The organism is Sporosarcina newyorkensis, assembly GCF_900167515.1.
Taxonomy (GTDB): Bacteria; Bacillota; Bacilli; order Bacillales_A; family Planococcaceae; genus Sporosarcina; species Sporosarcina newyorkensis.
The window spans coordinates 1-115,343 of the sequence record NZ_FUYJ01000002.1; the positions used below are offsets into that span (position 1 = coordinate 1).

A 115,343-nucleotide genomic window follows, 5' to 3' on the forward strand; every position below is an offset into this window, starting at 1 on the left:
ATCAGGTACAATCCGCTTTGTCGAAGGTCGCCACAGCATGAAGAAAAAACCACTTCTCGTTATGCAAGACTAACTCCCTCATTACCCGGCGTCACAGCCGGGTCACTTTTTCCTGAAACTATAAAACCATAATGCACGTAATGAATTATGCCTTGGCATAATGGCGTTCGAATACTCTCTGAACAATAACGAACTCGCATTCATTTCACTATCTATTGAGATGGGAGTTTTCTGCTTAATTCAGATAAAAGGAAAGGAAGCGCACTAAGTATCTTCCTTTCTATTTCTCGCGTCGAAATTTTCTTATACTATAAATGAAGAGTGGTGTACGCATAGATGACAATGATTACCCTTGCAGACCTAGAGAATATGACGCTGAAAGAGCTATATGCACTAGCGAAGGAGTTTAAAATCACGAACTATGGCAAGCTGACAAAGAAAGAATTAATTTTCGCTATTTTGAAATCTCGTGCCGAGCAAGAAGGCTTCTTTTTCATGGAAGGTGTATTGGAGATTATCCAATCAGAAGGATACGGTTTCTTACGACCGATCAACTATTCTTCGAGCTCAGAGGATATATACATATCTGCCTCCCAAATCCGTCGCTTTGATTTGCGTAACGGCGATAAAGTAACAGGGAAAGTCCGTCCGCCAAAAGAGAATGAGCGATACTATGGCTTGCTGCAGGTTGAAGCAGTCAATGGACAAAATCCCGAAGTGGCACGTGAACGTGTTCATTTCCCAGCATTGACCCCATTGTATCCAGAACGCCAAATTCAATTAGAAACGACACAAAGTCGTATATCTACACGTATCATGGACCTCGTATCACCTGTAGGATTCGGCCAACGTGGATTGATCGTCGCACCGCCGAAAGCAGGGAAGACGATGCTGTTGAAAGAAATCGCCAACGCCATCACGACGAATCATCCGGAAGCTGAACTAATCGTCTTGCTGATCGATGAACGCCCGGAGGAAGTAACTGATATTGAGCGTTCTGTCAAAGCCGATGTTGTCAGCTCTACATTTGACGAAGTGCCGGAAAATCATGTCAAAGTGGCTGAACTCGTATTGGAACGTGCAATGCGCTTAGTTGAACATAAACGCGATGTCATCATTTTAATGGACTCCATAACCCGACTGGCTCGTGCATTTAACTTAGTGATCCCGCCGAGCGGACGTACATTGTCCGGAGGGATTGATCCGGCCGCATTCCACCGTCCAAAACGATTCTTCGGTGCAGCACGTAACTTAGAAGAAGGCGGAAGCTTAACAATCCTGGCAACGGCCCTCATCGAAACGGGCTCCCGCATGGACGAAGTCATCTATGAAGAATTTAAAGGAACGGGCAACATGGAGCTTCATCTAGACCGAAGCCTGGCTGAACGCAGAATCTTCCCGGCACTCGACATCCGCCGTTCCGGAACACGGAAAGAGGAGCTGCTCATTCCGAAAGAAAAGTTAGAAAAACTATGGGCTATCCGAAAAACCTTCTCCGACGCTCCGGACTTTGCCGAACGTTTCCTGAAAAAACTTCGTCAATCCGAAAACAACGAAGAATTTTTTGAGAAATTAAATGAAGAAATGAAAGCCCATCGTAAGGGTAAGGGATTGATTTAAGTTAGCGAAGAGTGGTGATAGGAGGTGTGGTCCGTGGATTTGCGCTCTCAGTGGAGGCGAAGTAGTATGTACTCCGGGATTTACGCTCCAGACGGTACGCTTTCCGGAGGGCGTGGCTTGAGCCGCTTCCTTCGCTTCGCTCAGTCCAGGGTCTCAAGGCGCACGCTGATCCTCCCGGAGTCGACCGTCTTCCGCTCCAATCCATAGTTAGTGTGTAGAGACACATAGCAAGCTCCTTGTAGTTGTTTAGATCTGAGAAGGGTTCACACACTCAGAGTACAAAACTGGCATCTTTCATTGACTTAGTTTAAGGTCGTAAGTGATTTTTTGGACAATTAGCCTGCGGGCAATATTTTTTAGTATTAACTTTTAAACTTTGAGCATTATTGTAAGGAAGCATCACTTTATTGCTAATAAATTACAATGAACTAGCCATTATACTTCCCATCAAAAAGTAGGGATTGGAGCGGCGGGTGGCGACTCCGGCGGGATTAGCGCGACAGGTGAGACCCCACAGGAGCGAAGCGACGAGGAGGCTCACCGCGCGCCCCGCGGAAAGCGTCCACCCAGAGCGCAAATCCCGGACATTCACTGATTAATCTTTTATTTTTAAGCATTTATTGGCGCCCTAAAGCCCAATAAAAACCCAAATCAAACAGTTGCGCCGAACACTCGATTTTGCTATACTGTTCAAGTACGGTATTCACCGTGCACTGCATATGCGGCTGACATATACGGGCCGTGTACGGCATCGATCCGTTTTATTGGCAATCGGTCAATAAAACACCCTATAATTCATACTCTGTTCCAGATGGTTCAGGGCGAGAGGAGAGAGACCGATGAAAGCAGGAATTCATCCAGATTACAAACTTGCAAAAGTTGCTTGCTCATGTGGCAATACATTCGAAACAGGTTCTGTAAAAGAGGATATTCGAGTAGAAGTTTGCTCAGAATGTCACCCATTCTACACTGGACGCCAAAAGTTTGCTGCAGCGGACGGCCGTGTCGACCGTTTTAACAAAAAATACGGCATCAAGTCAGAAGGACAAGAGTAATCAAATGCCAGATACCCGTCAGGTGCAGTCGTGCCAGACGGGTATTTTTATAAGTAAAAGCAGAGAACGATCATAAACAGTGGGTAAGCGCTCATAACCCAGGAAAACGCGCTCAAAAGCAAGACCGGTGCGCTTGTAACTTGTGCTTACACGCTCATAACCCTAGCCAAAACACACCATACATAGCACGACACTGAAAGGAGATTGACCATGTACGTTTCAATGCAAGGCGGCTGGATGGAAGTCATCTGCGGCAGTATGTTTTCAGGTAAATCGGAGGAGCTCATTCGCCGGATTCGCCGGGCGGAATTCGCTAAACAGAAAATAGCGGTATTCAAGCCGGCAATCGATGATCGATACAGCGAGGAAGCTGTTGTCAGCCATGACGGCACATCGATGATCGCCAATCCGATAGCGAGAGCCAATGAAATTCCGAATCTCGTCACAGATGATTTCGATGTGGTCGCCATTGACGAAGCACAATTTTTTGATGAAGAAATTCTAGACGTCGCGATCAGTTTAGCCGATCGCGGTTTTCGCGTCATCATCGCCGGGCTCGACCAAGACTTCAGGGGCGAACCGTTCGGGCCAATGCCACGATTGATGGCAGTAGCAGAACTCGTCACAAAACTTCAGGCGGTCTGCACCGTTTGTGGATCTCCGTCAAGTCGGACGCAACGATTGATCGATGGAAATCCTGCCCGATACGATGATCCGATCATTCTCGTTGGCGCGTCGGAAGCCTACGAACCGCGATGCCGCCAACACCATGAAGTCCCAGTCGGTCAAGCGGAGCGCGCAAAATAAAGATAATTCACCGTCTATCCATATGCACGAAAGGATAGGCGGTTCTGCTATATCCTGAAAACCCATACTACAGAAGAGGTGAACGCATTATGTTCGACAGACTGCAAGCAGTAGAAGACCGATATGATCGACTCAATGAACTTCTGAGTGATCCAGAAATTGTGAATGACTTGGAAAAACTTCGAAACTACTCCAAAGAACAGTCCGATTTGCAGGAAACCGTTGAAGTGTACCGAGAATATAAAGAAGTCCAAGCACAATACAAAAATGCGAAAGATATGCTCGAAGAACCACTCGATGACGAAATGAAAGAACTTGTCAAAATGGAAATCGATGAACTGGAAGACCGAATCGAGCCGCTCGAGGAACAGTTGAAGATTTTGCTCGTTCCGAAAGATCCCAATGACAATAAAAGTGTCATTATGGAAATCCGAGGTGCGGCAGGCGGAGATGAAGCCGCTCTATTCGCAAGCAGCCTATACCGTATGTATACTCGCTTTGCTGAGATGAATCACTGGAAAGTGGAAGTGATCGACTCGTCACCAACAGAGCTTGGCGGCTTCAAGGAAATCATTTTCATGATTGACGGCAACGGTGCCTATTCAAAACTGAAGTACGAAAATGGAGCACACCGCGTACAGCGTGTACCGGAAACCGAATCAGGCGGTCGAATTCATACATCCACCGCCACGGTCGCTTGTTTGCCGGAAGCGGAAGAAGTAGAGATTGAAATCCATGACAAAGATGTCCGTACCGATACATTCGCTTCATCTGGACCCGGTGGACAGTCCGTCAACACGACAATGTCTGCAGTCCGGCTTACGCATTTGCCAACAGGCATCACGGTGTCATGTCAGGATGAAAAATCTCAAATTAAAAACAAAGAAAAAGCGATGAAAGTATTGCGTGCACGTGTCTACGATAAATTTATGCAAGAAGCGCGTGCAGAATACGATGAGAAACGTAAATCGGCGGTCGGATCAGGAGATCGCTCAGAGCGTATCCGGACATATAATTTCCCTCAAAACCGAATAACTGATCACCGAATCGGTTTGACGATCCAAAAGCTTGATCAGATCATCGAAGGGAAATTGGATGAAGTGATCGATGCGTTAATAATTGAAGAACAAGCACACCGCTTGGAAAGTTTGGATCAAAATGACTGAAACTATTCTAGAATCTGTACAGCGTGCAAAGCAACTATTGAATGCGAAAGAGCTGGATGTGAATGCAGCTGAGTTGGCGATGCAAGCTGTAACAGGCAAAAGTCGGGCGGGTTATTTTGCCGCACTCCGTGATCAATTACCGGAAGAATCTCGCTCGCTATTTTGGGAGTATATTGAAGAGCTTTTAACAGGCAAACCAATTCAATATATTCTTGAAGAAGAATCATTTTACGGCTATTCCTTCGAAGTGAATGAACGTGTCCTGATCCCTCGGCCTGAAACAGAAGAATTGGTATTCTATGCATTGAGTCGTGCAAGACGGCTGTTTGGAGACAAGGTGATTCAATTTGCAGATATCGGGACAGGAAGTGGGGCGATTGCTGTCGCGTTCAAAAAAGAACGACCCAATGCACAAGTGACCGCGACGGATGTTAGTGAAGAAGCGTTGCAAGTAGCCAAACGTAACGCGCAGCGCAATGACGTAGAAATAACGTTTCGGCAAGGTGACATGGAGGAGCCGCTCATGGGACAAACATGGGATGTCATTCTTTCCAACCCTCCTTATATCGCAGAACATGAAAAAAGCGATATGTCGGCGACGGTATTTGACTTCGAACCGTCTTCCGCTTTATTTGCCGAAGAGGATGGACTGTACTTTTATCGAAGACTAGCAGAACGGTTAGCTCCTTTGATGAATAAACGGGCGCTGATCGGATTTGAAATCGGTTATCAACAAGGTGAAATTGTGCAGCAATTCCTACAGAAAGCCTTCCCTGAAGCCAATGTAGACATCGTGCAAGATATTAATAAAAAAGATCGAATGATATTTTGTGAGATTCAGTGAATAAAACATCTTCCTTCGGGTCATGATAGATTCAGGAGGGGATGACATGTTACAAGATTACACGATTAAAAAACAACCGACAAAAACTTCAAAATTAATTGCTTCTATAGAATTTATACTCGTGCTGTTAGCGATTCAAGGGGTACTGTTATTATTCAATCAAGAGGTACCAACAAGTGAAGTAGCTCAATTTCGTATTCTAGCAAACTCAAATACCGCTGAGGATCAACGGATAAAACAAGAAGTACAGAAAAAGATTGCACCACTACTCGATCAGGCGATCAGTCAGTCAACGACGCAACAACAGTTGCATGACAGGCTTCAACATTTGGAACCTACGATCGAACAACTTGCTGGAGAATATGCAAATGGTTCAGCTGTAACATTTGAACACAAAGCTGCACTTATTCCGCCGAAGAGAATTGGTTTTGCGATTCAGCAGCAGGACGTTTATGATGCCTATATTTTGAAAATCGGCAAAGGAAAAGGGGATAATTGGTGGTGTGCACTATTCCCCAAAGTCTGTTATCCAGAGGAAGCGACAGTAACTGAAACAGAAGAAGAGCCTGTTAAGTTCTTCGTCTGGGAGTGGATAAAATCATGGTTTTCGTAAAACTATTCACAGATTTTGTGGATAAATTGAATGAAATGTGTATAAGAGGGGGTTGGACAGATGGAAACAATACTAAACTCAGTGGATAACCTCGTGGATAACGAAAAAACATATGAACAAGCTGTGGATATCCTGAAATCAGGAGGTCTTGTTGCATTCCCTACTGAAACAGTATATGGATTGGGAGCTGTTGCTACGGACGAACAAGCTGTGCGGAAAATCTTTGAGGCGAAGGGAAGACCTGCCGATAATCCGCTCATCGTACATATCGGAAGAAAGTCAGACATGGAGCGCTTTGTTGCGGAAGTGCCTGAAGTAGCAGAACAATTAATAAAAGCTTTCTGGCCTGGTCCGCTGACATTGGTAATGGAGAAGAAGCCGGGAGTCATCGCGGAAACCGTCACGGCAGGCATGGCGACAGTGGCGATTCGTATGCCGGATCATCCTGTGGCACTGCAATTATTGAAAAAACTTGGACTTCCACTCGCTGCACCGAGTGCGAACCGCAGCGGTAAACCTAGCCCGACAGAGGCGGAGCACGTATACCACGATTTATTTGGTAGGATTCCACTCATCTTAGACGGTGGTGCGACAGGTATTGGTGTAGAATCCACAGTACTGGACGTCACCGTCACACCACCCGTCATTTTGCGTCCGGGCGGCATCGTCAAAGAACAACTGGAAGCTTTGATCGGAACAGTTCATTTGGCGTCAAAATCAGAAGATGAAACAGAAACACCGCGCGCTCCTGGAATGAAATATACCCATTATGCACCGGAAGCGCCTTTATACGTCATCGAATCGGACGCTTCAAAATTAGAGGATGCACTCGACAGTATTCATCGTCAAGGTAAACGGGCTGCCGTCATCGGGCCAGACGAGTTGCACACGGCAAAAGCGGATTGGTACTTTACAACGGGTGCACTCGACAGCAGTGAAGCAATGGCTGCGCATCTGTACAAGGCGATTCGTCAATGTGACAACACCGAAGCGGACATCATCTTGGCGATCGAAACCGACCAAGCAGGTATAGGGGCAGCTGTCATGAATCGATTGGATAAAGCCTCCGACGGCAAACGATATTTCGAATAAAACAAAAGACGAATAGCCCCCTGAAGCAGACGCATAAGATGGATAGATGCGAACTGTAAGGGGGCTTACTCATTGATTGAAATCATAGCGGCCGTCGTTACGACGATTGATATCCTCATCGTCTACACAATTCTTCAATTGCGGCGCGGAAGATTCATGATCGCGCTATGGACTACCTTTTTGAATATGCTATTGCCGCTAGTCGGGTTTTATATGGGCGAGTGGACTGTCCACTTCTTTGCAGGATGGGGTCCCCTACTTTCGGGTGTCCTAATTGGACTAGTCGGTCTCCATATGTTACTTGATGACGGAGAACAGCCTTCAGTAATGGATAAAATCTCGCCTTTTTTCTTGGCATTGCTCGTCAGTATCGATGCCTTCACTGTCAGTGTGACATTTGGCATGATGCAATTGAATAAGTGGCTATTCATTTTTGTGTCAGGTTTCTTTTCATTCGTCTTTTCTATTGTCGCATTGTTATCCACAGGGCGTATTAAATTGATCAATGGAACCTATATTAGACGCATTACTGGAATTGTTTTCATTATTATAGGTGTAATGTCCTTTATCTTTTAACAATTAGTGTTTCTTTTCTCTCATAAATCCGTTATTATTTATAGTAGGTGAGGAAAATGAATATTTATTTTATTTGCACAGGTAATACATGTAGAAGTCCTTTAGCGGAAGCTCTGTTGAATAATGAAAAGTTGCCGGGCGTCACGGCAAAATCTGCAGGCATCCACTCAATGGATGGACTGCCGATTTCCGTGAATTCCGCTCAATTGCTGAAGGAAGCCGGAATTCCGTACAGTAAATTTTCAAATGAACTCAAGTTCTCTGAAATGCAGTGGGCTGACCTCGTCCTGACAATGACAGTTGGCCACAGGGATTTCCTGCACAGCAGCTATCCCGAAATGAAGGAAAAGATTTTCACATTAAAGGAGTATGTAGGGGAGAAGAATGGTTTTGACGTCCATGATCCATATGGTGGCGACTTAGCGACATACCGTACAACGTTCATGGAACTAACAGAACTTATTAAAGCGGTAACCCGAAAGCTCTCGGAGGGAAATTTATGACGGAAACAAGAACAAGGAAAGTGGGTCTGCGAAAAAAGTTTGTCTATTTTATCGTCATTCTCGCAGTCATCACTTATTCAACGAGTGCGGTGTTCATTAATTGGGTACAACCGACATTCTTCCCCAATGTAAAGCCATTTGTATTTCAACTGATTACATATGCTCTTGGCGTTTTATGGTCAGGTATTTTGGCGGCATTATTCAGTGTGATTTTAACGAAACCATTGCAGCGATTGGAAACAGCTGCGATGAGAGTAGCAGATGGGAAGATTGGGCACGATATCGAACTGTCAAATTCATCTGATGAAATTCATTCAGTCGCGAAGGCATTCCGACAAGTCGTTGTGAACTTGCGGAGCATCATCGAACAAATCGAATCAAACTTTCAAACGACTGTTCAATCAGTAGACGCGTTGACGAAAGAGACAAGCTCAGCATCCGGTCAATCGGACGCCATCGCCCGTACAATTGGAGAAATTTCCAATGGGGCAGAATCGACAGCAAGCGCAATCCAGGAAACGGTCGGAGCAATTGAAGATGTTCGTCAATTGGCTATGGAAGTCAACAGTCGGGCGGGCCAATCTTCGGAGCACTCCAAAGCGATGCTGCAAGAACTCCACACGACCACAGATGTATTCCAATCGGTGTTGGCGGGTATCCATCAAATGACGGAGCAGAGCGAACATTCATTGGAAACAATCCAAGTGCTGGATGAAAATGCACATAAAATTGGAGAAATCGTCGAACTTGTCGGTAACATCGCAGGACAAACGAACTTATTGGCGCTCAATGCATCTATCGAAGCGGCACGTGCAGGAGAACACGGAAAAGGCTTCGCTGTCGTGGCGGAAGAAGTACGTAACTTAGCCGACGAAAGCGCAAATGCTGTACAAATGATCTCCACACTTGTTCAAAGTATCCAAGCAGACGTCAAAAAAGTCGTTTCCGAAATGAAGCAACAAGTCGACACAGCTTCAGCCGAAGCAAAACGCGCAACGAAAACAAACGAAAACGTACAATCCATGACCGAAACAATCCACACGATGGCAGCCTCGGTCGTAGAAATCAGTGAAATCGTCAGTCAGCAAATGCAAAAAATCGAACTAACAGCCAAACAATCCATGGAAGTCGCCTCCATTGCAGAAGCTACTTCAGCGGGCGCGGAAGAAGTACGAGCCGCCACAGAGGAACAAGTCGCTTCCATAGAACAAACTGACGCCAAAGCGATGGAACTTAAAGTACAATCCGAAGAACTCTACAAAGTAATCCGCAAATTCGATCGCTCGGTTGATTGATGGATTAATAGGTGGACAGGCTACTATGAAGTCAGGAATTATTGACTATTCATAGGGGCCTGTTTTTTTATTCAGGGGGTATGCGAAACGGGTGGAAAGGTTCGGTGTCCGACTTGTTTGGTGCGGATGAGACAAGGATTGGTTCGGTGCAGTGCTGTTAACGTGCGGTCCAAAAGGTTTTTGGTTCGTTCTGGCAATGCTTTGGTGCGGTGCTGTGCAATTTTGGTTCATTACTCGGCTTCTCTTGTCTGGATGCAAAAGTTAAAGTATTGATGTAGCATTTACTTCATCACCTAGCTTTGTTTATAATATACGATTCCCTATTCAATGGGCTAAACTAGTTGATTGTAGCGGAAGATGGGCGACTCACCCGCGCCCCGCGGAAAGCGTCCCATCTGTAGCGGAAATCAACGGTAGCAAACCCGTCACCCTAATTCGAAAACACACGGACGTTAATCGTCTTTAAGTTGATAAATATTCGTGTTTTTGACGAATCTCCCTAATTCAGACATGAAAACCTCAAAAATAATGCAGTAAAACCGATGATTTTTTTATTGAACAGTGGTAGAATAAGCGATAAGTAAAAATAGAAATGAGGGTGCGCAGTGAAAGTTGCAATTTCTTCAGACCATGGAGGCAACCAACTCCGAAATGAAATCACCAATCTATTGACCGAACTCGACATAGAATTTGTCGACTACGGACCAGATTCCGGCGCTTCCGTCGACTACCCGGACTACGCAGTACCAGTAGCCAACGACGTAGCAGCAGGAAAAGCCGACCGCGGAATCTTGATTTGCGGGACTGGCATCGGCATGTCGATTGCAGCGAACAAAGTAAAAGGCATCCGCTGTGCACTCGTACATGACGTCTTTAGTGCAAAAGCAACACGAGAACATAACGACTCCAACATTCTTGCGATGGGCGAGCGTGTCATCGGGCCTGGTCTTGCGCGCGAAATCGTCAGCACTTGGCTTGGAACTGAATTCGAAGGCGGTCGTCATGAACGCCGTATTGATAAAATGATGGACTTGGAAAAGCAATAATGAAAGTGGGTGGAACATGTGGATGCGATTGAATTATGGAAATTGCAACTCGAACAGGCATTGACTGAGTTTGCGGAACAAGCGCCACCTGCAGCTAATACGATTTTCGTCGTTGGCTGCTCCACGTCTGAGGTAGCAGGTGCGCGGATCGGTACGAACGGCGCGCTGGAGATTGGTGAAGCATTATTCGCACCGCTTCGGAAATTTGCAGACCAGCATCAGATTCATTTAGCATTTCAAGGCTGCGAGCATATTAATCGCGCTGTCACAATTGAACGCAAGACAGCCCAACAGTTTCAATTGGAACCTGTTTCTGTCATACCGGTCGTCAATGCGGGCGGCTCCATGTCTGCGTACGTCTATCAGCAATTCAAAGATCCGGTAGTAGTGGAGTCCGTACAGGCAAACGCCGGTATTGACATCGGCCAAACCTTGATAGGCATGCAATTGAAACCTGTCGTCGTGCCGATTCGCACATCCATTAAACAAGTCGGTGAAGCAATCATCACACTGGCCACGACACGACCGAAATTGATCGGCGGAAGTCGTGCGCAATACGAATGAAATGTGTACAATACAAGATAGCATACAAAACATCAGAAAAAGGGGATACTAACCAATGGACTTAAGCAATGTACAACGCGATGACTCGGCTGTTTTTGAAGCGATCATGGCTGAAAAGAACCGTCAAAATTCCAACATCGAACTAATCGCATCAGAAAACTTCGTTACACAGGCAGTCATGGAAGCACAAGGATCATATTTGACGAATAAATATGCAGAAGGCTATCCGGGACGCCGTTATTACGGTGGCTGTGAACATGTCGACGTTGTGGAAAATATCGCACGCGACCGCCTGAAAGAGTTATTCGGTGCAGCCTATGCAAACGTGCAGCCTCACTCAGGTGCACAAGCAAATATGGCAGTCTACTTTACAGCACTAGAGCCGGGCGATACAGTGCTTGGAATGAACTTATCCCATGGCGGTCACTTGACGCACGGTTCACCTGTAAACTTCTCTGGTATTCTATACAACTTCGTAGAATACGGTGTAAGTAAAGAAGACGAAAAAATCGACTATGAAGACGTTCGTCAAAAAGCGCTTGAGCATAAACCGAAAATGATCGTAGCTGGTGCGAGTGCGTATCCGCAGGAAATCGACTTCGCAAAGTTCCGTGAAATCGCGGATGAAGTCGGCGCATATTTGATGGTCGATATGGCGCATATCGCAGGCCTTGTTGCAGTAGGCGAGCACCCGAATCCAGTGCCACACGCACATTTCGTAACGTCCACAACGCATAAAACATTGCGTGGACCACGTGGCGGTTTGATTTTATTGAACGAAGAATTCGCGGAAGAATTTGGCCGCAAAATCGACAAAACGGTATTCCCTGGCGTTCAAGGCGGTCCATTGATGCACGTTATCGCTGCAAAAGCTGTTGCATTCAAAGAGGCGCTAGAGCCGGAATTCAAAACATACATCCAACAAGTGAAGAAAAATGCGAAGGCATTGGCAGAGCAATTTAACAAGGAAGGTATTGATGTAGTTTCAGGCGGCACGGACAATCACATCGTACTTGTGAAGTTGAAATCACTTGGTTTAACAGGAAAAGTTGCTGAGCATGTATTGGACGAAGTTGGCATTACAGTGAATAAAAACACAGTGCCTTTCGATACAGAAGGACCATTCGTCACTTCAGGTATCCGCATCGGTACGCCTGCTGTCACAACACGTGGATTCAAAGAGGAAGACATGCAAGAAGTCGGCCGCATCATTGCGAATCTATTGAAAAACCACGAAGATGAAACTGCAAAAGCCGAAGCACGCAAAGCAGTAACAGCTCTTACAGATCAACATCCTTTATACGCATAAAAATCAAGCGTCTGACCATTGTGTCAGGCGCTTTTTGGAGTGTAAAATGTCTATGTATGATCACTTAGACGGTGTGTATGAGCGAGAGTAGGGATTTTATGATCGAGAATCGATAGTTTATGAGCGGCAATACGTCTTATACGAGCACGTGAAAGATTTTATGAGCGCGCTGCAAAAGTCTGAATCTAAAAACATCTGACATATCTGCGCCTATCGCATGATTTCTGTTATAATGTACAAGATATTCCGAAAAGGAGCGAAACCAATGGCAAAAGTACATGTATTTGATCACCCATTAATTCAGCACAAACTGACGTTTATTCGAAAAGCAGATACAGGCACGAAAGAATTCCGTGAATTAGTCGATGAAGTATCGACGCTAATGGCATTCGAGATCACACGTGAGCTGCCGCTTACAGAAATCAACATCCAAACGCCGGTATGCGAAGCAACTTCCAAAGTATTGGCAGGTAAGAAATTAGGAGTCGTTCCAATCCTGCGTGCAGGAATCGGAATGGTAGAAGGGATCTTGAAATTAATTCCGGCTGCTAAGGTAGGACATGTTGGTCTTTATCGGGACCCAGAGACGCTAAAACCAGTGGAGTACTATGTGAAATTGCCTTCTGACGTATCAGAACGCGAATTCATCGTAGTGGACCCGATGCTCGCAACAGGCGGCACAGCGATTGAAGCGATCAATTCATTGAAAAAGCGCGGTGCGGTTAATATTAAGTTCATGTGTTTGGTCGCGGCTCCTGAAGGCGTCGAATTACTGACTAAAGAGCACCCTGACGTTGATGTCTATATCGCGGCTTTGGATGAAAAGTTGAACGATAAAGGGTATATCGTGCCTGGACTTGGTGACGCAGGTGACCGTTTATTCGGCACGAAATAATGGAGGGAACATTCATTGACTAAAAAGTGGAAAGTGATGACGATTTTCGGCACAAGACCGGAAGCGATTAAAATGGCGCCGCTAGTTCTAGAACTAGAAAAGTATCCCGATCAAATCGAATCCATCGTTACTGTCACTGCCCAGCATCGGCAAATGCTCGATCAGGTGCTGGAAACATTCAAAATCAAGCCGAATTATGATTTGAATATTATGAAGGACCGGCAAACTCTAATCGACGTGGCGACACGTGGTTTAGAAGGTCTCGACAAAATTATGAAAGAATCCAAGCCCGATATCGTGCTCGTTCACGGAGACACGGCGACGACATTCATCGGCAGTTTGGCTGCATTTTACAATCAAATCGCTGTTGGTCACGTTGAAGCGGGATTGCGTACGTGGAATAAATATTCTCCATATCCGGAAGAAATGAACCGCCAATTGACAGGCGTCATCGCCGACTTACATTTCGCACCGACTGAAAAATCAGCACAAAACTTGCTGAATGAAGGCAAAAATGAAGAACGCATTTTCATCACAGGCAACACAGCGATCGATGCACTTCAGACAACGGTCGATCCGGATTATCATCATCCGATTTTCGATCGACTCGGCGACGACCGTTTGATCTTGCTGACAGCACATCGCCGGGAAAACCTCGGAGAACCGATGCGCAACATGTTCCGCGCGATTAACCGTCTGCTCGACAAGTATGATGACATTCAAGTGATCTATCCTGTGCATATGAACCCGGCCGTGCGTGAAGTGGCGGATGAACTGCTGGGGAACAACGAACGGGTGCACTTGATTGAGCCGCTAGAAGTGCTGGATTTCCACAACTTTGCTGCGCGTTCGCATATCATTCTTACGGACTCCGGCGGTATTCAAGAAGAAGCACCTTCCCTCGGAAAACCGGTCATCGTCCTGCGAGACACGACCGAACGCCCAGAAGGCATCGAAGCAGGAACGTTACGCTTGGCTGGAACAGATGAAGAAACCATCTTCGAGCTAACCGACACGCTCTTATCAGACCATGCCGAGTACGAAGCAATGTCTAAAGCCTACAATCCATACGGCGACGGCCACGCATCCGAACGCATCGTCGAATCTTTATTGAAATATTTATCTTCATTATAAGAAACATAAACCCAGCAGAAGGAGAATCTTTTGCTGGGTTTTTCGTAAAAGGGGAAAGGAGACTTGGGGTTGTGGTCCGGGATTTGCGCTCCAGACGGTACGCTTTCCGGAGGGCGTGGCCTTGAGCCTCTCCTCGTTCGCTACGCTTCCTGCGGGGTCTCAAGACGCACGCTAATCCCCCAGGAGTCGACCGTCTTCCGCTCCAATCCTTAGTTCGCTTGCAGAATCATATAGCGTACTTTTTATAGTTATTTAAAATCTGAGAAGACTAGCCATTGTCAGAGTACAAAACGGGCATCTCCCTTTGACTAAATTCAAGTGCATTAAACGAACTCACGGACAATAAGCCTTTAGGCAATGCTATTTATCATTCGCTTTTGAACTTTGGTCACTATCTTAAGGAAGCATCACTTTATTGCTTAAAAATTACAGTGAACTAACCATTATACTTCCTGTTTAAAAGTAGGGATTGGAGCGGCGGGTGGCGACTCCGGCGGGATTAGCGCGACAGGTGAGACCCTGGACTGAGCGAAGCGAAGGAAGCGGCTCACCGCGCGCCCCGCGGAAAGCGTCCACCCAGAGCGCAAATCCCCGGACCGCCTAGCTAAGTCACCAACCCTCTTTCAACCAAGCAAAAAAAGCAACAAAAACTTTATAAACAAATATGTCGAATGTTTGACAATGCGAACACTTTGTGAATAATTTATCTTGAATCAATTGACATAAAAAAACCCCTATTGTATGCTAACAAAGGGTAAGATTGATAAGGAACTCATACATATCTTAGGTAAAGAAATGATGTTTTCGAGCTTTCTAGTCTTTCCACCATGAACGCCTGCTAGCCTCTTTGACTGCGTTATGCAAAGCAACGCTACCTGGTGAACAAAAAGGCGTTTCACTTACAATTTCCAGATTCCAATGCAAGGAATCTATGTCGTAAAAGAATGATGGAAACGACAAAGTCTAATCACGTTCGACACTTGTCGAAAAAACTACTGAGCACTTCACCAAAACCACTTGGAATCCAAATACGAAATAGGAGAATCACCGACAATGCAAAGTATGCAGGAAATTTTCAATCGGCAAAAGAAGAGCTTCTTTTTTTTGCTTGCATTGTTTGGGCTCGGCTGGTTCTTTTTGGACTACCGGACAATCTTCGCGGGACTCATCTTAGGTTCATCTTTCGGAATGTACAACTTTTGGATTTTGGTGCGGCGGATGGAACGATTTGATCGGGCCATTACCGAAGAAAAGCGTGCGAAGTCATTAGGGATGGGCTTACGTTTTGCATCAGGTGTAGCGGCGGCAGCCATTGCACTTTCTCTGCCGGAAGAGTTTGATTTGATCAGCACGGTAATCGGGTTAATGGTACCTTATGTATTGCTGTTCACTGATCGTCTGCTGTTCCATGGGAAGCATTGACACTTTACTAGCAAGGGGAGGTGAACAAAAACGTGAATCATGAAAATCCACAGTTTGTTTTATTCGGAATTGGGTTTAACCCTTCGAATATATTGATGCTGTTTGTGACGTGTCTGGTCGTTTTCTTGATTGCAGTAGCATCCACTCGGCGGCTTCAAATGAAACCAACGGGCATGCAAAACTTCATGGAATGGGTCATGGACTTTGTCAAAGGCATCATTAAAAATAACATGGACTGGAAAACGGGAGGACGCTTCCACGTACTAGGGATCACCTTAATCATGTTTGTCTTCGTGGCGAATATGCTCGGATTGCCATTCGCAATCGTCTGGGACGATCAACTTTGGTGGAAATCTCCGACAGCCGATCCAGTTATCACGTTAACCCTCGCTTCTACAGTTGTTGCGTTAACGCATTTCTATGGCGTCAGACAGCTTGGACTTGGTGGGTATCTTAAAACATACGTCCAGCCGATTCCTTTCTTGGCACCACTGAAAATCATTGAGGAATTCGCAAATACGTTGACACTCGGTCTTCGTCTTTACGGTAACATCTTTGCAGGTGAGATCTTGATCGGTCTTCTTGCGACACTCGGTGCAGGAAGCGTCTTCGGTTTAGTCGGAGCTGTGATCCCGGCACTTGCATGGCTAGGTTTCTCCGTGTTCATCGGAGCGATCCAAGCATTTATCTTTGTTATGTTAACGATGGTCTATATGGCTCACAAAGTCAGCACGGACCACTAAACATAGAAATACCCTATTTAGGGAAACCAAAACTATACAAATATTAGGAGGAAATACACTATGGGTTTATTGGCAGCAGCACTAGCAGTTGGTCTAGGTGCACTTGGCGCAGGTATCGGTAACGGTTTGATCGTTTCTAAGACAGTTGAAGGGATCGCTCGTCAACCAGAAGCACGCGGCGTTCTTCAAACAACAATGTTCATCGGGGTTGCATTGGTTGAGGCACTTCCAATCATCGCAACAGTTATCGCGTTTATCGTAATGAACAAATAATTTTCGAATTATATGGCGAAGCACGTAGTATAGGTCTTCGCCATTGCTTTATGTGGATAAATAGTTGAAACATCTGAACATAGAATAATTTTGCCAATCAGGCAGAAGACTGAAACGAAAGAGTCATGAGCTCTTGAAGGGAGTGAAACAATCGTGTTGGATACCTTCGTCCTCTTATCAGCAAACGCTGACGCAGGATTTTTAGCAAGTTTGAACCAGCGACTCAATTTAGGTGACATCATCGTCACTGTCGTATTTTTCACGATTCTCATGGTACTTCTCAAGAAGTTCGCATGGGGTCCGTTAATGGGCATAATGGATCAACGGGCGCAATTAATCGCTACGGAGATCGAACAAGCCGAAAAAAGCCGTCAAGAATCTGCAAAGCTTCTTGAAGAGCAACGTGCTCTATTGAAAGAAGCACGCGACAATGCACAATCTATCGTCGAAAACGCTAAGAAACAAGGTGATACTCAACGTGAAGAGCTGATTACGGCTGCACGCGCTGAAGTAAGCCGAATGAAAGAAGCTGCTACTCTCGAAATCGCTACAGAAAAAGAGAAAGCAGTGGCTGCAGTTCGCGAAGAATTCGTATCTCTATCTATTTTGGCTGCGTCTAAAGTTCTTGGAAAAGAAATTTCCGAAGACGATAACCGCGCATTGATCGAAGAAACGATTGTGAAGGCAGGCGAAGGGCGATGAGCCAATCGGTAATCGCAAAACGTTATGCCGTTGCATTGTTTGATGCTGCACAGGAAAAACAACAAGCTCTTGCTGTGCAAACAGATTTAAAAGAGCTGAAGAAGATTTTTGAAGGGGAAAAGGAATTGAGTGAGATGCTAATTTCTCCAAAATTCTCGATCCAAAAGAAGAAACAATTAATTGGGCAATTTTTCAGTGAAGCAAATCCGCTCGTATTGAACACACTATATGTTCTAATCGACGCGGGGCGTATTGGAGAAGTACTGAACGTTATCGAAGATTACCAGGACATTGCAAATGAAGCATCCGGTGTCGCCGAAGCAAAAGTATACTCTACACGTCAATTGACGGTTGAAGAGAGCAATGCGATTTCCACTGCCTTTGCACATAAGGTCGGGAAGCAATCATTGCATATCGAAAACTTGATTGACCCAAGCCTAATCGGAGGCATCCGCCTTCAGATCGGCAACCAAATTTATGACAGCAGCATCAGCGCAAAGCTGGCGCGTCTTGAACGTCAATTAATCAATTAATTTGAATTAAGAGGGGTGACATACATGGGCATCAAAGCTGAGGAAATTAGCGGTCTGATTAAACAGCAGATCGAAAATTATCAGTCTGAAATGGAAGTAAGTGAAGTAGGTACTGTAATCCGTGTAGGTGACGGTATCGCACTTGCTCATGGCCTCGACAATGTCATGGCGGGAGAGCTTCTTGAGTTCTCTACCGGCGTAATGGGTCTGGCACAAAACTTGGAAGCGAACAACGTAGGTATCGTTATCCTCGGGCCATACACAGACATTAAAGAAGGCGATGAAGTACGTCGCACAGGACGTATTATGGAAGTACCAGTCGGAGAAGAATTGATCGGCCGTGTCGTCAATTCACTTGGACAACCAGTTGACGGACTAGGTCCTATCAACACAACAAAAACACGCCCTATCGAAAGCCCTGCACAAGGGGTTATGGCGCGTAAATCTGTTCATGAACCGTTACAAACAGGAATCAAAGCGATCGATGCGCTTGTTCCGATCGGCCGTGGACAGCGTGAATTGATCATCGGTGACCGTCAAACAGGTAAAACAACTGTTGCGATCGATGCGATTCTAAACCAAGCAGACCAAGACATGATCTGTATTTATGTAGCGATTGGACAAAAAGAATCCACTGTTCGTGGCGTAGTAGAAACATTGCGTAAAAACGGTGCTCTTGACTACACAATCGTTGTAACAGCATCTGCATCAAGCCCGGCGCCAATGCTTTATTTGGCACCATATACAGGTATTTCAATGGCAGAAGAATTCATGTTCGCAGGCAAGCACGTACTGATTGTTTATGATGACCTATCTAAACAAGCAGCAGCTTACCGTGAACTTTCCTTGCTACTTCGTCGTCCTCCAGGTCGTGAAGCTTATCCAGGGGATGTCTTCTACCTACACAGCCGCCTGTTAGAGCGTGCTGCGAAATTGAACGACTCTTTAGGAGCAGGTTCAATCACTGCACTACCATTCGTTGAAACTCAAGCAGGAGATATCTCTGCTTATATTCCAACAAACGTAATTTCCATCACGGACGGACAAATCTTCCTTCAATCCGACCTCTTCTTCTCAGGCGTACGCCCTGCAATCAACGCAGGTCTTTCCGTATCCCGAGTTGGTGGTTCGGCGCAAATTAAAGCGATGAAGAAAGTTGCCGGTACACTTCGTTTGGATCTTGCTGCATTCCGTGAGTTAGAAGCATTCTCACAATTCGGTTCGGATCTTGATCCGTCTACAAGAGCGAAACTGGACCGCGGTCAGCGTACAGTTGAAATCTTGAAGCAGGACTTGAACAAACCATTGAAAGTCGAATACCAAGTTATCAGTCTATATGCACTGACACGCGGTTACCTCGACGATATTCCAGTAAAAGACGTACTGCGTTTTGAAAGTGAAATCACTAGCTGGTTAGAATCAAACCACACGGAAGTTTACGATCACATCCGTACAACAAAAGATCTTCCAGCGGACGACGTAATGAGCGCAGCGTTCAACGAATTCAAGAAAAACTTTGTGACTTCTGAAGCGTAATTTTTCTCTTGATGGATCTTAAAATAAAGGTGGTGAATAGCCAGTGGCGTCCTTACGCGAAATAGAAAGCCGTATTGCTTCAACGAAAAAGACGAGTCAAATCACGAAAGCGATGCAAATGGTCTCTGCTTCCAAACTGAACCGTGCTGAAATGAACGCTAAGAAATTCGTTCCCTACATGGACAAAGTGGAAGAAGTGGTCGGTGCCATTGCATCCGTAACGAAAGATTCCGGGCATCCTCTTTTAACTGCACGTCCCGTTAAGAAAACTGCGTACATCGTAGTGACTTCTGACCGTGGACTCGTAGGTGGATACAACGCGCACATTTTCCGTGCCGTAACCCGCGCAATCGAACAACGCCACAAGTCAAAAGACGAAGTGGTCATTATTGCGATTGGTCGAAAAGGCTATGAATTCTTCAGTCGTCTTGGATTCAAGATTGAAGAAAGTCTGATCGGGCTTTCGGATCACCCTCGTTTTGAAGAAGTAAAAGATATCGCGAATCGGGCTGTTGGCATGTTCACAGAAGGCGTTTATGATGAAGTGTATTTATACTACAACCACTTCATCTCCGCCATCTCCAACGAAGCAACTGAACGTAAATTGCTTCCACTCACAGATATTTCATCCGTATCTGCAACTTCATCTTATGAGTTCGAGCCTTCTGCTGAAGCGATACTCGAAACCCTTCTCCCGCAATACACGGAGAGCCTCATTTATGGAGCAGTACTGGATGGAAAAGCGAGCGAACATGCTTCCAGTATGACAGCGATGAAGACGGCGACAGACAATGCGTCTGAACTAATCGATTCGTTAACATTACAATTTAACCGTGCACGTCAAGCAGCGATCACTCAGGAAATCACAGAAATCGTAGCCGGCGTAGCAGCACTTGAATAAAAGATTTGAAGGAAAGTAAGACAGGAGGGAAAAGCATGAGTAATGGACATATTCTTCAGGTTATGGGTCCGGTTGTTGACGTTAAATTCGAAGACGGTCAGCTTCCTGCAATCTATAACGCATTGAAGGTAAATATCGACCGCGGAAACGGCGAGGTCGAAGTGTTGACTCTAGAGGTGGCACTACACCTTGGTGACGACGCGGTTCGTACGATTGCAATGTCCTCGACAGATGGTCTGAAACGTGGTACTCCAGTAGAAGATACAGGCGCACCTATTTCTGTTCCAGTCGGAGACGTTACACTCGGACGTGTATTTAACGTACTAGGCGAGGAAATCGACCTAGCTGAGCCAGTTCCAGCTGATGCACAACGTGATCCAATTCACCGTTCTGCACCTACATTCGAACACCTTTCCACAGAGGTTGAGATTCTGGAAACTGGAATTAAAGTAGTTGACTTGCTTGCGCCATACATCAAGGGTGGTAAAATCGGACTCTTCGGTGGTGCGGGAGTAGGTAAAACAGTTCTAATCCAAGAATTGATCAACAACATCGCACAAGAACACGGTGGTATTTCCGTATTCGCAGGTGTTGGAGAACGTACTCGTGAAGGTAATGACTTATTCTTCGAAATGACAGACTCAGGCGTTATCAAGAAAACGGCAATGGTCTTCGGTCAAATGAACGAGCCACCTGGTGCGCGTATGCGTGTTGCACTTTCGGGCTTGACAATGGCTGAACACTTCCGTGATGAGCAAGGACAAGACGTTCTATTGTTCATCGATAACATTTTCCGCTTTACACAAGCAGGTTCTGAAGTTTCTGCCCTTCTTGGACGTATGCCTTCTGCGGTTGGTTACCAGCCGACATTGGCTACAGAAATGGGTCAGTTACAAGAACGAATCACTTCTACAAATAAAGGTTCCGTTACATCGATCCAAGCGATCTATGTACCAGCGGATGACTATACGGATCCAGCTCCGGCAACAACATTCGCTCACTTGGATGCGACAACGAACTTGGAGCGTAAGCTTTCTGAGATGGGTATCTACCCAGCAGTAGATCCGCTTGCTTCATCTTCTCGCGCATTGAGTGCTGAGATTGTTGGAGAAGAGCACTACCGTGTAGCACGTGAAGTTCAGACGACGCTTCAGCGATACCGTGAATTGCAAGACATCATTGCAATCCTAGGTATGGATGAGTTGGATGAAGACGACAAGCAGGTTGTTGACCGCGCGCGTCGTATCCAGTTCTTCTTGTCTCAAAACTTCCACGTAGCTGAACAGTTTACAGGACAAAAAGGTTCTTACGTTCCAGTTGCTGAAACAATTAAAGGCTTCGGAGAAATTTTGGAAGGTAAGTATGACCACTTGCCGGAAGATGCATTCCGTTTGGTCGGACGCATCGAAGAAGTTATCGAAAAAGCAAAAGGCATGGGCGTAGAAGTCTAAGAATAGGGACCAGGAGGGGAAAAAATGAGTAAAATCAAAGTGAATATCGTCACTCCCGACGGCCCTGTTTGTGAAATGGATGCGAACATGGTGATTGCAGTTACCGAAGCTGGTGAGATCGGGGTTCTTCCCGGCCACATCGCAATGGTAGCACCACTTCAAATTGGTGCACTTCGCCTTAAAACAGACGGCAAGACAGAAACCGTCGCAGTCCACGGAGGTTTCATCGAGGTCCGTCCTGAAGTGGTTACTGTATTGGCGCAGAGTGCTGAAATGGCTAAGTCCATTGATATTGCACGCGCAAAGAGAGCAGCCGAAAAAGCAGAAGCGGACTTGAAAGCAAAAACAGATAGTCTTGATCTGCGTCTAGCTGAACTTGATTTGAAGCGTGCCATCAACCGTATGCAAGTGTATGAGCAACGTGTATAAATAGAAGTACGAAGGCGGACAGACAATATTTCTGTCCGCCTATTTTTTTAGAATGTATAGTTTGGGATTGGCAACTGACAAAATTATTTCACAACGATCCAAAAAACGTTCGAACGTTCGTAACTCCTTGCGAACCGAGCCAAAAGTTCATTTAACCGAACGAAACACGGCTGGGACCGAACCAAAGTTGCAGTGAACCGAGCGTAACGAGTTCAGTGCCGAACCAAAGTTTATACAATTCTTGAAAGGAGTTTGAACGATGAGCACACTCGGCAGTAATCCGCTGCTTGCGATCGTTTCGCATATTTTTTTCATTGGGATTAGTTTTTATGCGTTACAAGCAATTCTTACCCAAGCAATTATTCGTAAAAATCGTGTTTTCCAAACACAACTTTTGTTTATTTTGCTAAGTATTGCAATTGGTTCGACCGTATCAAATTTCTTTTTAGACATATCCTATTGGTCAGGAAGATGGTCTACCTGGTTTTGATTTCCTTCAGCTGAAGTTTGTCAACATCTTCTCAGCAGGAGTCAGAACTCCGGCTGAAAGAAGTTAAAACCAAAAAGTTTGTTGTTCTGGTGAGTACAATGAAAAAGCGAGTGGGTGGGACATCGTTGATCTACGCTGCAGGCGGACGCTTTCCGGGGGGCGTGCGGTGAGCCGCTTCCTTCGCTCCGCTCAGTCTAGGGTCTCACCGCGCACCCCGCGGAAAGCGTCCACCCAGAGCGAGAGCCGTAACGAAGAACGGCTTTTGCGAGCATAAGCGAAGCGTTGTGAGCACATCTTTGGTTTAAATCCCCGGACACCAAATCTCACTTATAGCTAGGATACAATTCTTTGCCGTAACTATACACCAAAGAAAATTCCGTGGAATACGTGTAAGTACTGGATGACTCGGGTATTACGATTAATATGTCCAATTTGGCCTCGCTAATTACAAACACATTGTGTCGAATTGCCACATATACTACATTACGTAAGAAATACCCGAAAATTGCGCCGGAAGTTACTTGTCTACTAAAGTTTTACAAGGTACAATAGAATGTGTTTTATGTGTAAACTTTCGATAAGAACAAGTATGTACTGGATATTAATAACAAAAATGTTTATGGATAATTATAGCTTGTGGGCAGAAGGATAAATTTGACTCGGAGGGGCTAGTGGTGGAAAAAATTATTATTAACGGCGGACGGACTTTACAAGGGAACGTACGTGTAGAAGGTGCGAAGAACGCGGTACTGCCGATCTTGGCAGCAGCTTTATTGGCATCTGAAGGTGTAAACGTGATTCGTGACGTGCCGAATCTTTCGGACGTGCGGACAATCAATGAAGTACTCAAAAGCTTAAATGCAAAAATTACACACGATCCTGAAAAAGGCGAAGTGATTATTGACTCTCGTGGAAAATTGGCAGAGGAAGCGCAATTTGAATTCGTACGTAAAATGCGGGCATCCATTTTAGTGATGGGACCCTTGCTGGCACGTAACGGCTTCGCACGTGTCGCGTTACCAGGCGGCTGTGCAATTGGCTCAAGACCGATCGATCAGCATTTGAAAGGCTTCGAAGCAATGGGAGCTGAAATTTCATTTGGACATGGGCATGTGGAAGCAAAAGTCGATGGCCGCTTGAAAGGTGCAAAAATCTATTTGGATTTCCCGAGCGTGGGCGCAACGGAAAATATCATGACAGCTGCAGCTTTGGCTGAAGGCACTACAATTATTGAAAATGCTGCAAAAGAACCTGAAATCGTCGACTTGGCAAACTTTATCAATGAAATGGGTGGTAAAGTGGTGGGTGCGGGTACGGACAATATCCGTATCGAAGGCGTCTCTACACTCTATGCTTCTATCCACCACATTATTCCTGACCGCATTGAAGCCGGCACATTCATGGTGGCTGCTGCAATCACAGGCGGCGATGTCATCATTGACAACGCGGTGCCAGAACATAGCACGGCATTGATCTCTAAATTAACTGAAATGGGTGTAGTCGTCACGGAATTGGATGAAGGTGTTCGCATTACAGCGAAGCATCCTTTGAAGGCAGTCGATTTGAAAACGATGCCGCATCCTGGATTCCCTACGGATATGCAATCACAAATGATGGCGTTGATGCTCACTGCAACAGGTACAGGTGTATTGACTGAAACTGTGTTTGAAAATCGTTTCATGCATGTGGAAGAATTCCGCCGCATGAATGCGGATGTGAAAATTGAAGGACGCTCAGTGATCGTTTCAGGACCTTCTAAAATCCAGGGAGCTGAAGTCGCTGCAACTGATCTGCGTGCCGCTGCATCACTTATCCTAGCTGGCCTCGTCGCAGAAGGGGTCACTCGTGTTACTGAACTTATCCATTTAGATCGCGGCTATGTTGATTTCGACAAAAAGCTGAAGGCCTTGGGAGCAGATATTACACGCGTTTCATCTGAACAAGAAATCACGGAAACACAATTTGCATAAACTATCGAAAACCACGGACGTTCATCGTTCGTGGTTTTTTGAGCGCTCAGATAGGTCGTATGATCGTGCATAGCTTGTTTATGAGCGGAAAGCTTGGACTTATGAGCGCGTCTGGCAGCTATATGATCGCTCAGGAGATTTTATGAGCGCACCCGAAAGATTTATGATCATCTACAAAAATTTATGAGCGTCTAAGAATTTTATCCTTCGAATCAACGATCACTCTATAAGCATACGAGCTCCACTAACCGCATATAGTGCAGTATGTACAAAAAACTACTCCTTTTATTCATTATTCTTTCATTATTTTTTATTCCAATCCTAGCAAAACAAGCGCCGGATCTGAAGCTGGCAGACCAACGAAAGGAGAAGAAGTGTGACATCATGATTTCCGTTACTGGAGTGGACGAGCCAATTCCTTTAGAAGAGTACGTGGTTGGTGTCGTTGCGGGTGAAATGCCGGCTGACTTCCATGAAGAGGCATTGAAAGCTCAAGTGATCGCTGCACGTACATATGCGGCGCGAAATACGGATAAAGGGGCTAAACCGATAGCGAAGGATGTTTCCGCGCAAGTGTATCGGACGGAAGCAGAACGCAAAGAGCGCTGGGGGAAGGCCTTTAAACAGAACGAGAAAAAAATCAGGAAAGCAGCAGAAGCAACAAGAGGTGATATTATCGTTCATGGTGAAGAAATCATCTCAGCAATGTTCTTCTCTACATCTAATGGTAAAACCGAAGCCGCACAAAACTTCAGTGGAAATCCAGTGGAGTATTTACAAAGCGTGGATAGCCCTGGTGAAGAAAAAGTAGCACCGACTGTCGAACGTAAATTGCAAATGACTTTAACAGAATGGAATCGGAAACTTGGATTGAAGTGGGATGCGGACGAATTCCGCGAACTTCAATTAGTGAGAAATCAAACAGGACGGGTTCAAAAAATCATCACGGGCAATTATGAGACAAGCGGACGACAGGTTCGGGAGAAATTGAATTTGGCCTCAACAGACTTCAATATTGCATATGATGTCAACAATCAAATTGTGCATATTACGACGCTCGGATATGGACATGGCGTCGGGATGAGCCAATACGGAGCTGAAGCGTACGCGCAAAAAGGCTGGACGGCAGATAAAATCATTTCACACTATTATACAGGCACACGGATACAAAAAATAAATTTACCTGAAGATGAATGTTTAAAATCCTCTTAACTTGCAAAGAATGCAAGTGAGGTGATGACAATGCGAGAAGAAAAACCAAAGGCCCCTTCTCAGGAAAACAAAAAAATGAAAAACGGCTGGTTCTGGCCTGCCATTTATACGGGCGTAGCGCTCCTATTTATCGGCATGGTATGGGGCTACTCCGCAATGACGACGAAAGATGAAGCAGTAACGTCGGATGTGGCGAAGCTCGATCAGCCGAATGACGATGTCACGGTGGAAACAAATGCAGCAAACGAAACACTCAAGTATCCATTCCATGAAGATCAACTAGATCAAGTCGCTATTTTACAAGAATTTTACGATCCTACAGCAGAAGAGTCGGTGCGTGAAAAGGCATTGCTCGTATTCAAGCAATCTTATGTCACAAGCAAAGGTCTATCTCTTTCGATGGACGGACAACCGTTTGAAGTAGTGGCGGCACTGAGCGGTACAGTAGAGGCTGTCGTCGCGGATTCATTCAAAGGCAGTGAGATCAGACTAAAACATGCGGACGGTATGACAACGGTCTATAGTTCATTGACAGGCGTACTTGTGAAGGAAGGCGAAGAAATCCAACAAGGACAAGTCCTCGCAACGACTACACAAAACGATTGGAATCCACAAGCAGGCGTACATTTGCAATTTGAAGTTCAAAAAGACGGCGTGGCTGTCAACCCACACGACTACTTGGCGTTCTAATTAAATAAACAATCCACTAAGCCATTCCAGCCCCCCGGAATGGCTTTTTCATATGTTCGTAAGTGTTTGCATACAATAGAACACCATAAAGGAGTGAAAAGAGAAAGGAAGAGGGCGTGCACGAGCAAATTAGAAGGCGTTGCGTACGTCTTGGGAGGATGCTGATTGAAACGAACTTGACAGTGCGTGCGTTAGCCAATGCGACCGGCTATTCCAAGAGTACGGTGCATAAAGATTTGACCGAGCGACTGCCGAATGTCGATCCCGGCCTATCGGAACAAGTCGCAAAGATTCTTGCCTATCATAAATCGATCCGCCACCTTCGCGGAGGAGAAGCGACCCGCCAAAAATGGAAAAATGAAACCCCTAAGCAACAGGCGGATGCCTAGGCTCACCACTAACCTCTGACCGCCAATCCCATTACTTGTAATAAGCTCAAATTATGATACAATCTAAGTAAGTTAATACTTCTGGTTTGAGTTACTGAGAGACCTCAAAGAATGATTGCATTCAGCAGTCATTCTTTTGAGGTTTCTTTTTTTCATACTTCATTAAAAAAGGGAGAGAGACAAATGACAACATTTTCTTCATTGGAACGTACTGCGTTAGTTGATCAATTGAATTCCGAGCTTTTTGACGTCGTGATAATCGGCGGCGGCATTACGGGAGCTGGCATTGCACTCGATGCGGTAACACGCGGACTGAAGACGGCACTTGTTGAGATGCAGGATTTCGCTTCCGGAACATCCAGCCGCTCCACGAAACTTGTCCACGGAGGATTGCGTTATTTGAAGCAATTTGAAATCAAAGAAGTTGCAGAGTTAGGTAAAGAGCGGGCGATCGTCTATGAGAATGGTCCGCATGTCACAACGCCTGAACGCATGTTGCTTCCATTTCACACAGGCGGCACATTCGGAAGCTTCTCCACTGCAATCGGCTTACAAGTATATGATTTCTTGGCAGGCGTTAAAAAGTCTGAACGACGGACGATGTTGAATGTGGAACAAACGCTGAAACAAGCTCCCCTTGTAAAAAAAGAAGGTCTTCAAGGCAGCGGTATGTATGTAGAATACCGGACCGATGATGCGCGATTGACGATTGAAGTGATGAAAGCAGCGGCAGAAAAAGGAGCGTTCATCCTTAATTACGCTACTGCTGAAGGATTTGTCTACAATGATCAGAATAAAATCTCGGGTGTGCAAGTCCGCGATACGATTGCGGATCAGCAGTTCACAATCCAAGCGAAGAAAGTGATCAACGCGGCAGGTCCTTGGGTGGATGAAGTCAAAAATATGGACGGTTATTCTGCGGGTAAACATTTAATCCTTTCAAAAGGCATCCATCTTGTTTTTGACCAAAGTGTCTTCCCTCTGCACCAAGCGATTTATTTCGATACACCAGACAAGCGTATGATTTTTGCAATTCCGCGCGAGGGGAAAGCGTATGTCGGCACGACGGATACCTTTTACGAAGGAGATCCTAAAGAAATGCAGATTACGGAAGCGGATCGCACGTATATACTCGACTCCATCAAGTTCATGTTCCCGGAAGTCCAAGTGACAGAAGACGATGTTGAGTCCAGCTGGGCAGGCGTCCGACCGCTCATTCACGAAGACGGCAAGAATCCATCTGAAATTTCGAGAAAAGATGAGATTTGGGAATCGGAAAAAGGACTCATCACAATTGCTGGCGGTAAATTGACCGGCTACCGTAAGATGGCGGAGACGGTTATCAATAAAGTAGTCCAGCAGCTTTCGAAAGAAACCGGCCGGAAATTCCCGCGCAGCATCACGAAACATTTCCCGATTTCAGGCGGAGATATCGGCGGGTCATCCAACTACAAACGATTCATTCAGCAATCCGTAGAACGTGGACAAGCACTAGGCTTTACGGAACGCGAGGGCCGGCACCTAGCTGCATTGTACGGTTCAAATGTGGAGAAAGTATTCACGATTCCTTACGAACCTGTAACGGATATGCCGCGTATTCTATACGTCAAACTGCGCTATGCTATTGAACAAGAAATGGCGGTAAAGCCGACTGACTTCTTCATCCGTCGTACAGGAGATCTCTATTTCCATATGGCCAACGTGACAGCCGGCAAGTCCGATGTATTGAATGAAATGGCTGCCATCTTAGGATGGACAGAAGCGGAAAAGTCGAAATATGAGCAAGAATTGGATGAAGAGGTTAGAAAGGCAACGACAGTCATCTAACATGGTATAGTAAAGAAAAACTTTGATGGAGGAGTGATCATCGTCATACCTTTTCATGGTCAGAAAATCTTACCTGCGGCTCGGACGATGAAGCAATTCGAACGGCTGCTGGACAGTCCATTTGAATATATCGTGTTACTGGAAGTGCATATAAGCAATGTGAAAACCTTGAAACAAGAAGCGGATAAACGAAGCAAGAAACTCATTATCCATGCAGATTTGATTCAAGGCTTGAAAACAGATAATTTTGCTGCCGACTTCCTATGCAATGATATTCGTCCGGCCGGTATCATTTCAACCAGATCCAATATGATTGCAAAAGCGAAGGCAAAAGGCATTATTGCGATCCAGCGCATGTTCTTGCTCGATACGATCGCTCTTGAGAAAAGCTACTCGTTAATTAAGCAAACTGCTCCAGATTTCATTGAGATGCTGCCCGGTGTGATTCCTGAATTAATCCAGGAAGTACAGGAACATACGGGTATTCCGATCATCAATGGCGGTTTGATCCGCACAAAACAGCATATTGACGATGCGCTCGGTGCAGGAGCGGTGGCGGTGACTACTTCCGATCACTTGCTGTGGGAGTCGTTTACAAAAGATATCAATTCCGGAAATTAATGTTGACAGATAATTCAACCGGCGATATACTTATTGGTAAGTTCATACAAGTGGTTGAGTACAGGAGCCCACAATTAATTTCTTGCATCGCGCAAGGGGTTAGTTGTGGGTATTTTTGCGTTTTCAATCACGTATCATGAAGATAGGGGAGGATACGGGAGATGACACCTTTTGTTGGGGAATTAATCGGAACCATGATACTGATCATTTTTGGCGGCGGTGTAGTCGGTGGAGTTCTCATGAAAAAGTCCAAGTCGGAAGGCGCAGGCTGGATTGTCATTACAATTGGTTGGGGACTTGCGGTAGCCATGGGGGTATATGCAGTCGGTGGTGCTAGCGGAGCTCATTTGAATCCTGCCGTCACGATCGGTTTCGCTACGATCGGAGACTTTGCATGGGCGGACGTGCCGATGTATATCGCAGCCCAAATGATCGGTGCTATAGTCGGCGCGGTCATCGTATATTTACAGTACTTGCCGCATTGGAGAGAAACGGAAGATCAGGATGCAAAACTATCGGTGTTCGCAACGATTCCGGCAATCCGTCATCCGCTATCAAATCTGACAAGCGAAATCATCGGAACATTTGTCTTACTGCTCGGTCTGCTGTCGATCGGAGCCAATGAATTTACAGAAGGGTTGAATCCGCTCATCGTCGGAGCGCTCATTATCGCGATCGGCATGTCGCTCGGTGGCACAACAGGCTACGCCATCAATCCGGCACGTGATCTCGGACCGCGTATCGCACATTTCTTCTTGCCGATACCGGGAAAAGGAAAATCCGATTGGGGTTATGCTTGGGTTCCGATTGTTGGTCCAGTACTCGGAGGTGCGTTTGGTGCGTTATTTTATAAACAGTTTTTTATTGGAGAAAACAGTGCAGCGTTTTGGATTGTAGGGGCAATCGTTTTAGCTGTTCTATTGGCTGCCCAGTTCTCTGTGAGTAAGGGAATGAAATCAGAGTAGTCATCACGAAGCGCTTTAAAGTTCGGAGCGAAGTCAGAACGTGTATAATGGAAACCAACTAGTAAATTGGAGGAATTGAAGATGACAGAAAAATATATACTGGCACTCGACCAAGGAACTACGAGTTCACGGGCTATTTTATTTGATTCAAAAGGCGAGATCTATCATACTGCACAGCAAGAATTCACGCAGTACTTTCCCAAATCCGGTTGGGTCGAACACAATGCAGATGAAATTTGGAGCTCGATATTATCTGTCATTGCAGCAGTGATCTCCGAGAAAAACATTACAGCTACGCAGATTGAAGCAATCGGTATTACCAATCAACGCGAAACAACTGTCGTGTGGGATAAGCATACTGGAAATCCTGTGTACAATGCGATTGTCTGGCAATCACGTCAAACTTTGGATATTTGTGAAGAGTTGAAAGAAAACGGTTACAATGAACTGTTCCGCAATAAAACCGGTTTGCTTGTCGATGCGTACTTCTCAGGAACGAAAGTGAAATGGATTCTTGACAACGTCAAAGGCGCGCGGGAACGAGCGGAGAATGGCGACTTGCTGTTCGGCACGATCGATACGTGGATCATTTGGAAGCTCTCCGGCGGCAAAGCCCATGTGACCGACTATTCGAACGCCTCCAGGACATTGATGTACAATATCCACGAACTTAAGTGGGATGAAGAGCTGCTGTCGATCTTAGATGTGCCGGCTTCCATGCTTCCTGAGGTTCGTCAGTCTTCCGAAATCTATACGCACACCGATGCAGCCCATTTCTTCGGTTACGAAGCACCGATTGCAGGAATAGCGGGAGACCAGCAAGCCGCGCTATTCGGCCAAGCATGCTTTGAAAGCGGCATGGTGAAGAATACCTATGGAACAGGCTGCTTCATGCTCATGAATACCGGCGATAAGGCTGTCACATCCGACCATGGATTGCTGACAACGATTGCTTGGGGCATCGACGGCAAGGTGGAATATGCTCTGGAAGGAAGCATCTTCGTCGCAGGCTCCGCCATCCAGTGGCTGCGCGATGGCCTGCGCATGTTCCGCAAATCAGCAGAAAGTGAGATGTATGCCAATCGAGTGGACTCTACGGAAGGCGTCTACGTCGTGCCAGCTTTTGTAGGACTAGGCACACCATACTGGGACAGCGACGTCAAAGGAGCAGTCTTCGGCTTGACCCGCGGCACGACGAAAGAACATTTCGTCCGTGCAACACTCGAATCGCTTGCCTACCAAACAAAAGACGTACTCGATGCAATGGAAGCAGATTCAGGAATTTCATTGAAAACATTGAGGGTCGATGGCGGAGCCGTTGCCAACGACTTCCTCATGCAATTCCAAGCAGATCTGCTGAATGTACCTGTCGAACGTTCAACAGTCAATGAAACAACTGCACTCGGCGCCGCTTATCTAGCAGGCCTAGCAGTAGGCTTTTGGAAAGATAGCAAAGAAATCGCAACCCACTGGCGCCTAGACCGTCCATTCAATCCGGAGATGGAAGACAGTCAGCGAGAAGAACTGTACAAAGGTTGGCAAAAAGCCATCAAAGCCACTACCGCATTTAAATGAGCGAATAAAATAGTAGCGCCTGCAGCCGCAGAAGTTGGCTGCAGGCATTTTTAATTGGCAACTGCCTCGCTCATACACCCAGCCATTGCGCTCATAGAGCATCTATCCGCGCTCATACGCCCAGCCTTTGTGCTCATAAAGCGTCTATCTGCGATCATACACCCAGGCATCGCGCTCATAAAGTATCTCTCCACGCTCATAACCACCCGTCACGCGCTTATACAAACAAACCAAATCCCCTAAAATTCGACAATCAAGGTAAAAATCTAAACGAACTATGCAAATTAAATAGGAAATATGATACAATTAATAGTTAGAGACTACATATAAACAGGGTGGAAGGGGAAGCGGCAGCGATGTTTTCGAAAGATATAGGGATTGACCTGGGAACAGCCAACTTATTGATTCATGTGAAGGGGAAAGGGATCGTTATTAACGAACCCGCGATTGTAGCCATTGAGAAACAGTCGAAAAAAGTATTGGCTGTCGGAGATGAGGCGTACCAGATGGTCGGACGGACGCCGGGGAACATCGTCGTCGTACGTCCAATGAAAGATGGGGTCATTGCAGATTTTGACGTGACAGAAGCAATGCTGACACATTTCATCAATAAATTAAACGTCAAAGGCTTCTTGTCCAAGCCGCGTATTTTAATTTGCTGCCCAACTAATATTACAAGTGTCGAACAAAAAGCCATTCGGCAAGCAGCAGAAAAAGCGGGCGGCAAGCAAGTGTTCTTAGAAGAAGAGCCAAAAGTCGCAGCGATCGGAGCGGGTATGGATATCTTCCAGCCAACAGGTAATATGGTCATCGATATTGGCGGGGGCACAACAGATGTCGCGGTTCTTTCGATGGGCGATATCGTGACATCGGAATCTATCAATGTCGCGGGCGATCAATTCGATCACGACATTATCCAGCACATTAAAAAACAACATAAATTACTGATCGGTGACCGAACTGCCGAACAAGTGAAAAAAGAAGTAGGTACCGTGTTCCTCAGCAAAGCGAAATCGAGCACAATCGATATCCGCGGTCGTGACATGGTGTCGGGATTACCGAGAACGTTGACAGTCACATCTGAAGAAATCAATCAAGCGCTTCATGAATCGGTGAGCATGATCGTGCAGGCAGCCAAAAACGTACTAGAAAAGACACCACCTGAACTTTCCGCGGACATTATCGATCTCGGCGTATTCTTGACAGGCGGGGGCGCAATGCTGCATGGTATTGACTTATTGCTTGCAGAAGAGCTAAAAGTGCCTGTATTTGTTTCGGAACATCCTTTAAATTGTGTCGCAATTGGGACGGGTGTCCTGCTTGAAACGATCGGAAAGTCACCAGCACGCACGCGTTGAAGCGGCATGGAGTGAAAAAATAGTGTATAATAAAAAGATCGTTTCATTTAGGTTAGACTGAATGAATTTAGGTACGGAAAGAAAAGGAGTGAAATAAAATGTTTCGTGGCTTTTACACAGTAGGATCGGGCATGATCGCCCAGCAGCGTCGGACGGAAATGTTGGCGAATAATATGGCTAACGCCAATACACCTGGCTACAAAGCGGAGCAGTCGACAATTCGGGCATTTCCCGAAATGTTCATGTCTCGTCTCGATGCGGCGCGTGTGCCGACGGAAAAGGGTTTGAGTTTCAAAGGACTGAACCCGGTCGGAGGACTGTCGACAGGTGTCTATATGCAGGAGACCTTGCCTTTGTTTGCCCAAGGACAGCTAAGGGATACGGAATTGAAGACAGATGTGGCACTGATTGACGGACCGATGGATGTCAATGAAGAGACAGGTGTAGCGGGTACGGTGTTCTTTACGTTGGAAGGCGAAAATGGCGATCAATACTACACACGAAACGGTAATTTCACCGTCAATGCGGAAGGCTACTTAACGAATCCATCCGGACTCTATGTACTAGACGCGACAGGCAATCGAATCGAACTGCCGAATGACGACATCCGCATCTCGGAAGAAGGCTTCATATTCACCGGCGATACGCAAGCTGCAACACTGGGAATCGCATATGCTGCAGAACCGGATACTTTGTCGAAGCGAGATAACGGCCTGTTCACCACTGCGGATGGACAACCTCTTCCGATGGGCGGCACATACTCGATACAGCAAGGTTTCATTGAAGGCTCTAACGTCGACGCAGGCCGTACGATGACGGAAATGCTGACGGCCTATCGAGCATTCGAAGCCAATCAAAAAATTCTGCAAGCCTACGACCGCAGTATGGAAAAAGCGGTCAATGAAGTCGGGCGCGTGAACTAATGACCACCGAATATAGATGCCCCAAGCAAGAGAGGAGTCACCTTTAATGATTCGCACAATGACAACAGCTGTCAATACGATGAACCAGCTACAGCATCGCCTGGATTTAATCGGCAATAACTTGGCCAACACGGCGACACATGGCTATAAATCATCCGATGCCAAATTTCAAGAACTGCTTTTTCAGCAAATGAACAATGACAAAGCAGACCGGGCAGATCGACGTTCGGAAGACGGAATCCGCATCGGCAGCGGTGCAATGCTCGGAAGTATACAAATGAACTGGAAGGTTGGATCCGTTCAAGTGACGGACCGTCAGCTGGACTTTGCCTTGACGGAACCAAAGCAATATTTTAATTTGATTCAACCGACTGAAGGCGGAGAAGAAATCATTTATTCGCGTAAAGGGAACTTTTATGTATCGCCGATGGATAATGGACAAAACATGCTGGTCAACGAAGAAGGACTTCCAGTAGCGGATAGCGCAGGCCGTCCGATCGTCTTTTCCGGTCAAGCAACGAATTACAATGTCCATCCGAATGGCTTGCTCGAAATAACCCAACCAGGCGGCAACCAGACATTCGAACTTGGTGTGACAGTACTTGAAAAGCCGGATTCCATGGTGCGGCTGTCTGCCACAAACTTCGGATTACCTGCAGACATGGCGGGACTTGGACTCGAAGCTAACGATTTACTGACAGAAATGACAGGAGCAGCACGCAGTCAGATCGGCTTGCAGAACCGTGCACTCGAGACATCCAACGTCAACTATGAAAAAGAAATGACAGATTTGATTGCGACGCAGCGTGCCTATCAATTCAATGCGCGTTCTGTAACGCTGGCCGATCAAATGCTAGGTCTTATCAATGGCATCCGCTAAGCGTGCACTAGGAGTACTGACTATGACAGATGAAAAACAGACAACTGAAAAGCAGCTACCTCAGCCAAGTGAATCCGCCAAGCAGGCATCTGAAGCCAATCCACCTGTCGTACGCAAAGAGCGACACAAAAAACAGACAGAATCGGACGCAAACTTCTGGACACGGATCAAAGCCAAATGGCCACGCAAAGATCAAAGCGAACAACCGGAAACTCCAGTTGGCGAACTAAAATGGGTACGAGTCCGCATGTTCCCGATCTGGCTGCGCCTACTGATTCTACTCGTTTCAATAGCCATAGCCGCCATCTTGGGCGCAATCATAGGCTTCAGCGTCGTAGGAGACGGCTCAGCAGGCGATGTCTTCCAAAAAGAAACCTGGAAACATATTTTTGATATCATGAATGGGAAATGATTTTCGGATATAGGCACTGAATTTTCATTACAAGATATCTAGGAATTGGAGCGGAAAGCTTTCGCCCGCAGCGTAAATCCCGGCGCCAGTACTTCTAAATTGGTCCCGATACGAATAAAAATATAGCTGACGAGACATACTCGAACAAAGGAGAATTTTCCAATGCTAACAGCCCAACAAATTCAAGAAATCATCCCGCATCGCTATCCATTTTTATTGGTCGATCGCATTGAAGAAATTGAAGAAGGAAAACGTGCCGTCGGATTGAAAAATGTCACGATCAACGAAGAATTCTTCAAAGGCCACTTCCCAGGCTATCCAGTCATGCCCGGCGTACTCATCGTTGAAGCACTTGCGCAAGTCGGCGCAGTAGCTCTTCTAAAACAAGAAGAGAACAAAGGACGCCTTGCATTCTTCGCAGGTATTGACAACTGCCGATTCAAGCGCCAAGTCACACCAGGTGACACACTGCGCTTGGAAGTCGAGATCGTTCGCTTTCGCGGATCAATCGGCAAAGGAAAAGCAATTGCAACTGTCGGTGGCGAAGTGGCGTGTGAAACGGAAATCACATTCGCACTAGGTCCTGTACAAGAACGTTAATTACAGTTTGCACGGAAGTGAAAATTTGATACAATGAACATTGGATTGCCGGCGACGGCATACAGTGGGAGGTTACAAAAGAGCATGTTTAAAAAGCTTTCTCCAAATATAAAAAGCAGTATTACCCGTTCCATTTCGCAATCATTCGAGCAATATATGAGCGATATCGGTTGGACGGAAGATCAATACGACATAGAACAATTTTACGCAAATTGGCGGGAATACATTACAACCAAAGCACTTTGGTATGAAAAAATTCCTGATGAGATCAAAGCAGATCCACAATTTCATAAGGAACTGGCACAACGAGTGGAGGAAGTTTTAATCCGAATCCTCAACGAGCCGCCTTCTGAAGAGCAGATCGCTCAAATCGAAATCTTGCAAGAACAGCTGAACACTCATTATGAATATGGTTGTAAAGCAGAAGCTCTGTACGTCCAAAATTTATTGGAAGCAAGAGCGGAGCAGCGTAAATAATTGAATGAATAGTTCCCTTCTTTTCGCACAAGCTAACAAAGATCGTACCACCATGTATGATTGACAGCTTGTAAAAAAAGGAGGGAACTTTTTTATGATCAAAAAAGCATTGCCTGTAGTCTTCGCTTCCGCACTCGTCCTAACGGCATGTAATACGAACAACGGCGCTCTTCCAGACAATAATGAAACACCGATGCAAGACGTGGAACGAGACAACCGTACGCCGAACGGCAATGAGCGCATGGGACCGAACCTTGATGGTCTCGATGACAACAATCGTGACAATGGCGGCGTCATGAACCGCGACCGTGAAGGCTCCATGGAGAACAACAACAATGACCTTCTGGAAGATAATCTTAACCGAGAAGAAGGTCTCCTTGATGGGGAAGATGGTCTCCTGGACGGGGAAAACGGCAACCGTGGTGCGCGTGACGACAACACCATCCAAGGGAACACGAACGGCAACGACACAGCTCCTGACGGCGTTATTCGCGATAAAGATCGTAAAGATTACAACCGATAATACGCCAGCTGTCAAAAACGGCTCCCGCTAATGGCAGGAGCCGTTTTTATGTGCTTATAACATGGTATTCCTTTGCCTTCCTCGCTCATAAACTTGCCCTTGTCGCTCATACCAACGCCTTCCGCGCTCATAAAGTAGCCCCCGCCGCTCATACCTCCGCTATCCACGCTCATAAAGCCTTCATGTGCGCTCATAACCATACTCCCTGCGCTCATACATACACAAAAAACCGCCACAACCAAGTGACGGCTCACAACATTCAATCTTCCGGCGGTATCTGATCGCGCCTCAACTTCGGCCGATCCCACATTCCTGTCTCAAACTGCTCCAGCAGCTCATCACCTTCAAAACCTTCTTCCAGTAATTCCTCCAGCAAATGCTCGGCATACTTCGAACGAGCGCGCTTCAGACGGCCCTTCATCAACACTGAGATCCGGTCACCGATCTGCCTCCAATCCTCTACCGCGACAATGAAAGATGCAGGCTCATTTCCCGGATACGAAATAACCACGCGAGCCGTCAGCACCTTTTTCTCGACCTTCCATTGCTCCATTATGTCTTTATATTTTTCATCAATAAACAGTTCCAGCACCCACAGACGATGACTGTTTTCCTGGTTGATGATAATTCCATCATATAAAGGAAATGGAAGCACTCCTTCGTCCTGTACTACCTCCACGGACAGCATTTTAAACGTTTTCATTCGACTCACCTCGGTACAATTTCCCTCAGTATAGCATAAAAACTTCAGAACACTCGAAAATTCAATAATGCCTAAAACCAAATCAGCTTAAAACTTGACCGCTCCGCTAAACCTCTCAAAAATGGCTAAATGAAAACTGAAAAACGATCTCATAAACAATCTCAAAATTCATTTTTGCTACTTTGCCAGAAGTACTCCATCTGTCATACGATAGGGGCAATCCAATGAAGGGAGGGACAAACTTTGAACCAAGTGGCTTTAGTAGGGCGTATCACCAAAGACCTCGTGCTCAAGAAACACACATCAGGACGAGTCAATACGACATTCTTCCTCGCCATTAACCGCAGTTTTAAAAACGCCAGCGGAGAAGTCTTGACGGATTTTGTTTTATGCTCCGTTTGGGGAAGGACCGCCGAGAATCTCGTCCATCACTGCGGCAAAGGTTCACTCGTAGGCGTCAGCGGCAGTATCCAGACCCGTAATTATGAGTGTGAAGATCGGACCAAAGTCTATGTAACCGAAGTGGTGTGCGATGACATCCGTTTTCTATCAAAATCATCGAAGGCGAGCACAGCAGAAAAGAAAACGCCTTCAACTGCAGAGCCCGCACGTTTCGAAACCACTGCAAGCGATTCGGCACTACCTATTTTCTAATACTCACTAAACAATCTCAAGAAAGGGGGAGATGTAGAGGCATAAACGCCGCCATACCGGACACTTTTCGCTAATGATCAATTCTTGAAGAGAAGATGGGGAAATACACAATTGAAGAGCAATACGAGAAAAGAGAAAAATGGAGAGACACTACAAGCATATTCGCCAGTATTAAGAAAGTCCGGATGAAGGGGAGGGGACCCCTGATATCCAAGAAAATATTCAGCAAAGGGACTGAATACAATTTACGCCAAATCATCCGCCGCTCAACAGTTTGGAGACCACTTCCAAAACAGAGCTGGCGGAATACATATCATTCGAACGACAGAAAGGAGGTGGACATGAATGCCAGCGCACCACCAAACAGCAGCCAAGCAAAAAGCCCAGTCATTCACAACCGAACTGCCTATCTCCAAAAAGAAATACCAGGACGACATCCAGCGCCTCGAAAACCAGGTAGGCCAACTCATCCGCATCATCGCCAATTTGAACGAACGCCTGAACTACTTGGAAACAACTCGATCCAACCCCTTTTTCCTACCCGCCGATCGAAAATAAAACCTCAGAAAAGACCTGTATCCACATACGATACAGGTCTTTTGGAGGCACAACTAGTTGGGAGCGAAACATTGTCGTGACCGAACCAATCTTGTTCTGAACCGAACCAAACACCGCTCGCCCCGCACCAATCCTGGTCCGGACCAAACGCCGTTCGAACCGCACCATTCTCGAGCCACTCCGAACTAAACCGCCCTCTGAAAAGCCATCCCCAACTCAATTAAACGTCAAAAGATCCTCCAACTCCCGATCATTCAACTCCGTCAGCCACTGACTCGAATGAATTAAATCGGCAGACAAAGCGGCTTTCTCCACAAGCATCTGATCAATCTTCTCCTCAATCGTTCCGACCGTCACGAATTTATGAACATGCACAAACTTGGTCTGACCGATCCGGTAAGCACGGTCCGTCGCCTGATTCTCGACAGCCGGGTTCCACCAACGATCCGCATGCAGCACGTGATTCGCCTGCGTCAAGTTCAATCCGGTACCACCGGCCTTCAGCGACAGAATGAAAACTGGGAACTCGCCGTTCTGGAACGCGTCCACCAATGCATCCCGCTGGCCTTTCGGCATACTGCCCGTCAAGAACGGCACATCGATTCCGTGCAGTTCTGACAAACACTGACGCAGCATTTGACCCATGCCGATATACTGCGTAAAGATCAAACATTGCTCGCCGTTCGCCGCGATTTCCGCTGCCATCGAGACGATCCGCGCCATTTTATTCGAACGCTTCGTCAATTCGGCTGCCGGAGCTTGCGGCTCTTTCAAGAACAGCGCTGGATGATTACACAGCTGCTTCAGTCGGCTGAGCATCTTCAAAATCAAGCCTTTGCGCTCAAAGCCAGTTAACGTCTCAAGCTTGAACTTCGTCTCATCCACAAAGCTCTCGTATAGCGCCGCCTGTTCCGTTGTGAGTGGAACATACTCATTTTGTTCCAACTTCTCCGGCAAATTCAAGCGCAACTCCGGATCATTCTTTGTCCGTCGCATCATGAACGGTTGAATGCGGGCGCGCAATTTCCGCTTCTCCGCCTCCAAGTCATCCCGCTCAATCGGCACGATGAATTCATCGCTGAACTTACGGAAGCTGCCTAAATATCCTTTGTGAATGAAATCAAAAATGGCCCACAGCTCGGACAGACGATTCTCGATCGGCGTCCCTGTCAACGCGATATGATGAAGCCCATGCAATCTGCGAATCGCACGCGACTGCTTCGTCTGCAAGTTCTTGATGTTTTGCGCTTCATCGATCGTCACGCTGGCGAATGTAAACGCTGAAAGCATCTCGCCGTCCTGCGTGGCAGTACCGTACGTCGTCAAAATAATATCGGCTTCACGGTTTGCGATAATCGACTCGAACTGCTCATCCCGAGACCGATTCGCACCGTAATGAACGTGTACCCGCAAAGAAGGCGCAAATCGCTCCAATTCCTTCTGCCAGTTGCCCATGACGCTCGTCGGACAAATGATCAAGGAGGGCGAATCCGTCTCGGGCAAATTGTGCACATACAATAAGTACGTAATGAGCTGAACTGTTTTCCCAAGCCCCATATCATCCGCCAAAACTGCACCGAAATGGTTATCACGCATGAAATGAAGCCACTCGAAACCTTCCTGCTGATATGGACGCAGCTCCGCCTGCAATGCTCCCGGCACCGCGACTTCCGGCAGTCCCTTCTTCTCCTGCAACATCGTCATCACTTGGCGCAACGACTGCTGCATCGAAAACGCAACGAGCGGATCATCCTCATCTTCTTCATCAAAAACCGGTGCGATTTCTTCCGGCACTTCATGGAACAGCAAATCCTTCACCGTCCACTCGCCGTCATCCACCTGCTCCATCAACTCCCGAATGCGCTTCAGCCAAGCCGGGTCCAAATGAAACCACTCATCTCCCGCGCGGATGTACTCGCGGTTCTCATCAACCATTCGCTGAAACTGCTCCCGGTCAATATTTTCGCCCGCCAGTGAAAATTGCCAATCAAACGACAGCACCTGATCGAGACTAGCAGACGAACGATACGACTGCATCCCGGCAGAAGTCCGGATTTTCAACTTGGTCTCCGTTACGGACTTCAACCAAGCCGGCAAAATCACTGGATAATCAAACGCCTGGCAAAGCGGCAAATCTTCCTGAATGAACACACGAACTTGTGCATCGTTTAAAAACTCATGAACGAACTGCTCATCTGCCTGCAACTCAACCGAACGAAAAATCCCGATCATCTCCGCTTGGCGCTCTTGAATATCCTTAGCATACGGCTTGCGCTTTGCGGGCAAGGCCTCTTCAATCGAAGCCGACACTTTCCGGACAGCTGGTACCCACTGTGTCCCACGCTCGTTGATCAGCACCGTCTCAAGCAACCATTCTGTTTCATCGATATCAGGCTCCGTCAAGCGCAACGCCACACGAAACGGCAACTTTGTCGTCTCGCCACTCGGCCATCCATATTGCTGGAAGTGGGGAAGCAAGGTCGGAAAATCCGCCATCGACACTCCAAGCGCAGCAAGCTGACCGCGCACCGCAAGCGACACATAGCGCCCAGCTTGCTCAGACAGCCCAGTCTGTCCCATATCAAACGACAATCCTTCTGCTGACGCCTCGATATGTGAAAACAACGCCGGATCCTGCCAAAGTTTCGCGGCCTCACGGATTCCGTCCAAAATCACGTTATCCGCATCTGTTGCTCCTGCGTACTGGACATATGGGTGTCCTGTCGCAGAAAACAATCGAAGCAACTCATCGATCGTCGCTTCTATCCAGCCGTCACGCTGCGGAACGAGCATGCCGTATATGGTCGGTTCATCTGAATAAAACAGATAGGACACAAGCATATCCGCGTCAATCATCTTCGATTCGCCTGCGACATTCGCACAGATGAGGAACGCACCGTCCTGTCCTTCTTTTAAAGTTAATTCCAAGGCAAGTTGCAAGATGTTCGAATCGGTCATAGCAGCAAGTTTCCTTTCTCCATTTCTTCCATCAGTGCACGCAGGCGGGGAAATTGCTGGCGGACTGTATTGATGTAACGATTCCAAAATTCATTGCGGCCATCACGTTTGGCGGCTGTCTTCATTTGTTTCCATAAACGTACGGCACGGCGATAACTATCGCGATTCTTCTCTTTTACCAATTTCAGTGCTTCTGCATGCATGAGCGGAAACACCGCTTGCGAATCTTCAGCCAGCGCCGTTTTCAACAGTGAACCATCGATCATGTCGACAGAGCCACGCGTCAAATGCATCAGCGCGGCCCACTCTTCATAGCGACCGCGTTCAAAAAGAAATTGTCCATACGCTCGTCCTGCTTCTGACCCATACGATTGAAATAACTGATCGCGCTGTTCTTCCGACACATCCGAAAGCGCAAGCAACTGATCGATTTCTTCCGCAAAAGACGCACGATTGCGCGATGCCAATTGCTGATAATGTCCCGCAAGATGGGGAAGAAGCTGCAGCATGATCGACTGGACAATATCGAAGTCCTCGTCTTCTTTCGCATAGAGCGCAAACGCCAGCCATTGCGGCACTGCGGTCGGATCCAATGAATTCAATTCCCGATCAAGCTCGTCAAAACGACCCGACGTCAAATAAAGGAATGCACGGAACAACGGTGCATCCGCTGCAGTTTCATTTTCCAACCGCCCGAGCGCTTCCGTGAGTTCTGCTTCATCAGTATAGAGCTCAGTATAGACCAATCGAAACGCTTCAAAACGCTTGGAAAATAACCCTTCCACTTCAACTGCGAATGAATGGATCAAATCCTTCAATTTCGTATGGAAGGCATCTGTCTCGAAAAGCTTGGACTTCGAACTGAGCTGAATGATACTGGCCTTCAATTCGGACATCTGCTCATTGAGCCAAATTGTCAGCTGCCACTTGCCATAGTGATACGAATCATTGGAAGCCAACTCGCCCTTCAAAAAAGGCCAAGCCGCACGTAACACCGTCAACTGATAATATAGAGAAAAGAGCGGCTTCCATTCCCATTCAAAAGGAGAAAGCCGCGTCTTCTGCTGTTCAATTTTGGAAACATAATGCAAAAATCCGGTCGGACCGTCTTTCGGATCCAACTGGGCAAGAGGTTTCACGAGCAACGACAAAGCCGAAAGCCATGCATCCGGCGTACGCTCCGCAATCGAAAGCTGTGCCTGCACATCAGATTGCCGCCAACTATGCAACCAATCCGAAAGCGAATGAAACTGCGAATACAAATGAAAGACGACTGCAATCTGATGCGCGCACCAGCTGTCGTTCAAGCACGTGCAATACGGCTCCATCGACTGGAAAGACAACCGGGCAAACTCGGACTCCGTACCCGAAATATTGGCCATCAGCGACTGCTCGTTTTCTGTATAGCGATAAGCTCCGATCGCGTTCATTCGAACAAGAGAAGCCGCCTTGCGAACAATTTCCGCTTGTTGCGGCACAGACGGCTGAAATGTATGTTTAATGTGGTTCATGAACTCTTCAATTTCACGTTCGTGCAAATTTGCAATCCGTTCAATCGTCATTTGCATCGAATCAACTCCTTCAGAAAGCATTCCTCCTATTATAACGTTTTTCCCTTCTCTTTGCCACTGCTTGAGAGGGTATCAAGAGATTCCGGGTGAACTTTTATACTAACAACCTTTGATCGACTGCATTCGACAGCAAGAGGGCCAAAATACTTAAAAATTTGCCATTTACCTACTGTTATGAGAATATTGAGACAAATGAGATGTGAAGGGAGGTGGAGGCGATAGAGCAGATGCAATTGATTTTACATATACCTCAATTGCAGTACCATTTAAACAGCTCAGAAACGATACAATTCAATGAATTACCTTTAATCCGAATGGTGGAACAGTGTTCGGAAATAATGACTCATGATGTACGCAGGAAAGTCTACTATTTAAAGGACATGGTATTTTGTGAGATGACATTTCATCAAGTGGAGATTTATTACGCGAACAATCAAATTGTCTTTTCTTACAGTCCGTCGTGTGTGGACGTCGGTGAGAGAATCACCCGCAAACTGACCAAGCACAATATTTCTCATGTACCGGTTCAAAAATCATTTGCTTTAACCTTGAAACGTTAGTAATACGGCAGGAAATCTAAATATGACAGCATTGGATAAATTCTCTTGACATATTGGATGGTTATGGACACATATCATTCACAAAACCCTTCTATTTATGATACATTAATAGTAATCGGAATATTCAAATTAATAATGAAGGGGGAGAAAAACATGCTGCTCATTCAGCGGATCAAGCCTTTTTTTACAAGTAAGGAAGAGTTCCATCTACGCCTTGTATTCGCCTACCAGTATTTCTCGATCATTAAAAACGATGAAGTATACCAGTTTGTTCCGGCAGAAGGTAAGGAGATTATCATCAATATAAGGAGCTTACAAATTGAGAACTTAGGAGAGGTATTCGTCTTTCAACGAGGGCGTCGGTTCATTAGAATCCCACTTTATCAATTATTGCTAGTTTCCGATTTGCATATGCATTTGTCGACTATACTCGAAGGAGTGATGGAAGTGGACGGCCATCTACAAGAAGAAGGTATGCGTGAAGCAGAGGGATTGGTGGAGCAATTGGAGAAAGAAAATTGGGAACGTATGGTAGATTATGCGCTCGAAACGAAAAACCGACTCTTGTTTAAGGAGTTGATGGAAGGACTGCGAATGATTTGACAAATGTCATTTAAAAAACACCTCAGTTGACAGCGCATCTCGCATGCGTCAAAACCGAGGTGTTTTTATGTAGGCTGAAGCGTTGTCGTCCGCATCCTCATAGTGTCAGGAAATGGAGCGCCAATACGAAAATTCCCGATCCGCCTAAACCAAGTGCAAAGTCTTGCCACGTAAACTCAATCGTCTTCTCCAAATTCATCGCTCATCACTCCTTTTTATATTTTCGGGGAACATCTCTTCCTTATTAGTTAATATACCCGCGATATTACCAATTATAACCGATTTTATAGATTTTGAAACATTCAGATAAATAAATAGATAGATTGAACTAGCGTTTTTTGAATAAATGAGGCTGAGGGCTAAGGTGTCGCTTGGTCAGAGTGATGAGGAAGGGGGTTACGGTCTGGGATTTGCGCTCCAGACGGTACGCTTTCCGGGGGGACGTGGCCTTGAGCCCCCTCGTTCGCTTTGCTCCTGCGGGGTCTCAAGGCTCACGCTGATCCCCCAGGAGTCGACCGTCTTCCGCTCCAATCCTTAGTTAGCGTGTAGAGACACAAAGCAAATTCTCTTTAGTTTATTAAAATCTGAGAAGAAAGCTGATTTTCAGAGTATAAAACTGGCATCTCTCATTTATCTAAGTTTGAGGGCGTTAAGTGATATTAATATCAACAAGCTCATTAGAAATGCTCTATCCCATCAAGCTCTTGAACTTTGGTCATTAACATCAGCATGTGTAATCAATTCATGAGAAATTTACAATGAGCTACGCTTATTATTTTCCAAAAAAAGTAAGGATTGGAGCGGAGGGTGGCGACTCCTGCGGGATTAGCGGCTCACCGCGCGCCCCGCGGAAAGCGTCCACCCGGAGCGGAAATCCCCGGTCCGCTTTCATTGGATGTTTCACTAGTTCAGAACCACTAAAACCTATATGCCTCTATTAAATTTCACTCTAAAGCAAGACATTCATTGCAAATTCGTCATTTTTTGATAAAGTAAGTAAAGATAGAATCGTATACTATTTGAACGAACAAGTTGGACAAGTTGGAAGTAAAGGAGAAGTACATATGTATTCTACTTACGGTTATTGGCGTTCATTGATATATCCAGACCGGCTCGCTGGCGAACTCGGTCAAGGAACGGTGACGGGATTTAAACGCCGCGTATTTGGTGTATTCATTTTAGGCATCATCCTGTTCATCCTGCGCGACATATGGGGAATGAACACGGAAACGATGACGTATATTTTGGCGAACGGCACAGCCGACGACTACACGATCGGACGCTACGCTGCATTAATTGGATCAATTCTTTGGTCGCTCATCTACATGACATTTCACTTCTGGGGTGTCGCATGGATCCTTAGTAAACTGACGAATATCCAGTTCAAACCATTGCTGAAACTACAACTAGTAGTGGTGGGCTTGCTATTATTCGAGAAAGCGATCAATTTCCTCGTCTTCGCAATAGCAGGCAAAACAGCTAGTGTCTCCGTTCTTTCATTCGGACCGCTTGCGATGACGTTTCTTGAAAACTGGTACATTATCTTTTTCGTCAATCAACTGACGATCTTCTCCGCGCTGATCGTAGCGGTGCAATACCGATTCATTCGCTTCTATGAAGGCGAAGAAATCCGCAAAGACGTCATTTGGCTACTGATCGCATTGCAAATCATCTTTGCGTTATTTACAGCAGCAATCGGCTTTGTCCCTGTCGAAAAAATGCTTAATCTATTAATGATAGGGGGACTATAAATGGTGAAGTTACGCAATATCATCGTGGCGGTCCTCATGACAGCTTTCATCGCTTTGAACAGCTACCTTGTGTTTTCAGAAAAGAGTGTCATTCCAAAGTCATTTTATGTCAACGGCTATGAGCGGCTGGCGGCGGACGACTACACGAAGGAACTTGATAAGGAAGGGTTCATTGCACCCAAAGACTTGCATACTGTTTACTTGAAAGAAGATCAAACCATTGACTCCTGGCTCGTTCAGGAAGGGGAGAATGTCGACTTCGGCACAGAACTCGCTTCATTGAAGACCGATCACATTGATCAGCAACGCAGCCAACTGAACGCCGAATTATCGGCATTGCAAAACCAAGTCTCCACGATCCGTCAGACCATCAGCGATCTGGAATATGAACAGAAATACAGCAGCGGCTCAATAGGCAACAGCGATGCCTATGACTCGAACGACGATAAGAAAGTCCGAGTGAACATCGATGTTGACGTCGAGGTGATAGGTGAAGGTACCTTCGCGCAAGCTATCGCAGACGCGGAACGTGACCTTGCTCAAGTCCAACGTCAAATCGAAACAATCGAATCAAAAATTGCTGAATTGCCGACTGAGGCCGCTATGACGAGTCCTGTCAACGGTTATATCGTGAAAATCAACCGCGACAGCGCAACGCCATCGATCGATATTTACAGTACCGACCAGACAATCGTCACATATGTATTGCACGACGAATGGCTAAACATTGAACCTGGCAGCTTTGTAACGATCCAGCATGAAGCGATCCGCACACCGTTCGTTCCGAAAGTGGATCCGGATGAAAATTCGAATGAGGATCCAAATCAAGAACCATACCAAGCCCCTACCGAAGATCCTGAGCAAACTCCCGATGAAGGCGGAGTTGGCAGCATCGGGGGAGGCAAAGTGGCAGCAACATCTTCTGACGGCGTGCCGCCAACCGAAGATGTCTACATTGATGAAGATCAATACGACGACCTGGATCACGAAGTCGACGGCAATTCATTCGATGACTTAAACGGTACGGAACAAAACGAATTAGATGATCCAATCGAAAATCCGGACGAGCCTGTCGACAACCCAGACGGCACGACGGACAACAATGAAGACGAAGACCTTCAACCGGATGGCGATGTTGAAGAAACACCAGAAGGCAAACCTGGGCAGACAAAAGACGAGAAAAAGCTTGCGGAAATTCGTGAGCGTATCCAACCGGACTATCCGGCGGACATCTCCACTCTAAGCGGCACCGTCGTTTCTGTATCAAAAGTGCCTGCACAAGATGACAAATGGCTAAAAGCATACAAAGCACTAGGTAACACCCAAAAAGACAATCCGTTGGCCTATTATGAAGTACGCATCGCGCCATATGATGAACAACTGGAACTGCCATTCGGCACCAATGTCAACACGTTCATCCAAACAAACGAAGCGAACCAAGCAACGAGCATCAAAACGAATTGGTTGTCGAATAAACACAACGACACAGCCAAAGTCTGGACACTCGACAACAACGGTCGAGCAGTACAAACTATCGTCGAAACACCATTCACTTGGCTCGACCGCGCGATTCTAACAAGCGGTACGGAACCTGGTATGGTCGCATTAAAGAATGATAACTTAGATAGCAACCTAGATAACTATACTGTTTTCCATCCACTTCCGCTCTATTTACCGGAATGGGACAAGTGGAAAGGTACTCACTGGAAGACCTACGCGCGTTATTTGATTAAACATTAAAAAACTGCCCTTGTGGCAGTTTTTTTGTTTGGCTGGCGGGTGAGCACGCTCGTAAAATCCTGTTGGCGCTCATAAATCTCTCTTCCGCGCTCATAAAACCCCTGTGTGCGCTCATACTTCATCTTCCCACGCTCATAAACACTCTCTAGCCGCTCATAGCCTTCCTGCCCTGCACTTATACCTGGCAAGGGGAGAGCAGGGTACCCCGCGCTCATAAAACCTCTTCAAGCGCTCATAAACCTTAAGTCGCGCTCATAAAATTCCGTGGCCGCTCATAAGTCCCGTGTCCGCGCTCATACTTCATCTTCTCGCGCTCATAAACACTCCCTAACCGCTCATAGCCCCCTCCCACTTCGCTCACGCCAAGTAGGTCCAAATACACATTTTTAGCGAAACTTCATACTTCAACGACATTCTAGATGGCGAAAATCATTTCCTCCCAACAATAGATCTTGAAAATTGAATTTCATCTCCAATTTCAGCATCAAAATTGGATTACATCCAGAATGTTCCATCGTCTAGAATTCTTGCTATAATAAGCGTTACAACACTTAAACAGGAGGGAATGTATCTGATTTATAAAACACGTACCACACCTAAACTGATCATCGCCCAACATGCACTGTTGAAACGACTTCCGCCTACCCATCAAAAATACGAAAAAATACGCACAGACCTTTACAACCGCAAAGCAGGATTCGGCGGAGAAAGGGAGTTTGACTATCAACTAAGGGAGTTTGCGCCGAGCTATCCACATGCTGTTTTGCACGACTTGTATTTAAAACAAGATCAAGTCTATTTCCAAATTGATTCATTACTCATTACACCAAGCGTGATCGTTCTATTTGAAATCAAGAACATTGCAGGCAAACTGCAGATTAAGCAAAACCCTACATAATTTATACGAGAGACAGCGACTGGGGAGCGTACTGTGCTAAGAAGCCCGATTGAAGAATTGGAACGGAAAAAATACTTCCTAGGCAACTGGCTGAAACAGCGACAAATCGACGTACCCCTTACAGATTTTTTAGTATTCGCGTACAATAACGAACTTATTATCGAAAACATGGCCGCCCACCGCATTGCATTTTCTTATGAGATGCCAAATAAACTTCGAGCACTGGAAATGAACACCCCAATTTTGAATGAAAAGCAAGTTCAGCGGCTGGCATATGAACTGACCCACGCTCACCGGGTATTTGAACCCCACCCACTCATCCAAAAATATAAACTTTCCTTAGAAGAGCTTGAAGTGGGCGTCACTTGTCATGTTTGTAATCGCCTCACCATGAAATGGCGGCTGAGGATATGGCGGTGCCAAGCATGTGGCTATCAAGATGCAGTCTCTCATCTAAACACATTGCAAGAATGGTACTACATAAAAGGGGCACAACTCACGAACCGTCAGTTTAGACAATTCAGCGGAATTCATTCACGGCACATAGCAAAGCGATTGTTAGCCAATCCATACACAGAACTGAGTGGAAAAAACAAAACCTCCATTTACCAACTATCTCCTCAACTTCTCGCCATGCCTACAAACTTATCATTCTAGCAAGCGCATGATTCTTCATGCGCTTCTTCGAACCTCGATCATAAATTTGCTTCAAACGCTCATAAACCTCGGTCTGCGCTCATACCCCTCATTCGCGCGCTCACACAACACCATTCTGCGCTCATATAACCTCACTTCGCGCTCATAAGCCCTGTCTGCACGCTCATAACATCCTCGCAAAACGCAAGAACAATATAAATCGCACCAAATTCCCTACCAAACCCACCCCACAATCCAGTATACTCATACAAAAGGAGGTCAAATCTATGAAACTAACAAACAAACAACCCCAACATAACAACAAACTATTCATCGGCACCACTGCCATTACTATAGCTGCCACAGCCCTCGCCGCAACCTGTGCGCCGATCGCCGAAGCTGCAACATTCAAAGACGTCCCGGCAGACCATTACGCTAATGAAGCCATCACTTACATGGCTGCCAATCAAATCATCAACGGCTATCCGGATAACACATACCGTCTCAACCAGCCTGTCACGCGCGCGCAGGCCGCAAAAATGATCGCACTCGCCATCAAAGCGAAGCCGAGCAACGCCTACAAACTGAATTTTACCGATGTCCAACCGACACACGGATCGTACGACCACATTCGTGCACTTACCGAAAGAGGTCTATTCGCCAATCAATCAAAATTCAATCCGAATGCACCGCTGACACGTGGTCAAATGGCAAAACTGCTCGTTCTCGGTTACAACATCATCACCGACGACAACGACTTCATCCGTTTTGCCGACGTCACGAAGTCTAATGGCTCGTATACCTACATCATCACGATCGCAGAACTCAATATCACAATAACGCGTCCCGGCGCCGAATTCAAGCCGAATGAACCCGTCACTCGAGCACAGATGGCTGCATTTCTATACCGCACGATCGAATTCGACAACAAACGCACTAAAGGTCTGATCACCTATGATAAACAAAAGAAAATGTACATCGATAAACAACAGCAGCCGGACAAACCAGCACCGCCAAAACCGGAACAACCAAAACCCGAGCCGCCTAAACCAGAACCACCCGTCAATCAACCATCATTAGCGGCCCAAACAATCATCAATGTTAACGCCGAACGTAAAGCCGCCAAAGTCCCAAGCCTTCAGGCAGACCCGGCACTCAATAAAATTGCCGCTGCCAAAGCTGAAGACATGGCAAAACACGGTGAACTTACACATACCTCTCCAACCTATGGCACAGTGCCCGAAATGCTGGAGAAATTCAACTATAAATGGAAAGCCTACGGAGAAAATATAGCAGCTGGCTACATTAGCGCCAAAGGAGTAACCGATGCCTGGCTTGCATCGCCCGGACATAAAGAAAACCTCCTTAGCCCAACATTTACTCACATGGGAGCCGGAACAGCCACCGACAAACAGGGTAAAATCTACTGGGTCAACCTATACTCGAAAAAATAAATCAATCTACTCTGCTTAATCGCAGTCATGTAGGGTATAGTGAGTAGATACATAAGAAACCCGACCAATAAAAGGAGGAACCGCAATGAAACAAACAGTCATCGCCGCAGCCACCATTATTGCATGGCTATGCCTAGCGCCTGTGTCTCAAGCTGCCACACTGGACGAAGTCAAAGAGATCGTTGAACTTTACTACTACGGCGAGAAACCAAACAACATACAGAAAGCCAAAAACGTCAATGAAATTATTAATCAACTCGACGAATACTCCGTCTATCTGACACCAGCGGAATACAAAGACTACCTGAATCAATACGCAAGCGCAGGTACAACGACACAAGTAGCGGCAACCTCTGCACCTGTGACGAATAAAACCAATGTCCAATCACATATGATGTACGGAAATGTCGGGTATTTGAAAATTAAGACTTTTTCATCGCACCTACTAGAAGACGTTAATACCCACTGGACACGTCTTAAAAACCAAGGCGCTGAAAAACTGATTCTAGACTTACGCTTTAATGGTGGCGGCTACGTCGAAAGCGCTGAACAACTTCTCGGCTTTTTCCCGAAAGCGAAAGAAGCCTATAAACTAAAAACACGCATGGGTACAGAATCCGCAAAAGCGATTCCTGCGAAAAATCAATTTCCGGCCAACACCTACGTACTCGTCAACCGCTACTCAGCTTCCGCGTCTGAAATCGTCGCAGTAAGCGTCAAAGACCAAGAAGCAGCAGTAGTAGTAGGGGAGAACACGAAAGGCAAAGGCAGCGTACAGTCCCTATTCGAACTAGCCAACGGCGGCGCACTGAAACTGACGACCGGGCACTACACTGGACCAAAAGGAACACCTGTCCAGCATAAAGGCGTCCAACCAACCATCAACATGACACCAGGCACAGAACTGACCGGCCTCCACAAACGTCTGATCACAAGCGATCTAGCGAGTAAAAACTATAAACACGCCAAAGGGCCGACCGACGTACCGCAACAAAAAACTTTCAACGTAGAGTTCACCCAACCGATGAACTTCGGACCGGCAAAATCATACGACAAAATGGAACTTATCAAATTCGGAAGCGTCTCTATACCTACAACGAAAAAACAAACTAACAACAAAACTATGACCATACAACCCGCCAAACCAATGCAGCTTGGCGCAGAATACATGCTCATCGTTCACCCAGGAACAAAAAGTACGAGTGGACGAACTGTAAAACAAGGAACCTATACAACATTCAAAGTACAGACCACCAAAAAGAAATAAAATTGGTCGGTAAGTCAATAACTTGGTATACTGTGTAGATGAGAATATATTAATGAATATATGTTTGTCTCTTAACTTTTAATTACTAAACAATTATAGACAGTAAAGGTACTGTACATTTCTAGGATCGAAGCAGAAGACGGGTTGCGAGGGCAGCACAACAGGTGAGACGCCGCAGAAAGTGTCCTGTCAATAGCGCGATCCCGGAGACTATCCCACGGAAAGCGAAGGTAGAAAATATTATGCAAAAGAAACTATGCGTGGTAGGCCTCGGCTACATTGGCTTGCCAACCGCTGTCATGTTCGCGAACAGCGGCCTCCAAGTACACGGCGTCGACAAAAACGAACACGCGGTTAAACTGATCAACAACAAACAACTACATATAGAAGAAAATGGCCTGCAACAACGTTTGGAACAAGCAGTCGACGAAGGACACTTCACAGCTTCGACTACACCAGTAGAAGCAGACGTCTACATCATAGCCGTCCCGTCACCAATCAACCCGGACAACACGGCTAACTTGGAATTCATTCGCCAGGCGACAGCATCCATCGTACCATACGTCAAAAAAGGTGCACTTGTGATTTTAGAATCCACTGTCCCGCCAAAAACAGTCGAAAATGTCATGCTGCCAGAACTGCGCAAGACAGGTCTGATCTTGGGCGAAGAACTATTCGTATCTCATTCACCAGAACGCGTTATCCCAGGCAAGATCTTCGAAGAACTTGTCAACAACGACCGCATCGTAGGCGGCATCAATCCGAAATCAGCAGAATTGACGAAAGAACTATATCAAGCTTTCGTACAAGGGACGATTCATCTTACGGATGCTACAACAGCAGAACTCGTCAAAGTAATGGAAAACACGTATCGTGACGTTAATATCGCATTTGCTAATGAACTTGCGAAAATCGCGGAAGGCATCGACGTGGACATTTGGGAAGCAATCAAGTTCGCGAACTTCCATCCACGCGTAAATATCCATACACCAGGACCAGGCGTAGGCGGTCACTGTATCGCAGTTGATCCATGGTTCCTAGTTGAACTGGCACCGGACAAAGCGGATATCATTAAAAAAGCACGTCTGACAAATGATGGTATGCCGCTGTATACGGCACATAGAGCGCAGAAACTACTCTCGCAATTCGGTATCGAAAACGGCAAAGTGGCGGTTCTCGGACTAGCTTTCAAAGGAAACGTCGACGACATGCGCGAAAGCCCGGCCACAAAAGTCATCGAAGCACTGCAAGGACTGGGCATGGAAGTCAATTCCTTTGATCCACACATCAAGGAACTGCAACACCCGACGCAAACTGAAACAATAGAAGAGGCAATCCAAGACGCCGATCTTCTTCTATTAACTACCGATCATGATGAATTCAAACAGCTTGACCCAGCGAGTCTGAAAACAAAACAACCGAGACCGATTATGCTCGATACAAAAAATGCCCTTAATCCTGATAGATGGGAGCAAGCAGAATACCGCTTCTTCAAACTAGGAGACGGCAAAAAAGAGGGACAGCTTTACTCATGAAAGAAGAAATACTAGGCGTTAACGTCAACACCGAAAACTATGATGAACTGATTCCGAAGGTTTTCGCGAATATAGATGAAGGAAAAAAATCACTCGTCGTTGCGATCAACCCTGAAAAGCTCATGAAAGCGAAAGAAGACGCCGAACTAAAAGCACTGCTAAACCGGGCGGAATTCCAAATCCCGGATGGCATCGGCGTCATCCTCGCTTCCAAGCTGAAAAAAGGCCAGATTCGCTCACGCGTCACCGGCATCGACATGATGGACCGCATTGTACAAGAAGCAGCCAAAAGAGGAAAGCGAATCTTCCTATACGGCGCCAAACCCGGAGTAGCGGACGCTGCCGCTAAGAGATTACAAGAACTTCATCCTGACATTCAAATCGCAGGCGTCCAGCACGGCTATGAAAAAGATACGCAAGTAGTACTCGACACGATAAACAAAGCCCAACCCGATATACTATTCGTCGCCATGGGCTCACCAAAACAAGAACAATGGATTGAACAACACCGAAACCAGCTACACCCGATTCTCTACCAGGGAGTAGGCGGCTCATTCGACGTCTTAGCTGGTAACATTAAACGCGCTCCTGTTGCATTCCAAAAAGTAGGAGCGGAATGGTTGTATCGTTTACTGCTTGAACCAAGCCGAATCAAACGGCAAATGAATCTACCAAAGTTTTTGGTTGAGGTATATAGGAAAAAGTGAGTCGTAGATGAATGATTGCGATTTGAAATGACGGAAAGAAATTTTATTTCAATATTAAAACACAAACTATCAAACACATCTTGTAATCTAGTAAACTTAATGATAGAATACGGAAGTGTAAGGATAATTTTCTCTTAGCATATAGCACAATGCCACGCGAAGCGTAACGGTTGGTTGACCGCAAACAAAAAGGCTTGAACAGTTCCCATCTGTTCAAGCCTTTTTGTATGTCGTTTTTCCAAGAGTAGCCAAATGACCCTATTTTAAAAAAGTCTTGGCAAATACTTGCATCTTCTAGAAATTTCGGTAGAATAGAAGTTGCGGCGAAAAAGAATTGTCGATGTTTGTTAGTAATCTAGCAAACTTTCTAAATTTCAATTGACATCTCGACCGTTCTTATCTATACTTTACTGTGTAATGCCTACTACTTTCATACATAGGTAGTAAACCGGCAAAAACAGAGATACCTAAGAGGAGGAAATTATTCAATGGCTAACCAACCAACGAAATATCGCAAGTTTGTAGTAGGGGCTGCTTCAGCTGCTCTAGTAGCATCAGCAGTAGCACCAGTTGCATTCGCGGCAGATTTTTCTGACACAAAAGGCAACACGCACGAAGAAGCAATCAACGCACTATCTGAAGCAGGTGTAATCAAAGGGTACGAAGACGGTACATTCAAACCGAACAAAACATTGACTCGTTCTGACGTAGTTAAATTGATGGGTAAATGGCTTGTATCAGAAGGCTATAAAGTGCCAGCTGACGCTCAATCAAAACCACGTTTCGCAGACCTAAAGTCTACTTCAAACAAAGAATTGCTTGAAATGGCTGCAGTAGTTTACGATAACGGTGTGTTCGTAGGAACTCCAGATGGCAAACTAGATCCAACTGGCGACATCACTCGTGAAAACATGGCAATCGTTCTTGTTCGCGCATTCGACCGCGTACATGACATCGATCTTGCTTCATATGTTGCAGACCAAGATTTCAAAAAAGACGTTACTGACCTAGGTAAAGCAAAAGCAGAAGCACGTCCAGCAATCGACGTATTGGACTTCTTCGACATCACAAACCCAGCTGCACCTGAGTTCAACCCTAAAGCTACAACTACTCGTGGTCACTTTGCTACATTCCTACACAAAACTATCAACGCAGACTTCTCTGATGTTGAAGGTGGAGTAGTAGCACCAGGAGTTGCTTCAGTTAAGGCGGTTAACGCTACTACGGTTGAAGTGACAATGAAAGACAAAGTTGATAACATCAACTCTCTAAACTTCACGATCGATGGCTTGACGGTATCTAACGCTGCTGTTAAGCAATCAGACGACAAAACAGTTGTATTGACAACTGCTGCTCAAAAGGGTGGAGAAAAGTACACAGTTAATTTGGATGGAAAAGCTATTGGAACATTCACAGGAATGTCAGCTGTAGTACCAACAAAAGTATCAATGACTACTGACAATGTTCAAGGAAAAGTTGGACAGCAAGTAATCTTGACGGCTGATGTTGGTGTTAAAGAAGCAGGAGTACCTGTAACTTTCAACGTAAAAGCACAAACACAAACAACTCTTAACAAAGACCAAGTATTTGAAACTACTACAAATGCAGAAGGACTTGCTACATTCTCTTATACACAGTATGCAGCTGGTCAAGACGAAGTTGTAGTTTACCCTACGGGTGCTCCAACAGTACGTGACTACGCTACTGTAAACTGGGGAGTAGACTCCATCTTAACACTTGAAGAAGATGACAAAAAAGGCACTTCTTTAAATAATGGAGAAAACAAAGTATACAAAGTAACTTATAAAGATCCTAAGACAGGCAAGCCTGTCGCTAATGAAACACTAAATGTTACTTTTAAAGAAAACGTTGATGTAGCAGTTAACAAATTAACTGATGCAACTATCAATGGTAAAAAAGCTCACCAAACTACTAATGGCGATGTATCTGCAGTAACAGTTACTACTGACTCAAAAGGTGAAGCGACATTCACAGTGTCAGGAACTAACACAAAAGCAACTCCAGTTGTTTTCGCTGACGGTTCAGGATACAGCAATAACAAAATCGATAGCAAACTAGATCGTACTGAACTTCAAGTAGCTGGAAAAGAGCTTACATTCGCTGCAGTTCACGAAAAATATGCAATTGAAGTTACTCGTGATGGAAGCGAAGAAGCTGCAACAGGCTTAAATAACGGTCGTAAATATAAAGTCGCAGTAAAAGATGAAAACGGAAAAGCTGCAGCAGGTGAAGTTGTTAACGTTGCATTTGACGAAGTACTAGACAGAGTTATCTCTACAAATACAAAAGCACAATTCATCATTGACAATGACGACCTAAAAGGTACAACAACTGCAAATGGCAGCCAACAAGTCAGCATTCAATTAGATGGTAAAGGTGAAGCAGAATTTAAAATTGCTACTGCTACAGCGAATAATAAAGACTATGCAACTCCAGTTGTATGGATCGATATCAATTCTAGTAGCAACAAAGACGGCAACCTCGAACAAGGTGAGCCTACTCAGAAAGCTGGCATGACTTACTTTGTGGAAGAGAAGATCCAAGAAAGCAAGTTAGCTGTTTATAATAAAGCTAATGGTTTGAAAGTTTCTAGTACAAATCCTCTTAAAGACACTGATGTAGCTGAGTTCCGTTTGAATGTAGCTAACCAAAGTGGAGAAGCGTTTGCAGGTTCAGTAAAATCGTTCAAAGCAACTTACCAGGTAACAAACCAAGGCACAAATGATGTATACGTTTGGACAGACGCTAGTCAAGTTGGAGATTTAAGCAAGGCTACTACAATTTCTACACGCCGTGGAGAAACTTTCACAGTGAATACAACTGCAGGCGCAAAGCAAGTTGAACTTTATGTTGGTTCTAATGGCAAGACTGCTAACGTAGATGTAACTGCTTATGGTGATGTAACTGATAGCCAGGACAAAGTAATTCGTCTTGCTGAAAGTAAAGTAGCTAAAGCTTCTTTCCAAGCTAATTCTGATCTTGGAACTTCATATACAGGATTGGTTGGATCAATTAACGTATCTGACAAGAAGATCAAGTTCCTAGGTAAAGAAGAACTTAACTACAAAGCAGAATTTGATGCTGATAAAGTAAAATATGAATCAGCAGTAAATGGTACGACTCTAAACTTAAATGCAGCTCAATTCGAGAAGTATCTTACTGATAACCCGAACTCAAACGTTCACTACTTCAAAGGTAGCGATGGAGTTATCACATTCACAATCTTGAATGCTCCAGCAGAAATCAAAACTGATGCTGACATTCAAAAATTGATTACTGCTGCTGGTAACAAAGAAACAATCAATGTAGACTTAACTAATGCTACAGGCGATATTTCTATTACTGAGGCAACTAAAGAACTTACTTTCAACATTAAAGGTAATTTCGGTGCTCATAATCTAACTGTAAATGCTCCTAATTCACACGTAAACTACAGCGGTACAACTACTGGAACTGTCACAATCACTGACATTTCTAACAGCAGTTTCGTATTTGCTAAAGGTGCAGGAGCAACAAGCATTGCGTTTAACGATACTAACGGTGGTCGTTTAGCTATTGCTGAAGGTGCAACTGCTCCAACTGTAGCATTAGGTGCCGGTGCAAATGCTAAATTAAGCGGTAAGCTTGGCACTGTTACTACAGCAGGTGCTGCTACAATCGCATTAGAAAATGCAACAACTGCAATAACTACTCTACAAGCTAACGGTTCTGGTGCAGTTTCTGTAACTGGTGCAGCAGGTTCTACAGTTGGTTCAGTAGAAGGTTCAAATGCTGGCTCTGTAGATTCTAATGTGAATCCAGAAACAACAAATGCTGTACTTCAATCAGCTGAATACACAGCTAAGGTAGACAAAGTAGATGGCGCAGAAGCAGTAGCTGCAAAAGCTACAGTAGGCGGAATTGACTTTGAAGCAGTAACAGCTGGTACTGCAGGCAATGACCTGAAAGTTGTAATCGAGGAAAGTGTAGAAGCAGTAGATGGAACAAACCAACCAAATAAAGTTGAGTTTGCTGAAAATACTCTAACTGTAACAATTGGTTCTACATGGACTGATGGGGCAGCTGTTAAAAATACTTTGACAGCTACTGAAATTCAAGAATCAATTGATAAAGATGCCACTGCAAAAGCTGCGATTAAGGCTACTGCAGGAGCTAAAGCAGAAAAAGCAACTTCAACAAACTTAACAGGTGGAAAAGCTAAAGTAGATGCAGTTGAAGCTTCAAACGCAACACTTACATTCACTTTCTCTGAAGCAGTAACTCTTCCTGCTGAAAACTTAGTAATTAAAACTGCTGATAAAACAGCTACAGTTGCTAAAGCAGATGTTACTGTAAATTCGAAAACAGTAGTTGCTAAACTTGCTAACGAAGACATTAAAACTGATTCTACAATCACTGCTATTGAAGGATTAGTAACTGCAAAAGGTAACGTTAAATTACCTACAGCAGGTGTTAAAGTTACTGCAAAGTAATTAATATATACTGTAAGTTCAGGTGCCAGGTTTTCACATGAATCAGAAACAATTCTAACGACAATATGATAATCTAGTAACTGAAGAAATATGATCCTGTGGAGAGCAATCTCTGCAGGGTCTTTTTCTATTCCGAGAATGCTCCTTCTCGGCACTGTTGTTCGAATGTATTTCCTCATCGAGTTATTCAGTAACCACACAAAAAATTGATTGATTTGCAAAAATGGAGGAGCCTGTCGCCAGGGTGGCTTACATAATTGTATCTACTGCCGAAGTAGAAAGGTAAGTCGGTTGTCACCTTCAAAAAGTCCATTCGGAGAGAAATCATTAGAATTACTTCGGTTGGTTTTTCTTTTTTGATGTTATCAATCAGAAACTGGGCTTCACTTCCTCCATTCTATATTCCAAAAAAGTGAACGTAAAAAAGAAAGGCATGCCAAATAAGCCTATCTTAAAGGTTTTTAAAAATATTTTGGCGAGTGGATAGTAGGCTATGCTGCCTTCTTGTATGTATGATAGAGGCCATTCAACACGGGAGTCGCCTCTAATTTTGTGTCTTCCGCCAAAGTAGGAAGGTAAACAGGTGAAGGTATTGGCGTCTTGCCGTTGATTCCTTGATGAGTACGATCGGTGTTGTAATAAACTACGTATTCACGAAGTAGGGAATGCAAATGCCGTTCATTCAGTGGAATGATGTGGTCCAACAGTTCTCTCTTCACCGTTCCAATAACTCTTTCTGCATAGGGATTCTGCCATGGCGAGCGATAGGCGGTCTTCTTCGAAGAAATTCCTGATGATTGCAAAAATGATTGGAAGGCTTTGGAACAGAAAATTGGGTCGTTGTCATGTACTAAATATTTGGGTGCTTTCCCAAAAGGCGTTGCATTCCGAAATTGCTGGATAGTCCATTCGGCTGTTGGGTTTGTGGTAACGGCGAAGTATACGATTTCACGGCTCTGGTGGTGGATAACGACCAAGCCGTACAGCACTCGGAACTTTATTGTAGGGATGGTAAAGAAATCAGTAGCCCACAGATCGTGATGATGGTTACTCAGGAACAACTTCCAGGATTGCACCTGTTTTTGCGAAGGTGGCTTTCTGGTGGTAGGCAGATATTTGGCGATTGTATTCGGTGCAGGCGACTTTTCAATCCCTAAAGTTAGCAACCTTTAATGAATTTTCTCGGGTGATAACAAGGGATTTTCCTTATGTATGCGTTTGATTAATTGGATGGTTGCAGATGATAAATTGGGTCGACCTATTTTCTTCGATATTCGCTGCCAATGGAACTTGAAAGCTGTCCGATGCCAACGAATGACAGTCTCGGGCTGGACGATCAGCAGTACCTCTTTCCAATTCCTTAGATGTTTGGAGAGGAACACCCAGAGCTGTCGAAATGCTGGCGTCGACGTGGGATTTGGTAGTTTTTCTTTCTCGTATCGTTGAATGTATAATGCCAGCTGGCTTCTGAGAGCGATGTTTTCCATCCTGACCGCTTGTGTCGATTGGAAGTAGAGTCGCAGGAAGCGCCCCAGGTAATGTAGCCATTCTTTGCAACAGTTACGTAACTTATTCATGTTCACGAAGATCCCTCCTAGTTTGCTTCAGATTTACATCTATTGTAACGGAAAGGCAGAAGCTATGGGAATGTATAATAGAGAAGGCTTATTTCAATTTCAAGGTCTAAATAGAGGCGGAATTTTCTTTGTACATTAATTGAAGGTCCCTGTGTGACGCGCAATTCACGCACTATTCTGACGATAAGTCAGTCTAGTATCTGAAGAAATAAGTTCCTGTAGATAGAAATCTCTGTAGGATCTTTTTCTATTCTGAGAATGCTCCTTCCCGGTATTTATATTCTGAACGTAAAAGAAACTCTTGATCTAATAACGGAGTAAGAGACAAAAAAGAAATCTACTGATCAAGGAATCGGATGGTTAATTGCATTTATCTAAAGTCAAATAATTATTTGGTGTCCCGGTAACTTATTTTAAGTTCCACGCAATATTATTTTTATATTGTAGCGATAATATTTTAATACTTATATTTACTTTACCTCACACAAAAACCTAAATATCTATAGACCTTTCATTCGAACATGAAGATAGCTTTTTATGTATCCTCATGGTTGATTTTAATAAAACTATCAGCTCATTCCATTCTATGATATGATCAAAAGTAACTAGAAAAGGAGTGAAGTAAATGAGTAAATTGATATTGAAATCAGTAATAATGTTCCTATTGATCGGTAGCATCTATATACTTGCACCACAAGACGCCGATGCTGCAAAAGGTACAGAGATGTACGTGAATGCCAAAAATGACATTATTCTGCGTGTAAAACCGGACCAGCATGCCAATAGGCTGGGTACGGTAAAAAATAAGTCAAAAGTGACGGTCCTCTCTTCTTCAAAGGGCTGGTCATATATTCAGGCAGGGAAAAGCAAGGGGTATGTATATACCTCTGCGCTTTCTAAGAAGAACCCAAATGCTGTTCCTGCTCCAACAACCGTGAGCGGCGGGCTAATGCCTGTGAACGGCCTGATCCTAACATATTCACCTCCATTCATGGAAGGTGATGGAAAAGAGACTTTCAAAGTAAAGAGAGAGGGCAGCTCAGCATATTTATATAGCAGCGATAGCTACTCCTCTTATGACTACCCGAAGTATGCGTATTCCGAGAGAGATGGATATTTCCGGATGGGTGTCTCTGAGTCTGATTTTACTTTCGTGGAAACTCCACTCCCTATAAAACAGGGAAGTTATGTCACTATTTACGGTATGGAGTCCAGTTATAAGGTGCTTATAGAGAGTACGACTAAAACCATTAAAGTAAAGGCTGGTACTTTCAAAAATGTTGTCATCCTACGCTTTCCAAACGGGGCAAGGGAGTATTTGGCCAAGGGAGTAGGAATTATTAAGAGTACAGACAATAAAGGTAAGATCTATACAGAATTAGTAGCTGTAAAGCAGGGAAAATAACAAAAATAGCCTTCTGATTTATTGATCAGGAGGCTATTTTCCACATCAGGTCGGTTATTTTTCAATTAGCGGTATAATTTGCAAAACCCATTATTCTTTTTACCCCCACTGATTTACGATGAATAAAAACTGCGAATTAATCAACAGCTTTTTAGCAAAAGGAGTCTAACATGAATAAAAAAATCCTATTATCCACACTTGCTGCACTCCCCCTTATCCCGGTGATCGCTGTCCAGGCAGAAGCATCAGATTTCAAAGACATAAATAGCGACAATTTGTTTTTTCCTATTATTAAAGATATGAGAGACAGAGGAGTCATTAACGGTTATCCGGACGGTACATTTAGACCCAGTGAACTCATCTCCAGGAAGCATATCGCCATCTTGATAGACAGGACCATTGATTTAAAACCCACCAGAAAAGCGGCTGTCTTTAAAGATGTTCCGAAAACACACCCATACTATAATGCTGTCCAAAAACTCTACCGGGCAGGCATTATCGATGGGGATAACGGGTATTTTTATCCAGAAGCCCCTATCACACATGCACAGATGTCCAAGATTCTGGTCAATGCTTATTCTTTGAAAGTGAAGGCAACATATGACTTCATCGATATGCAAACAGATCACTGGGCTAAGCCTTATGCACGTGCGCTTTATTCCAACGGGATCTTTGAAAGACCCGATGGCAGATTCCAGCCTAATCAACAAGTGACCCGTCTTGACTATACTTTACTGATAAACAATATTATTTATATGGACAAGAATTTTGTAGCAAAACCGATTCATATGCATAGAGATGGGTTCTTTCCAAGGCAAATAGGTATAAAAATTCCTAATGGATGGACAGATGCAAAAGTGGATGAGCATATGAAACGGATTAGGGAAACCGTTTTTGAACATAAGTATAAAACCCAGCAAAACTTCGGTCGGGGCACTTTGGGTTTAGACACCGCAAGTGACCGCAGCTATGTTGAGAAACATATTAATGGAATTGGTTCCCCGATCACTTTCGAGGAGTGGATAGACGCTATCAATTATGCAATCAAGACCGGAGACGTTTATATCGATCCTTCGCATGAATTTGCTGTCTATGCTACTTACGGATATACGAAAGACCGTTATAAGGATTCTATCTACGGACTGTGGCTTGTGCGCTAAAAGAGTTGCTGTTAGTTCAAGGTACCTGTGCGCCACACAATTTAGACACTTCTTTGAATACGTGGCGATCTAGGATCTGAAGAAATATGATCCTGCGGAGAGCAATCTCTGCAGGTTCTTTTTTGTGCCTAAATTTTAACAATACAAGAAGGACTCGGGATATTTGATAATTGGGCGATGCTGCGCGGATTAAGCCAGGAGACTTTACGGGGATATAAGATCGATAGCTGCCAATTTCTGAAATGGTTGTTGCCGCGGGAGGTTTCAATTGGCGAGATTACAGGAGAATTAATTGAGGAATTCATGCGCTACTTAATATTTGAAAGAGGATGTCAACCCACTACTATCAATCGGAAATTGAATACATTAGATCGACTATTCTATTGTTTAAAGAGAAAAGGATTTATTATGAAAAATCCACTGGAAGAAGTGGATCGTTTGAAGACTATAGAGAAAGAGAGGAATTACCTCACTCGGCAAGAACTGAATTCGTTACTAGCAGCAATTGATCATGAAATACTTTATCCCTTTATTTTTACGATGATTCATACAGGAATGCGAGTGAGTGAATGCCGGAATTTAAAACTTGTAGATGTGTATTTAAATGAATGAATTATTTTCATTCGAAAAGCATAGAGAAATGCCGATGTGTCCTCAATTAGTTGAACAGCTTACATCTTATTTGACAAAAGTTCGTCCTGACACAGACTCTCTTTTATTTTTTTCTTTGAAAAGGACAGGGGCGGTCAGTATCCAATATGTTAATAAAATATTGCAGGTTGCTTCGCAAAAGGCGGGGATTGATAAACATGTAACGAGTCATATTTTGCGTCATTCTTTTGCCAGCTTTTTAGTTAAGCAGGAGACACATATTGCAGTAATTCAAAAGCTATTGGGACATGCTAGTTTAAAAACAACGTCTGTTTATTTGCATGTACCTCATAAAGAGATGCGGGAAGCGGTGGAGCGATTCGACTTTGGATAAATGCTGCCCATCTTTCTCACTGTCTATATGATATAATTACAACGTTTAACATAGTCTTATATACTACTAAGCTACTCAAAAGGAGCTAACTCAAATGAAGCTAAAACTGCAATCGTTTCTTCTGTTCTCTCTAGCATTGTTCTTCATTCCGTCAAGTGTACTTGCGGGTTCCGAGCCGGTGAATGAAGTTCGCCAGCTGATCGAAAGTGAATATGTTGATATAGTGCCTGATTCTGTGCTGAATAAGTCTACAATTTCAGAACTACTGGAAGAGCTAGACCCGTATACGAACTTTATGTCAAAAAATGAATTTGAGCAGTTTATGAATGGCATTGAGCAACGGATTGTCGGGGTTGGAGTTGTACTGGAAGAACATGAGCGGGGTGTCCAGATTGTTTCTGTTGTACCTGGCGCACCTGCCGATCAGGCCGGTATTTTAGCCGGTGATATTATTACACATGCGGATGGTGAGGAGTTGGCGGGTAAATCTGTGCAGGCGGCCATCCCATTCATTAGCGGATCAGCTAACACACTAGTGACTTTGACAATCGAACGTCCTTCTGTAAAATCCTTTAGAAAAACATTGAGACGACAAGAAATTCAACTTGTGAATGTGGAACAGATGATGTTGGGGGGTAACGTAGGATATATTCGTCTTCATAGCTTTTCGGAAGATGCAGCAAAGAGTATCCAAAAAGCAATCCGGCAAATGCCAGAAGCTGAGAGTTGGATCTTAGACTTGCGCGATAATGGCGGCGGACATGTTGGGGCAGCACAGCAAGTGATGGGCTTGTTCCCAAAGATGAAACAGGCATACCAGATAAAGTATCGAGATAAAACCGAGACCTTTCCAGTCATTGAGCAACCTATCCAGTTTCATGGCCCGGTTGCGTTGCTTGTTAACAGTTACAGTGCCAGCGCTTCAGAAATGGTGGCGGCTTCTGTGAAGGAGCGGAAAGCGGCAACGCTCTATGGTCAAACAACATATGGAAAAGGATCAATGCAGACAATGTACCAACTTTCCGATGACAGTGTCTTGAAGATGACCATTGCGCGTTTCTTGACACCTGGTGGAAAGAAAGTCGATCAAGTAGGGGTGAAGCCGAATAGCCTAACGAAAAAAGGCATGGAAATCCAAGTGGCTCACGAGCATCAATTAATTAGCCAATGGAGCAACTACAAACGATTGCCCGCATTGGATGCTGTTCCAGTTACCAAAACATTTGATGTAGAGATGACCATGCCAATGAAGTGGAACGACTCAGAGTTCAAAGAAGCAATCCAGTTGATCGAATTGGGTGGAGGGGAACAAGCAGTTACGGTTGAAAAGAAAAATGGACGGACAATCACTGTAAAACCTGAAAAACAGCTGAAAGCAGGTGCATCTTATATATTAGTTATTCATCCAAAATGGAAGAATCTACAGGGGAAGCTTATGAAGCAAGGTGTGTATATGGGTGTGGCAGTTGATGGGAAGTGAAATCAGTTCCTCTTCTATTAACATATTGCAATCTTATTCTAATTCGTATGCAGAGAAGGAATTCGATTAGATAGAAAAACTATACAAAATGTGACGCAAATAAGAATGCCCGCAATGCTTGGGCATTCTTATTTGCATTCTACTTACTGGTAGTACAACACTCAATTCACTTCACTGAATAACAACAAATCATTTCAAGAATGCACGGCCGGTCTTGTTCATCTCATTCTATTGAAGATTAACATGCCGGCGTAGGGCTGCGGCCATTTTGATTTCGTTCTGGAATTTGGCTTACGGTGCTAGATAATGTGTCATTGGAAAAAAACTTTCTTTTTACATAGAAGGGAGGGGCGAAAAGGATACAATTCGCTCATTTTTTTAGATAACAGGGCTTGTAACCAATATGAAGTAGATGTTGAGCTGAAATTGATTTTGCAACCCCCATACAAAGGTGACATCTTGTGAAAAAAATGTAAGTTAGTTTAAATAGTTATCTGCCCTCCAATGACTGTCGTGAGGAGGTGTTGTGTAAAGAAAATTCCTTAGTTTTCTCTCTTTTTTCATTCATAAAAAGTTGTGCATTGGTACGAAAGTGAGCGGAAAAAAATGAAGTTTTCTTAGGGTGAAAATACTCGGTGAAATATGTAGACTATTTGGAATTTTTGGGATATGATAGGTAAAATGACAGGGGAACAAGGTTATGGATAATTGTGAAATGAAATAAAGACGAGTAGGAGTTATAAGAAATTTGGTAAAGATATGTTCAAATTTCCATGCTAGATCAACGTGTACATAAAGATAATCGTTAGTTATATAAGGGTAGGAAGAAAAATGACGCATTGGTGAATGGGCTGCGCCTTGAAGGAGGTGATTGATGGGTGAGGGAATGGAAAAGAAGAATCCTCGAGTATTGATAGTCTGGCCAGACCTACTCGAGGATATCCGATTGGAGTATACCAATCTAGTAAGAGTATACTCCTTTTTTGTTGAATTCTAAAGCCTTTAAGAAAAAAGGGGGAAACTAAAATGAAAATAACAACGGACTATGTAGTGAACAAAGGGACTAGCGTAATCTATCCAGACTATACGGACGAAGGAAAGTTGCAATCTGTAGTGATGGAAAATAGTGAATTATATAAGGTAGATCAAAAGCCAACTACATTAATTGACCATAATCTTCGCTATTATGGATCAAGCTTGCGAGGCGCCAATGAGAGCTCGCGCTTAATCTTAGGCAATGTTATGATGTCGCCTGTTGTCATCAATGAACTGTTGAATTTATTTTTCTTTCCGAGTAAATCCCCTTACAAACCTGACTGCATCTGGTTTGCGCTCTATCACATCCAAGATTACATTGGGATCAGCAAGAAACGAACAAGCGTCAGATTCATTAACGGGGCAAGAATTCTAGTAGATCTCAGTTATAGTTCATTTAATAGCCGTTACGAAAAAGCATGTAAACATAAGAAGGAAATTGAGGGACGGACGAATCAATTACTCATTTATGAATCGAATCGTACGGCTACATACCTGATAAGCAAAGATAGCCGGAATCGGAATTATGGAGTGGTGGAGGAGTAGAAAATAGGTATCCATATAATCTAGTGGTGCGGGAGCCCTCTAATCGAACGAGCATTTAGAGGGCTTTTAATAGGAATAGTCTTACATAATTCTTTACTGTGAAGAATATAAAATGGAAAACAAAATTAAATGGAGATGATTGAAATGCCGATAGAAGTGGGGATTTGGAATGTGACTGGTGCGAATATTAACCGGCTTAACTTTTCACGTATAGAATCCGAGACAAAACTGGAAACAATTTTGCAAAGAGATTTTTCAATTATTGATGAAAATGTTCTGATCCTTGGAAGGCAGATTGCTACTAGTCATGGTAAATATATCGATATTTTAGGCGTTACAGCAGATGGAGAACTTGCCATATATGAATTGAAGAAACATCAAACACCTCGTGAAGTAGTGGCGCAAGCTATTGATTATGCTAGCTGGGCACAGTCTTTATCATATGATGCGGTAATCGACCTGTACGAGGAAAAGAACGGGAATTCATTGGAGGAAGCATTTGAAACAAAATTTGGCTATCCACTCCCAGAAGAACTTAATAACTCCCATCAAATGATTATTATTTGTGCCGAGCTTGATCCGGCGACAGAGAGAATCATTCAATATTTGTCGTCTAATTATGACGTACCGATTAATGCGGTGTACTTTAGATTTTTTAAAGAGAATGACAATGAGTATCTTACTAGAACATGGCTGATTGATCCATCCATTACAGAGGAAAAGATGATATCAACACAAAACGATAAGAAAAAGGAAACATGGAACAAGCGTGACTTTGTCGTTAATTTCGAAGATGGAATTCACCGTAGCTGGAATGATGCAAGAAAATACGGATATATATCCGCAGGTAATGGAAAGTGGTTCAGTCAGACGCTACATAATCTGTTTGTAGGGGCACGTGTATTTTGTATGATACCTGGAAAGGGATATGTTGGGGTCGGAATCGTTACGCACAAGGCGGTCCCTCTTAAGGATGCATTCATCGAATCACAGAATGACAATAAAAGACTGATAGATTGCAAACTTACCGATAATAATTTCAAACATGACCTAGATGACTTGGAAAAATGTGAATACGTTGTAAAGGTTGAGTGGCTCAAAAAAAATCCTATAGAGCAAGCGTATTGGACTAAAGGATTGAGGGCGAATCAAAACTCAGCATACAAACTTACAAGTCAGTTTACGATTGATAAGTTGGAAGAGTTTTTTGGTGTTTGAAATTTAAGAATAGGAACTAAAGAACAAGTACATACGAAAATACGCTATACTGGTAAACAAAAAATAGGACTGTACAACATACTATTCTTACTACTCGCTAGACTAGTTGTGGATAGAGAAGCCCTTTGATTTTCATCGAGCAAATAAGGGGTAGGGGAGAATTTTAATGAATAGGAAAAAAGGTATCCAGTTGAATATGCTGTATGGTATTTCATTCGCAATGCTTCTCAGTGTTGGCGGTTGTGCAAATCCGGGAAAGACTGGAGAAGAGCAGGGAAAGTTGGAAACCGTAGCGGTTTCGGCGAAAGAAGATATACAGAAAGAAGAGACAAAACAGGAAGTTCACCAGCCGGTCCATGTAAAACAGACAGAGACTTCGCTAAATGTTTCGGAGCTGGAAAATCAAGCTTTCTTCACGGACAATGTTTTTTATGACGGAAAAGAAGTGCGACTGTTCGTTTTGCCTGCGGATAAAGAAAATATACAAGTAATGGCGGCTGGTGAAGGGTCCGCTTTCGGAAAACCTGGAGATCGGCGCTATGAAGGAGAGCTGCTGTTTTACCTAGCGGATGCAGCAGGTGAAGAAGCGTATTTGCAAGACACGGATTCGGCTTCCTATTCGCTGAATTTATCAAATGAGCCTTTCACTGTGCGAAAAGTCGGTAGCCAGTCTATTCTCCAGATTGCTGAAATCGTTGAATCAAATGGCAGAGAGCTGACCTTATTTGTGCTCGATCAAGGGCTTCTGCACGCTGTCTCGGTAGATGGTGAGCGTGTGCTTTACGCCAGTACAGAGAAAGTGAAAGTAGTGGAAGACCTGTATCTCCAGACATATCTGTATTTCAACGGCGAACCGCTCGGCTGGCAGTTTCAGACGTACGAGTGGCATCCTGATGAGAAAAAGCTTTCCTTGATCAATGAAAGGGAGCTGTTCATTGAGGATGAATGGAAGGAAGATAGTGATTGGTATGGCGAGGGATTTGCAGACGAAATGTTTGATACGTTTAAAGGTCTAATTGACAAATGGCATGAAATTGACAGTTATGTCGACCCATTCCCATACCGCATATTTCCTGATGATTTGGAAGATCGGTTGAAAAACGGATATATTCTGGACGAGCAGTTGAAAGTAGGGCTGTCAATGACGGCTTACAAGGCTAAATATCCTTTGCATCTTGGTGAATACGAGGCAGAAGGCGGATCGTATTTTTCCTACCCGGACGGGCAAAATGTTTTCTATGACGACTATAACGGTAACGTCTACGGTATTGAGTTGAGAGGTTCCTACTATAAGGATACAACTTCTAGACTGAAGCAGTTATTAGGAGAGCCTGTCAGTGATTCTGCAGATTATCCAATTAGCGATGAGGATAAAGAAGCAATAGCTGGCACGAATTATGATACTGGGGATATTTTGGATTATGAAATAGACGGGTATCATGTGAAGGTGGAATATGAAGGCGAAGAGGTTATCAGTATTTATTTGCATGGAGGAGGGTGAATGCTAAAAGACGTGTACTAGCTCCTTACGAGGATCAGCCGCAATTTCACAAACGATCCTAGTGCACCACACAACTCAGGCTCTATTCTGATAACGGTACTATCATGTTATGAATTTGTTTGGTGATCTATTAGTAGACTGTGAAAGAGATTATAAAGAAACAGCCAATCGTGCTTCAGGATGGTTGGCTGTTTTCCGTATTAATTCAACTTTCTCTCATCCAATAATTTTTTTATCCGCTCATCCAGATAAATTCAGTTTTTTGAAATTGCCTGCCCTTTACCACCTCCGATGGAACCGACGATGCAGATGTATGCTGAATAGTGTCTGGATAATATGAGAGACTAAAGATCAAGTACATGATCTGCCACATAAATCTGCATACTGAGAGAGAAACAAAATTAGCAACCATCAAATGCTGATTATCAGGTATGTCCCGGTCTCTATCCTCCTTTTAAAAAACTTAACCAAAATCCAGTGAAACCAAAGGTCATTCAATTCGTAATAGATGTAATAGTTCATTTATTCAATTGACTTTCCGAGGAATACAAGTGTACTATTTATTTAATACAGTAAAGGGGGAATTTACCAGTGAAAAAGCAAGCTTTACTTGGAGTAATGGCTTCAGCGCTTCTCATGTCCTATCCATTAGGAGCTCAAGCCAACGATTCGGTTCGTACCATTGATCCGGAAACTGTACGTATTGCCGAAAATGTAAAAGCGGAGGTGTCCGTAACCACCGCTGAGTTTATCCAATCAGCTTTGGATGAACTGACATATCAGCACGGATCGAAGGAGATGAGAGAGGAAATTGCCAAGCGTTGGACTGGAAATACTATCAGGGCCGGGTCTGAAAAAGAAATTACCAAAGGTGAAATTTCTAAAATACTAATTCGGGCTTTAGGCATCGAGGAAAAGGAAAAGACGGCCTCCGATTACTTGGAATCCGCAAAGATTCATAGACTTATTAAAGTCTACAGCCAAATAAATGAAACCGTCACAGCAGAAGAAATGGAAGTTATCCTCAAGAATGCAAAACAGTACAAAGGTATCGATGACAAAGGGGTAAGTGAAATTTCGGTCGAAGATTTCATGAAAAACCCTGGAGATTTCGGTTATGAAATGTCACCGGATGGAGAGTATATTTCTTACAGTTCCGAATGGGAAGGCCGAATGAATGTCTTTGTTAAAAAGATGCACGGTGAGGACGAGCCTATTCGCGTAACAAGCTCAAAAGATCGGGACGTTGCTGCATCGTTTTGGAAAGATGACAATATTTTATATGTAAAAGATAATGGCGGCGATGAAAATTATCATATTTATTCATCCGACTTTAACGGACAGAAAGAACGTGACTTAACTCCATATCCCGGTGTCCGTGTAGAAATGATCAGTAATTTGACAGGTGTCAAAGATGAAATCCTTATCGGTATGAATAAAGAAAATCCGACGGTCTTTGATGTGTACCGGCTAAATATTAAAACTGGTGATCTGGAACATGTAGCGAAAAATCCGGGCAACATCGCCGGTTGGCTTGCAGACCATGACGGCAAGATCCGAATCGCGCTCGAATCAGACGGGGTTGATAGTACGGTTCTGTATCGTGAAACGGAGAAGGATGAATTTAAACCACTTGTCCAGACGGAAAAAGGGGATATGATTTCACCGATTGCTTTTTCGAAAGATAACCAATCGATTTATGCATTGTCCAATAAGGATCGTGATAAAACGGAATTGGTCGTTCTTGACTTGAAGGCAAACGAAAAAGTCATCCATTCCAACCCGCAGGTCGATATTTTGGGAGCGGTGTATGATCCAGTGAAAGATGCCATTTTGGCAAGCGTCTATATGACAGATAAAATTCACTACGAGTTCTTTGATAAGGAATTGGAAAATACCTTCAATGATTTAAAAGAGAAACTGAACGTCGACGAAAGTCAGTTATCGATCGAAGATTACAATAAAGAAATGAGCAAGTTTATTGTAGCTGTGTCGGGTGATAAAGAATATGGAACCTATTATTACTACGACGCAGAAACGAAAGAACTGACAAAATTGACGGAGCTGGCACCATGGATCGATCGGGATTCGCTAGCGGATATGCATCCGATTTCGTATAAGAGCCGGGACGGTCTCACGATTCATGGTTATTTAACGTTGCCGAAGAATAAGAAAGCGGAGCAATTGCCATTAATCGTTAATCCGCATGGCGGACCTTGGGCACGTGATATGTGGGGCTATAATCCGGAAGTACAACTGCTTGCCAATCGCGGATATGCAGTTCTCCAAGTAAACTTCCGATCTTCCACGGGATACGGAAAGGAATTCATGGATGCGGGCAATAAACAATGGGGATTAAAAATTCAGGATGACATAACAGACGGTGTTCAATGGGCTATAGATCAAGGCATTGCGGATCCTGACCGAGTTGGTATTTACGGAGCATCGTTCGGAGGCTATGCTACACTGGCGGGCATTACGTTCACTCCTGATTTATACGCAGCGGCCGTAGACTATGTCGGAGTCTCCAATTTATTTACACTGCTCGATACGATTCCGCCATATTGGGAAACGATGAGAAATAATCTTTACAACCGAGTCGGCCACCCTGAAGAGGATAAAAAATTATTGGAAGCCGTCTCTCCTGTATTCCACGCCGATAAAATCAAAACGCCATTGTTTGTTGCCCAAGGTGCAAACGACCCTCGGGTTAACAAGGCAGAATCCGATCAAATCGTGGAGGCTTTGAAGAAGAGAGGCATCGATGTCGAATACATGTTAAAAGACAATGAAGGACATGGATTCCAGAATGAAGAAAACCGTATTGAATTTTATCATGCGATGATTGAGTTTTTAGATAAGCATTTGAAGTGATATTGCGTACTTGCGCGAGACGCAATAATAAAGAAGAGTGCCCTCTAACCGAGTAATTGGTTAGAGGGCACTCTGTTTGCAAAGAAGCAATAGCCGGCACGAATTATGATATGGGGGATATTTCGATTATGAAATAGGCGGGTATCATGTGAAGGTGGAATATGAAGACGGAGAGCTTATTGGTATTTATTTGCATTGATTACTCGGCTTTACTTGCGTTTGATTAGTACGAAAGCCCGTCAAAGCAACTATCCGTTTTATCCTCCCACAACCGGGTAGTAAATAAATAGAATGAAAAACTGAGGAGGCATTGGAATGAGCAGAGAGCAAAATGAGTACTTTGAAGACCGAGCGGGAACGAAAGATGCGCGCTATCATGTCGTGCCGCATGACAATGAATGGGCAGTGAAACGCGAAGGGGAAGATGAGCCGATCTGCACGACGGATTCTCAAGACGAGGCAATCGATGAAGCGAAACAACTGGCGGAAGTAGATGGAACGATGGTTTATATTCATAACGACCGTGGTCGGATTGAAGAGCAACTGGATTTTAAATAGGCTATCATACAGTGAAGAAGGGTAAATCAAATACTCTAACACTTAGGCGTAATGAGGTGTAAAGAACAGTCAACTATCTTTTGGGATGATTGGCTGTTTCATTTTTCTCTCAATTAAATGTTTGACTATTCAATCAACTCGTGCTAACTTAATATACATAAAATAATAAATTGGCAAAGGAGCCTGTTTCAATAGCGAGTAGTCAGCTATTGAATAGGCTTCTTTTGTCTTTTTAGAGGAGGAATGGCAATATGAAGAACAAAATCACATTCAAAGCTTTGTTAAGTGTGATGGTTATTTGCTTGTTTTTTTCTATTCCTGTAAGTGCAGCTGACATTGGAAAATCAGCCTCGACTTCACAAGTACGTGATGACCAGAGTATTCAAGTGTTGGATAAGGGGAAATGGGCGCCTGACACGTATAGAGCTGTCCAAAACCTGATTGATAAGCACGGTGTCGGAAGTCCAAGTTACAATCCTAAACGAAAACCTTATGCTGTTTTTGATTGGGACCATACTAGTATTATGAGCGATACACAGGAGGCCCTTTTTCTTTATCAAATCGATCACTTGGCATTCAAACTAAAACCGGAAGAGTTTTATGAAATGATTAAAATGAATGTGCCGGACGGGCCCTTTTCAGACGAACTTCAAAACCTTCAAGGAGATGCGATCACTCTCGAGGAGATCACAGAGGATCTAAATCGCAATTATGAATATCTTTATTCCAACTATGAAGGGATGAATGGGAAAGAGTCGCTAGAAATACTTCGTTCAACTGATCAGTTTAAAGATTTCAAAGCAAAAATGTATTTTCTTTATGAAGCCATTGGGGAAACATACGGAATTGAAATCGGATATCCATGGGTACTTTATTTATTTGTCAACATGTCGACAGAAGAGATTCAGCAGCTTGCAGAGGCTTCAAATGATTATAGTCTAGGAGCAGGAATGGGATCGGTGACACTTAGAAGTCCTGAGTCCATGTCAGGAAAAACGGGTATTGTTGAGATCACCTATTCGACAGGACTGCGTCTGAGTTCCGAAATATCAAATCTTATGCATACATTTATTGAAAATGGGATTGACGTTTATGTTATTTCAGCTTCGATGGAAGATGTGGTCGAGGTATTTGCAACCAATCCAAAGTATGGATACAATCTTCCGAAAGAAAATGTGTTTGGGATGAGATTAAAAAAGAAGGATGGGATTATTCAAGCAAAATATGAAGACAATTGGCCGATTACTGCTCGAGAAGGCAAGGTAAAAATAATTGAACAATTCATCTCCAAAGAGCGGGGTGGTTACGGCCCAATATTTGCAGCGGGGGATACCCACACAGATTATGAAATGCTGACAGCTAAGGATGTGAAACTCGGTTTAATCATTAACCGTGTCAAAGCAGGCGATATTGGCAAACTTTCGAAAATAGCTGTAGAACGTATGGGAAAAAATAACCCAAAATTTATTCTTCAAGGAAGAAACGAGAATACAGGCTTATGGATACCGACTGAATCCACGATCAAGCTCGGGTCAAATGAAGAAAAATTGTTGGCGGATTAGGTACTGCACCACACAATGCTGATAATTGAGTGATGAACAAAAGAAAGAGCCCTTTAACCGAGCGTCTGGTTGGGGGCTTCTGTCTGCTTTTTACATCCTTTCTTTAGACAACAAATAAAGCCCTCTATTCTGTTGATGTAGAAAATGTATGCATTTGAGTCAATTGGTAATATGAATAATGAACAGTTGTTTTTAAAAAGCAGATTCAATAAAAGTCGATCTGGCATCAGATTGGTTCAATTTGAACTTTTACATAACCCACCCTTTCACATAGATCATCACAGCGTTTTAATTCTTTCATAATGGGAATCCTACAAATGAAAGAAGATAAGCAAAGGAGCTGGGAAAATATGTTCGATTATACGGTTGAAACGACAAAAGGAAAAGATGAAGCGATCCGCGCTTTGGAAAATAGCTTGTCGGAAGAGAAGTTTGGTGTCCTTTGGAATTTTGATTTGACCAAAAAACTCAAAGAAAAGGGTGCTGATTTTGAAACTCCGTTTACTGTTCTTGAAGTTTGTAATCCCCATGAAGCTAAACGAGTACTGACCGAAAACCTTCTGGTCGGCTATGTGTTGCCTTGCAAAATTGTTGTATATGTCCATCAAGGAACAACGAAAATCGGATTGCCACGTCCTACCGCACTATTGAGTATTGTTAAAGACGAGAATATCTTAGGAATTGCAAAAGATATCGAGACTCGTCTAATCGCTGCGATTGATCGGGCGAAGTAACTTGAAAAAGCATGTCTAAATAGCCATAGGATCTTATGCACCAATCAAATCAGGAACAACTCTGAATGCATACACTGTCATCAAGATTAAATTCTACAGGAAAAAGAAAGCCCTTTAACGGATAAAACAGTCAGGGGGCATTTCCGTTTGCTTTGAATAGGTTACTAGGAGAATTCTATTATCGTTAGAAGATGGTCTATATTCATAACGGCCACGGAGGGATTGTGGGGCAGCTAGATTTTAAATAGGTCCCCACACATTCAAACAGAGTTCTGTCTGTTTCGGGTACTGCTGACCGAAAAAACCGCGCAACACAAAGATGTATCTTCATACAAAGTCGCATATTGTTAGCATGTCCGCTCAACTGCATACAGCGTCCGCGAAAAGCCAGGGAGTGCCGATCGTTCTCCTCCCTGTAGCTGCTAGATTCTATTCGATCTTCCTTTTCATAGAAGCAACAGTAAATCTGTATACCCGATCATACCTATAAAAAAGGCAGGGAAGCTGCTCTCGTTCTTCTGGAAGTTCTTCTTTCATGACGTTCAGCACAATGCGGCCCGCTAAAAAGGCAGATAAAATAGAGAGAACCATATCATTTACCTCTGTAAAGACACCGACCAGCCATCCAACTGTAATCGAAACGGCGAGCAACCAACGTCCATACCAATCATAGTCCTCTTTATGCGTGGCACACAGACCATTGTCATTCGTAACAAAGTGAACACCCATCGCTATGAAATAAAATATCATGCCCCATTCTGTCTGATACTCTCCCCGTAGAAGCAAGTATCCTATGGTCGCGTTATAAAGAGCAAATGAGCCTATATGAAGCCAAAAAACACCAGCTGTCGCTTTATGTTCTCCATCCTTTTTATTGTGCCGTTTAGAGGATTTCGCCAGCTGTTCCAAACCATAAAAGAGAGCGAGTCCCAGCATGGCTATTATATAGACGTGATTCTCTAAATAGCCGAGGCTGCGTAGCTTCCCATCGAAATCCTTTTGGTACTCACCTAATTCCGGTAGCAAGTGCAAAAACACATAGGCAACAGCTATTTAGCCTGCAACTGATAGAAACCGGCTCCGAGGCTCCACCTTTAAAAACTTCATCACTTTTAAACTTAAATGAATGATGACAAAACCGATGACAAACACAAAACTTAGGCAAACTCCCATGAAATCCTCCTAATCTATCTTATTCCTATTCTTTTCCCACTAGGCTTGCTACAAAACGTGATATATAGTGACTGTTACCTTCTTAAAGTAGGTATCAAGTCTAGGCATTATAATCGAATAGTATGACTTCAGGGGAAGCCTGGCTTATTTAAGACGGGAGGGTCGGTTACGCGGGCGCAATCTACAGTTTTTCTTACTCTGATGCTATTCTGATAACTGAATAATGTACGGAGAAAGGGCCTCCTGATCGAGAAATCTCGGTCGAGAGGCCCTTTCTGTTATTCTCTCTCCAACTTACGATAACACTTTAATTTGCTTGTCGCGCAAGGTTTCTTAACGGAACACATTTTCAGTAGTCAGGTTAAGATGCACCGTGTCCTCGTCGAAATACTGTACCCCCAAGTAATACTTGCCCACTCGGTATACATCCATATGATTGCCGTAGCTCAACACTTCTTTGCCGAATTGTTTTCTGAAATAGGGTCTTAACGACTTTCTATTTCCATGAAGATCGGAGGTTCGGAAAACTCCCCGCACTTTGGCGTTTGATTTTATTGCTTTGCTGTAATCGTTATTGTAGTAGAAGCCGTAGTTTCCAAGCGCAGTATAATAGAAATTATAATGCTCGGCCATTTCCTGGCGGGCATACGGGTCCTGTACGGCAGATTTTAAGTTAGAAAATGACATGCCAAGCGCTCCCGGCACCCATTTCAGCTGCCCCTTCTTGGCCAATGAAGCAAAGGTGCTGTCGAAATAGGCGATTTCTTTAGCGGAGCCTTTTACATACAACTGATAAAATTTCGACTTGAAAGAGCCTGAATGTTTGCTGGCAGTAGACCCATCGTAATAAGGACTGTACTCCTCTATGCCAATCTCTATAATGCTTGAGGATACAAATCTGGCATGCATGCCCGCACCATCGCCACCGAATGCTTTGTTCATAAATATCTTTCCGTTGCGGTTTACACCGATTACTTCAACTGTTTCCGTTCCCCCTGCGCCCGTCTTGTAATAGAGATAGGTATCATTGGTTTTGGTAACCGTGAAACTAATCTCACTGCTGCTCCACCCGCCGACGCCTTGCCAGATTGCACGGCCACCTTTTTTAATGACCGGCTCTTTATTCGACGTGATATCGATCACTAAAGAGTTGCTGAGTTTGATCGGAAACTTTGATTTTTCAGAGGACGGTGAATATGTCTTATACACTTTCTCGTTAGTTTTGGCACTAGCCTTGTTTTCTGTTAGAAACAATAGAGATGTAATGGCGAGGAAACACACTGCCAATACTTTAACGACTTTTTTCATGGGATTCTCCTTCGTAAAATAAATTTAAAATCTAACTTGAAACTACTTGCATTTTAATGATCTTGCTGATTAAATGCTCTGCTACTTAAAATCAAATCAACTGAGTAACCACCTCTTTTCTCCTGATTCAATTATACTATTTCAGGTTGTCTTTTTAATAGAGAATTAGATAATTTTTGTTAAGTGATGTAAGGTTTGAAACTTTCTTTTATCCAGCTATTATTTTTCAACGGCAGCAAGGTTTCTAAGATCAATTTAAATGTGGTACCGTTCAATATTGTAAATTAAGAAAAAAGAGAAGGAGTCTACTAACGGAGAGGGCCTATAGAAAACGATGGAGAATCTTTCGATTTAACAAATGGTGGAGCGAAATCTTTTTCGAGAGAACGAAGAACACAGATAAGGAAGCTAAAGCAGATCGTAAACCAGCAAGCAAACCAACTGGGGAATCAGCAACAGAGCAAGCAGTTCAACCCGTTCAACTACTAAAAGTAGACTTGGATACAGTGCCGGTAACGGGTGCCAGTAATACAGTGAAAGTACACGCGATTAAATCAGTAGATTGACTTAATATTAATTAGAGGCGTATACAACCGGTGGCATAGAACAACTTGGGTACTTTGTTCATCCATCGTCCTCATTTTATTCTGAACAAAAGAAGTACATGAACTCATTAAATTCACGTGATGTTGAACTCATCGATCATTCGATTTCATCAATGGAAAAATTAGCGCCGAATAAGTATAAAGTTACCGTGAATGAGCAGTACTCAATCTATGAACCGGAGAAATGGTATAGTGAATCTTCCCAAACAAGTCATTATACAGTTGATTTGTTAGATGGTTCTTTCTATATTAAGGAGTTCTCGTTTAAATGAATTTCTTATCAATCTCATTTGGGAAGTTCTGTTTATGGTTACCTGAACTTCTCAAAATAGTGTCAGACTTGTATAATTTACAGCGTGATTTATAAAATTAAACTCTATGATTTTACTGTATACTACCTAATGCGTTGTTGGTAAAATATGATTAGCTAGTAATCATATTTTACTAGACAAGAGGAGGGAGTATATGAAGAAGATTGTATCGATTTTCAGCTGGACCACGTTGTTGCTGTTGGCCTCGTTCATTTTTGTCGGAACAAACCAAGCATCAGCGAAGGAGTTCAAAGATGTGCCCAAAAGCCATCCGAATTATGAGGCGATCCAGGCAATGCAAAAGGCTGGGTATATTGGCGGTTACCCTGATGGGACATTCCGTCCGAATGAAAAAATTAGCCGGAAGCATGTAGCGCAGTTGCTTGAAAAGGCAGTGAAGCTGCCGGGACTGTCATCCAGTAAGGTTATTTATACGGATGTGCCGAAAAGTCATCCATATTACACGCCGATCATGAAACTGTCGCAAGCGGGAATTGTAGGTGGATCAAATGGAAAGTTTAATCCGAATTCTACCATTACTCGCATCCAAATGGCGAAAGTGTTGGACTTGGCATTCGACTTGCATATGGGACCTTACCAACGACCGTTTGAAGACGTTAATAGCAATCACTGGGGGTATCCACATGCAAGCGCAATGTATTCGAGCGGTGTATCAAAAGGGGATAACGGAAAGTTCTACCCGAGCCGACCTGTCACGCGGGCGCATTACGCGGAATTTTTACAGCGCGCAATCAATGTCACTAAATCACGTCCGAATACGACTGCTATGACGAAAGGAAAGGCAGTGGACCTTTCATACCGCCTGCCGCATATTATTGAAGGGATTATTTTAGAAGGAAAATATAAGAAGAAATCATTCAATACTATTCGTCCGCAATTACTTCAGTATGTGACGAAGGAGTTTGCGGATACGAAATTGAAGAACTATTATCCGCATGCATGTACAGAATGCGATAGTTTCTATTTTCCATACTATTTAGATACGAGCATAAGATTCAGCTTCAATCAGCCGAACAGTTATGCGGTCAATGTGAAAACGGTTGAGTTTTCAGATGGCTTGTCTGGCGGCGGGTTTGTAGATTACAAATTCATAAAAGAATCGGGCACTTGGAAAATGGCGAATTATACGTATGAAATGGTAGGGAAACGGCATCTGCAGCTTACGGTTAACGAAGCGCAAACGATTCTAAAACAGGATTATCAAGACTATGGTCACCGCAATGTTACCGTAAGCTATGTATCGACTGTACGAGACACGGCTCATGATTATAAAGCTGATCAAAAATATTCGTACGATAAGTATGTATTTAGAGTCGAAACAAACAAAGGCCGTTTTAAGGTAAGCTTCCAATCTAATGATGGAATGCATTATGAAGACTAAGAACTGGTCTTGATACAAATCAGAGAGTTGATTAAGGGAAAAGAAGGAAGTTTTTAACCGGTTGAACTGCTTCCTAATTGTTAGTGATTGTTTAACAATTGGGGTGGCAGTTCATTTTGCATTAGCGGACTTATTTGTATTGATACATTATATGATCGTGGAAATGTTAGATGAAATAGAAGCAGTGAAATTTAAAGAAATCATTTTTATCTCACCTTTCCATTTTCCGTAACCTGTATACACACCAAGACAAACGACCCTCTCAATTTAGCCGTCATTGCTAAAATGCATAATTCGCATGAGTTACTTACTAGGCACGAGAAAGAGAAAGAATATAGTTAATTCTTAATACACTTTGCCTGTTTGAATATTTTACATACAATAGGGTGGGGATAAATATGACTGTAAAGTTGGAAATCCAATTATTGAAAGTACACGCCAAAATGCACGAATTGTCCTTATGTTTTAGTTAAGATCTCTAAGCGTCACACGGAATTATAACCTGTCCTGACAACCGAGCGGAAAAAAAGGAAGGAGTGTTGGAAATGTGGAGCTTGTTTAGAAAATTTTTGTTGCCGCGTGAGCACGATGAATTTTCGGAGTTGATGAAGCGGGCAACTGATTTGGGGATGAAGGACTCAAAATGGAATAATTTTAAAAGTGATTCCCTTTTATTTAGTTCAAGCAGTCGACATGACGATTTCTCTGATGAGATGGATGAATTGGAACGTCAGCAATTTGAGAGTTTAGAAATTCACCATTCCCATATGGATATGCATGATCCTTACATCAACCCAGGTGTCAGTATAGTGGTCGATGAATCCTATCATGGAATCGATCATGGAAGTGCGGATTCGGATTTTACACATCATAGTGGACATGATGGTTTTTAAGAAAGGATACTACAGTTGGAGGAAGAGTAAAAATGGTTCTTATTTTCATATTTTCTTACCTTGCTAAAAAAGAGGCTAGTACTTCACTTATTAGTTCGGCGGTTACCAGTATGATCGTTTTTAATGCAATCTTAAGTCTATATTTCCTATTGTTGCATCCTAAAATCACCAAAGGAAAGCTAAATGGGGGAATGGCCTCCTTCTTATCATTTATATCCATAGGTTTGGGACAGGCTTATAATCGACAGCTTGTTAAAAGTATTTTGTTTCTTGCCTTGTATCTCGTTCTGTTTGTCAGAATAACGAAACAAGGGGATGATTTCTCGGGCTGGGCTGTTTTCTTTGTCCTGTTCGTTTTACCGATTCTCTCTATGTTTGAGGCCAATTACAGTTCAGGAAAAATGAATCAACGACTTGCAAAAAAACAGCAAAAAAAGCAGCTGGAACAACGTGCAGGACTTCTTACTACATACCATGAAAATAACCACCAGTTTGCGGTCGATACGAACATTCTCATGCATGATGCAGATTTGTTGATCCATTTATTGGGTACTAAGCAAATCAAGCTCATCATCAGTAGTCAAGTTTTTAAAGAATTAGATGGGTTGAAGAACAACAAAGAAAAATTGACTAGAATGCGTGCGCAATTGGCGTTTGATGTAATAGAAGCGTATCAGCGCAAAGGTTTGCTAAAGCTAATTCAAGTGCCTACATATGATAAGCTGCAAAAATTGGCCTTGTCAACGTCTGCTGACGAGAAAATCATCGCAACCTATTTATATGAATTCAAAAACGGTGCAAACAATTTGCTGTTTTTGTCAAATGACAAAGGTGCCCGCATTATTGCTCGTAACGCCGGCATGCCGGTTGCGGAGGTATAGAAGATAGTATTGTAGCATTCTTAGAGAACAGCAAGTGTATCCGCACACTCGTTTGGATCAATCAAATCCATTGGCTAAGACGTTCTATTTCTTATAATCCATCTTTAATATATTTTATCAACTAATATCCGCAATACTCGGGTGAATTAACCCGGGAGATTGCGGGCTTTTTTGTCTTTTCACTATTTTACAAGAAAATACATAAACTTGATATGATAAAATCTAGACTACGAGAATATTATTCAAGAGGCCGGAAAGGGGAATGGGGCAAATGAAAAAGCTGGTCATTATTATTGCGGGGGTGATCGTGCTACTTCTCCTGCCAGTTAGGATGTGGATGGCGAAGAAGGATACCGCTATGCAAGTGACTGTGCTCGATAAGACAGTTCCGAAGGGAGTCTTTCAAATTTCAAAGACGTCGAGGGCTCTGAAAAATAACTTCTATGTAATGGACTTCATGGCCTTCGTATTTATTAATGGGCGCCTAAACGAAAAACGGTTGACTATCCCCCAGGATGGTTGGCCGTTTTCTACTTCATCAATTCCTACCGAACAATAAATCGCATATTTATGTTTTCATTCAGTAACTTTCCTTCCTTTGCCAGGACCCCTTGTCGAACGGTCAGGTAGTAGGCTTCCAGTTCCCATCGACTTTGCGGAGAAATTATTAACTGGTGGATATGAAGCTTCAAGATACTACGATCGGATGGCGTTTTGTCAATTCAAAAACGGAAGAGCTCCATGGTGTTGATAGCATGCCGCAAACTGCGGAAAATGTAGCTAACGATTAAAGTATCTCCAGAGAGAGACAAAAGCAGCACAAGAGAATGGTGTATTCAAAGACGAGTTTATCCCTGTTACTTATAAGACGCGTAAAGAAGAAGAGGTCACTGTTGTTACTGACGAACACCCACGCCTTGGGACGACATTGAATGTGCTAGAAGGGCTGCGTCCCTTATTTCCTGACGAATCGATCGATTACAGCGGGAAATGCTTCAGGTGTCAACGATGGTGCAGCACCCGTTTTATTAATGAACGAAGAGAAGGCAAATGAACTGGGTCTGGCGATGTGCAATCGGTGTCGGACAAGGTGTATCTAATCTGGTAGAGAGGGATTAACGGAATTCTTGGAGACGAAGTAAAAGTACTGACTGAACGGATTAGTATTCATTAATTATGAGTTGTATTTGAAAGTATTCACTTTCCGCAACGATGTCGTCAGCTAAATGGTAAGAGCCGAAGTGCATCAGGGTGAGTCTCTTTTCTTATAGTTTCAAAAGAACTTGGGCACGTCCATCGATCCGGATGGTCAGCTTACATGAACCACTCCGGCCCGTATGCCGCGACCTCTTCAAGTCCTCGTAAATAGCTGGTGTAGTCGACAAAATAGATGGAATGCTCCTGATTATCGTTGACATTTCTATAACCGTGTCTCTTGAACAAACGACCCAATCCAACGAGGACAAAAGATGTCGGATCTCCTTTCAGCCGTCTGGTTGTTGGGAAAATTAGGGGAGGCATCACAAATACGTCAGTATGAATAAGTCTAAAACCGCTCGAAAATTAACCTTATACATATATTGTTATTGATAATACAAAAATCTATAATTAATCTATTGATAAAATATTCCGTTATTTCAGAAAACTCGGAATGCTCTTGGAGGTGAAAAAAGTTTTACTATATACTTTTCGATTATGAAAAGATATTTATTAATCACACAAATCTTAAGGGGGATTTAAAATGCAAAAACAAATTACTAAAAAAAATGAACGTGTTGAAGAAGTCTTCGAATTATTTATCAAACATATCCAATCATTTTTAAGTGAAGCAAATCTAAATCATGAAGAATATACAAATTTTGTGAATTGGGCAGATCGGCTTGGACGCACAGGTGAACTGCCACTTTTCGCAGACGTTTTCTTAGAAACCCATGTGTTAAGAGCAATGTATACAGAAAAGCCTGGCACGCAGCCCTCTTTATTAGGACCATATTTTATTGAAGGATCTCCTTTAATAGAGTCTGTTGCTGGACAGCCGTTAGTGTTAACACAACGTGAAAATGAACCAGGCGAAGTTTTGTATTTTAAAGGCAACGTTAGTAACGTTGATGGTAAGCCGCTTAAAAACGTTCGTGTAGAGATGTGGCAAAATGATGCCTCACGTAAATACTCAGCTTTTGATTCTGATGCACCTAGATATAACTTTAGAGGTCACTTCTTCACTGATGAAAACGGTGATTTTGTTATAAAAAGTATTGTGCCGCTTCCTTATTCTATTCCTACAGAAGGACCGACAGGAGAGTTTTTAGATTATACTGATCAGCATCCAATGAGACCAGCCCATCTTCATTTCATGTTTGAAGCAAATGGTCATGAGACGTTAATTACCCAAGTGTTCTTTGAAGGTGATGAATACCTTGAGACAGATGTAGCAGATGGCGTTCGTCTTGATTTGATGACTACGCTTGAAGATAAAGGTGATCATAAAGAATCGAAATTAAACTTTGTTATGCGTAAAAAATAAACAACATAACATAATAGTAGGCTGTGTTAAAGTCTTGGTCATAATTAGAAGAGAACGGTATCCGACGATGTAATCCGTTGGGTGTCGTTCTTTTTACGTTTAAACCATTGAAGGGATATTTACAGTGTGAAATAGTTGTGTTTGTTGCTTTAAGAGTTGCAGCATTTTAATACTAAAACGATAGTAGAAAAGGGTTTTTTAAGCCTAATAGTATATTGAATATAAAGATTGGATGGCTGTATGATAAGAGTGTAGGTTGAATATTTAGAATCTTTGATTTAGAGATAATTGGTTGGGAACTATATTAGACTAAAAGTATTTATGGTTCGGGCAGATATTTTAATTTAGTGATACAAAATACAACAGGAGGGATACGGATGCAATTAACAGTAGTTAGCAGCAAAGATTCAACAAATCATATTAATGAAAGCATATTCCATTCGCCTGATAAACAGTTTTTTGATTTTTGTTCAGTAAATTATCGTATTAACCGTGGCATTTTTAACGTTATTGACAGCTGGTTTTATGATTATGGATGGATTGATATAATAACCCGGCGTAAAGTAATTGTTCAATACTTAACATTTCTGTGCGAGAATGAGTTTTACAATGAAAAGAAATTGTTTTTACAGTTTGGTAAAGGAGGAGTAAAAGGAAGTCTAATTCTTTTCATTGATTACCGATGCTGAATCAGGAGTGATCTTATTGAGTATTCAAGCTAGTGAACTAACTCTCGACCATCTAATCCAAGTCACAGAACAATCAGGCGAAGGATTCCAGAATTTGAATATGACTTTATTAAGTACGGATGCATTTGGAGTGTTAAGAAAAGACTTAATTACAGCACTTGGAGTTGGAAGAGCGAAAAGATTTTTGCTTAGGTATGCATTTCAATCGGGTGCGCATGAAGCCAGAATTCTAAAAGACGCAATCATTTGGACGGATGATATAGAATGGCTGATAGCTGGATCTAAACTGCATCATTTGACGGGAAGAGTTTTTTCTTATACCGAGAGATTCCATGTAGATATGGAGAAAGGTATTTTTGATGTATCGGGTTATTGGCTAGATTCGTATGAAGCAAAGCAACATTTAAGATATTTCCCTGTTCATTCAGAATGTATCTGCCACTTCTTGGTTGGTTATGCAAGCGGATACACGAGTGAGTGTTTGGGTAAACAAGTCATCTTTAAAGAGATAAAGTGTAAGGGAAAGGGAGATGAATATTGCAGCTATGTAGGTAAGACAGTCGAACAATGGGGTAAAGAGATTTCAGAAGAATCACTATATTATGAGGATGAGGAATTATCTGATGAAAGAGATCAGATGTTTAGAAAGGTTGAACAGCAAAATGAAAAACTTGAGATTGGCTATTCCTTAAGTCGGAACCTTACTAAAGCGATGTTAGAGGGAGAAGGCTTTCCTGCATTTTCACAACTATTAGGTGAATGTTTGAATTGCTCAGTTTTGATAGAAAATAGGAATTATGAAACGATTGCTGAATTTGGAAAAAAACCTGGAATGAAGACACTTATGAGTGTTAGTAATTTTCTGGGTGAAGAAATGATAAATTCAGGCGGAAATGAAATAATTGAAACAACCTTAAAAGGTAAAACTTTCACGCTGCTTACCGTGCCTATAACTATTAAGGATCAAATCAATGGATTTATTACGATAGATATCAATCAAAGAAGTAATGATTTCATAAAAGATCTACTAGAACGTGTTGCTACAATAGCCGCTTTACATATGCAGAATGAACAAGTGGCTATTGAGACAGAACAAAGGCTTGAAGGCGAGTTGCTAGAAAAATTACTTAATGAAAAGAAAATGGATTGGGAATGGATCAGTAATAGATTTTCTTACCTCGGCTACAATTTATCTGAACCTCATTATATTGTTCATATAGATATTGCTGGAAAAGATAAGAAAAAAGGAGATCTCAAGGAGTATGAATACTTAAAAGTCAGAAATCAAATTACAAACTTTCTTCAAAAACAAAAAGAGTATGTATCAAATATTTTATTGCTAACAAAGTTGAATACTGTCCAAGTTGTTATTTCCAAAAAACTAATTGAAGATGAGCAAACTACTATAAAAGACTTTGTGGAGCTTCTGCTGAAAAATATTAAAGGAGATAAAGAACAAATTTGTATGGGGATCAGTAATGAAACACATAAACTGTCGGACTTTAATAAACGAGCGGAAGAGGCAAGAAAATCAGTAGAATTAGCTAAATTCAAATCAACAAGATCGGCAGTTATCTTAACAAGTGATTTAGGACATTTAACATTATTTTTAAATGCACGAGAGCCAGAAGAATTGGAGTTATTTGCTGAAGAAAATTTAGAACCCATATTAAATTATGACAAGAAAAAAAACTCGGAGCTTTTGCTGACGCTCTTTTATTATTCTCAAAATGAATTTAACTTGCATAAAACAGCTCGTGAAATGTCAATTTCAATTAGTGGAATGAGGTACAGAATACAGCAAATTGAAGATTTATTGGATATCGATCTATCTAATTCAAACTGTCGATTTGAAATTCAAATCTCGTTACAAATATTCTTGGTGCTAGGAAAGATTAGGATATACAGTACAGAGCATTAATCTTTTAAAATTCGAGGAGGTATTAAAAATGATTGAACCGAGAGAATTCAGAAACACGGTTGGACACTTTGCAACTGGGATAACAGTAATTACAACAATTAATGGGAAAGAAAAGATTGGATTAACTGCTAATGCTTTTTCTTCATTATCATTAGATCCGCCGCTGATTTTAGTTTGTATAGATAAAAGATCGGGCAGTTTGAAAGCGCTTAAAAGAGATCATCCTTTCGCAGTTAATTTACTGAAAAAAAGCCAGGAGACAGAATGTTGGAGATATGCTAAAAGTTCAGGCGATAAATTTGAAGGGGCAGCTTATAAACTGTCCGAAGACGGAGTGCCTATTCTCGAGGATAACTTAGCAACAATAGAATGTGTAGTAGCAGATATTATTGAAGGCGGTGATCATTATATTGTGACGGGTCTAGTGAAAAATGCTTCTTATGATGACCAAGGAGAGCCGCTAATTTTCTTCCGTGGGAAAATTGAGCAACTTGAACTAGCTAAAACGGTTGAATTATAAAAATGTTGTCCACTCAAATAACACAATGAAGTGAGGAGGAATTTGGAATGCTTACAAATGAAGATAATCAGTTGCTAACACAGACAGATGCAGGCACACCGATGGGTGAGTTGTTTCGGAGATATTGGATTCCGGCTCTGCAGACTCATGAATTGGAAAGCGATGGGAAGCCACAGCGTGTGAAGTTGCTGGGCGAAGACCTGGTCGCCTTCCGGGATACAGAGGGGAAAGTCGGGCTAATCGATGAACGCTGCCCGCACCGCGGAACCTCCCTTTACTACGGAATCAATGATGGCTGCGGCCTGCGTTGTATGTATCATGGGTGGAAGTTCAATACAGAGGGGGAGTGTACGGAAATACCATCAGAACCGACGGATGGGAAATTCAGAGAATCCATTAAGATAAAGAGTTATCCGACAAAAGAAGTAAGCGGTATCATTTGGACATATATGGGGCCGGAAGGGTCAGAACCTGACTTCCCGGAATTCTATTGGGTGGGACTGCCGGATGAGAATAAATTGGTTGAACGAGTTTGGCAGGAATGTAACTATGCACAAGCGATGGAAAATGACCTGGACTACGTACATGCGGCATTCCTCCATAAAGCACATGGCAATCAGGAAACAGAAGAAGGAATCCTAAGCAGTGACTTGGGTATTGATCCCAACCATCCATTGGTGAAAAATCCGCCGGTCAAACAATCTGTACAGGACACGAATTATGGCAAGCGCTGTGTAGCTGTTGGGATTGGCACGGAAGAAGAAAATGCCTTTATGGAGATCCATTATATTTTCCCATTCTACACATATCCACCTCGCTTTGGAGGGGAGGATGGGATGTGGCATGCATTTATTCCGCGGGATGACCACAGCACTTGGACATGGGACGTGCAGTTTGCCCATAACCGTGCAATTGATGTACAGGCACAACATGACCGACGCGGCCTGAAGCTGGATGAAAACCTTAAAAAGCAGGTCAATAAAGAGAACGAATATAATCAGGACCGGAATTTGCAAAAAACTGGGAATTTCACAGGGATCCGGGGGATCGCCAACCAGGACCACGCCGCGACAGAAGCGATGGGTACGATTGTAGACCGAACGAATGAACGTCTGGGCACGAGTGATTTACCTGTTATTCATATGCGCCGTATCCTGCTGAAGGAAGTAAAAGAATTCCAAAAAGGAAAAGAACCCTTAAAACTGGAAAATCAGTCATTGAAGAACCTGTATAGTGAAGGCTTGTATGATGACAATAAGAAAAGGTGGCAAGATGCCTTTCCTTTGAAAGAGGAATTTGAAAAGGAAAAGGTTTTGGAAAAACGATGAATGAAAAATATTATGATGGTTATACATCTTTTGGATATTTAAAAACTAATAAAGACTACAAAAAATATGAGCTGTCTACAGAGCTTGGTCGTGTACCTGAATATACTTTAGATTTGTCTGAAGATGAACTAAGTAAGTTGGATGAGATAATGAATAGAAATCCTATAGTGTCATTGAGAGACCATGGATTTATTTCCCCTAAAAATCCGAAAGATATTAGACCGTATTGTGGTGAAATGCATACATTCTTCCACTATGAAGGGATTGCCAAATCCGGAGTAGATATAATATTTGAGAATTTCATGGATGGCATTGCTACTATTACCTCTAAAAATGGATTGAAGTGGGATGATGTTATTTATTTACTCGGTATGAGATACGCTGATATCCATCATCAAAATACCGTGTTCTTAGCGAAATCCTATAAAGACCTATTGAGAGCTAAACGTCAGAAACAAACTGCTCTTTTACCATCTTTAGAGGCTGCGAGCATTTTAGAAAATGAAATTGATCGTGTTGATATTTTATATGGGTTTGGTATTCGATGCATGGGGATCACTTATAATGACTCCAACACACTTGGCTCAGGACTGACAGAAAAGCGTGACGGCGGCTTAACAAATTTTGGCCGACGTGTGATCGAGAGAATGAACACATTAGGGATGATTATAGACATTTCACACTGTGGAGACCAAACCAGTTTGGATATTATCGAAGCGAGCAGAAAGCCTGTTCTGATGACTCATGCAGGTGCTCGGTCATTATGGAATACCCCTAGAATGAAACCTGACCATGTTTTAAAAGCATGTGCCCAAAAAGGCGGGATCATAGGCATATGTGCAGCTCCGAACACAACCATGTCAAAAACATTTCCAATACATTCTATCGACTCGGTAATGGAGCATTTTGAGTATGTGAAAGATTTGGTAGGCATAGATCACGTCGGGTTTGGACCTGATACATTTTTTGGAGACCATGTTGCCTTACAAAATGCTTTTGACGACATGCTGGGTATATCGGATTCGCATAGTGGTGAAGCATTTGAAATCTCTCCGTATGTTGAAGGTCTGGAAAATCCATCAGAAGCAATCAAGAACATGATTGGATGGATGGTGAAAAGAAGCTACACGATAAAAGATATAGCGAAAGTCTCCGGTCGGAATGCTATGAAGGTTATACAAGAAATTTTAATAGACTAGGAGAGGGAAAATGTCATGAGCGAAATCAATGAGAAAAGAAAAGTTGCAATAGTTACAGGAGCTGGCCAAGGGTTGGGTCTTGAAATTGCAAAAAAATTCTTATCTGAAGAAATGAAAGTAGTTTTTGTTGATGTGAATCAACAATTGCTGAATGAGGTTAAAAACTCTGCTGATTTACAACCATATCTTTCAAATTCAAAGTTCTTACAAGTGGATGTTTCTGATGTCGCAGCCATAAAGCATAGTGTCAATGAAATCTTAAGAGAATGGTTCCGCATTGATATATTGGTAAATAATGCTGGAGTGCGCAAGGAAACGTCAATCGAAGATATGACTGAAGAAGAGTGGAATAAAATTTTATCAGTGAATTTAGGCGGGACTTTCTTCTACTCACAGGCCGTATTGGCAACCATGAAAAGCCAAAAAAGTGGCCGGATCATAAATATCTCTTCTTACGGCGGTCAAGCTGGTCCACTTTCTTCCGGGGCACATTATTGTGCTTCAAAAGCAGGTCAACTTGTACTTACTAAAACATTTGCACGATCTCTTGCCAGCCAAGGAATCACTGTAAATGCAGTCGCCCCAGCTGCGATTGAAACACCTGAAATGAAAAATATTGATACCAATAAATTGGCAAAGATGAAAGATAGCATACCTGTACAAAGATTTGGAAGAGAAGAAGAAGTAGCTGGCATAGTATCATATTTAGCTTCGGATGCTGCAGGATATATAACAGGCTCCACGTTTGATATTAATGGCGGATTACTAATGAGATGAAAAAGGAGATGGAAAGATTGGGAATTAAACATGGCGCACCACAAGTACCGAACCCGTTACGAGTCTTTATTACATTTGAATCTACTGGGTGGTTTGATACTACTCAAGAACAGAAGGAAAAAGAACTTTTACCAACGCTTAAATCTATCATTGAGGAATGGAAAGGTAACGGATCCAAGTTGTTGGCAACCTTTGACCGTGATATTTTAACGACAGGACATGCTGGCCCCAATAATTGGCATGCTTGTTTTATCTATGACGTACCAAGTTTGCAAACAGTTACCGATATGACACATTCTTTTCGTGAAACGGGTATAGATCGTTATTTTCGTTTGGAGGCTTCTATCGGCCGTCCATTTTTCTTAGTTGAAAACTAATGTTACAGAATAAAATTCAAATAATAGTAGGGAGACTTATCTCCCTACTATTATTTAGACAATACGGGGAAGTGAAATGATGAAAAAACTATTTATCTTGCTGTCAACCGCATTAATAGCTATTGTCCTTTCTGCTTGTAGTGATAGTAAAGAGGCAAGTGGCAGTGAAAAAGGAAAAGGTGAAGTTATTAAATTGACATATGCTTTTTTTGCTCCCCCTAATACATTTCCAGCTATTCAAATGGAAGAGTGGAAAAAGCGTCTTGAGGAAAGAACAAATGGGCAGGTAGAGGTTGATCTCTTTGCTGGTGGAACTTTACTAGAAGCCAATAATATGTATGACGGCGTGGAGAATGGCACAGCTGACATAGGTTTAACTTCAACTTCTTATGAGCCTGGCAGATTCCCGCTTTTATCAATCTCAGATATGCCTTCTGGTTATAAAAATGCGATGGTTGCTAGTAAAGTTACAGCTGATTTAGTTAATGAGTATCCACCAGAAGCACTGGAGAATTTTAAGATCATCACAACATTTGCCACTGAACCGGCATATATACAAAGTAAAAAGTCTATCTCGTCATTAGCTGACTTAAAAGGAAAACAATTGCGCATAGCTGGCGCACTCGCACCTATTATGTCAGAACTTGGAGCGGCGCCAGTCGGTATGTCACAGGCGGAGGTGCCTGAAGCATTACAGACAGGGATTGTGGAGGGCTATGTATCTTCAAGAGAGATTCTTAAGGATTCAAAACTTGCAGAAGTAGTTGGTTATGTAACAGATTATCCATTGGCTTTAAATACATTTATTGCTGTTATGAACCAAGAAAAGTGGGATTCACTTCCCGAGGATGTTCAGTCAGTAATTGAAGATTTAAATGCAGAAATGACGGAATTTACTGGAGATTACCTAGATAACCACGTTCAAGAGTCTATTGAATGGAGTATAGATACAGAAGGGCTTGAGGTTGTCGAGTTATCGAAAGAAGAGAAAGAAAAATGGGATGGAAAGTTAAGCGACATGCAGAAAGAATCTGTCGAAAAACTACAAAAAGAGGGGCTGCCTGCCGACGAATACTTGGAGAAAATGAAAGAGTTGATCGAGAAGTATAACAGCACTGAATGAATTATTCCTTTAGATATGGAGGGGCGAGAATGAGAAATGATCAAGTTTTAGAATTTGATGCCGACAATACTAAACCTTTGGAAGACAAGGCAGAAAGAAATATAGCCGATTCTTCAAATCTGTTTTTTAGGTCTACAGAATACTTAAATCGATTTTTTGCCGCCATTGCCGGAGTGGCATTAATATCAATGATGTTATTGATTGTTTTTAATTCTGTAAAACGTCTCTTTTCGGATCCGATTTCAGGGACAGTAGAGATTGTTAGCTGGCTTGGAGCGGTTACGGGTGTTTTTGCTCTTGGCTATACTCAATTGAATAAAGGGCATATCTATATAGATATGCTCATAAATAATTTTCCTCCTTTGATCCGTAAAACTATCCACACAATAATGAACGTGTTAAGCATAGCGTTTTTTATTATAGCTTCTTGGCAACTTGCTTTATTCGGCATTAACTTACGGGATGGAGGAGTAGTTTCAGAAACCATTCAATTTTCCTTTTATCCAATTGTCATTTTATGTTCTCTCGGATTTCTGGGATTGGTCCTCGCTCTTGTGAAAGAAACTATTTTGATCTGGAAAGGGGATTCTTAAAATGGACCCGAATCTCTTAGCTGTTATAGGAATCCTAGCACTATTTCTTTTAATGTTCTTTAGAATGCCAATAAGTTTTTCGATGTTTATCGTTGGATTTGTCGGACTCGTTATAGCTGCGTCGCCAAAAGCTGCATATAACGTTTTGAGCGCGGATTTATGGAATCAGTTTTCTAGCTATTCATTAAGCGTAGTTCCTCTCTATATCTTGATGGGGGAAATTGTATTTCGAACAGGGATAACAGAGAAAATGTTTGACGCAGCTTATAAGTGGGTTGGACATTTTCGTGGTGGAATGGCAAGTACTACCATTTTAGCAAGTGCAGGATTTGCTTCAATTTGCGGATCCAATTCAGCGACTGCGGCAACTATGGGAACAATGGCTCTTCCAGAACTAAAAAAATATAAATACGACAATGCCCTTAGTACAGGAAGTATTGCAACAGGAGGAACACTTGGAATCATCATTCCTCCAAGTACAGTATTAATTGTACTTGCTTTACAGATGGAGCAATCGGTCAAAGAGTTGTTTGTAGCAAGCATTATACCTGGTATTTTTTTAACTGGTATTTTAATTCTCACAGTGATTTACTTGTGCAGACAGAACCCTGAACTAGGTCCTGCTGGTGAGAAGTCAAGCATGAAGGAAAGGCTTGTATCATTAAAGGGTGTTATTCCAGTAGCAGTATTATTCGTATTTGTTATTGGTGGTCTGTTTATTGGCATCTTTACGCCTACAGAATCAGGTGCGTTCGGTGCGTTTGGTGCAATATTAATCTCTTTAGTAATGAGAAAAATGACCAAGCAAAATTTCTTGGTTGCCATGGCTGGTACGCTTCGTTCCTCTGCGATGGTATTAATGCTTGTAGTTGGTGCAATGGTATTTGGTCGTTTTCTAACTATTACAAGATTGCCATATGCAGTCGCGGAGTGGGTAACTAACCTATCTGTTCCGCCAGTTGTTATCTTAATTTCAATTTTGATTATATATGTCATTGGCGGATCTATTATGGATGCACTTGGTTTCTTAATAATTTCAATACCTATTTTTTATCCAACTGTTTTAGCACTTGGTTACGATCCTGTATGGTTTGCGGTAATTCTATGTGTTGTCACAAGCATGGGCGCAATTACGCCGCCAGTTGGAGTCAATGCCTTTATTGTACAAGGGTTAGCTAAGGATGTCCCTATAACCACAGTTTTTAAAGGGTCTTCATATTTTCTAATAGGGTACGTAGCATTTATTGCACTGCTGATAATATTCCCAGGTATTATATTATTTAACATATAGTTAATATGAAATTTACTGCTATAGGTTAGAAAGGAGGGGTGTTAATGGAATTGACTGAGTACTTAAACTATAAGTTTGGGATAGACATTGCAGAATTAATGTTTGAAGAACCGGCATTTATTTTTACTCTCGAAAACTATGAGGAGGATTAAGATGAGTGAACTCCTATTTGAAAACATTGAAACGGTAAGTTCATTGATACAGAATAAAAAATTATCACCTGTAGAATTAACTGAATTATCAATCAATCGTATTAAAGAGCATGATCCTACACTTAATGCGTTTATTACATTGATGGAGGAAGAAGCAATAAACCAAGCAAGGACACTAGAGAAAGAAATTTATGACGGTAAGGTTCGAGGATTTTTACATGGTATCCCTATATCTGTTAAGGACTTACTTCAAACAAAAGGGATACGTACGACTGGCGGATCTAAAGTTTTTGAAGATTGGATTCCTAATAAGGACGCTACTTCTGTGCAGAAAATGAAAGACGCAGGAGCCGTGATTATAGGTAAAGCAAATCTCCATGAATTCGCTATGGGCGCAACAACTGAGAATCCGCATTATGGAAGTGCGAAAAATCCTTGGAATATTAAAAAGATACCTGGTGGATCTAGTGGTGGTTCGGCAATAGCTACTGCGACAGGTATGGTCTTTGGCTCAATTGGAACAGATACCGCAGGTTCTGTAAGACTGCCAGCAGCCATGTGCGGAACAGTAGGCTTCAAACCGACATATGGTCTTGTAAGCCGATATGGTTCTTTTACATTTAGTTGGTCGTTAGATCATGTCGGACCAATGACTAGAACGGTTAAAGATTCAGCAGCTATGCTTGAGGTAATGATGGGCCATGATCCGCTTGACCATTCCTCTATAAAGAAAAGCTGTTCGGTTCAATTAAATGAGCCATTAAAAGATCTTAAGGGAATTAAATTAGGTTTTTATCAAGATTATATGTTTTCCGGCATTGATCCAAGAGTGAAGCGTGTAATTGAGAAGGCATTTAATCAGTTAGAACTTCTTGGCGCTGAAATAGTTCCCATTGATTTACCTGGAATCCAAGAAGCGCTTGAGGGCTTAAAAGTAATAGCCCAAACTGAGGTGCTTTCTTTCCATAATCCTATCTTGAAAAACCATAGTCACTTATATGGAGACGATTTAAAATTCAGGTTCAAGTATGGTCAAGATCAATTAGCATCAGCCTATTTAACTGCTCAGCGTACTCGAAATGAATTCATCGGTCGTACATTAGAGCAAATGAAAGGAATTGATGCCCTTATTGGTCCTACTAATGTTCAGCCGCCATTTGATATAGGTACGATGGTTCCTGAACAAGCAATAAGCAATATGTTTACTCTCGGTAAAACGCCACTTGCAAATATTTTAGGTTTTCCTGCACTTTCTGTAGCATGCGGATTTACTGAGGACGAGCTTCCGGTAGGACTCCAAATTATCGGAAAACCACTTTGTGATAAAAGAGTTTTGGAAATTGGTGATTGTTATGAAACATCTCAGCAATGGGTGCAAGCACTAAAAACAAACATCCGTTACTTTAACGCTTACCAACATTAGGAGAAATGGGGAGAAGTCGTGGGGGATAAGAAAAATCATTCAGTAGTATTTTTTCTATTCACTTTCTTATTTTTTGTATTAGCCGGTTGTGGAACGGAAGATGTGGAATCCAAGTCTGCGAAAGCAGCTGATAAACCGATTAAGTTATCGTACGCATTTTTTGCACCTGACTCTACTTTTCCTGCAATTCAAATGAAAGAGTGGGCGAAAGAATTAGAATCTAGGACAGATGGAAAAGTTAAAATTGATATGTTTTACGGTGCCACTTTACTAGAAGCGAACAATATGTTTGACGGTGTAGCAAATGGCACTGCCGATATTGGCCTAACTGCCACTACGTATGAACCTGGGCGTTTCCCTTTGCTTGAAATATCAGATCTTCCATCGGGCTATCCTAACTCGGAAGTTGCAAGTCGAGTTGTAAATAGTCTAATCCAAGAGTATCCACCAGAAGCATTAAAAGACTTTAAAGTTATCACCGCTTTTGCCACAGAACCATCTTATATCCAGAGTAGAGTACCCATTTCAAATCTTAAAGAAATGACTGGGAAACAATTACGGATATCAGGAGGATTAACACCTGTTATGGAGAGGCTTGGTGCAGCTCCAGTTGGAATGTCGCAAGCTGAAGTACCTGAGGCACTGCAAACAGGTGTAATAGAAGGAAATGTTTCTTCGCGTGAAGTTTTAAAGGACTTCAAACTTGCCGAGACAGTAAAGTTTGTGACAGATTATCCATTTGCTATTACAAGTTTCGTATCCGTAATGAACAAAGATACGTGGGAGTCACTTCCTAAGGATGTTCAAGAAGTAATAGATGAACTAAATAGTGAAATGGGACAGTTTGCAGGTAAATATTTAGATAAGCATGTTGAGGATTCAATGAAATGGAGCCAAGAGGAGCAAGAACTGAAGGTTATCCCATTGACTGATGAGGAAAGCAGTAAATGGGATGATCTTTTAAGAGAAATACAAGAAAAAGCAGTTCAAAGTGCTGACGATAAAGGGTTGCCTGGATCTGTATACCATGAGAGATTATACGAACTTATTGATGAGTATTCTAACTAAATATACGAGGGGGAATATACTGATGGAAATAGCGGTGATTGGCGGGGGAAATGGTTGTTATGCTGCGGCGGTAGATTTAACTGAAAAGGGACATAAAGTTAGATTATGGAGGCGGGATAAAGAAGCGTTTCAGGACGTATTGGAAAGTCAATCTATTGATGTGATAGATGCCAAAGGAAAACGCTCAGTCCCTATAAAACTAGCAACAAATGATTTAAGTGCAGCAGTTCAAGGTGTAAAGTTGATAGTTATTCCATTACCAGCTGTTACACAAGAAGCCATAGCGGAACAACTTGCACCTGTGTTGGAAGATGGTCAAGTCCTATTTTTACCGCCGGGTACATTTGGAAGTTATATTATGGCGGACATACTCCAGAAAAAAGGATGTAAAGCAAACGTAGTGTTTGCGGAAACAGGAACTCTTCCATATTTAGCAAGGAAATATGATGAGCATACAGTATCCATTTCAGGAAGGGCTACTCGGCTGCCAACAGGATTCTTTCCAAGTGACGAATCCCAATATGGGTTTGATATTTTGAAAGAGGCATTCCCTTCCGTAGAGCTAGTTGAAGATGCACTAAGTGGCGCCTTAATGAACGCGGGTCCAATTATTCACCCGCCACTTATATTAATGAATGCTGGTCCGATAGAACATTTTGATAAATGGGACATACACAATGAAGGTACTCAAAAATCTGTTAGGAATGTCCATAAAGCATTGGATGAAGAGAGAATTATGATCCGTGAAGCACTAGGTTATAAGGCTCCTCATTTTCCTCTAGATGATCATTACAATCTGGATGGAGATGAATGGATGTACGGGAATGGTGCACATGAAAAACTTGTAGATGGTGAAGATTGGTTCGAACCTTTGGATTTAAGAACACATCGTTATATGAGAGAAGACATTGAATGCGGACTAGCCTTTTTAGTCTCTATTGGGGACTGGTTAGGTATCTCGGTGCCAACTGCTGCCGGACTGCTTGCAATCGCATCAAGTGTAGTTGAAGAAGACCTAAGGGGACAAGGGAGAACACTTGAAAACCTTATGCTATCCACTAAAACACCGGAAGAACTTAAAAATATTCTTCAAAAGGGATTAATGCAATATGAAGTTAACTGATGGAATTGTTGCTATTGCAGGTGCCGGACGAATGGGAAGAGGAATTGCATTGACGTTCGCCTACCAAGGATATGAAGTATATTTAATGGATATTAAGAAAAGAGAAAAGAATGAATTTGAACAACTTTATATTCAATCCTTCGAAGAAATTAAAAATCAATTAAATATTCTAGTATATGGAAATGTTGTCCCACAAGAATCTGTGAACCGGGTATTAGATCGTGTGAAGATTTGTCGAGACGATGATGAGACACTTGAATGGGAAAAGATTGATATTTTTTTTGAAGCAGTTCCAGAAGTCAAAGAGATTAAACAAGAGGTTTTCCAAAGATTTTGTTCTAAAATTCCAAAGAAAACGCCTATAGCTTCCACAACTTCTACATTCTTAGTTGATGATTTAGCAGAATTTGTGACAAATAACGAAAGATTTATGAATTCCCATTGGCTGAATCCTGCGCATTTAATCCCGCTCGTAGAAGTAAGTGCGGGAAGTAACACCAGTGAACAGGCTATACAAAAGATGTTTACGTTGCTTGAAAGTATAGGGAAAACACCAGTAAGGTGTGCACCTTCTCCTGGATTTATCGTTCCTAGGATTCAAGCTTTGGCAATGAATGAAGCGGCCCGACTAATTGAAGACGGAGTAGCCTCTGCTAATGACGTGGATAAAGCTATCAGAAATGGATTTGGAATTAGGTTTGCTGTCATGGGACTTTTAGAGTTCATTGATTGGGGAGGAGCCGACACTCTTTTTCACGCAAGTAATTATCTGAAGAGTGAACTACAAAGCGATCGATTTGCACCGCCTATGATTATTGAAGAGAAAATGAAAAATGGTGAGATCGGAATGAAAGTAAAAAAAGGATTTTATGAATTCGATGGCAAGGATATCGACAACTACCAACTTCAGACTTTAACAAAGTTTGTTGACTTGCTGCAGCATTTAGGATTTCTAACAGTTCAAGAGAAAGATCGTGTACGTTAAGTTGCGTAGTGGAAGCTTAAAAGAAGTTAATTAAAAGTATTACATTTTTTACAACTGACTAGGTTATCTCAATATAACCTAGTCAGTTGTAATTTGTCAGAATATATAGCTTTAACTTACATTAATTGATTGTTTTGTGAGAGAGGAGGAACGGCATGTTTACCAAAATAGACAAGTTTTTTGATTTGATAATAAACTTCTTGGCTGTAATGGGACGTATTGTAATCATTATAATTAGTTTACTCATAATTACGGATATCGTTGCATTGAAGTTTTTTAATTACTCCTTCTCTTGGATAATGGAAGTTTCAGAATATCTACTTGTAATGTTAACGTTTTTAGGTGTGGCGTGGCTATTAAAGGAAGATGGTCATATTAAATTAGATTTATTAATAAATAGAATGAGTAAAAGAAACAGAAGAAGGTTAGAAATACTGAATACCTGCTTAGGAGCTGTAATATCTTTGGTAATTACAGTGTATGGATTTATAGCTGTATTAAATTTATATGAGAGAGGAATAAAGACTGAGACTATTTTAGAAATTCCTCGCTACTTACTGATCTTAATAATTCCTATAAGTTTTATATTTGTTTTTATACAATTTATTAGAAATCTGTTTGCGTTAGTAAAAAAATCTGAAATAGAAACCTAGGAGGAAATGAGATGGAATGGTGGGTTGCATTAGCTATTGTTTTCGGAAGTATGTTCATTCTATTTATGATCGGTTTACCAATAGCATTCTCATTTCTTGCAATTAATATTGTTGGTGTAATTGTATTATGGAATGGCGAAGCGGGATTAAATCAATTAGTCCTAAACATATTCTCCTCAGTTTCAAAGTTTTCCTTGCTGCCTATTCCCATGTTTATATTGATGGGTGAGATTATGTTCCGAACAGGACTAGGTTTCAAAGTATTGGATGCAGTGGGTAAGTGGTTTGGGAATTTGCCCGGTAGATTGAGCATAGTGGCCGTGGGCAGTGGAACGTTATTTTCAGTATTAAGCGGTTCTAGTGTTGCAAGTACAGCATTGTTAGGTTCCTTGCTAGTTCCTGATATGCAAAAAAAGGGTTACAGTCCCGCCATGACAGTTGGTCCAATCCTTGGTAGCGCGGGTTTAGCCACAATGATACCACCTACAGCGTTAGGAATCTTGCTTGCTTCGCTTGCATCAATTCCAGTGGGGCATTTTTTGTTTTCGATTGTTATACCTGGGATTCTTCTGGCATTCATTTTCATTTTGTATATTATTATAAGATGTTATTTACAACCTGAATTAGCACCGAGTTATGATGTTGAGAAAGTATCAATTAGTGAAAAGTTAATCGGGACGATCAAGTATATTTTGCCGCTTGGAATTATTGTATTTCTTCTATTAGGTCTAATTATACTCGGGTATGCAACCCCAACTCAGAGTGCTGTTTTAGGCGCACTCGGTACTATAGTGCTTTCCATGTTTTATGGAGGTTTAACTTGGGAGAAATTTTGGGATTCCTTAACTGGGACGCTAAGATCCAGTGTCATGATATTTATGATTATTATCGGTTCAACAACTTTTGGTCAAATATTGAGTTACACGGGAGTTACAGGAGGTCTTGTGCAACTTGTAGGCAACATAGAAATCCACCCCATCATGATCTTGATATTGATTCAAATGGTCTTACTTCTATTAGGTTGCTTTATGGAACCTTTATCAATAATGATGATGACACTTCCAGTATTAATGCCTATAGCTAAGTCTTTGGGTTTCGATCCTCTGTGGTTTGGAGCGATTATGCTTCTAAATATGCAAATTGCCACAATCACGCCGCCGTTTGGGATGGATCTTTTCGCTATGAAGGCAGTAATACCAAAGGGAACGATATCTATGAAGGAAATTTACCTGGCAGTCATTCCATTTATCCTATTAAATTTACTAGTAATGGCCTTAATGATTATATTTCCATCACTGACATTGTGGTTACCTAGTTTTGTTAAGTAGATACAGAACTAAAAAATCGTAATACTAAAAGAATTTAAGGGGGAAAATGAATGAGAAATAGTATAAAGACATTTAAAGTAATGGCAATTGTTTTAATGATTCTTTTATTAGTTGCATGTTCACAGGATGGAGAAGTAAGTAGCGCAAAAGGAATAACATTAAATGCAGTTAGCTTCTTGCCAAAAGATCATCCATTAACAGCAACGCTGCATGATTGGAATAAAGATGTTGAAGAGGTGACAGAGGGAAGGGTTAAGGTGAATTGGCGAGGCGGTGCCGATGTGATCCCTATAGGGGAGCAATTCGAAGCTATGAATTCTGGTGTGATGGATATTAATTTTACTTATATTGGACAATACCAAACACTTGCACCTGAAACACTTAGTATAGCCCTTTCCCAAATTGAACCATGGGAAGAACGAGAAAATGGTTTCTATGATCTAATGGCGGAACGTCATGAAGAGATGAATGTCAGGTATTTAGGGCGCTGGCTGACTGGGTCTCCAAGATTATGGTTAAACGATTCTATTGATAGTGTTGATGATTTGGAAAAGATGCCAATCCGATCTGCTCCAAATTATACACGTTTTTTCGAAAAGCTTGGAATCTCATCTGCGATGATCGATCCTTCCGAGGTATATACGTCTTTGCAGACAGGTGTTGTAAAAGGTTTTGTATATGGCGGCTTTAATGGGCCTAGACAAGATGGTTGGACAGATTCTTCTAAGTATGTGTTGGATCATCCGTTCTGGACACAAAATTGTACGATACTAATGAATGATGATAAATGGAAAGAAATTTCTGCTGAAGACCAAGAAGCAATTCTAGCCGCTACCGCTGATTATGAAAGAAAGATGGTTGCATACTACGATGAGTTGGATAAAAAGGAGATTGAAGAGTTGAAAAATGCGGGAGTAGAACTTTTTAAACTTCCGGAAGAAGAGGAAAAAAAGTTTTTAGATTTAGCTTATAATACAGAATGGGAATACCTTGAAAGTAAAGTACCCGAATTAGTTGATGAACTTAGAGATTTAACCCTTAAGGATGACTAACGCCTAAGATTGTACAACTGTAACTCAAGAAACGAGATTCTGTAAATGAATCTCGTTTTTTATGTGCTTAAAAAAAAGTATACAGTACTGTAAGGAAAGTCTGGTTTTTATTGAAGTACGACAGACAGCTATCTGAGAGGATTTCTCAAATCAGAGAGGCGGTTATTTTTATTTCAATCAAGTGGAGTTGGCTGGCATTTACTGAGGTATTAAAATAAATAAAAGAGGCGTCTTTCCGGAGCGGAGAGAAGGGAAGACATAAGAACTTTCCGCTGTGCAATGACGCCTTTACAGTATGTTTTTAATAATTTAGTTTTATGGGGCTAAAACGTTTTACGTTCTTGTTTATTGAAACAGCGGTGAATGTTTCATCATACACAATTTTTTCTGACACGGGCGTTCTTCACTGATTGACCGTTTTTAAATAAAACCTTTCATTGGCGGTACACCCAATTGTACTGATCCAGCACCCTCAAACATGCTCTCGTTCAGGAACGCGTGCTGGGTCACGACCATTGCATCACGCAGATATCGCTGTAGCGGGTGTCCGTCGTAAATAGCTGAAGTACCGGCAAGGAGATAGGCTGATTGCACGGCGCTAGCACCTTCACGGGCAGCTTGAGCAGCAGACAGACGTAGCATGCTCGTTTGTTCATCCGAGACACCATCACCTTTCAGGATCGATTTCCAAGCGGATTCAGTAGTCTCGTAGAAGAAGGCTCGCGCTGACCTTAGTGTAGCTTCTGCCTTTGCTACAGAGATGCGCAGGTAAGCTCGATCGGCCATTCTAGGTGCACCTGTTATACTTGTGCGTCCGGCCATCTTAATAATTTCATCTAGCGCAGCACGGGCTACACCGAGATTTACCACCGCTAGTACTTGCGCTGCATAAGCGATGGATGGGTATTGGAAAATCGGCTCTTGAATAGAAGAGTCACCGCCACGGACAAAAATACGTTCGTCAGGTACGAAGACGTTTGTCACACGCAAGTCATGGCTGCCTGTTCCACGCATCCCAATTACTTCCCAGTTCTCGATAATTTCAACGTCTTCAGGTCTTAACACAGCAGTCAGTGGCTTGCCGCCTTCCCCTGTACCAATACCAACGCCGAGAAGATCGGCTCCCTTACATCCGCTTGCAAACTTCCAAAGACCGTTAACAAGCCAGCCGCCATTCACTCTCTCTGCGGGTTGAACTGGAAACAGCCCGCCTGCGAAGACCACATCCGGATCCTCTGCATACAGTTCAGCGAGTGTTTCACGAGGTAAAGCCGCTAGGTAGATTGCAGCAGAGCCGAAGCTCGCGACCCATCCAGCCGATCCATCCGCTTCGGATATATTCTCGATTAACTGCAAGAACTCCATGGGCGAACGGGCATCTCCTCCAAAACACTGCGGCGCATGGGCGCGATAGATACCCAATTCCTTCAGTTGCGCTATCATGTCCTTTGGTACGTGCCGCTTCTCTTCAAATTCTTCACGCCGGGAACGAATTTCTCTCAATACATGATCGAGCTTGTTTTGATTTTTTATTTGTATAGTCATAATTTATTCCTCCCTGAAACTTAGTATTCATGTAATAGTATTTGGTTCTCTTTAATTGAAAAAGACGATCACCTATCAATCCGAAACCAGAATAGTTGACTAGCCCTTAAGCCTAAAAAAGAATAAGTAGCCCTTGGAAACGCATTCTATTACAGCCTGTATTCTCAATCTAATTGAAACTTTATCGCTAAGTAGTGCAGCTATTTTTATAATAGAACATTTGCAATATTTAAACTACGATGCATTAGGTCTGAATAAGATGAATATTCCGTATGATTCGTCTACTAAGAGAACCTTTGGGCCACGAAAACCAGATACAGCCGCACAGTACAAAGTCGAATAATAACTTGTTGCCTTAACTCGTAAGTCCCCCTATAAATTTTAGTATGATAAGGAATCGATTAAGTTGTTACTTATTGAAACGAGTCAAATTGCGCTTTACCAACGCAGCGGTTGTATGGGAGGAACATGAAGAAAAAATACCCGCCTGTCTGGAGAACGCTAAAGATCCATGCAATCGACAGATCAAAAGGCATATCGGATGTTGATCCGTGTGAAAAAGCTTATGGCATTCCACCCGATGTCATGTTCGAAGAACTGACAGACTACTGCTGGGATTAATAAAAGTGCATACAGTGATTGGGAAAATATTGTATACTAGGATACTAACCAAACTACCGCGAAGTACCTGAAAGCGTTGGCTTCTACTTCGAAGGAACTGCTGAAGTAGGCGTTCTTGATTGCAGATACCGGTAAAACAATAAAATCATAAACGAAAAAACGGCTAACCATCCCTCGGGCTGGTCGGCCGTTTTCTACTTCCTCATTTCCTACCGTACAATAAACCGCATATTTACGTTTTCAGTCAGTAATTTCCCGTCTTTAGCCTGGACCCCTTGTCGAATGTTCAGGTAGTAAGTTCCCAGTTCCCATCGACTTTGCGGTGCAATTATTAACTGGTCAGGAACCGCGGGATTGAATGTAACGTTAAAGGTCGTAATCGGCTGTTGTCCATCCGCCCTTTTTGAAATCTGAATGTGCTTCTTATAATTCATGCCCTCGGCTAACGGTTTATTGAACTTCACAACAAATTGTTTTGAAGTGTTTACGGTTAGATCCGCAAATGTGCCGACGAATGGTTTTGGTGCATCCACGATGACTTTAGCTGTCGCTTTATACATGCCATCGACTGTTTCAGCAGTGATGATTGCTTCTCCTTTTGAGACTGCGGTCACCATCCCTGATTGGCTGACGCTAGCAACTGTTGGTCGGGAAGAGGTCCATACCACGTTCCGATCGGTTGCATTTGATGGTGTGATGGTTGCTGTCAATGCTGTTTGTTCACCCGCATCTCCATCTTCACCCGCAAGTAGGCGTATCATTGTCTGGTTCAATGAAATCCCTGTGACCGGCACAGTTTGTTTCTGAATCAACAACTGTTCGAGTTCAGCCTTTACTTGCTTGCTGTTTAATAAGCCGAAACCATATTCGGCATCTTTTCCAGCTTGACCCAAATCTTTGGCGGTTTTTGTTAGGACCTCTGTAATTTCCTTCACCGACAGTTCCGGCACGATAGCTTTCATCATGGCCACCGTTCCGGCGACAATCGGAGCAGAAAAGGAGGTTCCATTCGCTATGACGTAGTGATTGGAAATCCCGGTCGTATAAATTTGTTCTCCTGGTGCCACGATATCGACTTGGTTATTATAGTTGGAGAAATCGGACCGGCTATTCCGTTGATTCACGGATCCAACGGAAATGACTTCATCGTAAGCAGCTGGATACATAGTGGGGTTGCCCTTTAACGCATCATTCCCTGCAGAAGCGATGATGGGGATACCTGCCCTCATTGCCCGGCGGATAGCATCTTGTTCGATTGCTGAAGGTGACGTGCCTCCTTGGCTAATATTGATGACATCGACGCCTTTTTGAATGGCATAATCGATCGCTCTTAGATTATCCGCTACCGTTGATTTGCCGTCATCATGCACGGTCTTTAATGGAAGAATGGAAACACCATAACTACCCGTTACACCGGCAATTCCTTTTCGATTGTTGCTGTTGGCAGCAATGATACCTGCTACGCTCGTTCCATGGCCATTCACATCTTGAATATTTTGTGTTTGATCGATAAAGTTGAAGCCACCCGGCGCAATTCGCCCGACTAAATCTTCATGAGTCGTGTCAATTCCTGAATCAATGACCGCCACGACTGCCTGCTTTTTCTGCTTGGCGGCTAACGGCCATAGCTGCTCGGCATGTACATGCGGCAACCACCATTGATTAGTGTAAAAGACATCGTTGGTGACCGAGACACTTCGCTCGTGGTTTGGTTCAACTGCTACAATGAATGGATTTTCCTCTAGTTGCTCGGCCGCTTGCATTAAATCCATTTCATTAGGAAATGAAAGAAGTTCAACAGAGGACGTTACTGTTTCCACTTGTTCAGCTGTATTAGGAAGTGGAATGGGGGCCGCAATGGACTGCGGTAACTCTGCGTATTTCACAAGCAATTCATTAGAAGAAGTATCAATCGTTTCTGCAAATGAGTAGGTAGCGCTAGAAATAAAGACCAGAAAAGCCACCATGAGATAAGACAACATATATCGTAAAGAAAGGTATCGTTTTTCCACCTGATGCGTCTCCTTTTAATAATTATTTAGGCTACTATTTTACTATGAACATAGAGTAATTGTCTCTCTATATTACTCAGAAGTAAAGTAGTTATAGAATCCAAATGACTAGCACATTCTGTGGAAGGTTAGTATAATAACAGATAATAGTCTATTTGGCTTATTAGGAGGAAACGATTGCATGTCCAAACGTTATCAAAGATTCACCGCGCTCGCCGCTTCTGCCGCATTAACTATTCCGATCCTCGCACCGATAACGGCAAGTGCGGAAGGATTCTCCGATATTAAAGGAAGTTCACACGAGAGCTCAATTAACGCGCTCGTTCAAAAAGGGATCATCTCAGGGTATGCTGATGGAACGTATAAACCCAACAAAACGTTGACACGCTCCGATGTGGTTAAACTGATGGGCAAATGGCTCGTCTCCCTTGGATTCAAAATCCCGGCTGATTATCAAACGAAGCGACGCTTTTCTGATTTAACTTCTTCATCGAATGAAGAACTACTGAAATATGCAGCATTAGTGAAGGACCATGGAGTTTTCAATGGTCAAGCCGACGGAAAACTTAATCCGACAGGGGATATTACCCGTGAAAACATGGCTATCGTCCTCATACGCGCATATGATGCCATCCACAGCACAGATCTCTTGATTTATGTAGAAAGTCAGCCTTTCATAAAAGACGTGGGGGACCAAGAACTAGCAAAATCGGAAGCCCGGCCATTCATTGACGTTCTGGACTTTTTCGACATAACCAATCCGGCAGTATCTGTATTTAATCCGAAAAATACGACAACCCGTGGCCAATTCGCTTCATTTCTATATAAAGTATCCACTGTTCCAGTGCCAGTTCAAAAAAGTGGTGCTCAACAACCACCGGTTCAGACGCCCAAATGGAACTATAACGGAATGAAAACAATCCGATTAGATCATGGAGCAGATTTTACATTCCCGGAAGTGAAAGCGATAGATGACTCGGGTAAATCGTTTGCTGTACAATTTGTGATTAAAGATGCTGCAGGGAATACGCAAACTGTAATTGATACGACTAAAAGCGGAATGTACACCATCAAATACAGCGTCATAAATGTAGCCGGAGAAAAGGTGCCTGATTTGGTCATTGCAGTATGGGTAGCCCCTCCAACTTCTGTTGTGGATGATGTAGGATTGGAAATCATTTCTATTACATGAGAAATCAACAACCCTGAATTAATGATTCAGAGTTGTTTTAACAGACAATTCTTCAGTCTGCATTTAATGTAAGGTCATAAAGTGGATAGAATACTAAGTAGGCAACAGAATCCTAATATCATGTATCTGTGCTTCACGTAGTTCAACTATCGTTTTGAACTGCGTGCACTGTTTATCTGAATAAACTACAGGAAAGAAAGGTATATCTATTCACAATGGAGTGCACTTCAGTTTGATTACATAACCCTTTTTTATTCTGCAATAGAAAAGTGGCCGCACTAATCATATACATTTATACGTGTTTCCTATGCAGTGCTACTAGGCATCCGAACATGAAATATCACTTGAATCATGCAGTATATCCAGCCTTTCAACAATCCTTCTTTTTCGATAAAGCATTTTTCCTGCTTCGGCAATGTCGTTGACAGCGGAACGATTAATGAAGGCGCCAAACACGAGACCTGCAATCGGAATCATTTGGAAAAACTTTTTCCAACCAAGTTGATCTCGATAGGAAAAAAACACTTCACGCCAGCCCTGTAGTTCAGATAAAATTTCACGCTTTGAAGCATCGTCAGGTGAATCAAATTGTGATAATTGAGTCAGGATGGCTTGTTTGCCTACAATGTCGGCTGAGACATATTGCATACATTTTACGATGAACAAACGCTCTTCTTTAATATTTGGATCATAGCCATAACAAATCGCAATGTCCTGCAATGTTTTTAGTTGCAAACTAAGTAATAGTGGAATGTCGATCGATAATGTGAAAACACCGCCAATGCCAGTGCCCGCGCCTTGCAGTGTTGCTAGTTTTTTTCTGTTGCCCGTAATTTTTTCGACAGCGACATCCATTGTAGAAACGGGTAGCTTTTCTACATTTGCTAACGTGCTCACATCAAAGTCCGGGTAATAAGAAGTAATTTTAGAAACTGAGCTTAAATAACTCCCGCCTGTTTGGATATACTGACCGAGCTCGTCAAGGAGTATACCAATTTTACGTTGAATAAAATCGGGCGTCCATTTATCGATTATTTTAAACGGCAGTCGCCCTAGCTTTTCCCAAAACCATAAATCACTCTGATTGTTCTCCCAATCTTGTACTTTTTTAAGTTCTTCTGTTAACCATTCTCTAGAATCATTCATCGTTCTTCTCTCCTTCTCCTTAGAATTACCTCGTTTTCCCATTTTAATGCTTTTGTATTCCACATCTATTCATGCCCGAAAAAATGGTATGCACCTTTTTTTATATAGGATAGCAATGAAGTTCAGAAATGGAGCAGAAACCTTCTTTGGAAATAAACGTTTGCAATAAAAATTTACATAGGCTCTTTTTAAATTATCCCATTGCCGGCAATCCTTTGTTTGTCTAAAACGAGCAACATCAATGAGTTTTATCTCACCAGTAATAGTGACAATAATATTGCGCAAATGAACATCGGATGGATTTAGACCCCTTGCAGCTGCTAAAGATAGTGCATCGTCAATTTGTTTAATATGGGCGGACGTGATGATTTCTCCTTTAGACAAGCACTCAAATAGAGTATGGCCCTCTATATAATCCATCACAATATAATTCGATCCTGAATCATACACAGCCGGATAATACGTGATGTTTTGAAGCTTTTTATAAATGTCGGTTTCCTCTTCAGCAATATAAGAAAAGGCAGGGAAATATACTTTAATTGCCTTCATGGTGGATTTTATTCTAAACACAAATGCACTTCTACCTGTGCCAATATGCATTAACGAATCATCATAGTGAATTAAACGGTTTTCCTTGTTTATAGTGACTGTTTTTGCAAGTTCTTGATAGCTTTGCAAAGTTTGACCTCCAATAAATTAAAAATGAAAAAGGCGATATGTCCAATTATTGGTCATATCGCCTCTAAATAAATAAAAGACCTCACCAAATAAACGGTAAGGTCTCGCAAACAACTAGTGTTGTAAACAAAGCCGGGGAATAAACTCCCGTATTGACGACTTTGCTTTATAGCTACTCCCCTTAAAGGAAGTTGTATATTTTTTTGTATGTTCAGTATAAACGCTGAAGGATTGGGTGTCAATTGGATATGCTTTTGATTATAAATACACAATTAAAACTCGGCTGATGCAAACAGCCTGGCAATGGTAACTATATCTGCCAACTGGATGAGAAAAACATTTTGGATTCGTTACTATAGAAAATACTTAATATAGATTCTTCGTCTCATCCGAAAAATGCTAATCCACAGTTTGAAAAAGTATCGATATTCCTAAGTCGAGTATCGATTCTATAGAGCAATGAATAAATACATAGCTTATAATCGATTGAATAGATTGAAGATTTAGAAAGGAAGTGCTTACATGAAACCGAACCCAACAGCAGTCAGACGTTCCAAGCGTTTTCAAGTCTTGGAGGATCGGCCTGTCAATAAGGATGGATTTGTACATGAGTGGCCGGAACAAGGATTTGTTGCGATGTCCAGTCCGAATGATCCATCGCCGTCTATTGAGATACAGGATGGCCGCATTGTCGAGTTGGATGGAAAACTGCGTAAAGATTTTGATATGCTAGATCAATTTATTGCGGATTATACAATTGATGTTGCAACTGCCAACGAGATGATGAACATGGAAAGTGTGGATATCGCAAGGAAATTAGTAGATATCAATGTGTCACGTTCTGAAGTATTAGCGATTGTAAAAGGTTTGACCCCTGCCAAAATAGTAGAGGTGCTCAATCAATTAAATGTGGTAGAGATGATGATGGCGCTTCAAAAAATGCGGGCCAGAAAGAAACCTTCCAATCAATGTCACGTGACAAATGTTCGAGATAATCCTGTCTTGATGGCGGCAGATGCAGCAGAAGCTGCGTTAAGAGGATTTGATGAACAGGAAACGACGGTAGGGGTTGTACGGTATGCACCATTTAATGCGCTTGCCCTTTTGGTAGGTTCCCAAACTGTCAGAGGCGGTATTTTGACGCAAGATGCATTGGAAGAGGCAACGGAATTACGATTGGCGATGCTTGGTTTGACGACGTATGCAGAGACGATTTCAATATACGGAACAGAGTCCGTTTTTAAAGATGGAGACGATACCCCATGGTCAAAGTCATTCTTGGCATCTGCATATGCTTCAAGGGGATCGAAGATGCGTTTCACTTCAGGCACGGGTTCCGAAGTACAAATGGCAGGTGCGGAAGGAAAGTCGATGTTGTACTTGGAAATTCGCTGTATCATGATGGCAAAAGGTGCAGGTGTCCAGGGACTGCAGAATGGTTCGATTAGTTGCATTGGGATTCCAGCTGCTGTTCCAAGCGGAATTCGCGCAGTATTGGCAGAAAACTTGGCTACGACTATGTTTGATTTAGAAGTAGCTTCAGGAAATGACCAAACTTTTTCTCACTCTGAAATACGCCGCAGTGCAAAGATGCTATGCCAAATGTTACCTGGCACAGACTTTGTCTTTTCAGGTTATAGTGCGGTTCCGAACAGTGATAATATGTTCGCTGGATCGAATATGGATTCATCCGATTTAGATGATTTTTTAATTATACAACGAGATATGATGGTGGACGGTGGTTTGCGGCCAGTTGAAGAGAGCGAAGTAATTGAAGTTCGCTATCAAGCTGCTAAGACGATGCAAGTCCTTTTTGATGAACTTGGTTTTCCCGCGATCACTGAAGAGGAGATCGACGCGGCAACGTATGCGAATAGCAGCGACGATATGCCGAAACGAAATGTGATGGAAGATTTAAAAGCTGCTGAGAGTGTACTGAAAGAAGGAATTACTGGATTGGATGTGGCGTTGGCTTTAGCTAATAGAGGCTATCATCAAGTGGCAGAAAGAATTTTCAATATGCTTAAGCAACGCGTGGCGGGGGATTATTTACACACTTCCGCAATAATTGATGAGAATAATATTGTACGGAGTGCCGTTAATAATGAAAATGACTATACAGGACCGGGAACCGGTTATCGAATGAGTGAGGAAAGATGGGAAGAAATCAAGAATATTCGCCAAGCAATCAGTCCAAGTGAGTATTGAGGAGGTGTCATCAGATGAATTATTCATATTCAATTGAAATGCAAATGGATGATCAATCACGAGCGGCTAAAGGATCGGATCCGAAAGAAGTTATCATTGCTGTTTCACCGGCTTTTGGGAAAGCGCTTTCGAAGACGATTGTTAGCGTAGAGCATAGTGAAGTCTTGCGTGAAATTATCTCCGGGATTGAAGAACAAGGCGGTGTAACACGTGTAATCCGTAATTTTGAAACTGCTGACTTAGCATTTATTGGGCATCTTGCTGCTAAATTGAGCGGCTCAGGAATAGGGATCGGCATTCAGTCTAGGGGGACTACGATCATTCATCAACGGGATTTAGATCCATTAAGCAATCTGGAACTCTTTCCGCAATCACCGCTGATTACACTTGAAACCTATCGTGATATCGGTAGAAATGCCGCTTTATATGCACGGGGAGAGAACGTTGATCCTGTTCCGGTTGTAAACGATCAGATGGCTAGGCCCCGCTACCAGGCAATTGCAGCAATATTGCACTTGAAAGAAACGCAAGAAATTGTAAGGGGCAAGCCAGCTGTAAATGTAGACTACAGCTTTACCATTTCAGAGGAGGAAACCGTATGAGCCGATTGACAAGACAAGATTACCCATTAGGACAGAAAAGAACAGACGTATTATTTACGCTAACGAACAAAGCCTATGATGACTTGACTTTAGAAGCGGCGTTAAAAGGAGACATCTCGAGTAAAGATTTACGGATCAGCCCCGAAACTTTAATTATGCAGGCGGAAATATCGGAGAGTATAGAGCGAGACCAATTAGGGAGAAATTTTAGAAGAGCTGCAGAACTAATTTCGATTTCTGATGAAAGAATTCTCGAAATCTATAGTGCTCTTCGTCCCAACCGTTCCTCTCATGAAGAATTGCTGGCCATTGCTGATGAATTGAAGCGTGAATATCAGGCGTTTGAAAACGCCAAGTTAGTAGAAGAGGCGGCTGAAGTATATAGCCGACGAAACTTATTACGTATAGAAGAGGAATAAGTAATGAGCAAGCAACTGATCGCAGGAGTAGATATTGGGAATTCATCAACAGAGGTAGCGATTGTAGAAGTATGCGGAAATGAGGCCGTATTTTTAACTCAGCATCTTGTCCCGACGACTGGGATTAAAGGAACGGTTACTAATATTAAAGGAATCAAATCATGTCTGCAGCTAGCTATGTCAAAAATTAATCGAACTATTTCTGAGATTAATATAGTTCGAATCAATGATGCAGTACCAGTTATTGGCGATCTCGCCATGGACGTCATCAGTGAAACGATCATTACGGAATCTTCTATGATCGGTCATAATCCGGATACGCCTGGGGGAGAAGGAATTGGGATTGGTCAAACCATTTTGATCGAGCAATTGCTGCAACATGCCGAGGAAAATAAACCCTATATTGTAGTAGTGTCAAAGAAATTCGATTATGAATGGGTAGCCTATCAGTTTAATAAATTTGAAAGACAAGGGATCCAGATCAAAGGAGTCATCGTACAGAAGGATGACGGGGTTTTAATCCACAATCGCCTGCAAATGAAAGTGCCTATCGTAGATGAAGTGGCCATGATTGATAAAGTGCCGATAGGAAAAAAGGCAGCAATTGAAGTGGCGCCTCCTGGACATGTCATTCGGATGCTCAGCAACCCTTATGGACTCTCTACTGTATTTGATTTAACCCCTGATGAAACGAAACAAGTAGCGCCTGTTGCCAAATCATTGGTCGGAAATCGTTCGGCCGTCGTGATACGGACACCGGCGGGGCAGATCGCAGAGCGGAAAATTGAATCAGGAAGCGTCACAATGGTCGGCAATAGGATGAGTGTGAAAGTTGACGTCAATGACGGTGCAGATGAAATTATGGGATCCTATAAAAAAATAGGTGTGTTGAACGATGTGCAAGGTGAACAGGGAACGAATGCGGGTGCGATGTTAAATGGTTTGCGCCAAGATCTGGCGGAAGTAACGGATCAAAATATGCATGAAATTCGTATTACAGATTTACTTGCAGTAGATACAAAGATTCCTTCTTCTATTCGCGGAGCACTGGCGGGTGAAATCACTATGGAAAGCGGAGTGGGACTCGCTTCAATGGTGCAGACTAAAAAGACTTCCATTCAAACCGTATCTTCATTATTGGAGGAAGAGCTTGGAGTGTCAGTTGAAGTGGGTGGAATTGAAGCAGAAATGGCGATAGCCGGAGCGCTGACAACGCCAGGAACGGAAAGGCCAATCGTCATCTTGGACATGGGCGGCGGTTCAACGGATGCAGCGACGAATGATGAAAATGGAATGATTCAAACGGTTCACCTGGCAGGAGCTGGAGATATGGTGACGCTGCTGATCAATACGGAGCTATCGCTTCATGATCTTGAGCTGGCAGAGAAAATAAAGAAATATCCTCTTGGAAAACTACAAAGTCTCTATCATATGCAATTGGAAGATGGGACGTACTTGTTTTCCGAGGAATCTCATCCACCTGAAGCATTTGGAAAAGTAGTTATTCGAGAAGAGAAGGGTATCACTCCTTTGCCGATCCGCCATTCACTGGAAAAAATTCGTACGATCCGACGAGAGGCTAAACGAAAAGTATTTGTTACGAACGCCATTCGTGCACTAGAGCAGGTACTCCCTACCCACAATATTAGACACATCTCTTTTGTAGTGATGTTAGGTGGATCCGCGTTGGATTTTGAAATTCCCGAAATGATCAATGATGAGTTATCCAAATATGGTATTGTCGCAGGCTTCGCAAACATTAGAGGAACAGAGGGACCTAGGAATGCGGTGGCAACGGGGCTGGTCTTATCTACTTTGAAAAGGCGTAATGATAGGATATGAAACACAACACAGTATGTATCCCCGTCTTTTTATCGGAATCAGTAGATCAACTGCTTGTCAAAGAGGTATGTGCAGGGCTTGAGGAAGAAGGAGTTCCATATGCCTGTAAACAAATTTCAGAGGAAGGATTCAGCTTTACTTCTTTGCAAGTCAGCATTCTAATCCGAAATGAACATGCCATATCAATCTTTCATGAAAAACTACCTAATCGTCCCTATTTAATAGAAAGAAAACA

Annotated in this window: 108 protein-coding genes (1 of these 108 running past the window's edge); 96 read left to right on the forward strand and 12 right to left on the reverse strand. The window is 43.0% G+C overall.

Going from position 1 to position 115,343, the window contains the following annotated elements; all coding sequences use genetic code 11:
* Positions 1-336 precede the first annotated feature (336 nt).
* The 40 genes from rho to B5D59_RS04565 all read left to right on the forward strand — a co-directional run bounded on the left by rho (position 337) and on the right by B5D59_RS04565 (position 37,421).
* Positions 337-1,620: a transcription termination factor Rho gene (rho, locus tag B5D59_RS04370; RefSeq protein WP_009766225.1), complete on the forward strand. Its 1,284-nt coding sequence runs from the start codon at positions 337-339 to the stop codon at positions 1,618-1,620.
* Between the two features lie 839 nt (positions 1,621-2,459).
* Complete coding sequence (gene rpmE / locus B5D59_RS04375) at positions 2,460-2,675, forward strand: 50S ribosomal protein L31 (protein WP_009766224.1); 216 nt, start codon at positions 2,460-2,462, stop codon at positions 2,673-2,675.
* Positions 2,676-2,885: 210 nt separating this feature from the next.
* A complete protein-coding gene (locus B5D59_RS04380) occupies positions 2,886-3,482 on the forward strand; it encodes a thymidine kinase (RefSeq protein WP_009766223.1) in 597 nt (198 codons plus the stop codon).
* Between the two features lie 89 nt (positions 3,483-3,571).
* Positions 3,572-4,648: a peptide chain release factor 1 gene (gene prfA, locus B5D59_RS04385; protein ID WP_078817022.1), complete on the forward strand. Its 1,077-nt coding sequence runs from the start codon at positions 3,572-3,574 to the stop codon at positions 4,646-4,648.
* Positions 4,641-5,492 carry a peptide chain release factor N(5)-glutamine methyltransferase gene (gene prmC / locus B5D59_RS04390; protein ID WP_078817023.1) on the forward strand — a complete coding sequence of 284 codons (852 nt, stop codon included), beginning with the start codon at positions 4,641-4,643 and terminating at the stop codon, positions 5,490-5,492. The genes prfA and prmC overlap by 8 nt, the downstream gene beginning before the upstream one ends.
* Before the next feature lie 46 nt (positions 5,493-5,538).
* Complete coding sequence (locus B5D59_RS04395; protein WP_176132499.1) at positions 5,539-6,105, forward strand: stage II sporulation protein R; 567 nt, start codon at positions 5,539-5,541, stop codon at positions 6,103-6,105.
* Positions 6,106-6,165: 60 nt separating this feature from the next.
* Positions 6,166-7,197 (forward strand): L-threonylcarbamoyladenylate synthase, encoded by a 1,032-nt coding sequence (locus B5D59_RS04400; RefSeq protein ID WP_078817025.1) that lies wholly within the window; start codon positions 6,166-6,168, stop codon positions 7,195-7,197.
* 72 nt (positions 7,198-7,269) lie between these two features.
* Positions 7,270-7,773 (forward strand): manganese efflux pump, encoded by a 504-nt coding sequence (locus B5D59_RS04405; RefSeq protein ID WP_078817026.1) that lies wholly within the window; start codon positions 7,270-7,272, stop codon positions 7,771-7,773.
* Between the two features lie 56 nt (positions 7,774-7,829).
* Positions 7,830-8,276, forward strand: coding sequence for a low molecular weight protein arginine phosphatase (locus B5D59_RS04410; protein WP_078817027.1), 447 nt, complete (start codon positions 7,830-7,832; stop codon positions 8,274-8,276).
* Entirely contained in the window at positions 8,273-9,571 is a 1,299-nt protein-coding gene (locus B5D59_RS04415; protein WP_078817028.1) for a methyl-accepting chemotaxis protein, read from the forward strand. The genes B5D59_RS04410 and B5D59_RS04415 overlap by 4 nt, the downstream gene beginning before the upstream one ends.
* Before the next feature lie 605 nt (positions 9,572-10,176).
* Entirely contained in the window at positions 10,177-10,617 is a 441-nt protein-coding gene (gene rpiB / locus B5D59_RS04420) for a ribose 5-phosphate isomerase B (RefSeq protein ID WP_009766213.1), read from the forward strand.
* Between the two features lie 18 nt (positions 10,618-10,635).
* The gene (locus tag B5D59_RS04425; RefSeq protein ID WP_139365943.1) at positions 10,636-11,181 is read left to right on the forward strand and encodes a TIGR01440 family protein; all 546 of its coding nucleotides are present in this window, start codon (positions 10,636-10,638) and stop codon (positions 11,179-11,181) included.
* A 55-nt stretch (positions 11,182-11,236) separates the two neighbouring features.
* Positions 11,237-12,490: a serine hydroxymethyltransferase gene (gene glyA, locus B5D59_RS04430; RefSeq protein ID WP_078817029.1), complete on the forward strand. Its 1,254-nt coding sequence runs from the start codon at positions 11,237-11,239 to the stop codon at positions 12,488-12,490.
* Between the two features lie 265 nt (positions 12,491-12,755).
* On the forward strand, positions 12,756-13,385 hold the full coding sequence (upp, locus tag B5D59_RS04435; RefSeq protein ID WP_040758508.1) for a uracil phosphoribosyltransferase: 630 nt from the start codon (positions 12,756-12,758) through the stop codon (positions 13,383-13,385).
* A gap of 15 nt (positions 13,386-13,400) precedes the next feature.
* Positions 13,401-14,519 (forward strand): non-hydrolyzing UDP-N-acetylglucosamine 2-epimerase, encoded by a 1,119-nt coding sequence (gene wecB / locus B5D59_RS04440; RefSeq protein WP_078817030.1) that lies wholly within the window; start codon positions 13,401-13,403, stop codon positions 14,517-14,519.
* A 1,053-nt stretch (positions 14,520-15,572) separates the two neighbouring features.
* Positions 15,573-15,941, forward strand: a complete 369-nt coding sequence (locus B5D59_RS04445; protein ID WP_078817031.1) for an ATP synthase subunit I — start codon at positions 15,573-15,575, stop codon at positions 15,939-15,941.
* A 32-nt stretch (positions 15,942-15,973) separates the two neighbouring features.
* Positions 15,974-16,684: a F0F1 ATP synthase subunit A gene (gene atpB / locus B5D59_RS04450; RefSeq protein WP_040758506.1), complete on the forward strand. Its 711-nt coding sequence runs from the start codon at positions 15,974-15,976 to the stop codon at positions 16,682-16,684.
* A gap of 60 nt (positions 16,685-16,744) precedes the next feature.
* Positions 16,745-16,957 (forward strand): F0F1 ATP synthase subunit C, encoded by a 213-nt coding sequence (gene atpE, locus B5D59_RS04455; protein WP_009766206.1) that lies wholly within the window; start codon positions 16,745-16,747, stop codon positions 16,955-16,957.
* 150 nt (positions 16,958-17,107) lie between these two features.
* The gene (gene atpF / locus B5D59_RS04460; RefSeq protein WP_139365944.1) at positions 17,108-17,659 is read left to right on the forward strand and encodes a F0F1 ATP synthase subunit B; all 552 of its coding nucleotides are present in this window, start codon (positions 17,108-17,110) and stop codon (positions 17,657-17,659) included.
* Positions 17,656-18,192: a F0F1 ATP synthase subunit delta gene (locus B5D59_RS04465; protein ID WP_078817032.1), complete on the forward strand. Its 537-nt coding sequence runs from the start codon at positions 17,656-17,658 to the stop codon at positions 18,190-18,192. Before atpF ends, B5D59_RS04465 begins: the two co-directional genes overlap by 4 nt.
* 24 nt (positions 18,193-18,216) lie before the next feature.
* Positions 18,217-19,728 carry a F0F1 ATP synthase subunit alpha gene (gene atpA / locus B5D59_RS04470; RefSeq protein ID WP_009766203.1) on the forward strand — a complete coding sequence of 504 codons (1,512 nt, stop codon included), beginning with the start codon at positions 18,217-18,219 and terminating at the stop codon, positions 19,726-19,728.
* A gap of 43 nt (positions 19,729-19,771) precedes the next feature.
* Entirely contained in the window at positions 19,772-20,629 is an 858-nt protein-coding gene (gene atpG, locus B5D59_RS04475; protein ID WP_009766202.1) for an ATP synthase F1 subunit gamma, read from the forward strand.
* Between the two features lie 35 nt (positions 20,630-20,664).
* Complete coding sequence (atpD, locus tag B5D59_RS04480; RefSeq protein WP_009766201.1) at positions 20,665-22,080, forward strand: F0F1 ATP synthase subunit beta; 1,416 nt, start codon at positions 20,665-20,667, stop codon at positions 22,078-22,080.
* 24 nt (positions 22,081-22,104) lie between these two features.
* Entirely contained in the window at positions 22,105-22,509 is a 405-nt protein-coding gene (locus B5D59_RS04485) for a F0F1 ATP synthase subunit epsilon (RefSeq protein ID WP_009766200.1), read from the forward strand.
* 259 nt (positions 22,510-22,768) lie between these two features.
* A complete protein-coding gene (locus tag B5D59_RS04490; RefSeq protein ID WP_009766199.1) occupies positions 22,769-22,999 on the forward strand; it encodes a DUF1146 family protein in 231 nt (76 codons plus the stop codon).
* Between the two features lie 674 nt (positions 23,000-23,673).
* Positions 23,674-24,969: a UDP-N-acetylglucosamine 1-carboxyvinyltransferase gene (gene murA, locus B5D59_RS04495; protein WP_040758503.1), complete on the forward strand. Its 1,296-nt coding sequence runs from the start codon at positions 23,674-23,676 to the stop codon at positions 24,967-24,969.
* A 264-nt stretch (positions 24,970-25,233) separates the two neighbouring features.
* On the forward strand, positions 25,234-26,181 hold the full coding sequence (gene spoIID, locus B5D59_RS04500) for a stage II sporulation protein D (RefSeq protein WP_009766197.1): 948 nt from the start codon (positions 25,234-25,236) through the stop codon (positions 26,179-26,181).
* 30 nt (positions 26,182-26,211) lie between these two features.
* The gene (locus B5D59_RS04505) at positions 26,212-26,871 is read left to right on the forward strand and encodes a M23 family metallopeptidase (RefSeq protein ID WP_245799451.1); all 660 of its coding nucleotides are present in this window, start codon (positions 26,212-26,214) and stop codon (positions 26,869-26,871) included.
* 116 nt (positions 26,872-26,987) lie between these two features.
* Positions 26,988-27,260 (forward strand): sporulation transcriptional regulator SpoIIID, encoded by a 273-nt coding sequence (locus tag B5D59_RS04510; protein ID WP_078817033.1) that lies wholly within the window; start codon positions 26,988-26,990, stop codon positions 27,258-27,260.
* A gap of 183 nt (positions 27,261-27,443) precedes the next feature.
* The gene (locus B5D59_RS04515) at positions 27,444-29,087 is read left to right on the forward strand and encodes a glycerol-3-phosphate dehydrogenase/oxidase (RefSeq protein WP_078817354.1); all 1,644 of its coding nucleotides are present in this window, start codon (positions 27,444-27,446) and stop codon (positions 29,085-29,087) included.
* A 45-nt stretch (positions 29,088-29,132) separates the two neighbouring features.
* Positions 29,133-29,708 (forward strand): glycerol-3-phosphate responsive antiterminator, encoded by a 576-nt coding sequence (locus tag B5D59_RS04520; RefSeq protein WP_078817355.1) that lies wholly within the window; start codon positions 29,133-29,135, stop codon positions 29,706-29,708.
* A gap of 161 nt (positions 29,709-29,869) precedes the next feature.
* Entirely contained in the window at positions 29,870-30,673 is an 804-nt protein-coding gene (locus B5D59_RS04525; RefSeq protein WP_078817034.1) for an MIP/aquaporin family protein, read from the forward strand.
* Positions 30,674-30,754: 81 nt separating this feature from the next.
* Positions 30,755-32,248, forward strand: coding sequence for a glycerol kinase GlpK (glpK, locus tag B5D59_RS04530; RefSeq protein ID WP_078817035.1), 1,494 nt, complete (start codon positions 30,755-30,757; stop codon positions 32,246-32,248).
* A 356-nt stretch (positions 32,249-32,604) separates the two neighbouring features.
* Positions 32,605-33,606 carry a rod shape-determining protein gene (gene mreB / locus B5D59_RS04535; protein WP_040758497.1) on the forward strand — a complete coding sequence of 334 codons (1,002 nt, stop codon included), beginning with the start codon at positions 32,605-32,607 and terminating at the stop codon, positions 33,604-33,606.
* Between the two features lie 98 nt (positions 33,607-33,704).
* Complete coding sequence (locus B5D59_RS04540) at positions 33,705-34,529, forward strand: flagellar hook-basal body protein (RefSeq protein ID WP_078817036.1); 825 nt, start codon at positions 33,705-33,707, stop codon at positions 34,527-34,529.
* A gap of 46 nt (positions 34,530-34,575) precedes the next feature.
* A complete protein-coding gene (locus tag B5D59_RS04545; RefSeq protein WP_078817037.1) occupies positions 34,576-35,409 on the forward strand; it encodes a flagellar hook-basal body protein in 834 nt (277 codons plus the stop codon).
* A gap of 22 nt (positions 35,410-35,431) precedes the next feature.
* Complete coding sequence (locus B5D59_RS04550; RefSeq protein ID WP_078817038.1) at positions 35,432-35,821, forward strand: DNA-directed RNA polymerase subunit beta; 390 nt, start codon at positions 35,432-35,434, stop codon at positions 35,819-35,821.
* A 162-nt stretch (positions 35,822-35,983) separates the two neighbouring features.
* On the forward strand, positions 35,984-36,421 hold the full coding sequence (gene fabZ, locus B5D59_RS04555; protein ID WP_078817039.1) for a 3-hydroxyacyl-ACP dehydratase FabZ: 438 nt from the start codon (positions 35,984-35,986) through the stop codon (positions 36,419-36,421).
* Between the two features lie 84 nt (positions 36,422-36,505).
* The gene (locus tag B5D59_RS04560) at positions 36,506-36,898 is read left to right on the forward strand and encodes a hypothetical protein (protein WP_040758490.1); all 393 of its coding nucleotides are present in this window, start codon (positions 36,506-36,508) and stop codon (positions 36,896-36,898) included.
* Positions 36,899-37,007: 109 nt separating this feature from the next.
* Positions 37,008-37,421: a hypothetical protein gene (locus tag B5D59_RS04565; protein ID WP_139365945.1), complete on the forward strand. Its 414-nt coding sequence runs from the start codon at positions 37,008-37,010 to the stop codon at positions 37,419-37,421.
* Between the two features lie 11 nt (positions 37,422-37,432).
* Here the strand turns inward: B5D59_RS04565 and B5D59_RS04570 are convergent, their stop codons facing one another.
* Both B5D59_RS04570 and B5D59_RS04575 read right to left on the reverse strand, forming a co-directional pair.
* Entirely contained in the window at positions 37,433-37,615 is a 183-nt protein-coding gene (locus tag B5D59_RS04570; protein ID WP_078817042.1) for a hypothetical protein, read from the reverse strand.
* 65 nt (positions 37,616-37,680) lie between these two features.
* Positions 37,681-38,124, reverse strand: coding sequence for a YwpF family protein (locus B5D59_RS04575; RefSeq protein WP_078817043.1), 444 nt, complete (start codon positions 38,122-38,124; stop codon positions 37,681-37,683).
* Positions 38,125-38,376: 252 nt separating this feature from the next.
* Between B5D59_RS04575 and B5D59_RS04580 the strand changes: the two genes are divergently transcribed.
* Together B5D59_RS04580 and B5D59_RS04585 are read left to right on the forward strand one after the other, a co-directional pair.
* On the forward strand, positions 38,377-38,778 hold the full coding sequence (locus B5D59_RS04580; protein ID WP_281250649.1) for a single-stranded DNA-binding protein: 402 nt from the start codon (positions 38,377-38,379) through the stop codon (positions 38,776-38,778).
* A gap of 345 nt (positions 38,779-39,123) precedes the next feature.
* Positions 39,124-39,336: a hypothetical protein gene (locus B5D59_RS04585; protein ID WP_078817045.1), complete on the forward strand. Its 213-nt coding sequence runs from the start codon at positions 39,124-39,126 to the stop codon at positions 39,334-39,336.
* A 216-nt stretch (positions 39,337-39,552) separates the two neighbouring features.
* On the opposite strand, the gene B5D59_RS04595 is transcribed toward B5D59_RS04585, so the two are convergent.
* Both B5D59_RS04595 and B5D59_RS04600 read right to left on the reverse strand, forming a co-directional pair.
* Positions 39,553-42,294, reverse strand: a complete 2,742-nt coding sequence (locus tag B5D59_RS04595; RefSeq protein ID WP_078817047.1) for a DEAD/DEAH box helicase — start codon at positions 42,292-42,294, stop codon at positions 39,553-39,555.
* Positions 42,291-43,862, reverse strand: a complete 1,572-nt coding sequence (locus tag B5D59_RS04600) for a hypothetical protein (RefSeq protein WP_176132500.1) — start codon at positions 43,860-43,862, stop codon at positions 42,291-42,293. The genes B5D59_RS04595 and B5D59_RS04600 overlap by 4 nt, the downstream gene beginning before the upstream one ends.
* Positions 43,863-44,092: 230 nt before the next feature.
* Here B5D59_RS04600 and B5D59_RS04605 point away from each other — a divergent pair, with 230 nt between their 5' ends.
* The 11 genes from B5D59_RS04605 to B5D59_RS04660 all read left to right on the forward strand — a co-directional run bounded on the left by B5D59_RS04605 (position 44,093) and on the right by B5D59_RS04660 (position 59,509).
* Complete coding sequence (locus B5D59_RS04605; RefSeq protein ID WP_078817049.1) at positions 44,093-44,425, forward strand: hypothetical protein; 333 nt, start codon at positions 44,093-44,095, stop codon at positions 44,423-44,425.
* A gap of 153 nt (positions 44,426-44,578) precedes the next feature.
* Positions 44,579-45,028 carry a transcriptional regulator gene (locus tag B5D59_RS04610; RefSeq protein WP_078817050.1) on the forward strand — a complete coding sequence of 150 codons (450 nt, stop codon included), beginning with the start codon at positions 44,579-44,581 and terminating at the stop codon, positions 45,026-45,028.
* A 1,064-nt stretch (positions 45,029-46,092) separates the two neighbouring features.
* The gene (locus B5D59_RS04615; protein ID WP_078817051.1) at positions 46,093-46,779 is read left to right on the forward strand and encodes a hypothetical protein; all 687 of its coding nucleotides are present in this window, start codon (positions 46,093-46,095) and stop codon (positions 46,777-46,779) included.
* Positions 46,780-48,519, forward strand: coding sequence for a hypothetical protein (locus B5D59_RS04620; protein ID WP_078817052.1), 1,740 nt, complete (start codon positions 46,780-46,782; stop codon positions 48,517-48,519). It begins immediately after the preceding gene.
* A 565-nt stretch (positions 48,520-49,084) separates the two neighbouring features.
* Positions 49,085-49,417, forward strand: a complete 333-nt coding sequence (locus B5D59_RS04630; RefSeq protein ID WP_078817054.1) for a nuclease-related domain-containing protein — start codon at positions 49,085-49,087, stop codon at positions 49,415-49,417.
* Between the two features lie 33 nt (positions 49,418-49,450).
* Positions 49,451-50,074, forward strand: coding sequence for a hypothetical protein (locus B5D59_RS04635; protein ID WP_078817055.1), 624 nt, complete (start codon positions 49,451-49,453; stop codon positions 50,072-50,074).
* Positions 50,075-50,340: 266 nt separating this feature from the next.
* Positions 50,341-51,507: a CAP and S-layer homology domain-containing protein gene (locus tag B5D59_RS04640; protein ID WP_078817056.1), complete on the forward strand. Its 1,167-nt coding sequence runs from the start codon at positions 50,341-50,343 to the stop codon at positions 51,505-51,507.
* An 85-nt stretch (positions 51,508-51,592) separates the two neighbouring features.
* Positions 51,593-52,774 carry a S41 family peptidase gene (locus B5D59_RS04645; protein ID WP_078817057.1) on the forward strand — a complete coding sequence of 394 codons (1,182 nt, stop codon included), beginning with the start codon at positions 51,593-51,595 and terminating at the stop codon, positions 52,772-52,774.
* A 242-nt stretch (positions 52,775-53,016) separates the two neighbouring features.
* Entirely contained in the window at positions 53,017-54,309 is a 1,293-nt protein-coding gene (locus tag B5D59_RS04650) for a nucleotide sugar dehydrogenase (protein WP_078817058.1), read from the forward strand.
* Positions 54,306-55,016, forward strand: a complete 711-nt coding sequence (locus tag B5D59_RS04655) for a WecB/TagA/CpsF family glycosyltransferase (protein WP_078817059.1) — start codon at positions 54,306-54,308, stop codon at positions 55,014-55,016. Before B5D59_RS04650 ends, B5D59_RS04655 begins: the two co-directional genes overlap by 4 nt.
* 488 nt (positions 55,017-55,504) lie before the next feature.
* A complete protein-coding gene (locus tag B5D59_RS04660) occupies positions 55,505-59,509 on the forward strand; it encodes an S-layer homology domain-containing protein (protein ID WP_078817060.1) in 4,005 nt (1,334 codons plus the stop codon).
* A 491-nt stretch (positions 59,510-60,000) separates the two neighbouring features.
* Here the strand turns inward: B5D59_RS04660 and B5D59_RS18375 are convergent, their stop codons facing one another.
* Positions 60,001-60,570: an integrase core domain-containing protein gene (locus B5D59_RS18375; RefSeq protein WP_217698584.1), complete on the reverse strand. Its 570-nt coding sequence runs from the start codon at positions 60,568-60,570 to the stop codon at positions 60,001-60,003.
* Between the two features lie 145 nt (positions 60,571-60,715).
* Positions 60,716-61,057 (reverse strand): hypothetical protein, encoded by a 342-nt coding sequence (locus B5D59_RS18380; protein WP_217698585.1) that lies wholly within the window; start codon positions 61,055-61,057, stop codon positions 60,716-60,718.
* 654 nt (positions 61,058-61,711) lie between these two features.
* Between B5D59_RS18380 and B5D59_RS04670 the strand changes: the two genes are divergently transcribed.
* The 12 genes from B5D59_RS04670 (at position 61,712) to B5D59_RS04725 (ending at position 76,144) form a co-directional block, all read left to right on the forward strand.
* Positions 61,712-62,491, forward strand: a complete 780-nt coding sequence (locus B5D59_RS04670; protein WP_078817061.1) for an SH3 domain-containing protein — start codon at positions 61,712-61,714, stop codon at positions 62,489-62,491.
* Between the two features lie 170 nt (positions 62,492-62,661).
* Complete coding sequence (locus B5D59_RS04675; RefSeq protein ID WP_078817062.1) at positions 62,662-63,651, forward strand: S-layer homology domain-containing protein; 990 nt, start codon at positions 62,662-62,664, stop codon at positions 63,649-63,651.
* Between the two features lie 177 nt (positions 63,652-63,828).
* A complete protein-coding gene (locus B5D59_RS18515; RefSeq protein ID WP_078817063.1) occupies positions 63,829-64,263 on the forward strand; it encodes a phage integrase N-terminal SAM-like domain-containing protein in 435 nt (144 codons plus the stop codon).
* Positions 64,256-64,636 carry a tyrosine-type recombinase/integrase gene (locus B5D59_RS04685; protein ID WP_078817064.1) on the forward strand — a complete coding sequence of 127 codons (381 nt, stop codon included), beginning with the start codon at positions 64,256-64,258 and terminating at the stop codon, positions 64,634-64,636. Before B5D59_RS18515 ends, B5D59_RS04685 begins: the two co-directional genes overlap by 8 nt.
* A 94-nt stretch (positions 64,637-64,730) precedes the next feature.
* Positions 64,731-66,116 (forward strand): S41 family peptidase, encoded by a 1,386-nt coding sequence (locus B5D59_RS04690; RefSeq protein WP_078817065.1) that lies wholly within the window; start codon positions 64,731-64,733, stop codon positions 66,114-66,116.
* A gap of 1,026 nt (positions 66,117-67,142) precedes the next feature.
* Entirely contained in the window at positions 67,143-67,697 is a 555-nt protein-coding gene (locus B5D59_RS04695; RefSeq protein WP_078817066.1) for a competence protein ComK, read from the forward strand.
* A 129-nt stretch (positions 67,698-67,826) separates the two neighbouring features.
* A complete protein-coding gene (locus B5D59_RS04700) occupies positions 67,827-68,915 on the forward strand; it encodes a PDDEXK family nuclease (protein WP_245799453.1) in 1,089 nt (362 codons plus the stop codon).
* A gap of 166 nt (positions 68,916-69,081) precedes the next feature.
* Positions 69,082-70,416 carry a hypothetical protein gene (locus tag B5D59_RS04705; RefSeq protein WP_078817068.1) on the forward strand — a complete coding sequence of 445 codons (1,335 nt, stop codon included), beginning with the start codon at positions 69,082-69,084 and terminating at the stop codon, positions 70,414-70,416.
* Between the two features lie 591 nt (positions 70,417-71,007).
* Positions 71,008-73,290, forward strand: coding sequence for a S9 family peptidase (locus B5D59_RS04710; protein ID WP_078817069.1), 2,283 nt, complete (start codon positions 71,008-71,010; stop codon positions 73,288-73,290).
* Between the two features lie 315 nt (positions 73,291-73,605).
* Positions 73,606-73,848 carry a DUF2188 domain-containing protein gene (locus tag B5D59_RS04715; RefSeq protein WP_078817070.1) on the forward strand — a complete coding sequence of 81 codons (243 nt, stop codon included), beginning with the start codon at positions 73,606-73,608 and terminating at the stop codon, positions 73,846-73,848.
* 251 nt (positions 73,849-74,099) lie between these two features.
* On the forward strand, positions 74,100-75,410 hold the full coding sequence (locus B5D59_RS04720) for an HAD family hydrolase (RefSeq protein ID WP_078817071.1): 1,311 nt from the start codon (positions 74,100-74,102) through the stop codon (positions 75,408-75,410).
* Between the two features lie 350 nt (positions 75,411-75,760).
* Positions 75,761-76,144 carry a DUF302 domain-containing protein gene (locus B5D59_RS04725; protein WP_078817072.1) on the forward strand — a complete coding sequence of 128 codons (384 nt, stop codon included), beginning with the start codon at positions 75,761-75,763 and terminating at the stop codon, positions 76,142-76,144.
* A 429-nt stretch (positions 76,145-76,573) separates the two neighbouring features.
* Here B5D59_RS04725 and B5D59_RS04730 read toward each other — a convergent pair whose 3' ends face one another.
* Entirely contained in the window at positions 76,574-77,170 is a 597-nt protein-coding gene (locus B5D59_RS04730) for a hypothetical protein (RefSeq protein WP_342746511.1), read from the reverse strand.
* 480 nt (positions 77,171-77,650) lie between these two features.
* The gene (locus B5D59_RS04735; protein ID WP_078817073.1) at positions 77,651-78,625 is read right to left on the reverse strand and encodes a hypothetical protein; all 975 of its coding nucleotides are present in this window, start codon (positions 78,623-78,625) and stop codon (positions 77,651-77,653) included.
* Positions 78,626-79,226: 601 nt separating this feature from the next.
* On the opposite strand from B5D59_RS04735, the gene B5D59_RS04740 reads away from it, so the two are divergent.
* The 24 genes from B5D59_RS04740 to dctP all read left to right on the forward strand — a co-directional run bounded on the left by B5D59_RS04740 (position 79,227) and on the right by dctP (position 102,843).
* On the forward strand, positions 79,227-79,502 hold the full coding sequence (locus tag B5D59_RS04740) for a TcaA NTF2-like domain-containing protein (RefSeq protein WP_483881266.1): 276 nt from the start codon (positions 79,227-79,229) through the stop codon (positions 79,500-79,502).
* A 193-nt stretch (positions 79,503-79,695) separates the two neighbouring features.
* Positions 79,696-80,943, forward strand: coding sequence for an S-layer homology domain-containing protein (locus B5D59_RS04745; protein ID WP_078817075.1), 1,248 nt, complete (start codon positions 79,696-79,698; stop codon positions 80,941-80,943).
* 545 nt (positions 80,944-81,488) lie between these two features.
* Complete coding sequence (locus B5D59_RS04750) at positions 81,489-81,836, forward strand: hypothetical protein (RefSeq protein WP_078817076.1); 348 nt, start codon at positions 81,489-81,491, stop codon at positions 81,834-81,836.
* A 110-nt stretch (positions 81,837-81,946) separates the two neighbouring features.
* Complete coding sequence (locus B5D59_RS04755; RefSeq protein WP_176132501.1) at positions 81,947-82,717, forward strand: PIN domain-containing protein; 771 nt, start codon at positions 81,947-81,949, stop codon at positions 82,715-82,717.
* Positions 82,718-82,988: 271 nt separating this feature from the next.
* Entirely contained in the window at positions 82,989-83,276 is a 288-nt protein-coding gene (locus tag B5D59_RS04760; RefSeq protein ID WP_139365946.1) for a hypothetical protein, read from the forward strand.
* A 403-nt stretch (positions 83,277-83,679) separates the two neighbouring features.
* Positions 83,680-83,817, forward strand: coding sequence for a thiolase family protein (locus B5D59_RS18520; RefSeq protein ID WP_281250651.1), 138 nt, complete (start codon positions 83,680-83,682; stop codon positions 83,815-83,817).
* 641 nt (positions 83,818-84,458) lie between these two features.
* Positions 84,459-85,241: a dioxygenase family protein gene (locus B5D59_RS04770; protein WP_078817079.1), complete on the forward strand. Its 783-nt coding sequence runs from the start codon at positions 84,459-84,461 to the stop codon at positions 85,239-85,241.
* 377 nt (positions 85,242-85,618) lie between these two features.
* Positions 85,619-85,930: a hypothetical protein gene (locus tag B5D59_RS04775; RefSeq protein WP_078817080.1), complete on the forward strand. Its 312-nt coding sequence runs from the start codon at positions 85,619-85,621 to the stop codon at positions 85,928-85,930.
* Positions 85,931-85,946: 16 nt separating this feature from the next.
* Positions 85,947-87,851: a XylR N-terminal domain-containing protein gene (locus B5D59_RS04780; RefSeq protein ID WP_176132502.1), complete on the forward strand. Its 1,905-nt coding sequence runs from the start codon at positions 85,947-85,949 to the stop codon at positions 87,849-87,851.
* A gap of 28 nt (positions 87,852-87,879) precedes the next feature.
* A complete protein-coding gene (locus tag B5D59_RS04785) occupies positions 87,880-88,371 on the forward strand; it encodes a flavin reductase family protein (protein WP_245799454.1) in 492 nt (163 codons plus the stop codon).
* Between the two features lie 47 nt (positions 88,372-88,418).
* Positions 88,419-89,699, forward strand: coding sequence for a Rieske 2Fe-2S domain-containing protein (locus B5D59_RS04790; RefSeq protein ID WP_078817082.1), 1,281 nt, complete (start codon positions 88,419-88,421; stop codon positions 89,697-89,699).
* The gene (locus tag B5D59_RS04795) at positions 89,696-90,898 is read left to right on the forward strand and encodes a dipeptidase (protein ID WP_078817083.1); all 1,203 of its coding nucleotides are present in this window, start codon (positions 89,696-89,698) and stop codon (positions 90,896-90,898) included. Before B5D59_RS04790 ends, B5D59_RS04795 begins: the two co-directional genes overlap by 4 nt.
* 15 nt (positions 90,899-90,913) lie before the next feature.
* Positions 90,914-91,675 (forward strand): SDR family NAD(P)-dependent oxidoreductase, encoded by a 762-nt coding sequence (locus B5D59_RS04800; protein WP_078817084.1) that lies wholly within the window; start codon positions 90,914-90,916, stop codon positions 91,673-91,675.
* A gap of 17 nt (positions 91,676-91,692) precedes the next feature.
* Complete coding sequence (locus B5D59_RS04805) at positions 91,693-92,052, forward strand: hypothetical protein (protein ID WP_245799455.1); 360 nt, start codon at positions 91,693-91,695, stop codon at positions 92,050-92,052.
* Positions 92,053-92,131: 79 nt separating this feature from the next.
* A complete protein-coding gene (locus tag B5D59_RS04810; protein WP_078817085.1) occupies positions 92,132-93,175 on the forward strand; it encodes a TRAP transporter substrate-binding protein in 1,044 nt (347 codons plus the stop codon).
* A 29-nt stretch (positions 93,176-93,204) separates the two neighbouring features.
* Positions 93,205-93,768, forward strand: coding sequence for a TRAP transporter small permease (locus B5D59_RS04815; RefSeq protein ID WP_176132503.1), 564 nt, complete (start codon positions 93,205-93,207; stop codon positions 93,766-93,768).
* Between the two features lies 1 nt (position 93,769).
* Positions 93,770-95,059 carry a TRAP transporter large permease gene (locus B5D59_RS04820; RefSeq protein WP_078817087.1) on the forward strand — a complete coding sequence of 430 codons (1,290 nt, stop codon included), beginning with the start codon at positions 93,770-93,772 and terminating at the stop codon, positions 95,057-95,059.
* Positions 95,060-95,212: 153 nt separating this feature from the next.
* A complete protein-coding gene (locus B5D59_RS04825) occupies positions 95,213-96,634 on the forward strand; it encodes an amidase (RefSeq protein WP_078817088.1) in 1,422 nt (473 codons plus the stop codon).
* A gap of 18 nt (positions 96,635-96,652) precedes the next feature.
* Positions 96,653-97,702 (forward strand): TRAP transporter substrate-binding protein, encoded by a 1,050-nt coding sequence (locus B5D59_RS04830; protein ID WP_078817089.1) that lies wholly within the window; start codon positions 96,653-96,655, stop codon positions 97,700-97,702.
* Positions 97,703-97,724: 22 nt separating this feature from the next.
* Entirely contained in the window at positions 97,725-98,825 is a 1,101-nt protein-coding gene (locus B5D59_RS04835) for an NAD/NADP-dependent octopine/nopaline dehydrogenase family protein (RefSeq protein ID WP_078817090.1), read from the forward strand.
* The gene (locus B5D59_RS04840) at positions 98,812-99,810 is read left to right on the forward strand and encodes a 3-hydroxybutyryl-CoA dehydrogenase (RefSeq protein ID WP_078817091.1); all 999 of its coding nucleotides are present in this window, start codon (positions 98,812-98,814) and stop codon (positions 99,808-99,810) included. The genes B5D59_RS04835 and B5D59_RS04840 overlap by 14 nt, the downstream gene beginning before the upstream one ends.
* Before the next feature lie 155 nt (positions 99,811-99,965).
* Positions 99,966-100,463 carry a TRAP transporter small permease gene (locus B5D59_RS04845; RefSeq protein ID WP_078817092.1) on the forward strand — a complete coding sequence of 166 codons (498 nt, stop codon included), beginning with the start codon at positions 99,966-99,968 and terminating at the stop codon, positions 100,461-100,463.
* Positions 100,464-100,474: 11 nt separating this feature from the next.
* Positions 100,475-101,791, forward strand: a complete 1,317-nt coding sequence (locus B5D59_RS04850) for a TRAP transporter large permease (protein ID WP_078817093.1) — start codon at positions 100,475-100,477, stop codon at positions 101,789-101,791.
* 50 nt (positions 101,792-101,841) lie between these two features.
* The gene (dctP, locus tag B5D59_RS04855) at positions 101,842-102,843 is read left to right on the forward strand and encodes a TRAP transporter substrate-binding protein DctP (RefSeq protein ID WP_078817094.1); all 1,002 of its coding nucleotides are present in this window, start codon (positions 101,842-101,844) and stop codon (positions 102,841-102,843) included.
* 420 nt (positions 102,844-103,263) lie between these two features.
* Here dctP and B5D59_RS04860 read toward each other — a convergent pair whose 3' ends face one another.
* The gene (locus B5D59_RS04860) at positions 103,264-104,388 is read right to left on the reverse strand and encodes an acyl-CoA dehydrogenase family protein (protein WP_078817095.1); all 1,125 of its coding nucleotides are present in this window, start codon (positions 104,386-104,388) and stop codon (positions 103,264-103,266) included.
* A gap of 468 nt (positions 104,389-104,856) precedes the next feature.
* On the opposite strand from B5D59_RS04860, the gene B5D59_RS18155 reads away from it, so the two are divergent.
* On the forward strand, positions 104,857-105,009 hold the full coding sequence (locus B5D59_RS18155; RefSeq protein WP_176132504.1) for a hypothetical protein: 153 nt from the start codon (positions 104,857-104,859) through the stop codon (positions 105,007-105,009).
* Positions 105,010-105,218: 209 nt separating this feature from the next.
* Here B5D59_RS18155 and B5D59_RS04865 read toward each other — a convergent pair whose 3' ends face one another.
* Positions 105,219-107,021, reverse strand: coding sequence for a S8 family peptidase (locus B5D59_RS04865; protein WP_078817096.1), 1,803 nt, complete (start codon positions 107,019-107,021; stop codon positions 105,219-105,221).
* 181 nt (positions 107,022-107,202) lie between these two features.
* Here B5D59_RS04865 and B5D59_RS04870 point away from each other — a divergent pair, with 181 nt between their 5' ends.
* Positions 107,203-108,213, forward strand: a complete 1,011-nt coding sequence (locus tag B5D59_RS04870; RefSeq protein WP_009766047.1) for an S-layer homology domain-containing protein — start codon at positions 107,203-107,205, stop codon at positions 108,211-108,213.
* Positions 108,214-108,531: 318 nt separating this feature from the next.
* Here B5D59_RS04870 and B5D59_RS04875 read toward each other — a convergent pair whose 3' ends face one another.
* A complete protein-coding gene (locus tag B5D59_RS04875; RefSeq protein WP_078817097.1) occupies positions 108,532-109,359 on the reverse strand; it encodes an EcsC family protein in 828 nt (275 codons plus the stop codon).
* Positions 109,360-109,428: 69 nt separating this feature from the next.
* Positions 109,429-110,037, reverse strand: a complete 609-nt coding sequence (locus B5D59_RS04880) for an RIO1 family regulatory kinase/ATPase domain-containing protein (RefSeq protein WP_009766045.1) — start codon at positions 110,035-110,037, stop codon at positions 109,429-109,431.
* A 522-nt stretch (positions 110,038-110,559) separates the two neighbouring features.
* Between B5D59_RS04880 and B5D59_RS04885 the strand changes: the two genes are divergently transcribed.
* The 5 genes in view from B5D59_RS04885 to B5D59_RS04905 are tightly spaced (at most 14 nt apart) and all read left to right on the forward strand, a layout consistent with a single transcriptional unit that may run on beyond the window.
* The gene (locus B5D59_RS04885) at positions 110,560-112,245 is read left to right on the forward strand and encodes a propanediol/glycerol family dehydratase large subunit (RefSeq protein ID WP_078817098.1); all 1,686 of its coding nucleotides are present in this window, start codon (positions 110,560-110,562) and stop codon (positions 112,243-112,245) included.
* A gap of 14 nt (positions 112,246-112,259) precedes the next feature.
* A complete protein-coding gene (locus B5D59_RS04890; RefSeq protein WP_078817099.1) occupies positions 112,260-112,847 on the forward strand; it encodes a propanediol/glycerol family dehydratase medium subunit in 588 nt (195 codons plus the stop codon).
* A complete protein-coding gene (locus tag B5D59_RS04895; RefSeq protein ID WP_078817100.1) occupies positions 112,844-113,266 on the forward strand; it encodes a diol dehydratase small subunit in 423 nt (140 codons plus the stop codon). The genes B5D59_RS04890 and B5D59_RS04895 overlap by 4 nt, the downstream gene beginning before the upstream one ends.
* 3 nt (positions 113,267-113,269) lie before the next feature.
* On the forward strand, positions 113,270-115,108 hold the full coding sequence (locus tag B5D59_RS04900) for a diol dehydratase reactivase subunit alpha (protein WP_078817101.1): 1,839 nt from the start codon (positions 113,270-113,272) through the stop codon (positions 115,106-115,108).
* Positions 115,105-115,343, forward strand: the 5' portion of a protein-coding gene (locus B5D59_RS04905; RefSeq protein WP_078817102.1) for a glycerol dehydratase reactivase beta/small subunit family protein. It continues 115 nt past the right edge of the window; only the first 239 of its 354 coding nucleotides appear in the window; its start codon is at positions 115,105-115,107; the stop codon falls past the right edge of the window. The genes B5D59_RS04900 and B5D59_RS04905 overlap by 4 nt, the downstream gene beginning before the upstream one ends.

Bases quoted from the DNA above. Each gene is read 5' to 3' on its own strand.
- dctP (WP_078817094.1), top strand. From the start codon at position 101,842: ATGAGAAATAGTATAAAGACATTTAAAGTAATGGCAATTGTTTTAATG.
- B5D59_RS04775 (WP_078817080.1), top strand. From the start codon at position 85,619: ATGCAATTAACAGTAGTTAGCAGCAAAGATTCAACAAATCATATTAAT.
- B5D59_RS04655 (WP_078817059.1), top strand. From the start codon at position 54,306: ATGAAAGAAGAAATACTAGGCGTTAACGTCAACACCGAAAACTATGAT.
- B5D59_RS04755 (WP_176132501.1), top strand. From the start codon at position 81,947: ATGATCGTTTTTAATGCAATCTTAAGTCTATATTTCCTATTGTTGCAT.
- B5D59_RS04675 (WP_078817062.1), top strand. From the start codon at position 62,662: ATGAATAAAAAAATCCTATTATCCACACTTGCTGCACTCCCCCTTATC.
- B5D59_RS04650 (WP_078817058.1), top strand. From the start codon at position 53,017: ATGCAAAAGAAACTATGCGTGGTAGGCCTCGGCTACATTGGCTTGCCA.
- B5D59_RS04705 (WP_078817068.1), top strand. From the start codon at position 69,082: ATGAATAGGAAAAAAGGTATCCAGTTGAATATGCTGTATGGTATTTCA.
- B5D59_RS04790 (WP_078817082.1), top strand. From the start codon at position 88,419: ATGCTTACAAATGAAGATAATCAGTTGCTAACACAGACAGATGCAGGC.
- B5D59_RS04540 (WP_078817036.1), top strand. From the start codon at position 33,705: ATGTTTCGTGGCTTTTACACAGTAGGATCGGGCATGATCGCCCAGCAG.
- B5D59_RS04670 (WP_078817061.1), top strand. From the start codon at position 61,712: ATGAGTAAATTGATATTGAAATCAGTAATAATGTTCCTATTGATCGGT.
- B5D59_RS04615 (WP_078817051.1), top strand. From the start codon at position 46,093: ATGTATTCTACTTACGGTTATTGGCGTTCATTGATATATCCAGACCGG.
- B5D59_RS04890 (WP_078817099.1), top strand. From the start codon at position 112,260: ATGAATTATTCATATTCAATTGAAATGCAAATGGATGATCAATCACGA.
- B5D59_RS04485 (WP_009766200.1), top strand. From the start codon at position 22,105: ATGAGTAAAATCAAAGTGAATATCGTCACTCCCGACGGCCCTGTTTGT.
- B5D59_RS04815 (WP_176132503.1), top strand. From the start codon at position 93,205: ATGAGAAATGATCAAGTTTTAGAATTTGATGCCGACAATACTAAACCT.
- B5D59_RS04840 (WP_078817091.1), top strand. From the start codon at position 98,812: ATGAAGTTAACTGATGGAATTGTTGCTATTGCAGGTGCCGGACGAATG.
- B5D59_RS04860 (WP_078817095.1), bottom strand. From the start codon at position 104,388: ATGACTATACAAATAAAAAATCAAAACAAGCTCGATCATGTATTGAGA.
- B5D59_RS04885 (WP_078817098.1), top strand. From the start codon at position 110,560: ATGAAACCGAACCCAACAGCAGTCAGACGTTCCAAGCGTTTTCAAGTC.
- B5D59_RS04720 (WP_078817071.1), top strand. From the start codon at position 74,100: ATGAAGAACAAAATCACATTCAAAGCTTTGTTAAGTGTGATGGTTATT.
- B5D59_RS04810 (WP_078817085.1), top strand. From the start codon at position 92,132: ATGAAAAAACTATTTATCTTGCTGTCAACCGCATTAATAGCTATTGTC.
- B5D59_RS04410 (WP_078817027.1), top strand. From the start codon at position 7,830: ATGAATATTTATTTTATTTGCACAGGTAATACATGTAGAAGTCCTTTA.
- B5D59_RS04545 (WP_078817037.1), top strand. From the start codon at position 34,576: ATGATTCGCACAATGACAACAGCTGTCAATACGATGAACCAGCTACAG.
- B5D59_RS04610 (WP_078817050.1), top strand. From the start codon at position 44,579: ATGCTGCTCATTCAGCGGATCAAGCCTTTTTTTACAAGTAAGGAAGAG.
- mreB (WP_040758497.1), top strand. From the start codon at position 32,605: ATGTTTTCGAAAGATATAGGGATTGACCTGGGAACAGCCAACTTATTG.
- B5D59_RS04835 (WP_078817090.1), top strand. From the start codon at position 97,725: ATGGAAATAGCGGTGATTGGCGGGGGAAATGGTTGTTATGCTGCGGCG.
- B5D59_RS04795 (WP_078817083.1), top strand. From the start codon at position 89,696: ATGAATGAAAAATATTATGATGGTTATACATCTTTTGGATATTTAAAA.
- B5D59_RS04640 (WP_078817056.1), top strand. From the start codon at position 50,341: ATGAAACTAACAAACAAACAACCCCAACATAACAACAAACTATTCATC.
- B5D59_RS18515 (WP_078817063.1), top strand. From the start codon at position 63,829: ATGCTGCGCGGATTAAGCCAGGAGACTTTACGGGGATATAAGATCGAT.
- B5D59_RS04505 (WP_245799451.1), top strand. From the start codon at position 26,212: ATGCGAGAAGAAAAACCAAAGGCCCCTTCTCAGGAAAACAAAAAAATG.
- glpK (WP_078817035.1), top strand. From the start codon at position 30,755: ATGACAGAAAAATATATACTGGCACTCGACCAAGGAACTACGAGTTCA.
- B5D59_RS04560 (WP_040758490.1), top strand. From the start codon at position 36,506: ATGTTTAAAAAGCTTTCTCCAAATATAAAAAGCAGTATTACCCGTTCC.
- B5D59_RS04750 (WP_078817076.1), top strand. From the start codon at position 81,489: ATGTGGAGCTTGTTTAGAAAATTTTTGTTGCCGCGTGAGCACGATGAA.
- B5D59_RS04570 (WP_078817042.1), bottom strand. From the start codon at position 37,615: ATGAGCGCACATGAAGGCTTTATGAGCGTGGATAGCGGAGGTATGAGC.
- B5D59_RS04395 (WP_176132499.1), top strand. From the start codon at position 5,539: ATGTTACAAGATTACACGATTAAAAAACAACCGACAAAAACTTCAAAA.
- B5D59_RS04695 (WP_078817066.1), top strand. From the start codon at position 67,143: ATGAAAATAACAACGGACTATGTAGTGAACAAAGGGACTAGCGTAATC.
- B5D59_RS04745 (WP_078817075.1), top strand. From the start codon at position 79,696: ATGAAGAAGATTGTATCGATTTTCAGCTGGACCACGTTGTTGCTGTTG.
- B5D59_RS04715 (WP_078817070.1), top strand. From the start codon at position 73,606: ATGAGCAGAGAGCAAAATGAGTACTTTGAAGACCGAGCGGGAACGAAA.
- B5D59_RS18155 (WP_176132504.1), top strand. From the start codon at position 104,857: ATGAAGAAAAAATACCCGCCTGTCTGGAGAACGCTAAAGATCCATGCA.
- B5D59_RS04850 (WP_078817093.1), top strand. From the start codon at position 100,475: ATGGAATGGTGGGTTGCATTAGCTATTGTTTTCGGAAGTATGTTCATT.
- B5D59_RS04550 (WP_078817038.1), top strand. From the start codon at position 35,432: ATGACAGATGAAAAACAGACAACTGAAAAGCAGCTACCTCAGCCAAGT.
- B5D59_RS04575 (WP_078817043.1), bottom strand. From the start codon at position 38,124: ATGAAAACGTTTAAAATGCTGTCCGTGGAGGTAGTACAGGACGAAGGA.
- B5D59_RS04660 (WP_078817060.1), top strand. From the start codon at position 55,505: ATGGCTAACCAACCAACGAAATATCGCAAGTTTGTAGTAGGGGCTGCT.
- B5D59_RS04620 (WP_078817052.1), top strand. From the start codon at position 46,780: ATGGTGAAGTTACGCAATATCATCGTGGCGGTCCTCATGACAGCTTTC.
- B5D59_RS04515 (WP_078817354.1), top strand. From the start codon at position 27,444: ATGACAACATTTTCTTCATTGGAACGTACTGCGTTAGTTGATCAATTG.
- B5D59_RS04645 (WP_078817057.1), top strand. From the start codon at position 51,593: ATGAAACAAACAGTCATCGCCGCAGCCACCATTATTGCATGGCTATGC.
- B5D59_RS04820 (WP_078817087.1), top strand. From the start codon at position 93,770: ATGGACCCGAATCTCTTAGCTGTTATAGGAATCCTAGCACTATTTCTT.
- B5D59_RS04465 (WP_078817032.1), top strand. From the start codon at position 17,656: ATGAGCCAATCGGTAATCGCAAAACGTTATGCCGTTGCATTGTTTGAT.
- B5D59_RS04685 (WP_078817064.1), top strand. From the start codon at position 64,256: ATGAATGAATTATTTTCATTCGAAAAGCATAGAGAAATGCCGATGTGT.
- B5D59_RS04585 (WP_078817045.1), top strand. From the start codon at position 39,124: ATGCCAGCGCACCACCAAACAGCAGCCAAGCAAAAAGCCCAGTCATTC.
- B5D59_RS04845 (WP_078817092.1), top strand. From the start codon at position 99,966: ATGTTTACCAAAATAGACAAGTTTTTTGATTTGATAATAAACTTCTTG.
- atpA (WP_009766203.1), top strand. From the start codon at position 18,217: ATGGGCATCAAAGCTGAGGAAATTAGCGGTCTGATTAAACAGCAGATC.
- rho (WP_009766225.1), top strand. From the start codon at position 337: ATGACAATGATTACCCTTGCAGACCTAGAGAATATGACGCTGAAAGAG.
- B5D59_RS04725 (WP_078817072.1), top strand. From the start codon at position 75,761: ATGTTCGATTATACGGTTGAAACGACAAAAGGAAAAGATGAAGCGATC.
- prmC (WP_078817023.1), top strand. From the start codon at position 4,641: ATGACTGAAACTATTCTAGAATCTGTACAGCGTGCAAAGCAACTATTG.
- B5D59_RS04760 (WP_139365946.1), top strand. From the start codon at position 82,989: ATGAAAAAGCTGGTCATTATTATTGCGGGGGTGATCGTGCTACTTCTC.
- B5D59_RS04800 (WP_078817084.1), top strand. From the start codon at position 90,914: ATGAGCGAAATCAATGAGAAAAGAAAAGTTGCAATAGTTACAGGAGCT.
- atpD (WP_009766201.1), top strand. From the start codon at position 20,665: ATGAGTAATGGACATATTCTTCAGGTTATGGGTCCGGTTGTTGACGTT.
- fabZ (WP_078817039.1), top strand. From the start codon at position 35,984: ATGCTAACAGCCCAACAAATTCAAGAAATCATCCCGCATCGCTATCCA.
- spoIID (WP_009766197.1), top strand. From the start codon at position 25,234: ATGTACAAAAAACTACTCCTTTTATTCATTATTCTTTCATTATTTTTT.
- glyA (WP_078817029.1), top strand. From the start codon at position 11,237: ATGGACTTAAGCAATGTACAACGCGATGACTCGGCTGTTTTTGAAGCG.
- B5D59_RS04770 (WP_078817079.1), top strand. From the start codon at position 84,459: ATGCAAAAACAAATTACTAAAAAAAATGAACGTGTTGAAGAAGTCTTC.
- B5D59_RS04895 (WP_078817100.1), top strand. From the start codon at position 112,844: ATGAGCCGATTGACAAGACAAGATTACCCATTAGGACAGAAAAGAACA.
- prfA (WP_078817022.1), top strand. From the start codon at position 3,572: ATGTTCGACAGACTGCAAGCAGTAGAAGACCGATATGATCGACTCAAT.
- B5D59_RS04700 (WP_245799453.1), top strand. From the start codon at position 67,827: ATGGAGATGATTGAAATGCCGATAGAAGTGGGGATTTGGAATGTGACT.
- B5D59_RS04870 (WP_009766047.1), top strand. From the start codon at position 107,203: ATGTCCAAACGTTATCAAAGATTCACCGCGCTCGCCGCTTCTGCCGCA.
- B5D59_RS04785 (WP_245799454.1), top strand. From the start codon at position 87,880: ATGATTGAACCGAGAGAATTCAGAAACACGGTTGGACACTTTGCAACT.
- B5D59_RS04600 (WP_176132500.1), bottom strand. From the start codon at position 43,862: ATGCAAATGACGATTGAACGGATTGCAAATTTGCACGAACGTGAAATT.
- B5D59_RS04900 (WP_078817101.1), top strand. From the start codon at position 113,270: ATGAGCAAGCAACTGATCGCAGGAGTAGATATTGGGAATTCATCAACA.
- upp (WP_040758508.1), top strand. From the start codon at position 12,756: ATGGCAAAAGTACATGTATTTGATCACCCATTAATTCAGCACAAACTG.
- B5D59_RS04490 (WP_009766199.1), top strand. From the start codon at position 22,769: ATGAGCACACTCGGCAGTAATCCGCTGCTTGCGATCGTTTCGCATATT.
- B5D59_RS04445 (WP_078817031.1), top strand. From the start codon at position 15,573: ATGCAAAGTATGCAGGAAATTTTCAATCGGCAAAAGAAGAGCTTCTTT.
- B5D59_RS18380 (WP_217698585.1), bottom strand. From the start codon at position 61,057: ATGGCTACATTACCTGGGGCGCTTCCTGCGACTCTACTTCCAATCGAC.
- B5D59_RS04875 (WP_078817097.1), bottom strand. From the start codon at position 109,359: ATGAATGATTCTAGAGAATGGTTAACAGAAGAACTTAAAAAAGTACAA.
- B5D59_RS04630 (WP_078817054.1), top strand. From the start codon at position 49,085: ATGTATCTGATTTATAAAACACGTACCACACCTAAACTGATCATCGCC.
- B5D59_RS04735 (WP_078817073.1), bottom strand. From the start codon at position 78,625: ATGAAAAAAGTCGTTAAAGTATTGGCAGTGTGTTTCCTCGCCATTACA.
- B5D59_RS04380 (WP_009766223.1), top strand. From the start codon at position 2,886: ATGTACGTTTCAATGCAAGGCGGCTGGATGGAAGTCATCTGCGGCAGT.
- B5D59_RS04825 (WP_078817088.1), top strand. From the start codon at position 95,213: ATGAGTGAACTCCTATTTGAAAACATTGAAACGGTAAGTTCATTGATA.
- B5D59_RS04605 (WP_078817049.1), top strand. From the start codon at position 44,093: ATGCAATTGATTTTACATATACCTCAATTGCAGTACCATTTAAACAGC.
- B5D59_RS04525 (WP_078817034.1), top strand. From the start codon at position 29,870: ATGACACCTTTTGTTGGGGAATTAATCGGAACCATGATACTGATCATT.
- B5D59_RS04415 (WP_078817028.1), top strand. From the start codon at position 8,273: ATGACGGAAACAAGAACAAGGAAAGTGGGTCTGCGAAAAAAGTTTGTC.
- rpmE (WP_009766224.1), top strand. From the start codon at position 2,460: ATGAAAGCAGGAATTCATCCAGATTACAAACTTGCAAAAGTTGCTTGC.
- B5D59_RS04690 (WP_078817065.1), top strand. From the start codon at position 64,731: ATGAAGCTAAAACTGCAATCGTTTCTTCTGTTCTCTCTAGCATTGTTC.
- atpE (WP_009766206.1), top strand. From the start codon at position 16,745: ATGGGTTTATTGGCAGCAGCACTAGCAGTTGGTCTAGGTGCACTTGGC.
- B5D59_RS04595 (WP_078817047.1), bottom strand. From the start codon at position 42,294: ATGACCGATTCGAACATCTTGCAACTTGCCTTGGAATTAACTTTAAAA.
- B5D59_RS04400 (WP_078817025.1), top strand. From the start codon at position 6,166: ATGGAAACAATACTAAACTCAGTGGATAACCTCGTGGATAACGAAAAA.